This window comes from Microbacterium sp. XT11, from assembly GCF_001513675.1.
In the GTDB taxonomy this organism is placed as follows: domain Bacteria; phylum Actinomycetota; class Actinomycetes; order Actinomycetales; family Microbacteriaceae; genus Microbacterium.
Genome location: NZ_CP013859.1, coordinates 736,348 through 850,584, shown reverse-complemented (window position 1 = coordinate 850,584; position 114,237 = coordinate 736,348). Strand labels below are relative to the sequence as shown.

100 protein-coding genes and 1 pseudogene (2 of these 101 cut by a window edge) are annotated in these 114,237 nt (G+C 70.9%); 63 read left to right on the top strand and 38 right to left on the bottom strand.

The features are described from left to right. Positions 1-473, bottom strand: the 5' portion of a protein-coding gene (locus tag AB663_RS04055) for a DUF6049 family protein (RefSeq protein WP_067196069.1). The gene continues 1,648 nt to the left of window position 1, outside the view; the window shows 473 of its 2,121 coding nt (coding positions 1-473); the start codon lies at positions 471-473; its stop codon lies beyond the left edge, outside the window. 118 nt (positions 474-591) lie between these two features. Between AB663_RS04055 and AB663_RS04050 the strand changes: the two are divergent. Continuing rightward, positions 592-2,112: pseudogene (locus AB663_RS04050) on the top strand (DUF7059 domain-containing protein); the annotation flags it as partial. A gap of 63 nt (positions 2,113-2,175) precedes the next feature. Here AB663_RS04050 and AB663_RS04045 read toward each other — a convergent pair. Further along, positions 2,176-5,514 carry a putative Ig domain-containing protein gene (locus AB663_RS04045; RefSeq protein WP_067196067.1) on the bottom strand — a complete coding sequence of 1,113 codons (3,339 nt, stop codon included), beginning with the start codon at positions 5,512-5,514 and terminating at the stop codon, positions 2,176-2,178. Between the two features lie 157 nt (positions 5,515-5,671). Here AB663_RS04045 and AB663_RS04040 point away from each other — a divergent pair, with 157 nt between their 5' ends. The 7 genes from AB663_RS04040 (at position 5,672) to AB663_RS04010 (ending at position 14,708) form a co-directional block, all read left to right on the top strand. Next, positions 5,672-6,136, top strand: a complete 465-nt coding sequence (locus tag AB663_RS04040) for a hypothetical protein (protein WP_067196065.1) — start codon at positions 5,672-5,674, stop codon at positions 6,134-6,136. Next, positions 6,133-6,642 (top strand): phage tail protein, encoded by a 510-nt coding sequence (locus tag AB663_RS04035; protein WP_067196064.1) that lies wholly within the window; start codon positions 6,133-6,135, stop codon positions 6,640-6,642. The genes AB663_RS04040 and AB663_RS04035 overlap by 4 nt, the downstream gene beginning before the upstream one ends. Positions 6,643-6,649: 7 nt before the next feature. Next, entirely contained in the window at positions 6,650-7,147 is a 498-nt protein-coding gene (locus tag AB663_RS04030; protein WP_067196062.1) for a phage tail protein, read from the top strand. An 18-nt stretch (positions 7,148-7,165) separates the two neighbouring features. Then, entirely contained in the window at positions 7,166-7,693 is a 528-nt protein-coding gene (locus AB663_RS04025) for a phage tail protein (protein WP_067196060.1), read from the top strand. Beyond that, the gene (locus AB663_RS04020) at positions 7,686-8,210 is read left to right on the top strand and encodes a GNAT family N-acetyltransferase (protein ID WP_157540865.1); all 525 of its coding nucleotides are present in this window, start codon (positions 7,686-7,688) and stop codon (positions 8,208-8,210) included. Before AB663_RS04025 ends, AB663_RS04020 begins: the two co-directional genes overlap by 8 nt. A 3-nt stretch (positions 8,211-8,213) precedes the next feature. After that, on the top strand, positions 8,214-9,269 hold the full coding sequence (locus AB663_RS04015; RefSeq protein WP_067196056.1) for an LLM class flavin-dependent oxidoreductase: 1,056 nt from the start codon (positions 8,214-8,216) through the stop codon (positions 9,267-9,269). A 216-nt stretch (positions 9,270-9,485) separates the two neighbouring features. Beyond that, positions 9,486-14,708 (top strand): lamin tail domain-containing protein, encoded by a 5,223-nt coding sequence (locus tag AB663_RS04010; protein WP_067196055.1) that lies wholly within the window; start codon positions 9,486-9,488, stop codon positions 14,706-14,708. An 82-nt stretch (positions 14,709-14,790) separates the two neighbouring features. Here the strand turns inward: AB663_RS04010 and AB663_RS04005 are convergent, their stop codons facing one another. Next, positions 14,791-16,026, bottom strand: coding sequence for an FAD-dependent oxidoreductase (locus tag AB663_RS04005; RefSeq protein ID WP_067196053.1), 1,236 nt, complete (start codon positions 16,024-16,026; stop codon positions 14,791-14,793). A 74-nt stretch (positions 16,027-16,100) separates the two neighbouring features. Between AB663_RS04005 and AB663_RS04000 the strand changes: the two genes are divergently transcribed. Beyond that, positions 16,101-16,775, top strand: a complete 675-nt coding sequence (locus AB663_RS04000; RefSeq protein ID WP_067196051.1) for a TetR/AcrR family transcriptional regulator — start codon at positions 16,101-16,103, stop codon at positions 16,773-16,775. Positions 16,776-17,071: 296 nt separating this feature from the next. Then, complete coding sequence (locus AB663_RS03995) at positions 17,072-18,499, top strand: CCA tRNA nucleotidyltransferase (protein WP_067196049.1); 1,428 nt, start codon at positions 17,072-17,074, stop codon at positions 18,497-18,499. A gap of 183 nt (positions 18,500-18,682) precedes the next feature. Here the strand turns inward: AB663_RS03995 and AB663_RS03990 are convergent, their stop codons facing one another. Both AB663_RS03990 and AB663_RS03985 read right to left on the bottom strand, forming a co-directional pair. Beyond that, on the bottom strand, positions 18,683-19,738 hold the full coding sequence (locus AB663_RS03990) for an HAAS signaling domain-containing protein (protein WP_067196047.1): 1,056 nt from the start codon (positions 19,736-19,738) through the stop codon (positions 18,683-18,685). Further along, on the bottom strand, positions 19,735-20,088 hold the full coding sequence (locus tag AB663_RS03985) for a PadR family transcriptional regulator (RefSeq protein WP_067196045.1): 354 nt from the start codon (positions 20,086-20,088) through the stop codon (positions 19,735-19,737). The genes AB663_RS03990 and AB663_RS03985 overlap by 4 nt, the downstream gene beginning before the upstream one ends. A gap of 241 nt (positions 20,089-20,329) precedes the next feature. On the opposite strand from AB663_RS03985, the gene AB663_RS03980 reads away from it, so the two are divergent. Continuing rightward, positions 20,330-21,664, top strand: a complete 1,335-nt coding sequence (locus AB663_RS03980; protein WP_067196043.1) for a GAF domain-containing protein — start codon at positions 20,330-20,332, stop codon at positions 21,662-21,664. A 43-nt stretch (positions 21,665-21,707) separates the two neighbouring features. On the opposite strand, the gene AB663_RS03975 is transcribed toward AB663_RS03980, so the two are convergent. Both AB663_RS03975 and AB663_RS03970 read right to left on the bottom strand, forming a co-directional pair. Continuing rightward, positions 21,708-22,313, bottom strand: a complete 606-nt coding sequence (locus AB663_RS03975) for a hypothetical protein (RefSeq protein WP_067196041.1) — start codon at positions 22,311-22,313, stop codon at positions 21,708-21,710. Continuing rightward, complete coding sequence (locus tag AB663_RS03970; RefSeq protein ID WP_198147922.1) at positions 22,310-25,027, bottom strand: LuxR C-terminal-related transcriptional regulator; 2,718 nt, start codon at positions 25,025-25,027, stop codon at positions 22,310-22,312. Before AB663_RS03970 ends, AB663_RS03975 begins: the two co-directional genes overlap by 4 nt. Positions 25,028-25,253: 226 nt before the next feature. Here AB663_RS03970 and AB663_RS03965 point away from each other — a divergent pair, with 226 nt between their 5' ends. The 4 genes from AB663_RS03965 (at position 25,254) to AB663_RS03950 (ending at position 32,688) form a co-directional block, all read left to right on the top strand. After that, positions 25,254-29,585: a DUF7927 domain-containing protein gene (locus AB663_RS03965; RefSeq protein ID WP_067196037.1), complete on the top strand. Its 4,332-nt coding sequence runs from the start codon at positions 25,254-25,256 to the stop codon at positions 29,583-29,585. A 96-nt stretch (positions 29,586-29,681) separates the two neighbouring features. Next, positions 29,682-30,518 (top strand): hypothetical protein, encoded by an 837-nt coding sequence (locus AB663_RS03960; RefSeq protein ID WP_067196035.1) that lies wholly within the window; start codon positions 29,682-29,684, stop codon positions 30,516-30,518. Between the two features lie 115 nt (positions 30,519-30,633). Beyond that, on the top strand, positions 30,634-32,184 hold the full coding sequence (gene exaC, locus AB663_RS03955; protein ID WP_067202129.1) for an acetaldehyde dehydrogenase ExaC: 1,551 nt from the start codon (positions 30,634-30,636) through the stop codon (positions 32,182-32,184). 120 nt (positions 32,185-32,304) lie between these two features. Then, complete coding sequence (locus tag AB663_RS03950; protein WP_067196033.1) at positions 32,305-32,688, top strand: DUF779 domain-containing protein; 384 nt, start codon at positions 32,305-32,307, stop codon at positions 32,686-32,688. A 193-nt stretch (positions 32,689-32,881) separates the two neighbouring features. Here AB663_RS03950 and AB663_RS03945 read toward each other — a convergent pair whose 3' ends face one another. Beyond that, positions 32,882-34,006, bottom strand: a complete 1,125-nt coding sequence (locus AB663_RS03945; protein ID WP_067196031.1) for a hypothetical protein — start codon at positions 34,004-34,006, stop codon at positions 32,882-32,884. Beyond that, entirely contained in the window at positions 34,003-34,974 is a 972-nt protein-coding gene (locus AB663_RS03940) for a hypothetical protein (protein WP_067196029.1), read from the bottom strand. The genes AB663_RS03945 and AB663_RS03940 overlap by 4 nt, the downstream gene beginning before the upstream one ends. Positions 34,975-35,009: 35 nt before the next feature. On the opposite strand from AB663_RS03940, the gene AB663_RS03935 reads away from it, so the two are divergent. Beyond that, positions 35,010-35,588 (top strand): GNAT family N-acetyltransferase, encoded by a 579-nt coding sequence (locus AB663_RS03935; protein ID WP_232304625.1) that lies wholly within the window; start codon positions 35,010-35,012, stop codon positions 35,586-35,588. Beyond that, positions 35,585-35,941: a hypothetical protein gene (locus AB663_RS03930; RefSeq protein ID WP_232304624.1), complete on the top strand. Its 357-nt coding sequence runs from the start codon at positions 35,585-35,587 to the stop codon at positions 35,939-35,941. Before AB663_RS03935 ends, AB663_RS03930 begins: the two co-directional genes overlap by 4 nt. Before the next feature lie 9 nt (positions 35,942-35,950). Here the strand turns inward: AB663_RS03930 and AB663_RS03925 are convergent, their stop codons facing one another. Next, positions 35,951-36,490 (bottom strand): Lrp/AsnC family transcriptional regulator, encoded by a 540-nt coding sequence (locus AB663_RS03925; protein WP_083511095.1) that lies wholly within the window; start codon positions 36,488-36,490, stop codon positions 35,951-35,953. 170 nt (positions 36,491-36,660) lie between these two features. Between AB663_RS03925 and AB663_RS03920 the strand changes: the two genes are divergently transcribed. Genes AB663_RS03920 through AB663_RS03900 form a run of 5 tightly spaced genes read left to right on the top strand, consistent with a single transcriptional unit; the run spans position 36,661 to position 41,878 of the window. Continuing rightward, on the top strand, positions 36,661-38,271 hold the full coding sequence (locus tag AB663_RS03920) for an ABC transporter substrate-binding protein (protein ID WP_232304623.1): 1,611 nt from the start codon (positions 36,661-36,663) through the stop codon (positions 38,269-38,271). Between the two features lie 11 nt (positions 38,272-38,282). Then, entirely contained in the window at positions 38,283-39,344 is a 1,062-nt protein-coding gene (locus tag AB663_RS03915; RefSeq protein WP_067196025.1) for an ABC transporter permease, read from the top strand. Further along, a complete protein-coding gene (locus AB663_RS03910) occupies positions 39,341-40,252 on the top strand; it encodes an ABC transporter permease (protein ID WP_067196024.1) in 912 nt (303 codons plus the stop codon). The genes AB663_RS03915 and AB663_RS03910 overlap by 4 nt, the downstream gene beginning before the upstream one ends. After that, positions 40,249-41,046 (top strand): ABC transporter ATP-binding protein, encoded by a 798-nt coding sequence (locus tag AB663_RS03905; RefSeq protein ID WP_067196022.1) that lies wholly within the window; start codon positions 40,249-40,251, stop codon positions 41,044-41,046. Before AB663_RS03910 ends, AB663_RS03905 begins: the two co-directional genes overlap by 4 nt. Further along, entirely contained in the window at positions 41,039-41,878 is an 840-nt protein-coding gene (locus tag AB663_RS03900) for an ABC transporter ATP-binding protein (protein ID WP_067196020.1), read from the top strand. Before AB663_RS03905 ends, AB663_RS03900 begins: the two co-directional genes overlap by 8 nt. Before the next feature lies 1 nt (position 41,879). On the opposite strand, the gene erm is transcribed toward AB663_RS03900, so the two are convergent. Beyond that, positions 41,880-42,638 (bottom strand): 23S ribosomal RNA methyltransferase Erm, encoded by a 759-nt coding sequence (gene erm / locus AB663_RS03895; RefSeq protein WP_067196018.1) that lies wholly within the window; start codon positions 42,636-42,638, stop codon positions 41,880-41,882. 258 nt (positions 42,639-42,896) lie between these two features. Continuing rightward, positions 42,897-43,604, bottom strand: coding sequence for a hypothetical protein (locus AB663_RS03890; RefSeq protein WP_067196016.1), 708 nt, complete (start codon positions 43,602-43,604; stop codon positions 42,897-42,899). A 223-nt stretch (positions 43,605-43,827) separates the two neighbouring features. On the opposite strand from AB663_RS03890, the gene rpsF reads away from it, so the two are divergent. Genes rpsF through rplI form a run of 4 tightly spaced genes read left to right on the top strand, consistent with a single transcriptional unit; the run spans position 43,828 to position 45,474 of the window. Next, positions 43,828-44,193: a 30S ribosomal protein S6 gene (rpsF, locus tag AB663_RS03885; protein WP_067196014.1), complete on the top strand. Its 366-nt coding sequence runs from the start codon at positions 43,828-43,830 to the stop codon at positions 44,191-44,193. 5 nt (positions 44,194-44,198) lie between these two features. Further along, entirely contained in the window at positions 44,199-44,705 is a 507-nt protein-coding gene (locus tag AB663_RS03880; RefSeq protein WP_067196012.1) for a single-stranded DNA-binding protein, read from the top strand. 50 nt (positions 44,706-44,755) lie between these two features. Further along, complete coding sequence (rpsR, locus tag AB663_RS03875; protein WP_040168021.1) at positions 44,756-45,010, top strand: 30S ribosomal protein S18; 255 nt, start codon at positions 44,756-44,758, stop codon at positions 45,008-45,010. Positions 45,011-45,021: 11 nt separating this feature from the next. Continuing rightward, positions 45,022-45,474, top strand: coding sequence for a 50S ribosomal protein L9 (gene rplI, locus AB663_RS03870; RefSeq protein ID WP_067196009.1), 453 nt, complete (start codon positions 45,022-45,024; stop codon positions 45,472-45,474). Between the two features lie 144 nt (positions 45,475-45,618). Here rplI and AB663_RS17105 read toward each other — a convergent pair whose 3' ends face one another. Next, positions 45,619-46,446: a hypothetical protein gene (locus AB663_RS17105; protein WP_067196007.1), complete on the bottom strand. Its 828-nt coding sequence runs from the start codon at positions 46,444-46,446 to the stop codon at positions 45,619-45,621. A 528-nt stretch (positions 46,447-46,974) separates the two neighbouring features. Between AB663_RS17105 and dnaB the strand changes: the two genes are divergently transcribed. Further along, positions 46,975-48,348: a replicative DNA helicase gene (gene dnaB / locus AB663_RS03860; protein ID WP_067196005.1), complete on the top strand. Its 1,374-nt coding sequence runs from the start codon at positions 46,975-46,977 to the stop codon at positions 48,346-48,348. A 21-nt stretch (positions 48,349-48,369) separates the two neighbouring features. On the opposite strand, the gene AB663_RS03855 is transcribed toward dnaB, so the two are convergent. Beyond that, positions 48,370-49,347 carry an arsenic resistance protein gene (locus AB663_RS03855; protein ID WP_067196003.1) on the bottom strand — a complete coding sequence of 326 codons (978 nt, stop codon included), beginning with the start codon at positions 49,345-49,347 and terminating at the stop codon, positions 48,370-48,372. 27 nt (positions 49,348-49,374) lie between these two features. Next, positions 49,375-50,052, bottom strand: a complete 678-nt coding sequence (locus AB663_RS17320; RefSeq protein ID WP_198147921.1) for a GntR family transcriptional regulator — start codon at positions 50,050-50,052, stop codon at positions 49,375-49,377. 593 nt (positions 50,053-50,645) lie between these two features. On the opposite strand from AB663_RS17320, the gene solA reads away from it, so the two are divergent. The 6 genes from solA to AB663_RS17510 all read left to right on the top strand — a co-directional run bounded on the left by solA (position 50,646) and on the right by AB663_RS17510 (position 57,128). Then, positions 50,646-51,773 carry an N-methyl-L-tryptophan oxidase gene (gene solA / locus AB663_RS03845; RefSeq protein ID WP_067195999.1) on the top strand — a complete coding sequence of 376 codons (1,128 nt, stop codon included), beginning with the start codon at positions 50,646-50,648 and terminating at the stop codon, positions 51,771-51,773. Between the two features lie 202 nt (positions 51,774-51,975). Next, entirely contained in the window at positions 51,976-52,926 is a 951-nt protein-coding gene (locus tag AB663_RS03840; RefSeq protein WP_067195997.1) for an ABC transporter permease, read from the top strand. Beyond that, positions 52,923-53,885, top strand: a complete 963-nt coding sequence (locus AB663_RS03835; protein WP_067195996.1) for an ABC transporter permease — start codon at positions 52,923-52,925, stop codon at positions 53,883-53,885. Before AB663_RS03840 ends, AB663_RS03835 begins: the two co-directional genes overlap by 4 nt. Then, on the top strand, positions 53,882-55,456 hold the full coding sequence (locus tag AB663_RS03830; RefSeq protein ID WP_067195994.1) for an ABC transporter substrate-binding protein: 1,575 nt from the start codon (positions 53,882-53,884) through the stop codon (positions 55,454-55,456). The genes AB663_RS03835 and AB663_RS03830 overlap by 4 nt, the downstream gene beginning before the upstream one ends. After that, on the top strand, positions 55,456-56,358 hold the full coding sequence (locus AB663_RS17515; RefSeq protein WP_083511092.1) for an ABC transporter ATP-binding protein: 903 nt from the start codon (positions 55,456-55,458) through the stop codon (positions 56,356-56,358). The genes AB663_RS03830 and AB663_RS17515 overlap by 1 nt, the downstream gene beginning before the upstream one ends. Continuing rightward, on the top strand, positions 56,355-57,128 hold the full coding sequence (locus AB663_RS17510; protein ID WP_083511091.1) for an ATP-binding cassette domain-containing protein: 774 nt from the start codon (positions 56,355-56,357) through the stop codon (positions 57,126-57,128). Before AB663_RS17515 ends, AB663_RS17510 begins: the two co-directional genes overlap by 4 nt. A 93-nt stretch (positions 57,129-57,221) precedes the next feature. On the opposite strand, the gene AB663_RS03820 is transcribed toward AB663_RS17510, so the two are convergent. Together AB663_RS03820 and AB663_RS03815 are read right to left on the bottom strand one after the other, a co-directional pair. After that, positions 57,222-59,132, bottom strand: coding sequence for a helix-turn-helix domain-containing protein (locus AB663_RS03820; RefSeq protein WP_067195992.1), 1,911 nt, complete (start codon positions 59,130-59,132; stop codon positions 57,222-57,224). 90 nt (positions 59,133-59,222) lie between these two features. Beyond that, positions 59,223-60,077 carry an alpha/beta fold hydrolase gene (locus AB663_RS03815; protein ID WP_067195990.1) on the bottom strand — a complete coding sequence of 285 codons (855 nt, stop codon included), beginning with the start codon at positions 60,075-60,077 and terminating at the stop codon, positions 59,223-59,225. Positions 60,078-60,279: 202 nt separating this feature from the next. Between AB663_RS03815 and AB663_RS03810 the strand changes: the two genes are divergently transcribed. From AB663_RS03810 to AB663_RS03770, 9 genes are read left to right on the top strand one after another with little or no spacing between them, the layout of a single operon-like run. Next, positions 60,280-61,557 (top strand): hydroxymethylglutaryl-CoA reductase, degradative, encoded by a 1,278-nt coding sequence (locus AB663_RS03810; RefSeq protein WP_067195988.1) that lies wholly within the window; start codon positions 60,280-60,282, stop codon positions 61,555-61,557. Then, positions 61,554-62,534 (top strand): hydroxymethylglutaryl-CoA lyase, encoded by a 981-nt coding sequence (locus AB663_RS03805; RefSeq protein ID WP_067195986.1) that lies wholly within the window; start codon positions 61,554-61,556, stop codon positions 62,532-62,534. The genes AB663_RS03810 and AB663_RS03805 overlap by 4 nt, the downstream gene beginning before the upstream one ends. Further along, a complete protein-coding gene (locus AB663_RS03800) occupies positions 62,531-63,760 on the top strand; it encodes a CaiB/BaiF CoA transferase family protein (protein ID WP_067195984.1) in 1,230 nt (409 codons plus the stop codon). The genes AB663_RS03805 and AB663_RS03800 overlap by 4 nt, the downstream gene beginning before the upstream one ends. Continuing rightward, complete coding sequence (locus tag AB663_RS03795; RefSeq protein WP_067195982.1) at positions 63,757-64,575, top strand: FAS1-like dehydratase domain-containing protein; 819 nt, start codon at positions 63,757-63,759, stop codon at positions 64,573-64,575. The genes AB663_RS03800 and AB663_RS03795 overlap by 4 nt, the downstream gene beginning before the upstream one ends. A gap of 39 nt (positions 64,576-64,614) precedes the next feature. After that, positions 64,615-65,268, top strand: coding sequence for an FMN-binding negative transcriptional regulator (locus tag AB663_RS03790; RefSeq protein ID WP_067195980.1), 654 nt, complete (start codon positions 64,615-64,617; stop codon positions 65,266-65,268). Continuing rightward, on the top strand, positions 65,265-66,293 hold the full coding sequence (locus tag AB663_RS03785; RefSeq protein WP_067195978.1) for an ornithine cyclodeaminase: 1,029 nt from the start codon (positions 65,265-65,267) through the stop codon (positions 66,291-66,293). The genes AB663_RS03790 and AB663_RS03785 overlap by 4 nt, the downstream gene beginning before the upstream one ends. Before the next feature lie 31 nt (positions 66,294-66,324). After that, positions 66,325-67,794 carry an amidohydrolase gene (locus AB663_RS03780; protein ID WP_067195976.1) on the top strand — a complete coding sequence of 490 codons (1,470 nt, stop codon included), beginning with the start codon at positions 66,325-66,327 and terminating at the stop codon, positions 67,792-67,794. A 1-nt stretch (position 67,795) separates the two neighbouring features. Further along, on the top strand, positions 67,796-69,379 hold the full coding sequence (locus tag AB663_RS03775) for an amidohydrolase (RefSeq protein WP_067195974.1): 1,584 nt from the start codon (positions 67,796-67,798) through the stop codon (positions 69,377-69,379). Positions 69,380-69,398: 19 nt separating this feature from the next. Next, positions 69,399-70,541, top strand: a complete 1,143-nt coding sequence (locus AB663_RS03770) for a CaiB/BaiF CoA transferase family protein (protein WP_067195972.1) — start codon at positions 69,399-69,401, stop codon at positions 70,539-70,541. An 87-nt stretch (positions 70,542-70,628) separates the two neighbouring features. Here the strand turns inward: AB663_RS03770 and AB663_RS03765 are convergent, their stop codons facing one another. Further along, positions 70,629-72,107 carry a PucR family transcriptional regulator gene (locus AB663_RS03765; RefSeq protein ID WP_067202117.1) on the bottom strand — a complete coding sequence of 493 codons (1,479 nt, stop codon included), beginning with the start codon at positions 72,105-72,107 and terminating at the stop codon, positions 70,629-70,631. A 73-nt stretch (positions 72,108-72,180) separates the two neighbouring features. Here AB663_RS03765 and AB663_RS03760 point away from each other — a divergent pair, with 73 nt between their 5' ends. The 7 genes from AB663_RS03760 to AB663_RS03730 are packed head-to-tail and all read left to right on the top strand — an operon-like array spanning position 72,181 to position 81,246. Further along, on the top strand, positions 72,181-73,287 hold the full coding sequence (locus AB663_RS03760; protein ID WP_067195970.1) for a DUF917 domain-containing protein: 1,107 nt from the start codon (positions 72,181-72,183) through the stop codon (positions 73,285-73,287). After that, positions 73,284-74,858, top strand: coding sequence for a hydantoinase/oxoprolinase N-terminal domain-containing protein (locus AB663_RS03755; protein WP_067195968.1), 1,575 nt, complete (start codon positions 73,284-73,286; stop codon positions 74,856-74,858). Before AB663_RS03760 ends, AB663_RS03755 begins: the two co-directional genes overlap by 4 nt. A 35-nt stretch (positions 74,859-74,893) precedes the next feature. After that, positions 74,894-76,483, top strand: coding sequence for an ABC transporter substrate-binding protein (locus AB663_RS03750; RefSeq protein ID WP_083511088.1), 1,590 nt, complete (start codon positions 74,894-74,896; stop codon positions 76,481-76,483). A gap of 1 nt (position 76,484) precedes the next feature. Continuing rightward, a complete protein-coding gene (locus tag AB663_RS03745) occupies positions 76,485-77,528 on the top strand; it encodes an ABC transporter permease (RefSeq protein WP_198147920.1) in 1,044 nt (347 codons plus the stop codon). Positions 77,529-77,531: 3 nt separating this feature from the next. Further along, complete coding sequence (locus AB663_RS03740; RefSeq protein ID WP_067195964.1) at positions 77,532-79,298, top strand: dipeptide/oligopeptide/nickel ABC transporter permease/ATP-binding protein; 1,767 nt, start codon at positions 77,532-77,534, stop codon at positions 79,296-79,298. Beyond that, a complete protein-coding gene (locus AB663_RS03735; protein ID WP_067195962.1) occupies positions 79,295-80,065 on the top strand; it encodes an ABC transporter ATP-binding protein in 771 nt (256 codons plus the stop codon). Before AB663_RS03740 ends, AB663_RS03735 begins: the two co-directional genes overlap by 4 nt. Further along, a complete protein-coding gene (locus tag AB663_RS03730; protein ID WP_067195960.1) occupies positions 80,062-81,246 on the top strand; it encodes a M20 metallopeptidase family protein in 1,185 nt (394 codons plus the stop codon). The genes AB663_RS03735 and AB663_RS03730 overlap by 4 nt, the downstream gene beginning before the upstream one ends. A 67-nt stretch (positions 81,247-81,313) precedes the next feature. Here the strand turns inward: AB663_RS03730 and AB663_RS03725 are convergent, their stop codons facing one another. Beyond that, on the bottom strand, positions 81,314-82,675 hold the full coding sequence (locus AB663_RS03725) for an MFS transporter (protein ID WP_067195958.1): 1,362 nt from the start codon (positions 82,673-82,675) through the stop codon (positions 81,314-81,316). A gap of 295 nt (positions 82,676-82,970) precedes the next feature. Between AB663_RS03725 and AB663_RS03720 the strand changes: the two genes are divergently transcribed. The 4 genes from AB663_RS03720 (at position 82,971) to AB663_RS03705 (ending at position 88,351) form a co-directional block, all read left to right on the top strand. Beyond that, a complete protein-coding gene (locus tag AB663_RS03720) occupies positions 82,971-84,329 on the top strand; it encodes an MFS transporter (protein WP_067195955.1) in 1,359 nt (452 codons plus the stop codon). After that, on the top strand, positions 84,326-85,597 hold the full coding sequence (locus AB663_RS03715) for a CaiB/BaiF CoA transferase family protein (protein ID WP_067195953.1): 1,272 nt from the start codon (positions 84,326-84,328) through the stop codon (positions 85,595-85,597). The genes AB663_RS03720 and AB663_RS03715 overlap by 4 nt, the downstream gene beginning before the upstream one ends. Further along, on the top strand, positions 85,597-86,394 hold the full coding sequence (locus AB663_RS03710) for an enoyl-CoA hydratase/isomerase family protein (RefSeq protein ID WP_067195951.1): 798 nt from the start codon (positions 85,597-85,599) through the stop codon (positions 86,392-86,394). Before AB663_RS03715 ends, AB663_RS03710 begins: the two co-directional genes overlap by 1 nt. Before the next feature lie 61 nt (positions 86,395-86,455). Beyond that, the gene (locus tag AB663_RS03705) at positions 86,456-88,351 is read left to right on the top strand and encodes a helix-turn-helix domain-containing protein (RefSeq protein WP_067195949.1); all 1,896 of its coding nucleotides are present in this window, start codon (positions 86,456-86,458) and stop codon (positions 88,349-88,351) included. Positions 88,352-88,490: 139 nt separating this feature from the next. On the opposite strand, the gene AB663_RS03700 is transcribed toward AB663_RS03705, so the two are convergent. After that, entirely contained in the window at positions 88,491-89,147 is a 657-nt protein-coding gene (locus AB663_RS03700; protein ID WP_232304622.1) for a histidine phosphatase family protein, read from the bottom strand. Positions 89,148-89,341: 194 nt separating this feature from the next. On the opposite strand from AB663_RS03700, the gene AB663_RS03695 reads away from it, so the two are divergent. Further along, the gene (locus AB663_RS03695; RefSeq protein ID WP_067195947.1) at positions 89,342-89,908 is read left to right on the top strand and encodes a dihydrofolate reductase family protein; all 567 of its coding nucleotides are present in this window, start codon (positions 89,342-89,344) and stop codon (positions 89,906-89,908) included. A 30-nt stretch (positions 89,909-89,938) separates the two neighbouring features. Here the strand turns inward: AB663_RS03695 and AB663_RS03690 are convergent, their stop codons facing one another. Next, a complete protein-coding gene (locus AB663_RS03690; RefSeq protein WP_067195946.1) occupies positions 89,939-90,166 on the bottom strand; it encodes an RNA-binding S4 domain-containing protein in 228 nt (75 codons plus the stop codon). A gap of 112 nt (positions 90,167-90,278) precedes the next feature. Here AB663_RS03690 and AB663_RS03685 point away from each other — a divergent pair, with 112 nt between their 5' ends. From AB663_RS03685 to AB663_RS03660, 6 genes are read left to right on the top strand one after another with little or no spacing between them, the layout of a single operon-like run. Continuing rightward, positions 90,279-91,715, top strand: a complete 1,437-nt coding sequence (locus tag AB663_RS03685; protein ID WP_067195944.1) for an adenosylhomocysteinase — start codon at positions 90,279-90,281, stop codon at positions 91,713-91,715. Further along, the gene (locus AB663_RS03680) at positions 91,712-93,040 is read left to right on the top strand and encodes an amidohydrolase family protein (protein ID WP_067195942.1); all 1,329 of its coding nucleotides are present in this window, start codon (positions 91,712-91,714) and stop codon (positions 93,038-93,040) included. The genes AB663_RS03685 and AB663_RS03680 overlap by 4 nt, the downstream gene beginning before the upstream one ends. Then, a complete protein-coding gene (locus AB663_RS03675) occupies positions 93,037-93,492 on the top strand; it encodes a cupin domain-containing protein (protein WP_067195940.1) in 456 nt (151 codons plus the stop codon). Before AB663_RS03680 ends, AB663_RS03675 begins: the two co-directional genes overlap by 4 nt. A 2-nt stretch (positions 93,493-93,494) precedes the next feature. Next, entirely contained in the window at positions 93,495-94,346 is an 852-nt protein-coding gene (locus tag AB663_RS03670) for an ABC transporter substrate-binding protein (protein ID WP_067195938.1), read from the top strand. Continuing rightward, positions 94,343-95,209 (top strand): amino acid ABC transporter permease, encoded by an 867-nt coding sequence (locus AB663_RS03665; RefSeq protein WP_067195936.1) that lies wholly within the window; start codon positions 94,343-94,345, stop codon positions 95,207-95,209. The genes AB663_RS03670 and AB663_RS03665 overlap by 4 nt, the downstream gene beginning before the upstream one ends. Next, on the top strand, positions 95,206-95,964 hold the full coding sequence (locus AB663_RS03660; protein ID WP_067195934.1) for an amino acid ABC transporter ATP-binding protein: 759 nt from the start codon (positions 95,206-95,208) through the stop codon (positions 95,962-95,964). The genes AB663_RS03665 and AB663_RS03660 overlap by 4 nt, the downstream gene beginning before the upstream one ends. Before the next feature lie 2 nt (positions 95,965-95,966). Here AB663_RS03660 and pnuC read toward each other — a convergent pair whose 3' ends face one another. Genes pnuC through AB663_RS03640 form a run of 4 tightly spaced genes read right to left on the bottom strand, consistent with a single transcriptional unit; the run spans position 95,967 to position 98,976 of the window. After that, the gene (pnuC, locus tag AB663_RS03655; RefSeq protein ID WP_067195932.1) at positions 95,967-96,677 is read right to left on the bottom strand and encodes a nicotinamide riboside transporter PnuC; all 711 of its coding nucleotides are present in this window, start codon (positions 96,675-96,677) and stop codon (positions 95,967-95,969) included. Then, positions 96,674-97,264, bottom strand: coding sequence for a GNAT family N-acetyltransferase (locus tag AB663_RS03650; protein WP_269465169.1), 591 nt, complete (start codon positions 97,262-97,264; stop codon positions 96,674-96,676). Before AB663_RS03650 ends, pnuC begins: the two co-directional genes overlap by 4 nt. A gap of 22 nt (positions 97,265-97,286) precedes the next feature. Continuing rightward, the gene (locus AB663_RS03645; protein WP_067195928.1) at positions 97,287-98,042 is read right to left on the bottom strand and encodes an SDR family oxidoreductase; all 756 of its coding nucleotides are present in this window, start codon (positions 98,040-98,042) and stop codon (positions 97,287-97,289) included. A gap of 19 nt (positions 98,043-98,061) precedes the next feature. Next, positions 98,062-98,976 (bottom strand): DUF808 domain-containing protein, encoded by a 915-nt coding sequence (locus AB663_RS03640; RefSeq protein ID WP_067195926.1) that lies wholly within the window; start codon positions 98,974-98,976, stop codon positions 98,062-98,064. Positions 98,977-99,130: 154 nt separating this feature from the next. Here AB663_RS03640 and msrB point away from each other — a divergent pair, with 154 nt between their 5' ends. Both msrB and msrA read left to right on the top strand, forming a co-directional pair. Continuing rightward, positions 99,131-99,643 (top strand): peptide-methionine (R)-S-oxide reductase MsrB, encoded by a 513-nt coding sequence (gene msrB / locus AB663_RS03635; protein ID WP_067202108.1) that lies wholly within the window; start codon positions 99,131-99,133, stop codon positions 99,641-99,643. Further along, positions 99,640-100,179 (top strand): peptide-methionine (S)-S-oxide reductase MsrA, encoded by a 540-nt coding sequence (gene msrA, locus AB663_RS03630; protein WP_067195924.1) that lies wholly within the window; start codon positions 99,640-99,642, stop codon positions 100,177-100,179. The genes msrB and msrA overlap by 4 nt, the downstream gene beginning before the upstream one ends. A 135-nt stretch (positions 100,180-100,314) precedes the next feature. Here msrA and AB663_RS03625 read toward each other — a convergent pair whose 3' ends face one another. The 4 genes from AB663_RS03625 to AB663_RS03610 form a co-directional block, all read right to left on the bottom strand. Beyond that, entirely contained in the window at positions 100,315-101,124 is an 810-nt protein-coding gene (locus AB663_RS03625) for an alpha/beta fold hydrolase (RefSeq protein WP_067195922.1), read from the bottom strand. Between the two features lie 113 nt (positions 101,125-101,237). Next, positions 101,238-102,689 (bottom strand): catalase, encoded by a 1,452-nt coding sequence (locus tag AB663_RS03620; RefSeq protein ID WP_067195920.1) that lies wholly within the window; start codon positions 102,687-102,689, stop codon positions 101,238-101,240. 70 nt (positions 102,690-102,759) lie between these two features. After that, a complete protein-coding gene (locus AB663_RS03615; protein WP_067195918.1) occupies positions 102,760-103,182 on the bottom strand; it encodes a Fur family transcriptional regulator in 423 nt (140 codons plus the stop codon). A gap of 68 nt (positions 103,183-103,250) precedes the next feature. Continuing rightward, positions 103,251-103,619 (bottom strand): VOC family protein, encoded by a 369-nt coding sequence (locus AB663_RS03610; RefSeq protein ID WP_067195916.1) that lies wholly within the window; start codon positions 103,617-103,619, stop codon positions 103,251-103,253. A 63-nt stretch (positions 103,620-103,682) separates the two neighbouring features. Between AB663_RS03610 and AB663_RS03605 the strand changes: the two genes are divergently transcribed. After that, positions 103,683-104,138 (top strand): MarR family winged helix-turn-helix transcriptional regulator, encoded by a 456-nt coding sequence (locus AB663_RS03605; RefSeq protein WP_067195914.1) that lies wholly within the window; start codon positions 103,683-103,685, stop codon positions 104,136-104,138. 77 nt (positions 104,139-104,215) lie between these two features. Here the strand turns inward: AB663_RS03605 and AB663_RS03600 are convergent, their stop codons facing one another. The 9 genes from AB663_RS03600 to cycA form a co-directional block, all read right to left on the bottom strand. Continuing rightward, on the bottom strand, positions 104,216-106,270 hold the full coding sequence (locus tag AB663_RS03600; protein WP_067195912.1) for a hypothetical protein: 2,055 nt from the start codon (positions 106,268-106,270) through the stop codon (positions 104,216-104,218). A 4-nt stretch (positions 106,271-106,274) separates the two neighbouring features. Then, positions 106,275-107,291 carry a glycoside hydrolase family 130 protein gene (locus tag AB663_RS03595; protein WP_067195910.1) on the bottom strand — a complete coding sequence of 339 codons (1,017 nt, stop codon included), beginning with the start codon at positions 107,289-107,291 and terminating at the stop codon, positions 106,275-106,277. A 14-nt stretch (positions 107,292-107,305) separates the two neighbouring features. Beyond that, positions 107,306-108,148 (bottom strand): carbohydrate ABC transporter permease, encoded by an 843-nt coding sequence (locus AB663_RS03590; protein WP_067195909.1) that lies wholly within the window; start codon positions 108,146-108,148, stop codon positions 107,306-107,308. Then, positions 108,145-109,044, bottom strand: coding sequence for a carbohydrate ABC transporter permease (locus AB663_RS03585; protein ID WP_067195907.1), 900 nt, complete (start codon positions 109,042-109,044; stop codon positions 108,145-108,147). Before AB663_RS03585 ends, AB663_RS03590 begins: the two co-directional genes overlap by 4 nt. Before the next feature lie 28 nt (positions 109,045-109,072). Further along, the gene (locus AB663_RS03580) at positions 109,073-110,341 is read right to left on the bottom strand and encodes an ABC transporter substrate-binding protein (RefSeq protein ID WP_067195904.1); all 1,269 of its coding nucleotides are present in this window, start codon (positions 110,339-110,341) and stop codon (positions 109,073-109,075) included. A 38-nt stretch (positions 110,342-110,379) separates the two neighbouring features. Beyond that, complete coding sequence (locus AB663_RS03575; RefSeq protein ID WP_067195902.1) at positions 110,380-111,381, bottom strand: LacI family DNA-binding transcriptional regulator; 1,002 nt, start codon at positions 111,379-111,381, stop codon at positions 110,380-110,382. A 153-nt stretch (positions 111,382-111,534) separates the two neighbouring features. Beyond that, the gene (locus tag AB663_RS03570; RefSeq protein WP_067195900.1) at positions 111,535-112,428 is read right to left on the bottom strand and encodes a J domain-containing protein; all 894 of its coding nucleotides are present in this window, start codon (positions 112,426-112,428) and stop codon (positions 111,535-111,537) included. 47 nt (positions 112,429-112,475) lie between these two features. After that, on the bottom strand, positions 112,476-113,129 hold the full coding sequence (locus tag AB663_RS03565) for a YigZ family protein (protein ID WP_067195898.1): 654 nt from the start codon (positions 113,127-113,129) through the stop codon (positions 112,476-112,478). A gap of 39 nt (positions 113,130-113,168) precedes the next feature. Then, a protein-coding gene (gene cycA, locus AB663_RS03560) for a D-serine/D-alanine/glycine transporter (RefSeq protein ID WP_083511086.1) crosses the window boundary here: on the bottom strand, positions 113,169-114,237 show its 3' portion. Its footprint extends 437 nt past the window's final position; 1,069 of the gene's 1,506 nt are visible here — the last part of the coding sequence; its start codon lies off the right edge, out of view; its stop codon occupies positions 113,169-113,171.

Here is a 114,237-nt window from a genome sequence, read left to right as displayed (position 1 = left end):
AGCTCGGCACGCAGCGGGTACACGCCAGGAGTCAGGTCGGCGAGCGCTTCGGGGGCGATCGGCACGCTCGCGGTCGCCGTCGCGCCGGCATCGACGGCGGCGGTCGCGTCGGACGCGAGCGGGGTGAACCCGCTCTCCACGCCCTTCTCGTCGTCGAGCCAGGACGTGACGGCAGCGGCATCCGGCAGCGGGGTGCGGTTGAGCTCGATCACGACGTGTCCGCCCGAGAGCTCCGACTCGGCATCGTTGTGCACGCTCACCGAGGCGCTCGCGCCTGCGCCCTGCGTGACGGTGCCGTTCGCGCCGATGGTGACCGCGAGCTCGACGGATGCCGGATCGGCGGCGTCAGCGGCGGATGCCGCCGAGGGCACAGCCACCGCGCACGCGCCGAGAGCGATCGCGAAGACCGCGGTTCCGCTCGCCACGCGTCGAAGGCGCGCACGGAAGCCGTTCTCGGGGGTGGTCGCGGTCATGGGGAGTCTTCCTCGAACGCCCGAGAGGTGGGCTGCTCGTGAGTGCTGACCCTGCGATTCTACGAGGGCGCATGAGGGAGATCCCTGAAGGCGCGTAGAGTGACGGCCGTGTCCGTCAACCCCAGCCCTCGCCGCCGACCCTCTCCTCTGCGCCGCGCTCGCCGCCGACCTCGACGCCGCGGACTTCCGCTCCGAGCCCCTGCGTCGCCTGTGGGGCGAGGAGGAGGACGACGCTCTCGCGCGTGGTCTGCGCGAGCCCATCCTGCGGGCGATTTCCGGCGACGACGGGCCGCTGGCGACTCTCGGCCGCCTGCTCGTGCTCGGCATCCGCCAGCCGGCGTCGACCGTCGACGCCGCCCTCCCTCGCCTCGGAGCGCAGGGACTCGCTGACCTGGGCCTCGCCGTCGTCGACGGAGACGATGTCGTCCCGGCCGCCCTGCTTCGCCCGCAGTCGTTCGTCGACGCCGACGGCATCGGCGAGTGGTGGATCGCCAGCGATCTCGACGAGGTCGCGCTCGACGGTCCGCTGCCGGCGGATCACGTGCTCGGAGTCGGAGGCGCTTCGCGCACCCTCGCCGAGATCGTCATGCCCATCGAGGTCGACCGCGCCCTCGACCTCGGCACCGGGTGCGGCATCCAGGCACTGCTCGTGTCGCGCCACGCGGCATCCGTCGTCGCCACGGACATCTCGCAGCGCGCGCTGTCGTACGCCGAGTTCAACGCCCGGCTGAACGGGGTGGCGAACATCGAGTTCCGCCGCGGGAGCATGTTCGAGCCGGTGGCCGGTGAAGCCTTCGACCTCATCGTGTCCAACCCGCCGTTCGTCATCACGCCGCGGGCCGAGGGCGTGCCGGAGTACGAGTACCGTGACGGCGGTCTCGTCGGCGACGCGCTCGTCGAGGACTTCGTGCGCGCGGCGCCCGATCACCTCACTCCGGGCGGCGTCGCGCAGCTGCTGGGAAACTGGGAGTCCCGCGCCGGACAGGCGCGACTCACCGACCGCGTCGGTCTCGACCGCCTGGCGTCGTGGGTGCCGGCCGAGCTCGACCTGTGGGTGATCCAGCGCGAGGAGCTCACGCCGCTCGCGTACGCGGAGCTGTGGATCCGCGACGGAGGCATCACCCCGCGCGACGCCGCGTTCACCCCGCTGCTCACCGCCTGGCTCGACGACTTCGAGGCACGAGGGGTCACGGCCGTCGGCTTCGGCTACATCCTGCTCCGCCGGCCGGCGGTTCCGGGGCGGGTGCCCCTGCGGCGCATCGAGCGGATGCCGCAGCCCCTCGCGAACGTCGGTGGCGCATTGCGTCACGGACTCGCGGCGCACGACCTGCTCGCCGACGGCCTGCCGTCGACCCTGGTCACCGCCCCCGACGTCACGGAGGCGCGCCACCTCATGCCGGGCAACGACGACCCCAGCGTGATCGAGCTGCGGCAGGGCGGCGGCTTCGGTCGCACGATCACGGCCGACACCGCGCTCGCCGCCTTCGTCGGCGCGTGCGACGGCGAGCTCACCGTGGTGCAGATCGCGTCGGCGCTGGCCGACCTCTTCGAGGTGCCTCTCGCGGATCTGTGGGCCGACCTCGAGCCGCGCGTCCATCAGCTGTTCCTCGATGGGATGCTGCTGCCGGAAGAGACCTGAGCACGGGCCGGTGTCCTGCGGAGCCGGCTCGGCGGCGGAGGCGTCCAGAGCCTGCCGCGGGTCTCAGCGCCGCCGACGGATGCCGCGCAGCACGAGCACGAGTCCGCCGAGCACCGCGAGCACGGCAACGGCCATGAGCGCGATGGTCGCGGTGGCGTCGAGTCCCGTCGCTCCGAGCTGATCGACCGTGGAGGCCGAGGGGACCTCTGCGGCACCGCCGGTCTGCGCTCCGCCGGTGGAACCGCCGCCGGTGGATCCGCCTCCGGTCGAGCCTCCGCCGGTGGAACCGCCTCCGGTGGAGCCTCCGCCGGTGGAACCAGTGGCCTGCACGGTCGTGCCGGACGCGAGGAGTCGGGCCGCACCGTCGTCGCCGATGCCCGAGGCCGCGATGGTGTGCGCGCCGAGGCTCTGGTCGGCGGGGACCGTTACCGTGGCCGAGAACGAGCCGTCGTCGCCGGCGACCGCGGTCGCGAGCGCGGTCGGGGTGGAGTAGATGCCGAGCGCGACGGTCGCCCCGGGCAGGAAGCCGTCGCCGGTGACCTGCAGCCGCTGCCCGCGGGTCACCGTCGCCGGGACGCCGCCGAGCGATCCGTCGGACGACGACGGCAGAGCATCGGGGAGCGGGACCTCCGCTGAGATGACGATACGGACGGTGGTCTGAGCGGTGCCGAATCCGTTGGTCGCGGTCACGGCGACGCGCACGGTTCCCGCGTCGGCGAGAGCCGGGGTGCCGCTGAGCTCGGCGGTCCCGTCGCCGGCGTCGGTGAACGACAGCCACGCGGGCAGCTCGGCGGCGGTGAGGGCGCTGACCGGGGTTCCGGTGCTCACGAGGTGCACGATCACCGGGGCTCCGGCGAGCACGCGCACCTCGGGCACCGGGTCGAGCACGGGCGGCTCGCCGACGGTGAGCGTCGCGGGCTCGGTGGCCACCGCTCCGGCGGCGTTCGTGAACACCGCCCGGACGAGCGCTCCGTCGTCGTCGATCGCGGCGTGCAGCGTGAGGGTGTCGGCCGTGGCTCCGGAGATGGGCGTCCAGAGGCCGTCGACCCGGCGTTCCCACTGCACGGACGGCGTGGGGTGACCGCTCGCGGACGCCGTGAACACGGCATCCGTCCCGACGAGCACGCTGGCCGCCTGAGGCTGGAGCGTCACCACGGGCGCCTCGTGGACCGTGAGCGTGAACGGCTGCGTGACGGGTCCGTCGACTCCGTCGACCGACAGCGTGAAGGCCATGGTGCCCCCCGAACCGGCCGGAGGCGTGCCGACGAGCTGCTGCGCGCCCTGCGGGCCGGAGAGCGAAAGCCACGGCGGCGCGTCAGCCGAGATCGTGACGGGTCCGGTGGCCGGGTAGCCCGGAGCGACGATCACCGGGAACACTCCGGCGGCACCGGCCGTGAACGTCGCGCTGTCGGCGCTTTCGAAGCGCGGCTGCGACGTGATCGTGAGCGTGAACTCCGCGGAGGTGCTGCCGACGGCGTTCACGGCGACGAGCGTGAAGGCATGAGTGCCGGGGGACACGGACGGGACTCCCGACAGCTGCGCCGTGCCGTCGCCGTTGTCGTGCAGCGAGAGCCCGGCGGGCAGCTCGCCCTGCGCCGACAGCGACGGCGCGGGTGCTCCGGATGCCGAGACCACGACGTCGACCGCCTCACCCTCGGCCACGGTTGCGGTCACAGGACCGGTGAAGGCGGGGACGGCTCCGACCTCGATCGTCACGGTCTGCTGCACGCGAGTGGCGCCGTTGTCGGCCGCGAACACGAGCGGGTAAGAGCCTCCCGAGCCCTCGAGCGGCACGCCCGAGATCGTCGCGGTGCTTCCGGTCGGCGACACGGCGAGCCCCGGCGGCAGGCTGCCGGAGACGAGCGACACCGTCGGTTCCGGAAACCCGGTGGCCGTGACGGTGAAGCTGAAGGCCTGGCCCACGACAGCGCCGGCGGTGCCGGGACTCGTGAAGACGGCATCCTGCGCCACGGTCAAGGGGAGCGTGACGGAGGCGCCGCCCAGCGCGGCCGTGACCCCGCCGACGCCCGGTGTGGATCCGGCCGTGAACGTGGCTGTGGCGACGCCGCCGCTCATGACGCTCGTGCTCGGGGCGACGCTGGAACCCGCAGGCGCGGCGCCGCTCCAGCCAACGAGGCGCCCGTCGAAGGCGCTGAGGGATGCAGGGTCGACGGGGTCGCCGGCGGAGTCGGTGAGGAGCGACGCGGTGACCGTGGTGGTCTCGCCGGTCGTGAGTGTCGGGTCACCTGAGGATGCGGTGAGCGTGAGGAACGGCGTGGCCGAGCCGGTGCTGAGCGCGACGGAGTCGCAGCCAGGAGTCCCCGGTCCCGACACGCAGCCCCACCAGTCGTGGGTGACGGTCGCCGCGGCTCCCGGATCGGAGCGGACGGCCGCCGCGCCGGTGTTGCCGGCGAAGGAGCTGAACCGCGCGGAGAGCGCGCCAGCCGTGGCGTGGATGGCACCGCCTCCTGCCGCGCCGCCTGTGGCCGAGTTGGCGGTGAAGACGCTCCCCGACACCACGGCCGGCCCCTGCACCTGGTGGATCGCGCCGCCGACCGCAGGCCCGCCGGTGCCGTCGGCGATGTTGCGGTCGAAGAGGCTCCGTGTGATTTCGACGGAGCCGACGCCGTTGGTGGAGTAGGCGATCGCCCCTCCGCCCGCCTCGATCCCGGATTCCGACCGAACGCGATTGCCGGTGAAGGTCGACCCGCTGACGACGAGATCGTCGCCCGGCATCCGCGCCTCGTAGTACACGGCCCCGCCTGAGGAGGTGCCCGCGTCGTTGTCCCTGAAGGTCGATCCGGTGATGGTGAGGTCGCCGCCGATGAACTGGATCGCCCCGCCAGGGCCCGCCGTGCCCGACAGCGATGCGTTGTCGCGGAAGACGCTGTCGCGCACGATCAGCGTGTCGGCCGGCGCGCCCGCGGCTCCTCCGATGATCGCGCCGCCGCCGTAGACGGAGTCACGCCCGCCCTCGAAGCCGAAGCCGACGATCTCGACCGAGATGCCGCCGGTGAGGCCCGGGTCGATGGCGAGCAGCTGCGAGCTGCCGTCGCCGACGATGGTCGCGCGTCCGCCCGATGCGGAGAGCGTGACGTCGGTCCCCGCGCCTCCGCGGAGCTCCAGTGCTCCGGACGTGAGCGGATACGTTCCCTGTGGCACCTCGATCGTCGTCGTGCCGCCGAGGTTGCCGGCGACGCACAGCGCGTTGCGGAGCGTGACGGGCGTGGCGGTCACGACGACGGACGGCGTGGAGCACGCGTCGTTGGCGTCGGCGTCTGCGGTGCTCGTCACCGTGATGGTCGTGGCGGCTGCGGCCGGAGCGGCCACCACGAGCCCCGTGGCGGAGAGCGCGAGGGCAGCGAGCGCGGCGAGGCGGCCACGCATGGACAGGGCAGACATCCGGGGAGCAGACATCGACGTCCTTCGGTCAGGCGCTGGGGACGCCGCGACGGTGAATATATCGGAATGCTATCGGCTCGGCGTCCTGAGTGATAGCGTCGGACCGCACCCGCCCTCGCGGCGAATCCCCAGGGTGCGATCCGACTGCAGGAGTGCCATGACTGCTGTGTTCTCACGCCGCGGCGTGCTGGGAGTCGGCGCCCTCGCGCTCGGCACCGGGATCGCCGCTGCCGGTCACCCGGCGTCCGCGGCGATCGCTCCGGAGCACGGGGCGGCCGCGCAGTCCGCGATGGCAGGCGTCTCGGTGGCAGAAGACCGCGGCACCGGCATCCCTGACCCGATGCGTCCCGTGCGCTCGCTCTTCACCGGGCAGGAGGGGAGCGTCTACGTCGGCATGTCCCCCTGGGCCGAGAACCGCCTCGTGCTCGACGCCGTCGGCGACCTCCCCGGCGGCGACGACCCGGAGCACCGCTTCCGCGTCGAGTTCACCGCGCCGGCCGGGGCCCGTGACGGGCTGTACCGGCTGCTGCGCGGCGGGGCGCACATCGCGTCGCTCTACCTCGTCTCGGTGGCGGACGGTGCGCTCGAGGGCATCGTCGACCGACAGGGGCGCAGCGCATGAGCGACTGGTTCGTCGGCGAGATCCGCATCGTCGCCGGCACCTACGCCCCGGTGGGATGGGCGCTGTGCGACGGGCGCACCCTCAGCATCTCCCAGTACCCGACGCTCTACGCGCTCATCGGCACGACCTACGGCGGCGACGGCCAGACCACGTTCGCCCTTCCCGACCTCCGCGGCCGCTCGGCCGTGCACGTCGGGACCGTCGGCGGTGTTCCGCACAGTCTCGGGCAGAGCGGCGGCGCCGAGTCGGTCGTCCTGTCCATCGGGCAGATGCCGACGCACACGCATGCGCCGGCCGTGGCCGGCACGGCATCCGCGACGGATCCGGCGGATGCTCTCTGGGCTCCGCAGGCGTCGTTCGCGTACTCGGATGCCGCGCCGACGGCGCCGCTCCCGGGCGACGCTCTGCTGCCCGCCGGCTCCAACCAGCCGCACGACAACATGCCCCCGTTCGTCGTGGTGTCGTACATCATCGCGCTCGACGGCATCTTCCCGACACAGGACTGAGGAGCCGATGACAGAGCAGTACCTGGGCGAGATCCGGCGGGTCGCCTTCGCTTTCGCTCCGAAGGGCTGGGCCCTCTGCAACGGTCAGCTGCTGCCCATCGCCACCAATCAGGCGCTGTTCTCCCTGCTGGGGACCCTCTACGGCGGGGACGGGAAGACGACCTTCGCCCTGCCGGATCTGCGGGGACGGTCGCCGATACACACGTCGGACCCGGCGCTGCGAGGAGTTCCAGGCGGGGAGGCGACGCACACGCTCACCCAGGCGGAGATGCCCGCGCATACGCACCAGGTGCAGGCGTCCGGCGCACCGGCCAGCACTCCCTCGCCGCAGGGTGCCTACTGGGCCGAGCTGGCGCAGCCGGGGTACGGCAGCGGTGCGACCGGCACGATGGCCGGGGCCTCCGTCGCCCACTCGGGCGGAGGGCAGCCGCACGAGAACCGGTCGCCGTTCCTCGTCGTCACCCACATCATCGCGCTGACGGGCGTCTACCCGTCGCGCAACTGAGGCCACGGAGTCGCACACATGGCTGAACCGTACATCGGAGAGATCCGCACCGTCGGATTCGACTTCGCGCCGCGAGGCTGGGCGAGATGCGACGGGCAGCTCCTTCCCATCTCGCAGAACACGGCGCTGTTCTCGCTGCTCGGCACGAACTACGGGGGCAACGGCACGACGACGTTCGCGCTGCCGAACCTGAACGGCGCCTTCGCGATCGGCCAGGGCGACGGCCCCGGACTCACGCCGCGCCGCGTCGGCGACTTCGGCGGGACCACGGCCGTGACTCTCCTGAGGTCGGAGATGCCGATGCACACGCACGGTGTGACGGGCGTCGCGGCGGCAGGCACCAGCGGCGACCCTCGCGGACGGTCGTGGGCGCAGAGCCGCTACGGCCGCGCCTCGCGCAACGGGTACACGCCAGGGCACGACACGATGATGGCGCCGGGTGCCGTCGCCGCCGCGGGCGAGTCGGCGCCGCACAACAACATGCCGCCGTTCCTCGGCATGTGCTTCGTGATCGCCTTGACGGGAGTGTTCCCGCCCCGTGAGTGACCGACGCGAGCGGGTGGCGTTCGACGACCCCCGGTTCGAAGCGATCGTGGCCGAGGAGCTGCGGCGCACGCTGCAGGGCGTGCCGGATGCCGTCGCCGACCCGCTCGTCGCCGCGCAGATCCGCTCGAAGATGCACGCGATCGTGTCGCGCTTTCCCGACGCGGTCGCCGACCTCGTCGTGCGCGACGGCATGCCGGTGGGCGCCGTGGTGACGGCGCCCACGCGCGACGGCATCCGCCTGTGTGACATCGTCGTCGCCGCGGCCTGGCGGGGAAGGGGCGTGGGGAGCGAGGTCTTGGCGGGGCTGCTCGCAGAGGCCGATGCCGAACGTCTGCCGGTGTCGTTGTCGGCGTGGTACGACGCGCCGGCGCGTGCGTGGTACGAGCGGCACGGGTTCGTCGCCGTGGGTGGCACGGTCGGCACTGTCGATGCTGTGGGAGCGGATGCTGCGGGAGGGTACGTCGAGCTGCGTCGGGAACCCTCGCGGGAATACGTCGAGATTCATTCGGTTGCATAGAACATGAAGGCTTTCGGATTCCTCTCGTTCGGGCACTACGGCGACGTCCCCGGATCGGCGACCCGCACCGCGGGTGACATGCTCCGGCAGACCATCGAGCTCGCCGAAGGCGCCGATGAGCTCGGGGTGAACGGCGCGTACGTGCGCGTGCACCACTGGGCACGTCAGGCGGCCTCGCCCATGCCGCTCCTGTCGGCGATGGCGGCCCGCACGCAGCGCATCGAGGTCGGCACCGGCGTGATCGACATGCGCTACGAGAACCCGTTCCAGTTCGCCGAGGAAGCGGCCGCGCTCGACCTCATCGCCGACGGCCGCGTCGCGCTCGGCGTGAGCCGCGGGTCACCCGAGACGGCGCTGCGCGGCTACGAGACCTTCGGCTACGTCGACCGCGAAGACACGGAGCGGGGCAGCGTGCTCGCCCGCGAGAAGTTCGACCTCTTCCTCGCGGCGATCGAGGGTGAGCGCATCGCGCCGGGTGACCCGCGGATGGTCGGCGCCGGTCGGTACCTCGCCATCGAGCCGCAGTCACCCACGCTGCGCGACCACATCTGGTGGGGATCCGGCTCGCGCGCCACAGCCGAGGAGACCGGCCGCAAGGGGCTCAACATGATGAGCTCGACGCTCGTCACCGAAGCGACCGGCCAGCCGTTCCACGAGTTGCAGCGCGAGCAGATCGACCTGTTCCGCGCCGCCTACCGCGAGGCAGGTCACACCGGACGGCCGCGCGTGTCGGTGAGCCGCAGCGTGTTCCCGCTCGTGTCCGACATGGATCGCGCGTACTTCGGTCTGCGCAGCGAGGAGAACGCCGACCAGATCGGCGTGATCGACGGGTTCCGCTCGACCTTCGGCAAGACCTACGCGGCCGAGCCCGACGTGCTCGTGTCGCAGCTGAAGCAGGACGAGGCCGTGATGGCGGCGGACACGCTCATGCTGACCATCCCGAACCAGCTCGGCCCCGAGTACAACCTGCACGTTCTGGAGTCGTTCGCGAAGTACGTGGCGCCCGAGCTCGGGTGGAAGCCGAACACCGAGGGCCCGGTCGAGGGCGACCCCGCCTGACGGCATCCGTACGGTTGCCGCCTGACGGCATTCGTACCCGGTTCGAGTCGCATGTTTTGCCCTGATTTCGGCGATTTCGGGGCAAAACATGCGACTCGAAACGTGGGGGCGGGGTTTCCCGCGCGTTCACCGGACGGCGGCGGCGCGTTACCTCCGGGCCACCTGGGAACCATATAAAGGGCGGCGCCCCCCACCCCCCGAAGAGGTTCCTCCGTCATGCCCCGACCATCCCTCCGCCGCGCCTGCGCCGGCGTGCTCGCCGCCACCGTGCTCGCCACGACCATGTCGACCGGCGCGCTGCCGCTCTCGGCGTCCGCGGCCATCGCTGAAGACTCCGCCGCTCCTGCCGCATCCGAGAGCCCGGCGCCCACGCCCGGCGCGGAGACCGCACCCGTCGCGGAGCAGACGACCCCGCCGGCGTCCGGGACAGAGGGGACGCCGGACTCCGGGGCCAGCACCCCGACCCCGACACCGGATGCCGGATCCTCATCGCCGAGCCCGACGAGCCCGGCCAGCCCCACGCCGGCGCCCGGGTCGGAGACGCCCGCGCCGGATGCCGGCACCTCCGGCAGCTCCGACGCCTCCGGCACCGTGACCCCGCCGGCCGGCACCGAGGACGACACGGCACCCGCCGGCGGCACCGCCCCCGATGCCGCCGCTGACGCCACCGCCACCGACGCCACCGACGCCGCCGCGCTCGCCGTCGCCGAGACGGTGCCGGGCACCGCGGGGAACGCGGGACCGCACTGGCCCCTCGTGATCACCGAGATCAACGGCGACAACCCCGGTGCCGACAACTGGGAGTACGTCGAGGTCACCAACACCACGGATGCCGCGATCGACCTCGACGCCTCCGGCATCCAGTTCCGGTACCACACCAGCCGCTGGAACACGGGCACCGTGCAGCCCCTCATCCACCTCGAGGCCGAGGCGGACGCTCCGGCCGTGATCCCGGCGGGCGGCGTCGCTGTGTTCTGGATGAACTACGGCCAGGGCGACCCGCGCCAGAGCCTCACGAAGGACCAGTTCCGCGCGTTCTACGGCGTGGCGGCCGACGTGCCCGTGTTCCGCTTCGGCCCGCAGGCCGGCTTCGCGAACGGCGGGGACCGGGGCTTCAGCATCACCGACGCCTCCGGAGCCACCCTCAGCCGCGCCTGGGTGCCCGCCGACGACGGCTCCAGCTCGACGCCGTGGAACGCGCAGTTCGCGGTTCCCGACCTCCTCGGCAGCAGTGAGGCCAGGCTGCTCGCCTTCGACCCGACCGGCGCGGCGGCGCAGCCCACACCCGGCACGATCACGGTCGAGCAGGTCACGAGCGCTCTCACCAAGCCCACCGACCCCGACTCCGACGGACCGCTGCTGCAGATCACCGAGGTCGCACCCGACACCGCGAACGTGTCGGGCTCCGACGCCTACGAGTTCATCGAGGTGTACAACGCGTCCGACACACCGGTCGGCTTCGGCGACTACGTGCTGAGCTACCTCACCACCGACAACAACCTGTCGGGACCCAAGACGAACGCCTCGACCCTCTGGCCCGCGGGGCCGGGAGAGCCGGTCATCGCCCCGGGAAAGACCCTGGTGCTGTGGATCCAGAACCCCGCCGTGCAGGCCGCGGGGCTCACCGCCGACGACTTCAACGCCGCGTTCGGCACGCAGCTCACGCTGGGCGAGGACCTGCTCACCATCAGCTCGGGCGGTATGGCCAACGGCGGGTCGCGCGGGCTCCAGCTCTCCACGAAGAGCGGCCACGACGTCTCCCGCGCGTACTACTTCGACGACGCGCAGACCACGGCGAGCACGGCCATCCAGTACGCGTGGAACCCCGCCGACCCGGCATCCGCCCTGTGGGCCCCCGGCGACCCCGCCGGCACGACGCAGACGATGCTCCGTCTCGGTGCGCCGACTCCGGGATCGGTGAGCGACGACCAGGTCGCCGGCGCCTTCGTGCCCTACCCCGCCGCCGGGACGGCCCCGGTGATCGCCGACCTCACGGGAGGATCGGAGGTCCCCGGAACCGACGGTGTCGAGCTCGGCTTCGACATCACGGATGACGTGCTGGTGCGCCGGGTCACGCTCACGCTGACCGACGACCTCGGCGGCAGCGAGACGCGCAACCTGACGTTCTCGTCGGCGAACAGGTACCTGTACTCCCTCCCCGCGGTCGACGTGTACGGCAAGCGGTGGATCGAGTACACCGTGACGGCGGGCGACGGATCGACGCAGAGCACCCTCGGTCCCGTCCGCCTGACGCTCGATGACACGACCCCCGACCCCGTGCGACTCAACCTCGGAGAGGGGGAGTTCGTGAACGCGCAGACGCCCGTGGTCGCCACGACCGACGGCGACGCGACGTCGCTCGACCTGCGCATCGACGGGGCTCCGGTCGCCGACGGCATCCCCTCGCTGGAGAAGGCGCCGAAGTTCGCGATCGACGCGACGTCGACCGACGCCTTCTTCCGCAACGGCATCAAGCTGGGCGACAACGTGCTGCGGATCTTCGACGAGGGCTACTACGACCGCATCGTCACGGTCGACGCCGACGTGCCCGTCGACGAGGTCGTGCGCGGCGAGCAGCTGACGATCGGCGTCTACGCGGGCACCAAGGCCTGGCCGAACCCCGACCCGAACGAGAACAACGACGACTTCACTTTCATGAACCCACGCCTGGCACTGCCGGACGGACGCGTGCTGCGCCCGACCTCGTGCTCGGGCGCGGGGGAGGGGCAGGAGCTCACGCCCCGCTCGTGCCCGAAGGACGCGGCGGAGCGGATCAACCTCAGCGACGCCAACCTCGTGTACTTCCTCGCGACCTTCACCATCCCGGACGACGCGTTCGACTCCGTGTCGACGCTGTGGGACACCACGGCCGTCGCCGACGGCGCCCACACGGTCACCGTCGCGGCGGCCGAGGGGACCGTCACCCGCACGGTGCGCGTCGACAACACGGCGCCGGAGATCACGGGCACGCTCACCGACGGCATGCAGTACCGCGGCCCGTTCACGATCGACGCGATCGCGACGGATACCGGTTCGGGCTTCCGGTCGATCACCGCGTCGCTCGACGGCGCCGACATCGCCCTGCCCACCGAGACCTCCTCGCTGGCCCTGACCCCGGGAGACCACGTCGCCGTGATCACGGCGAGCGACGCCGTGGGCAACATCTCGACCGTGACGACCGCCTTCACGACCGCCGACGAGATGCCTCGCACGACGCTCGTGACCCCCGACGACGGCGCGACCGTCGAGGGCGACTCCGCCGAGCTCTCGGCGATCCCCGGGTCGAACGTCGACGACCGCATGGAGGTCTGCTTCGCGGAGGGGTACACCTACACGCCGGCGGATGCCGAGGTGCGGGTGTCCTCGGGCACGACCACCGACGCGGGCGCGACGGATCGCCGCGGTGCGACCCCGCTCAGCGAGGACGAGCTCTCCCGGCTCACCGGCACCGACGGCATCGCCGTCGAGGAGACGTCGTCGACCGCGATGCCGTATCAGCTCTTCACGGTCGACGTCCCGGCGGATGCCGGCGCCGACGCGGACGCCCGGGTGGCGTGGGCCGGATCGGCGAACGCCGACGCGAAGGTGCTCCTGTACGTGCGCACGACGCGGGGGACGTGGGAGGAGGTCGACCGCTACGTCACGACGGGCGGCGCGCCGACGTCGTTCACGCTCGACGCGCAGGTGCCGATCGCGGGGCACGCGGTCGACGGCACGCTCACCTTCCTCGTGCAGCACTCCGAGGGGTGGGCGGCGACCGACACCTCGACGCGGGAGTCCGACGTGACGCCGTTCCACGCGGATGCGACCCCGCGGGACCAGTACGACTTCACGCTCGCGTGGGAGTCCGACACGCAGTACTACAACAGCAACGAGGGCCAGCAGGCGGGCACGGGCGGCAGCGACGTCTGGTACCAGCACCAGCTGGACATCAACCGGTTCCTTATCGACCAGCGCGACGAGCTCAACCTGCAGTACGTCACGCACACGGGCGACATCGTCGACGATCACACGCTGGCGCACCAGTGGAAGAACGCGGATGCCGCGTACGACCTGCTCGACGACGCAGGGCTGCCCTACGGCGTGCTCGCGGGCAACCACGACGTGGGCCACTTCGAGGGCGACTACGGTCCGTACAGCGAGCACTTCGGAGCCGACCGCTTCGACGACAACCCCTGGTACGGCGGGTCGTACAAGGACAACCGGGGTCACTTCGACCTCGTCAGCGTCGACGGCGTCGACCTGCTCATGCTGTACATGGGCTGGCCCGACCCCAACGACGAGGCGTCGAACTCGGCCGACATCGACTGGATGAACGCGGTGATCCGGCAGTACCCGGAGCGCAAGGTCATGGTGAACCTGCACGAGTACATGCTCACCACCGGTGGCCTCGGGCCGTTCCCGCAGCGCATCCTCGACGAGGTGGTCGCGCCGAACCCGAACGTGATCGCCGTGGGTTCAGGGCACTATCACGACGCCTACACGCGGCTCGACGAGTTCGACGATGACGGAGACGGTGTGGCGGACCGCACGGTGTACTCCATGCTGTTCGACTACCAGGGTCTTCCGGAGGGCGGCCTCGGCTACCTGCGCCTGCTGCACTTCGACAACGAGCAGGGACGCATCATCGTGCGGACCTACTCGCCGTCCCTCGACGACTTCGACTCCGACGACGCATCGCTGAACAGCCCTCCGGGGATGCAGGAGTTCGAGATCCCGTACGCGGCAGGCGGCATCGCGCCGCGCCCCAAGACGCTCGCGACCGACGCCTTCCGCGCCGACATCCTGACGACGCACGAGGTCGGCTGCGTCGACGGCGTGGTGAGCGGGCAGACGGCATCCGTCGCCTGGCGTGACCTCGACGAGGGCGAGCACGGCTGGTACGTGCGGACCACCGGTCCGTTCGGCGGGGTCGAGTACACCGCGGTGCGCACGTTCGTCGCCACCGGCACCGAGGGCGGCGGCGACCCCGACGCCGGGGCGGAGGGATCGAGCGATGCCGGCGGTGGCGCGGATGCCGGTGGCGGTGCGGATGCCGGTGCTGAGGGTGCTGGTGCTGATGCCGGTGCTGAGGGTGCTGGTGCTGACGGTGCTGATGCTGGTGCTGGTGCTGACGGGTCGAGCGATGCGGGCGGTGCTGGTGCTGGCGCCGGTGCTGGTGCCGACGCGGATGCCTCTGCTGACGGAGCGGCTGACGCGGCGGGTGCGGCGTCCGGTGCGGCATCCGACGGCGCGGCATCCGACGGGTCTGGCGCCGGCGCAGGTGGCGATGCCGCGGCAGGCGGCCGTCCCGAAAGCGGTGGGTCGACGGCACCGGGCGGACTCGCCACGACCGGCGCCTCTGCGGTGTGGTCGGCCTCGATCGCGGCCGGTGCGCTCGTCGCACTCGCCGCAGGCGTGCTGCTCTGGCGTCGGGGCCGCCGTCGCGTGAGCAGCTGAGCCGCCGCCGTCCTCACTGTTCGAGTCGCATGATTTGCCCTCAAACGCTGCAAAACAGGGCAAATCATGCGACTCGAAACGATCAGGAGTCCGGCCGACCAGCCGACCCGAACCCCGGGTCAGGGCGCTCGGCGACCAGCCGCACGATCGGACCGAGCGCGGCGCGCACCGTGAGCACCCGCAACGCCACTTCGCGCAACCAGGCGATCACCCGGCCGCGGCGGAACATCAGGCGCGCCAGCGTCCGAGAGTTCTGCTGCGCCGATTCGACGCGGGGACGTTCGATGCGTTCCCACTCGGTGAGCGCGCCGTGCAGCATCCGCCGATCCGTTCCGCGGAGCATACGCGCCAGCATCCATGCCGATTCCATGGCCATGGCGGCCCCGACACCGGCGGTCGGGAGGAATCCGGCTGCGGCATCCCCGAGCAGCACGCCGTCGGGAAGGACCCATCGGCGCACGCGCGCGTCGTCGAGGTGCCACAGGTAGGGGTCGTCATCGGCGGCGATCGCGTCGACGGCGGCGGAGAGCCGGGGAGGGAGCTCGGCGAGGCGGTCGCGCACGGTCTGGGCGAAGCGCCGTGGTCCGCCGGCCAGTTCGGGGGCCGGCCCGCCGAGGAAGACGCCGAGACGCCCGCGAACCGGGTAGACGCCGAGGAAGAACCCCGCTCCCCACAGCTCTTCGCCCAGTCCGGGATCGCCGTCGGCATCCTCCGCCCACGCGACCCATCCGGCCCAGTGGGTGTCGACGACCTCGATCTCGCCGGCTCCCAGCACATCGCGCATGCGCGAACGGATGCCGTCGGCGCCGACGATCAGGTCGAAGCGCGCGTGCACCGCCGTTCCGTCGGCGGTGATCAGTTCCGCGGTGCGCTCGCCGCCTCCGGCACGCGCGACGGAGGTCACCGTCGCGCCGAACGTGACCTCGCATCCCTCATCCGTGAGGACCTCGATCAGCTCGCCTCTCGAGATGCCGCGGTAGTCGCCGTAGGTCTGAAGGAGTGCGCCGAGCGGATCGGTGCGCAGGATGCGCCCTCGGTGCGAGCGGAAGCGGTACCGTTCGAGCGGCACGCTCAGCGCGCGGTATCGGTCCATGGCTCCGAGGTCGGCGATGGCTGCATCGGCGTTGGGCAAGAGGGCAAGCATGTATCCCGGATGCGCGTCGTCGTGCGCCCGGTCGATGAGGACCGGATGCAGTCCGTCTCGGCGCAGCAGCTGAGCCAGGGTGATTCCGGCGATGCCGGCCCCGACGACGAGCACGCGGACCGGGTCGTCGCGCTGAGCCGCCAGCTGCGCGGCGAGCGATGTGTGGGTGAGCATGTCCCTCCCTTGGACCACCTGGTCCACCCACCACGATACGCCGTCTGGACCGCCTGGTCCACTATGCTCGACGCATGGCACAGGTCAGCGGGGCGCATCGCGACGCGCTCATCCAGGCGACGGTGGCCGAGTTCGCCGCCGCGGGATATGAGGGCGCATCGCTGAATCGGATCATCCGTGCTGCCGGGCTCAGCAAGAGCTCGTTCTACCACGCTGTCGGCTCCAAGGCGGAGCTGTTCGACGCGGTCGTCGTCGCCCTCGTCGACGACGTGGCCGCGCAGTGGACGGCTCCCGATCCGGCGGAGTTCTCCGGCGGACGCTTCTGGGATCAGGTCGATCGCACCGTCGCCGAATTCGGCGATCTCGCAGCGCGCAACGCCGCCCTCGACCTGCTCGGACGCATCTTCTACCTGCCGGCGACGGGGGCGAGCGACGCGCGCACGGCCCTGCTCGACGACGTGCGCAGCTGGGTCGAGCGCGTGCTCCGTCAGGGCGTCGCCTCGGGGGAGGTGCGCGACGACCTGCCGGTCGACCTGCTCGCCGCGGCGGCCTTCGCCACGCTGCGCGCCGTCGATGAATGGGCGCTCGGGGCCGACGGGCGGGCGGATGCCGTGGACGGGCGGGCGGATGCCGTGGGTGTGCGGGCGGATGACGCGGGTGTGCGGGCGGATGACGCGGGTGTGCGGGCGGATGCCGCGAAGCGAGCCCCCGGCGTGCTGCTGCGCGGCCTGCTCCTGCCGCGGCCGTGACCGGGTTTCCCGGCGGGGTCGGGGCGCGCCGGCATCCCTTTCCGGTGCGAAAAGTCGGACTCCCGTGACGACACGCCGGTCACGGATGCCGGCCGCCGGCGTGTCGTGACGAAACTCCGACTTTTCGCACGCGTCGCACGGCACCGTGCCCGACGCGGCCGGACGGACCGGCCGGACGACGCGGCCGGACGGCGCGGCCGGGCGGCGCGGCCGGACGGCGCGGGCGTCGCGACCCGGCGGCGCGTGCCCGGCCCGGCGGCCCGGGCGGCCGAACGCGCCCCGGTACGCTGGAACCCATGCTCAACATGGCCGACGGCCTCAGCCGTCTCGGCGCGCTCGCCGAGGATCCCGTCGTCCGCACCCTCGCCGATGCGTTCACCGCGGCGGGCTTCGATCTCGCGGTCGTCGGCGGGCCGGTGCGCGACGCCCTGCTCGGCCGCGACACGCACGACCTCGACTTCACGACGAACGCTCGTCCCGACGACATCCTGCGCATCGTGACGCCGGTCTCGACCGCGCAGTGGGACATCGGCCGCGCCTTCGGCACCATCGGCGCCCGCGTCCGCGGCGAACAGGTGGAGATCACGACGTACCGCGCCGACAGCTACGACGGGAAGACCCGTAAGCCGACCGTCGAGTTCGGGGACACGATCGACGGCGACCTGATCCGCCGCGACTTCACCGTCAACGCGATGGCGCTGCAGGTCCCGGCGGTCAAGCTCATCGACCCGACCGGCGGCGTCGAAGACCTCGTCGCCGGGGTCCTCCGCACGCCGACCGACCCGCGGGTGTCGTTCGGCGACGACCCGCTGCGGATGCTCCGCGCCGCGCGCTTCAGCGCTCAGCTCGGCTTCGCGATCGACCCTGGCACGTTCGACGCGATCACGGAACTCCGTGAGACCCTGTCGATCGTCAGTCCCGAGCGCATCCAGTCCGAGTTCGTGCGGCTCATGGGCACGGCCGATCCGGTGCGCGGCATCCGCGTTCTCGTGGACTCGGGCCTCATCGAGGAGTTCCTCCCCGAGGTGAGCGCCCTGCGACTCGAGGTCGATGAGCATCATCACCACAAGGACGTCTACGAGCACTCGCTCACCGTGGTGCGACAGGCGATCGAGCTCGAGCACTCGCGGCATCCGGGTGAGGCACCGGACGTCCCGCTGCGCATCGCCGCCCTGCTGCACGACATCGGCAAGCCGCGCACGCGCAAGCTCGAACCCGGCGGCGCCGTGACCTTCCACCATCACGACGTCGTCGGCGCCCGCATGGCGCGCAAGCGTCTGCAATCGCTGCGGTTCGACAGCGACACGACGGACGCCGTCGCCACGCTCATCGAATTGCACCTGCGGTTCTTCGGCTACGCCGAGGGCGCGTGGACCGACTCGGCCGTGCGCCGCTACGTGCGCGACGCGGGCGACCTCCTGGAGCGGCTCCACATCCTGACGCGCGCCGACGTCACCACGCGCAACAAGCGCAAGGCCGCGCGACTCGCCGCCGCCTACGACGACATCGAACGCCGCATCGTCGAGCTCCGGGAACAGGAAGAGCTCGACGCGATCCGTCCGGAGCTCGACGGCAACGAGATCCAGCGGATCCTCGGCATCCGCCCCGGCCGCGAAGTCGGCGAGGCTTACCGGTTCCTGCTCGACCTGCGACTCGACGAGGGCGTCATCGGCCCGGATGCCGCCGAGCAGCGCCTCCGCGCCTGGTGGGCCGCCCGCGGCTGACCCCCGGGGCCCCCGGCCCCCCGGCCTTCGGCCTCCCGGGTTTCACGTCGCATGAATTGCCCTCAATCGCCTCGAATCGGGGCAAATCATGCGACTCGAAACCCGGGGTCTGCCGCAGCGCCGCCCGGAGCCGCGGATGCCGGCCGGAGTCACTCGTCCCGGCATCCGGCCTCAGGGCGCCGGTCAGGGCGCCGGGGTGGGCTCGGAGGAGGGGTCGGTGACCCCGTCGGTCGGCACCGGGGTCGGTGTGGGCTTCGGCCCGGTCGAGCTCACGCTCGGAGCACGCAGGAACGGCGGCGCAGGCTGCCTGATCGACGACTTCTTCGGCTCGCCGGTGTTCGGGTCTATCCTGCCCTCGTCGAGCGGATAGATGTTCCACACGGGCTGCTTGCGGTAGTCGCGGAACGGAACGGTCGCGGTCTCACCGTCCTCGAACAGCTGTCCGACCTCCATGTCGGAGCTGTAGCCGCCGTAGAGGTTGAGCGGCGTGCCCTTGTCCGTGAAGAGCTGCACGTGCTCGATCGGCTCGCCGTTCTCATCGAAGGCGAAGATGTTGCCGACCTGCACGCCGTCGAGCTGAAGCCCCTGCGGAAGGTAGCCGCCGGCGTCGACGTACTCGACACGCGGCACGAGCAGCGCGCCGAGCACGGCGGGGATGAGCAGCACGGCGAGCAAGCTCGTGGCGGTACGCAGATGACGAAGCCAGCGCATCGGCACCCACCGGCCTCGACCCCATTGGACGCTGACGACGACGAGGGCGAGCAGCAGCATCCAGTGCAGCGGATGCGTCGGCATCCCCCAGCCCGCTCCGTACGGCGGCATGAGCGTGGCCAGCAGGGTGACGAGCGCGTACATGCCGCATCCGCGAAGCACCCACCACACCGGCCGGAGCGCGACGAGGAAGTCGAGCAGCCACGCGCCGGCGGGGGTGTTGCGCAGGCGCCGGATGCCGTCGCCGAGGTCCTGGCGCCAGGCCGCGAGGCCGCGGCGGAACGGCTGGCGCGATCGCGACGCACCGCTCGGGGGGAGTCCGGCGGCCGACCGCAGCTCCGCGGCGTACTCCGCCGGGTCGCCCAGATCGAGCACGCCGTCGTTGTCGGCGGCCTGGTCGGCGAGGTCGGCGGTGAGTCCGGAGAGGATCTCGTCGAGTTCATCGGCAGGCAGGTCGTCGAGGTGCCGGCGCACGGATGCCGCGAACGCGCGGATGCGCTCGTCGATGGGTGTGTCGGTGGCGTTCATCGGTTCTCTCCGTTCGTGGATGCTCCGGCGCGATCGTCGACGAGGAGGCGGGACATCGCGCCGGCGAAGTCGAGCCAGGTCGTGGTCTGGGTCTCCAGTGCTGAGCGCCCCTGCGCGTTCAGCGCGTAGTACTTGCGGTGGGGTCCGCCGTCTGACGGGACGACGTAGCTCGACAGGCTTCCCGCGGCGTACAGGCGCCGGAGCGTGCCGTACACCGAGGCGTCGCCGACGTCCCCGAGCCCCGCGTCGCGCAACCGGCGCACGATGTCGTAGCCGTATCCGTCCTCCGCGCGCAGCACCGCGAGCACCGCGACATCGAGCACGCCCTTGAGCAGCTGTGTGGTGTCCATCCGACCTCCTCCGATGCGATGCACACTACCACGCACTGCACAGTACTCCGCAACCCACCCCACCCGCCCACCTCCCGCCAACCCATTCCCCGCTCCGGTATGAGTTGTGGTCGGAAATCCGGCCCAAATCCGACCACAACTCATACCTGAGCGGGGGCTGGATGGAGCGCGGGGGGGGTGGGTGGAGCGAGGGTGGGTGGGTAGAATGGCCGCACTCCACCGTCGATGATCGGAGAACGCAGTGGTCGCGTCATGGAGCGCGTCACGCGACGCCCGTCCGGAGGCGTCACGTCTGCTCATCGAGCGCGCCCATGAGGAACTGCTCGCCGGCAACCTCGAAGACCACCGCCTGCAGCAGGTGCGTCCGCTCGTGCGCGAGTCCTGGGAGCGATCCTGGCGCGGCCGCGTCGGACCCGAAGGCGCGCCGTCGCTCGAACTCGCCGAGGACGAACTGGAACGGTATCGGATCACGCATCCGCTCGCATCGGCGATGGACATGATCCGCTCGCTGCTTCTCCCCGGTGAGGTCCAGGACTCCGGGGTCATCGTCGCGGTCGGCGACCAGGCCGGCCGGCTGCTGTGGGTCGAGGGCGACCACCGCGTCCGTTCCCTCACCGGCAACATGGGCTTCGTCGAGGGAGCGAACTGGTCGGAAGACGTCGTCGGCACCGCGGCCCCGGGAACCGCGCTCCTCCTCGGCGAGTCCGTGCAGATCCGCGGCGCCGAGCACTACAACCGGCTCGTGCATCCGTGGTCGTGCACGGCCGCCCCGGTGCGAGACCCCGAGACGCAGCGCGTGCTCGGCGTCATCGACATCACCGGGGGCGATGAGGTCGTCACCCCGCAGGCGCGGCTGCTCGTCGACGCGACCGTGCGGGCCGTCGAATCCGAGCTCATGGTCGCCCGGCTCCGTCGTCGCACCGAGGTCCCGCAGCGTGCGACGACGCAGGCCGCGCTCACCGGCAAGGGCACCCTCCGCGGCGTGCTGCACGTGCTCGGCCGAGACCGCGCCCGCCTCGAGATCGACACGGAGTTCGGCGAACGCGTCATCGAGCTCAGCGCACGGCATGCCGCCATCATGCTCATGCTCGCGATCCACCGGCAGGGTCTCTCCGCCGAGCGCCTGGCGGAGCTCGTGTACGGCGAAGGCGCGTCGCCCGACACGCTGCGCCCCGAGATGGTGCGTCTGAGGAAGGTGCTGGAGCGCACGGCATCCGGTCTCATCCCCGAGTCCCGCCCCTACCGGCTGCCGATGCCGTTGGAGACGGATGCTCAAGACGTGCTGTCGCTTCTCGACCGGGGTGCGCACCGCGTCGCGCTGACCGCGTACCGCGGCCCTGTGCTGCCGGAGTCGACGTCGCCAGGCGTGGAGGAGTTCCGCGACTCGGTGCGGGCCGCGCTGCGCGAGGCGATGCTGTCGGAGGCCAGCCTCGACGTGCTCCTGGCGTACGCCGAGATCCCCGAGGGGCAGAACGACGCCGAAGTGCTGCGGCTGGCCTTGGAGATGCTGCCGGCTCGGTCGCCGAAGCGTGCCGGCCTGGTCAGCCGCATCGAGAGGCTCGACCGCGAGGCATGACCGTTCCCGTGGGTACGATGCGTCGCCCCACGGACGCGACGACTCACGCGCCTCGAACAGCCTGCGGCTCAGCGCCGCGGGGCGCGGGCGGGCGCACGCCGGCGCGGTGCAGGGCGCGCGCGACGATCCCCGACAGCGCACAGGCGATCGCGTACGACGCGAGTCGGCCCACCAGGGTGAGGAGCACCACGGTCGTGGTGAGCTGGTCGGGAGAGATGATCGGCAGCGACAGCGCGAAGATGACCAGCGCCGCGGCGCCCGCTCCGAGCCAGAGCGCGCCGCGCCGGCCGATGCGGCGCCGGAGGCCGAAGAGCAGGTCCATCGCCACCGCCGGCGCCACCACGGCCGCCAGCAGCAGCACGCCGAGCGGGCTGAAGGGCCACGCGATCAGAGCGCAGCACAGCGCCGTGATGGTCGCCGCACCGCGGCGGCCGGTGAGGCGCAGCGCGAGCAGCGGCGCGATCGCGGTGTAGCCGCCGACGAGCGAGTACAGCGGGGGCGACGCCGCCGCGAGCGTCCCGAGCACCGACGAGAGGGCGATCACCGCCATCGCGGTGAGGGCGCCGAGTGCGGCGCAGATCAGAAGATCGCGCGTCGTCGTGCGTGCAGAAGAAGGGTGCCGCGCATCGCGGCCCGGAGCATGGCTCATCGCGGACTCTCCTCGTCGGTCGTTTCGGAGCGCAGCAGCACGAGCCCGAGCCTGCGCGCGATCTGGACGGCGTCGTGACGGCCGGCGGCTCCGAGCTTGCGGTATATCGAGCGTAGCTGCGACTTGAGCGTATTCGTCGAGATCGAGAGCGTGCGCGCGATCTCGGGCAGCGTCGCCTCCTCGGCGAGCTCGATCAGCACGCGCTGTTCGCGGCGGGACAGCGCGATGATACTGCTCGGCTCGGGGTAGCGGGCCGAGCGCGACGAGAGCCCGGCGAGCAGGCGCGGGTGCGACGCGCCGAGGACCTGCAGGTCTGCGGCCGGCATCGAGACGAAGGGCGTCCGCAGCCCGGTGCGCTCGGCGATGGATGCTGCGCGGTCGAAGCGTTCCTGCGCCGTGTCCCGGTCCCCGTCGCGAAGGCTCGCGGATGCCGAGACGAGCAGCAGCTCGACCCTGATGTGCCACGGCAGCGACTCGCGCAGCGCGTGACGGTCGGCGAGGCTCGCCGCCTGGGCGTGATCTCCGGCGAGCAGCAGCGAGCGGCTTCTGGGCACCGCGAGGCGAGGGGCCCGGCGGAGCCGGTTCGGCGTCAGGAGCGCCGCGGCCTCGCTGCCGAGCCCGGAAGCCAGCAGCAGCTCGGCCTCGAGGGCGACCAGGACCGCGGTGAGGGCCGCGCCGATCCCGACCTTGGTGCGCTTCTCGGCGCGTCCCTCCTGCAGTGTCAGCAGCGCCGATTGCGGGCCGCGGCGCTGCCACTCGACGTGGGTCATGGCCTCGAGCGCGAAGGGCCAGTACTCCATGGTCGGCCAGTGCCGGTCGGTGCGCGCGAGGTGCTCGGCCGCCTCGCACGGGTCGAACCGCTCGAGTGCCACCCAGGCCGCGGCGAGGTGGTGGGTCACCGCGAAGAAGCTCTCGTCGAACTGGCGGGGCTTGCCGAGCTCATCCACGGTGCGCAGCGACGCGGCGGCGCGCACGACGTCGCCCCGTCGCGCATGCGCGAACGCGGTCAGGCCGTGCAGGTTCGCCTGCTGCAGGCGCGACATCCGGTGCCTCTCCTGCGTCGTGCTCACCGCGAGCCGTTCTGCGCCGGCCACGTCGTCGATGAAGCCGTAGGTGATGATCGACTGGGTGCGGATCAGCAGCATCGACGGTTCGAGGTGGTCGTCGGGGTCGTCGACCGACTCGAGCATCCGCACGAAGCGTCGCAGCGCGGCCGGGACCAGTTCGTAGCGCCCGACGAGCCGCAGTGCGACGGTGAGGATGCCCTGCACCCAGACCTGATCCGGCGTGGGGGCGCCGCGGGTGGTCAGCCGCTGTTTCTCGCACGCGGCTACCGCGGTGAGGAGCATCCGCACCGCCTTGGCCTGGCTGCCCGCCGCGTAGCGGGCGATGCCGTCGACGAGCATGAACAGCGGCTCGTCGCGCAGCACGCTGCGCGGCACGGCACGCAGGATCTCGGGATGCAGCCGCAGGCGCACGAGCACCTCGAAGAGATCCGAGCGCACGCATCGCCGCGCCAGCTCCCACTGACCCGCGTGGATCGCGGCCTCGAAGCCGCGCGCGAACTCCCCGCGACCCACGTGCCAGCTCGCGAGCCGGGTGAACGCGCCGGCGGTCGCCCCTTCGCGGCGGTCGAGCTCGTCGCGAAGGGCGCGCCTGAGCACGGGGTGGAGGCGGTACTGCTGCGGCTCGGTGTCGCCGTGCCAGGTGCCCAGGCCCCGTGACTCCAGCTCGCCGAGCACGGGGTGCCCATCGACGTCGGCGCCGAGCACCTCGGCCTGCTCGACGGTGAAGGCGTCGAGCACGGAGGTGACGGCGAGCAGGTCGAGTCCCTCGAGGCCGTCGAGCGAGGCGAGCAGGTGCCGATGCACGAGCGCGAGGTCGAGCGGCTCCGGTTCGCCGACCGGCATCCCGAAGACGGCGCGGCGGGCGTCGGAGAGCGAGCCCGACTCGGTGCGGCGTCGCCGCTCCAGCACCGCGCGGATGCCGAAGGGCCATCCCTCCAGCTCCTCGCGCAGCCGCGCCAGCTCGCGGGGCGAGGAGTCGACGCCCATGCCGGCGGCGAGGCCGCGCACCTCGATGTCGTCGAAGCGCAGTGCGGCCGCATCGAGGGTGAGCGTGTCGAGCCGCGAGGCGGTGGTCACGCTGCCGATCTCGGAGGCGATGTGCGTCGCCACGACGAGGCGCAGCTTCTCGGTGCGGGTGAGCAGCTCGATCAGATCGGTCTCGACGCGCGTGCCGGCGAGTCGTTCGAAGCCGTCCACGACGAGCACGACGGGTGCGGGAAGGGAGTCGAAGCCCCGGCGCAGCGCCGCGGGGAGCACGTCGGCGATGTCGCCGCGGACCTCCACCTGGGCGAGGTCGGTGCGCTCGACCAGCCCCGCCCGGTCGAGAACGTGCAGCACCTCCCGCCAGAAGGCGACGGCATCGCCGACGCTCTCGTCCGCGGTGACCCAGATCAGCGGCTCGGCGTCCGCCGGTCGCCGGCCCGCCCAGTCGGCGAGGAGCGACGTCTTGCCGAACCCCGACCCGGCCTGGACGATCGTCAGCGCCGGTGCCGGTGCGCGATCGAGCCGTTCGAGCAGACGGGTCCGAGGAAGGAGGGCCGGCGCCGTGCGCGGCACGCCGGTCGAGACGGGGGCGTCGGGGCGATCACGGGAGCGGGCTGCCGCTGCGGGAAGGGGGCCTGTCGAGGGGGGCGTGTCGTGTGTCATCTCTGATGTACGTGTGCTGCTGAGCCTGAGCGTCGCGGCGTCCCCGCACCCAGTCAAGCACAACGGCCGTTCCGTCCGGCGCGTACGGGCGTGCGGATGGGGTGAATTTCGGGGTCAGTTCCCGAGCATCCGTGGTCGACCGTCCCGGCCTGTCGATAGGCATGGTGAGAACGCGCGGGACGGGAGAGATCCCGCGCGCAACCATGCAGTCCTGGAGGGAGAGCAGATGGCCACGTCAACGCGTGCCCTGATCGGCCGGCGGAGGCCGGCAGCACGACCGGGAAGGTCGGGAGAACGTCGGAGGGCGGGTGTCGCGGCGGCGATCGTCGCCGCGCTCGCCGTGTCGCTGCTCGGCGTCGCGCTGCCGTCGCCCGCGCTCGCCGCGGGCAACACGCCGCCGTCGAACGCCTACTCGAATCAGTGGCTGTACGCCTACGTCGAGGCCGGTGAGACCGTGGTCGGCACCGGCAACATCGAGCAGGTGGTCGCTCCCGACGGAACCACCGCGCTCGGACCCGGTACGTACGGACCCGCAGCCGCCGACGGCGTCTGGCGCATCCATCTCCCGAGCCAGGGCACGAGCATCGGCTACAGCTGGACGGTGGACGTGCATGCGGCCGGATCCGGCCAGGTGATACCGGGCCGCGTCTGGTCCGATCGGTACTACATGCAGCAGGCGTCCGGAACCGCGAACACCGTCGACCTGAACTTCTGGATCGTGAACAACACCGGGTACGTGTACGCCGTCGAGCTCGACGACTACAACGGCGTCAACTCGATCTTCGAGGCGAACAGCGTGGGCTGGGCCGACGAGGCCGACTGCATCCCGCCCTACGCCTCGTACGAGCCGCCGGGCGGAGTGGGCACCACGCTCCCCCTCCCGGACTGCGGAGAGACCTACCGGGTGTTCTTCGAGGAGCCGGCCGACGACCTGCCGCAGGTCTCGAGCACGAACCTCGGAAGCGTGAACGTCCGGCCCGACCTGCTCGGCCCGGCCGATCTGGCCGTCGACGACCTCGCCTTCGCCCCCGCCGGGGGCGGGTCGGCCACCGGCACCTTCACCTACTCGATCAACGATCGCTTCACCGGCGGATACGTGCTGCAGATCGACGTCGACGGCGACGGATCGTACGACGGCCAGCGCGACCGCAGCATCCGGCTGGGCGCCGACGGCAGCGGATCGTACAGCTACGCGTTCGACGGTCTCGACGGGCTTGGCGATCCGATCGAGGACTGCACGCGCATGGGCGCACGGGTGTTCTTCGACAAGCTCGGCGAGGTGCACATCCTGCAGACCGACGTCGAGGGCAGGGCCGGCATCTCGATCCGGCGGCTGAACGGCGCCGGTGCGCCGGACTCGACGATCTACTGGGACGACACGCAGATGACCGGCGCACGCGTGAACACCACCCCGGTCCTGTCCGCGACCGACGGCGCCGACTCGGCGGGCGGTGCGCATGGCTGGGCCTATGACAACAACTCGTGGGGCAACGAGCGCGTCATCGACGACTGGACCTACCTGCCGGCCGACTTCGGGACCGGCGAGATCCAGTTCGGCGGACGCTGCCTCTCGATCGACAAGACGTCCGACTTCACCGAGGACTCCCGTCCCGGCGACGTCGTCGCCTACACGGTCACGGCGACCAATGTCGGAGACACCGACTACACCGTGGCCGATCCCGCCGTGCTCTTCGACGACCTCTCCGGGGTGCTCGACGACGCGACGTACAACGACGACGCGGCGGTCGTCGCGTCGGACGGCGACGACGTGCCGGCACCGGCGTTCATCGAGCCCTCGCACCTGTCGTGGGCGGGGCCGCTCGCGGCGGGGGAGAGCGTCGAGCTCACCTACACCGTGACCCTGGGCAGCGCCGGAGACGGCGAGGTCGCCAACGTGGCCTGGCAGCCCGTCACCACGCCCCCGCCCGGCCAGGTGCCGCCCACGCCGCTCTGCGAGGACGCCGTCGACGGCCGTGACCCGGTCACGGGAGAGGCATGTGACGGCACCGTGGGCGAGCTGCCCCGTCTGACCATCGCGAAGACCGCGGACGCCACCACGCTGCCCACCGACGGCGACGAGGTCACGTACACCGTGACGGTGACCAACGAGGGCCCCGGCTTCTACACGGACGACGCTCCGGCCACCATGACCGACAGCCTGGAAGAGGTGCTCGACGACGCAGAGTTCGGCGAGATCCTCGCACCGGCCGCCGGCGCGGAGTTCGACGCCGACGCCGAGGAGCTCACCTGGTCGGGACCGCTCGCGGCGGGAGCGTCGATCGAGATCCGCTACACCGTCGTGTACGACGCGACCGCCGGAGACTCGGTGCTCACCAACACCGCGTGCGTGCCGGAGGCCGACACGCTGCCCGGAGCCGAGAGCTGCGCCACCGTGCGCATCCCCGGCGGGCGGCTCGCGGTGAGCAAGTCGGTCGACCCGGCCGATGGCAGCACGGTGCAGAGCGGTCAGGACGTCACCTACACGCTGACCTTCGAGAGCACGGGCGAGTCCGAGGTGACCGTCGACAAGGTCGACGACCTATCAGGCGTGCTCGACGACGCAGAGTTCGTCGAGGGTTCGATCGACGTGTCGGATGCCGCCGCGCTGACCGCGGTCGTCGACGGCGACGAGCTCGCGATCGACGGCACGATCCCCGCGGGCCAGACGGTCACCGTGTCCTACACGGTCACGGTGGCGCCCTACGCCGAGCAGGGCGACCATGTCCTCGCGAACGTGGTGCAGAACCCCGACGGCACGTGCGGTCCCGAGGGCTGCCCCGGCACCGAGAACCCGATCCGGCACTTCTCGATCACCAAGACGGCGGAGCCAGTCGACGACGTGACGTCCGGCGACGTCGTGACCTACACCGTCACCGTCACGAACGATGGCGCGGCCGACTACACGACGGATGCTCCGGCATCCGTGACCGACGACCTCACCGACGTGCTGGACGACGCCGTCTACGACGGAGGCGCCACGGCGGTGTCGTCCGACGGGTCGGCCGTTCCGGCCCCGCAGTACGGCGAGCCCGTGCTGACCTGGTCGGGACCGGTCGCGGCGGGCGAGTCGGTCGAGATCACGTACACGGTGACGGTCACGAACCTCGGCGACCACGACCTCGTGAACGTGGCGGCTCCGGTGTGCGCGCCCGGCGAGGACTGCGATCCGCCCGTGAGCGTCGAGATCCTGCTGCCGAGCATCGTTCCCGCGAAGAGCTCCGATCCGGCATCCGGTGAGAGCCTGCTGGCGGGCGACGTGGTCGACTACACGCTGAGCTGGACGAACGACGGCCAGGCCGCCGGCGCGCTGGACTCGACGGACGACCTCACGGGAGTGCTCGACGACGCCGACATCACGACCGCTCCGCAGACCTCCGCTGACGGGATCGAGCTCGTGTTCGACCCCGACGCGGGCACGCTGCGGGTGACGGGTGAGCTGGCTCCGGGCGAGACGGTGACCGTGACCTACAGCGTCACGGTCCGTCCCGACGGCGAGCGCGGCGACAACATCGTGGGCAACGTCCTCGTCCCGGACGTGCCGCCGTTCGAGTGCGCCGATGCAGACCCGGAGTGCGATCCGTTCGTGCCGCCCGCGACGAGCCACCCCGTCGGAGAGCTCGACGACTGGAAGACGGTCGACCCGGCATCCGGGGCCACCGTGCGCGCAGGGCAGGAGGTGACCTACACGCTGCACTTCGCCAACATCGGCGAGGCCGACGTGGACGTGGCCCGCGAGGACGTGCTCACCCAGGTGCTCGACGACGCGACCGTCGTCTCCCCGCCGGAGTCGTCGGATGCTGCGCTGAGCGTCTTCGACGTCGCGGACGGGCGGTTCCTCGTGGCAGGCACCCTGGCCCCCGGCCAGGAGGCCACGGTGGTCTACACGGTCGTCGTGAACGACGACGGCGAGCGCGGCGACGACCGGCTCGGCAACTTCCTCGTCGACGAGGGCGAGGAGCCTCCGGCGACCTGTGAGCCGACGGATGCCGAGCGCGCCGACTGCACGGTCAACCCCGTCTCGAACGTGCAGGTGACCAAGTCGGCCGACCCGGCATCCGGCACGACGATCGCGTACGACCAGCGGGTCACCTACACGCTGACGTTCCGCAACGTGGGCACCAACCCGGCGGCAGCGCCGGTGGCGGTGGACTACACCGATCACCTGTCCGGTGTACTCGACGACGCCGTGCTCTCGGGTGCCCCTGCGGCATCCGACCCGTCGCTCACGGCGGCGGTGCAGGGTCAGGCCATCCGGATCACCGGCACGGTCGCGACCGGTGACGTGGTCACGGTGACGTACACGGTGGCGCCCAAGGCGTACGACGAGCAGGGCGACCACGTGCTCGCCAACGTCGTCGCGCAGACCGGCGAGGAGCCGATCTGCGTGCCCGACAGCCAGCTGTGCACCACGCACGAGCTCACCCCGCCGCCGCCCCTCGCCGCGACGGGTGGAGAGGTCGCGGCCTCCCTGCTGGCCGCGATGATGGCGCTGCTGATCGGCGGAGGGATCTTCCTCGCCGTGAGCAGGCGCCGGCGCTCAGTCGACCAGATCGGCTGACCCCAGCGGTTCGAGGAGCGCGAAGTGTTGCTGATCTCCCGGCATTCGAACACTTTGCGCTCCTCGAACCGTCGCTGCGGGCCGTAGGGTCGTGGCATGGCCGAGGAATGGGCGTGGCTCGAGGACGGGCCGGTGTTCTCCCCGCGGGGGGAGCGTCGGTCGCGGACGGTCCGCGTGCCGCACGGGGTGACGCTCGCCCCGATCGGCGCCGGCTACATGGGGCTGGTCGCGGCGTTCGCGGTGAGCGTCGGCCTCGCGGTGGCGGGGTCCGGCCTTCTCTTCGACACCGCCGTCACCGACGGCGAGGCAGTCGGCTGGTGGTGGCTCGTGCTCGCGGTGCCCGCGGTGCTCGCCGCGGTCTTCACTGCCAGCGGAGTCTTCGTCGAGGGCACCGAGCGCATCATGAAGTCGTCCACGCTGGCGCTGATCGTGTTCTCGGCTCTCGCCGGCGGATCTGCGATCGGTCTCGGCCTCATCGCAGCGAATGCCGGACTGATCCGACCGTGGTCCGGGCGGGAGGCCGGCGAGGCCGTGGTCCCCGGCACCCTGGCATCCCTGTGCGCGCTCGCCACGGCCGTGCTGGCGGCCCTCGCCGTCTCTTCGGCGCGCCGCGCAAGGGCCGAGGTCGCCAGGGTGCTGCGCCTGCGGGCGACCGCGCCTCGGTACGCGGGGATGATCACCGCCCTTCCGGACCCTGCCCGATGGCACGAGGGCGGAGATGTGCCGATCCGCTACGAGGACGACCGCGGCGAGCACACGGTCGTCGTGCGACTGAACTCCTACGCCCACGAGATCCCGGTGCCCGGTTCGCGGGTGATCGTGTTCCGCGACGAGGACGGTGGTCTGCACGTCGAGCTCGATCCCGAGCATCCGGTGCGGTACACACCGCACAGCCGACGTTACGATTCCGACACGAGCGGCGGCGGGAACTGACCCGCCCGACGCCCTGCAACCCGATGCAACGTTGCGCACCGGGACGCAACCTCCGGCGGCCTACCTTCGTCACACCAGCCGCGAATCTCCGACGCGGCCCGTCGAAGGAGACATGATGACCATCGTCGAAGAAGACGTGTCAACCGCCTACGCCGCTCCCGGTCAGCCGGGAGCACTCGCGAACTACCGCGCCCGCTACGGCCACTACATCGGCGGCCAGTTCGTGGAACCCGTCAAGGGCCAGTACTTCGAGAACGTCAGTCCCGTCAACGGCAAGCCGTTCACCGAGGTCGGCCGCGGTACGGCCGAAGACATCGACCGCGCCGTCGACGTCGCCTGGAAGGCGTTCGCCACGTGGGGCAAGACCAGCCCCACCGAGCGCGCGAACCTGCTCAACCGCATCGCCGACCGCATCGAGCAGCACCTCGAGGAGATCGCGATCGCCGAGACCTGGGAGAACGGCAAGCCCGTGCGCGAGACGCTGGCCGCCGACATCCCGCTCGCGATCGACCACTTCCGCTACTTCGCCGGCGTGCTGCGTGCGCAGGAGGGCGGCATCAGCCAGCTCGACGAGAACACCGTCGCGTACCACTTCCACGAGCCGCTCGGCGTCGTCGGCCAGATCATCCCGTGGAACTTCCCGATCCTCATGGCCACGTGGAAGCTCGCGCCCGCGCTCGCTGCAGGCAACTGCATCGTCATCAAGCCGGCCGAGCAGACGCCCGCGTCGATCCTCTTCCTGTTCGACATCATCGGCGACCTCATTCCCGCCGGTGTGGTGAACATCGTCAACGGCTTCGGCATCGAGGCCGGCGCGCCGCTCGCCCAGCACAAGCGCATCCGCAAGGTCGCCTTCACGGGCGAGACCACGACCGGACGCCTCATCATGCAGTACGCCTCGCAGAACCTCATCCCGGTGACGCTCGAGCTCGGGGGCAAGAGCCCGAACGTCTTCTTCGAGGACGTCGCCCGCTCGACGTCCGACGCCTACTACGACAAGGCGCTCGAGGGGTTCACGATGTTCGCGCTGAACCAGGGCGAGGTCTGCACGTGCCCGTCGCGCGCGCTCATCCAGCGCTCGATCTACGACGGCTTCCTCGCCGACGGACTCGAGCGGGTGAAGAAGGTCGTGCAGGGCAACCCGCTCGACCCCGCCACGATGATCGGCGCACAGGCGTCGAACGACCAGCTGGAGAAGATCCTCAGCTACATCGACATCGGCAAGCAGGGCGGCGCGCGTCTGCTGACCGGCGGTGAGCGGGTCGACCTCGGCGGCGACCTCAGCGACGGGTTCTACGTCGCGCCGACCGTGTTCGAGGGCACGAACGACATGCGCATCTTCCAGGAGGAGATCTTCGGGCCGGTGCTGTCGGTGACGAGCTTCGACGACTTCGCCGACGCGATCTCGATCGCCAACGACACGCTCTACGGCCTCGGCGCCGGGGTGTGGAGCCGCGACGGCGACACCGCGTACCGCGCGGGCCGGGCGATCGAGGCCGGACGCGTGTGGACGAACACGTACCACCAGTACCCGGCGCACGCGGCGTTCGGCGGGTACAAGCAGTCGGGCGTCGGCCGCGAGAACCACAAGATGATGCTCGACCACTACCAGCAGACCAAGAACCTCCTGGTCTCGTACGCCGAAGGACCGATGGGCTTCTTCTGATCGGTCCTTCCCCATGCCCCTGCTCGCTCAGGATCCGAGCGGAGTGGGGACGGGGGCAGGGGGATCCGGGCGGGCACCGGGGGCGCCCGCCCGGATCGGCGCGGCAGGAAGGAGAAGACGATGCCGCAGCGAGTGGACGTGACGGATGCCGCCGCATCCCTCATCCGCGATCTCACGGCGCAGCACGGACCGCTGATGTTCCATCAGTCGGGCGGATGCTGCGACGGGTCGGCGCCGATGTGCTACCCGGTCGGCATGTTCCTCACCGGACCGGGCGATGTGCTGCTGGGGACGCTGGAGGTCGGCCTCCCCGACCCGGTCGAGGTCTACATGTCGGCGTCGCAGTTCGAGTACTGGAAGTACACGCACCTCACGATCGACGTCGTGCCCGGCAGGGGAGCCGGGTTCAGCGTGGAGGGCCCGACGGGCATGCGATTCCTCATCCGGTCTCGGATGCTCGACGAGGCCGAGCTCGCCCACTTCGGACTGCTCCCGCAGCGGTGAGCGGTCGCGCAACCCGATGCAACGTGCGCCGGTATACCATCTTTCTGTACGCAGTGCAGATCCAGTCCCCAGCTGAGCGCACTGCGGGGCGGCTCGGCCGCCATGCGGAGAGGATCCCCAGTCCTCTCTGATCCCGAGGGGGGATGGGGTGGGCAGCTGATCCCCAAAGCAGCACCCACCCCCACACTCGGCCTCAGTGGCCGAACGTGTCGGCGACCCTGGCCCAGAGCCAGAAGACGCCGGCCGCGAGCGCGATGACGATCGGAAGCCACTGCACGCTGCGCCGGAGGCGACGGCCCTGCGGAGCGACTCCCGGCGGCGGCGCGAGAAGACCCGTCGGTGCAGCGAAGGGGAGGCTCGCCGCATCCCCGTGCGGCGCGCCGGGAGCGGATGCCGTCGCCGCCAGACGCTCGTCGCGCCAGCGCGCCCACTGGTCGAACTTCACGAGCAGCGCGCCGACCGCGCCGAACAGCCAGGCCCACGTCGCCGGATCGAGCGTCGACACGCGGCGCTGGGTGTAGAGGAACAGCCAGTCGTCGACGATCTCGACGTCGAGCTCGGCGGCGTTGTCGATGAACCGGGCCATGATGTCGGGCGTGAAGAGGTACAGCGCGTCGGCCTCGTAGCCCGAGGGGCAGTAGAGGGTGAAGTGCTGGTCGAAGTCGCCCTCGAGCGACAGCCGCTGGGCACGGTCGAAGTGCGCGGGCAGGTTCGACCCGAAGGCGTTGTTGCCCTTCGCGTCGAGCACGATGTTCGGCAGCGGCACGTCGAGCTTCACCGCGACGTAGCCCCACCGGTAGGTCGTCGAGTTCTTCCCCGACTGCACCGTGTACTGGTAGTTGCCGAACTCGACGAAACGCGGATGCGTGCCGCGCACGAGGTCGGTGGCGACGCGCGACCGGCCGAGGCTGAAGATCATGCCCGGAAGAGGGGGATCGGCGACGCGCTCGACATAGCTCATCCCGTTCGCTCGCGCGAAACGGGGGAGCCGGTACCGGGTGATCCGCGCACGGCGCCAGCCGGCGACGGCGAGTGCCACGATCGCTGCACCGGCCGCGGCGATGAGCAGCAGCGGCACCGCGGCGAGCGGGGACGACCCCCCGCCGTGCACCGCGAGAGCGACGAGCGCCGTCACGACGACGGGCACCAGGACGACACCCGCCAGCACCGCAACGACGATGCCGATCACCGTGGAGGCGGCGACGCCCTCGGTGCGGCGCGCCCGCAGCTCGGCCGCGAACGCCCGGACGGCGGCCGGGTCGACGGGCTCCCACAGGGGTCGCGCATCGAACGACGCCTGCGGCTGCGGGGCCGTCACCGGTTCACCTCGTCGGCGTCCCACGCCAGGCTCGCATCCGCGGGGATCGGCAGCGCCTCGATCCGGTCGTCGGCGCAGAGCGCGGCGATGAGCTCGGCGCTGCCGGCGACGACGGTGGAGTCGAAGTCGATCTCCGACACCAGCACCCAGGCGTGATCGGCGGGCCACAGGATGCCGGGGCTGTGCGCCTGCGGCGGGAATCCCCTCTCCTCGGCGGGCAGGTCGCGCCACGGCGCAGTCAGTACCCATCCCGGAGCGGCGAACTCGCGGGCGGATGCCGAGAACAGGACGTACCTGCGATCGGGGAGCTCGAGGCGCGGAGCCTCGGAGATCTCGCGCGAGAGGATCCCCTCCTGCCACGTCGGAGTGCGGAAGCCGTTGTTGAGGGGGTCATGGATGCTCCGTTCGAGCAGCTGCTGGTGGGCCGCGTCGTCGCCGACCTCGAAGAACAGGCGTGACGGGCCGTGGCCGAGATGGCCGAGCAGGTCGCCCCATCCCTCCCAAAGCGCGGCGACGCCGGCATCCGGTGTCGCCGTGTGCACGACGAGGTGCTCGGCCACCGCGGCGAGGAGCTCAGGTTCGAGGTGGCCTTCCTCCGGCGCCGTGAACTCGCGGCCGTCGGGGGAGATCCGGGTGTTCCAGTCGTCGCCGGGCGGCGTGCGCACGATGCTCTGCCACTGCGCGAGCGGATGCATGGTCGTGCCGAACGCCGCTGCGACATCGCGCCAGGTCGTCGGTTCGTCGACGAACCGGTCCATCAGCCGCTGCGACTCCGAAGGCGGCATCCGTTCCCATTCGGCACGCGCGGGCACGGCGCGATCGGGGAGCGACCGCACGGTGGCCGGATGGAACACGCGGGCGTATGCCGGAAAGCCCCGCGGCACCACGCAGTGCATGCTCGCACCGATCGCGCCATCGAGTCGCGCACGCAGCCATTCCCCGGCCGTCGGATCGGCGATCCACTCCATGCCACCACGGTACCCGCAGGGGCAGACGCGGTACGGTGAGCACCGTGCTTCAGCCCGACTACCCGATCCGCACAGAGCGGCTGCTGCTGCGGCCGATCACCCCCGACGACGCACCGGCGATGCTGGCGTACAAGTCGGATGCCGAGAGCGTGCGGTACGTGCCATACGGACCGCTCACGCTCGCGGACGTGGAGGAGCGCATCGCGACGCGATGGTCGACGACCCGCTTCGAGAAGGAGGGCGACGCCGTGTGCCTCGCCCTGGAGGAGCGCCGCACCGGCCGCCTCGTCGGCGACGTCGTGCTGTTCTGGCGGAGCGAGTCCGATCGGGCCGGCGAGGTCGGGTACATCCTCGATCCGCGCGCGGCAGGCCACGGCTACGCCTCGGAGGCCGTGCGCGCCCTGCTCCACGTCGGCTTCGACGGCCTGGGGCTACATCGCATCGCGGCGCGGATCGACGAGCGCAACGCCGCGTCGATCCGGGTCGTCGAGCGACTGGGCTTCCGGCGGGAGGCCCGGCTGGTCGAGAGCGAGTGGTTCAAGGGGGAGTGGAGCACCCTGCTCATCTACGCCCTGCTCGAGGACGAGTGGCGATCGTCCATAATCGAACAGTGACCGCGACAGCATCCCTCCCCTCCCTCGATGGCCGCCGCTTCCGGATGGTCTCGTCCACGACATCGGCGGTCGACCCCGACGCGCCGAGCGTGTTCACCTACTGGGAACGCGACGGGGCGATCTGGGGGGACTACGAGGGCGACACCGTCACCTTCGGGCGCTTCGTCGGCACCCGCACCGGCGACACGATCTGGGTGTCCTTCGTGCACGTGCTGGCCGCCGACGGCACGGTGGTCACGGGCGACGGCGAGAGCGAGCTGCAGCTCACCGACGACGGCCGCGTGCGCCTCGTCGAGCACTACGAGATGCACGGGGCGCCTCAGCTCAGCGTGTGCGAGGAGATCCCCGCCTGATCCGTCGCCTCAGCGGGGCGGTAGCGTGTCCCGCCCCGGCGACGCGGGCGTCCAGCGCGTCATGCCGAGCGGCGTCCGGGTGTCGCGCTCGGGCAGGTCCGGCGGCAGCAGGTACGGGCGCCGCACGACCTCGTCGAGAACCACGACGCTGACGACCGTGCGCACCTCGGGCAGCTGCGCGATGACGCCGGTGGAGAACTCGTGCACCCCGCTCACGTCGACGGCGCGGATGAGGAGCATGGCGTCGTGCTCTCCGGTCGTGATGGCGCACCACTCGACGTCGGGCATCTCCATGATCCGCTCGCGGAACGAGCTCCACGCCTGCGGCAGCACCGTGACGAACACGAGGGCGCCGATCGACAGCCCGGCCTTCGCGGGGTCGACGCGCGCGCTGAACCCGGTGATCACGCCGTCGTGCACGAGCGACTCGACCCGCGTATAGGCGTTCGCGCGGGAGATCCCGACCTTCTCGGCCAGCGCGGCGATCGACACGCGGCCGTTGTCGCGGAGCACGTCGAGAATTCTGTACGCGATGTCGTCGAGCGGCATGGCACTTCGTCCAGACTTCTTCAGGACTTCTGCGTCACTGCTGGACATTTTGCACCTCTCAGGTAGGTCTTGCATCAGACTTCGCGACTGTTACGCATTCTTGATAGACAGATCGTCGCACATCATGGGAATCTGATCACGGTCGTCCACATCCGACGATCTACCCCGAAATGTACTCCTCGCCCTTGGAGGTCGTCATGGTGTCGCGTCGCAGCACCTCATTCCTCGCCCTGGGAGCCGTGGCTCTCCTGGCACTCGCCGGATGTTCCGGCGGCAACTCCGCCAACGGCGGCAACTCGGGCGGCGGTGACTCGCTCGTCATCGACACCGCGTTCTCGATCGAGACGGCCGACCCCGGCCACACCTACGACCCGACCGGCAACATGATCGCCAAGGCGCTCTACGAGACGCTCGTCGACTTCGAGGGCTCCGACGTCTCCACGCCGGTCCCCGGTCTCGCCTCGTGGGAGCAGAACGACCAGGCCACGGAGTTCACCTTCACGCTCGAGGACGGCCGCGTGTTCTCCGACGGCTCGCCCATCGAGGCCAAGGACGTCGTGTTCACGCTGCAGCGCGTGCAGGGCATGGAGGACGCGAAGCCGAACTTCCTCCTCGGCGGCCTCACCGTGACCGAGGTCGACGACAAGACCGTGTCGATCACGTCGGAGACCCCGCTGCTGCAGCTGCCCGCCATCCTCGCCAACCCCGCGCTGGGCATCGTCAACTCCGACGTGGTGATCGAGAACGGCGGCAGCACCGACGGCACCGACTCGGCGCAGAAGTACCTCGACGGTGCGTCGGCCGGCTCCGGACCGTACGTGCTCGACACCCTCGACCTCAGCTCGCAGGTCGTGCTGAAGAAGAACGACGAGTACAACGGCGACGAGAAGGCGGGCTACTCGCGCGTCGTCGTGCGCAACGTCTCCGAGAGCGCCACGCAGCTCGCCAACCTCAAGGGCGGCGACTCGATGGTGGCGATGGACCTCAACGGCGACCAGGTCGCGGGTCTGGGCGACGACCTGACCGTCGACTCGGTGCCATCCGGCCAGACCATCTTCCTGCTGCTGAACCAGTCGCCCGCGATCGCGGGCGAGCTCGCGAACGTCAAGATCGCCGAGGCGATCCGCTACTCGCTCGACTACGACGCCCTGCTCGAGCTCGCCGGCGCGGGCGCGGTGCAGGCCACCGGCGTGATCCCGCCCGGGTTCGAGGGTGCGCTCGACAGCGGAGTGAAGCCGGATGCCGAGAAGGCGAAGGCCGCGCTCGCCGAGGCCGGATACACGGGCCAGACGCTGAAGCTGCAGTTCCCGAACGACTACCCGGTCGGCGGTGTCGAGTTCACGCCGCTCGCCGAGCGCATCCAGGCGCAGCTGAAGGACGCGGGCATCAACGTCGAGCTGGCCCCGCAGCCGTTCGCGACCGAGCTCGACGCGTACGTCAACGGCACCGAGGGCTTCGGTCTGTGGTTCTGGGGCCCGGATTACGCCGACTCGGCCAACTTCCTGCCCTTCGGTCCCGGCCTCAAGGTGGGCCTCCGCGCCGGCTGGGCCGCAGAGGCGAACCCGGAGATCGCCGCGATCGCCGCCGAGGCCGCCAGCGCCACGGATGCCGAGCAGCGCACCGAGGCGTTCACCTCGTTCGCCGAGGCCATGCAGGCCGAGGGTCCGTTCGTGCCGCTCATCGTCCCCGGCCGCAACATCGCCACGGCGAAGAGCGTCACCGGCGCCGTCTACAACTCCGTGTGGGAGATGGACATCGCCGAGATCACGCCTGCGGGCTGAGGAGCGCTGGGATGACGACGGTGGCTGTGCAGAGGCAGGCCCGGCGCCGCAGATCGCCCCTCGCGGGCTACCTGCTGCGCCGGGTCGGCACCTCGCTGCTCCTGCTGGTGGGCGTGACGATCGTGACGTTCGCCCTCACCAACCTCGTGCCGGGCGACCCGGTGTCTGCGGCGCTCGGCGAGGGCGCATCGCAGAACCCGGCGACCCGTGAGGCGTTCATCAGGGAGCACGGACTCGACCAGCCGCTGTTCGTGCAGTACTTCATCTACATGGGGAATCTGCTCCGCGGAGACCTCGGCACGTCGCTGGTGACCGGGCGACCGGTCACCAGCGACCTCGCCACGGCGGTGCCCGCGACGATCGAGGTGGCGATCGGCGCCATCATCCTCAGCCTCGTCGTCAGCATCGTCCTCGGCACCCTCGCCGCCTACCGGCGCGGCCTCGTGACCGACCAGGTCATCCGCGTCGTGACGCTCGTGGGCCTCAGCGTCCCCACCTTCTGGCTGGCACTGGTGAGCTTCTACGTCTTCTTCCTGCAGCTGCGCATCGCACCGGGATCAGGACGCATCTCCCCCTCGATCACACCGCCGCCTCGAGTGACGGGCATGTACACGATCGACTACCTGCTCAACGGAGACGGCGTCGGCTTCTTCGATGCCCTCGCCCACCTCGCCCTTCCCGTGATGGTGCTGTCGCTCGTGACCATCGGGCTGCTGACCCGCTTCATCCGCACCTCCGTGCTCGAAGTGCTCGGCAGCGACTATGTGCGCGCGGCGCGCGCGAAGGGCCTCCCGGCCATGCGGGTCATCCTCGACTATGTGCTCCGCGGCGCGTCGCTCCCGATCCTCACGGTCGTCGGCGTGGCCTTCGGATCGCTGCTCTCCGGCACGGTGCTGGTGGAGTCGGTCTTCGCATGGCCGGGGCTCGGCACGTACGCCTACAACTCGGCCGCGAACCTCGACCTCCCCGGCATCATGGGCGTCGGTCTCGTCGTCGGCCTCATCTATCTGCTCATCAACTTCGTCGTCGACCTGCTCTACGGCGTGCTCGACCCGAGAGTGAGGATCGCATGAGCCGCATCGACTCGGCATCCGGGCCGTGGCGGTTCCGTCTGCGGTGGCCTCGCGCCTGGCGCACGCCGCTCGGCGTGATCGGCACCGTCATCGCGCTCGCCTGGATCGTCGTCGCGTTCACCGCGCAGTGGTGGGTGCCGTTCGAGCCGAACGCGCAGGTGCTGCCGCGCCTGCAGCCGCCCGGCATCGACACGCTGCTCGGAACCGACGGCAACGGCCGCGACATCTTCTCGCGCCTGATGGCCGGCGCCACCGTGAGCCTGCCGCTCGCGCTGATGCTCGTGGTGGCGGCCATGGTCATCGGCACCGTGATCGGCGCGGTCGCCGGATACTTCGGCGGCTGGGTCGACGAGACGCTCATGCGCATCACCGACCTCTTCATGGCCTTCCCCACTGTGATCCTCGCGATGGTCGTGGCGGCCTCGCTCGGCCCGTCGCTGTTCAACGCCGTGATCGCGGCGATCGTCGTGTCGTGGCCGCAGTACTCGCGCGTCACACGGAGCATCGTGCTGGGGCTTCGCGGCCAGAACTACGTCATCGCCGGCCGCCTGCTCGGGCACTCGCCGCTGCGCACCCTGTTCGTCGACATCCTGCCGAACATCGCCGGCCCCATGCTCGTGCTCGCGACCCTCGACATCGGCGCCGCGATCCTGCTCCTGTCCGGTCTGTCGTTCCTCGGCCTCGGCGCGCAGCCGCCCACGGCCGAATGGGGGTCGATGATCTCCGCGGCGATCCAGAACTTCGACGCCTGGTGGCTGGGCGTCTTCCCCGGTCTCGCGATCCTCACGGTCGTCCTGGCGTTCAACTTCCTGGGCGACGCCATGCGCGACGTGCTCGACCCGACGGCCGAGATGGCGCACGAGAAGCAGGCGGAGCACGCGAAGGACGCGACGGGGGTGCCGGCATGAGCACGACGGCGCTGAGCATCCGCGACCTCACGATCGACATCGGCCGCCCGCTCGTGCGGGGCGTCTCCCTCGACCTGCAGAAGGGCCGCATTCACGGCCTCGCCGGCGAATCCGGCTCGGGCAAGACGCTGACCTCTCTCGCGGTGCTCGGGCTCCTGCCGCGCCAGGCCCGCACCGGAGGATCCATCACGCTGGGCGGCGAGGAGCTCGTCGGCCTCGGTCGCCGAGCGCTCAACCGCATCCGCGGCAAGAAGATCGCCATGGTCTTCCAGGATCCTTCGGCGTCGCTGCATCCGCAGCTGCCGGTCGGACGGCAGCTCACCGACCACATGCGCGTGCACCTCGGCCTGCGGGGCGAGGCGGCGCGGGCCAGGGCGATCGAGCTGCTGGAGACCGTGCAGGTGCCCGGCCCCGCCGAGGCGCTGAAGCGCTATCCGCACCAGTTCTCCGGAGGACAGCGGCAGCGCATCGCGATCGCGTGCGCGCTCGCGTGCGATCCCGAGGTGCTGCTCGCCGACGAGCCGACGACGGCGCTCGACGTGACGGTGCAGGCCGGCATCCTCCGCCTGCTGCGCGACCTCGCCACCGAGCGCGAGCTCGCCGTGCTGCTCGTGACGCACGACCTCGGCGTCATGAGCGCGATCGCCGACGAGGTCGCCGTGATGAAGAACGGCGAGATCGTCGAGCACGCCGACCGGGAGACCCTCTTCCTGTCGCCGCAGCACGAGTACACCCGCGCTCTGCTGGCCGCCCTGCCCGGCTCGCGCATCGACCAGGAGGACGCCCATGAGTGAGACCCCTGTCCTCGACGCGAGGGACGTGGTGGTGCGCTACCCCGGAAACCCGCCGGTGGTCGCGGTCGACGGCGTCTCGCTGCAGGTCGCTCCGGGAGAGACGGTGGCCCTGGTCGGCGAGTCCGGCAGCGGCAAGTCGAGCCTCGCCCGCGCTGCCGTCGGTATCGAGAAGCTCGCGGCCGGCACCGTGCTCTTCCGCGACGCCCCGGTGACCCGGCTCGGCATCCGTCGCCGGCCGACCGCGCTGACCGGCATCCAGATGGTGTTCCAGGATCCGTCGACGTCACTGAACCCGCGACGGCGGGTGGGAGACCAGATCGCCGACGGCATCGCGACGGCGAAGGCCCGTGGCGAGGCCGGTTCGCAGGTGGGGGAGTGGCTCGAGAAGGTCGGCCTCCCGCCATCCGTCGCCTCTCGGTTCCCGCACCAGTTCTCGGGCGGGCAGAAGCAGCGCATCGCGATCGCCCGCGCGCTCGCCGCCCGTCCGTCGCTGCTGGTCGCCGACGAGCCGATCTCGGCCCTCGACGCGTCGACGCAGACGAGCGTCGCCGGTCTCATGCGCGACCTCGTCGCGGAGGCCGGAGCCGGGATGCTCTTCATCTCGCACGACCTCGCCGTGGTGCGCCGTATCGCCGACCGCACGTTCGTCATGTACTCGGGCCGCGTGCTCGAATCGGGACCGACCGAACGCGTGTGGGAGGCGCCGCAGCATCCGTACACGCAGGCGTTGCTCGCCGCGATCCCCGAGCCCGACGGAGCCGGCCGGATTCCGGCGGCCCCGTCGGGGGACGAGCGGATGCTGTGGGCGGAGGTGCCGCCGGTCGTCGGCTGAGTCACCGCCGCAGGGCGTGCCACAGGGTGGCCCACTGGCGTGCGTCGAGGTCGCGGGGCAGGGCCTTCGCGGCACCGATCCGCGCGACGGCCGCGGCCGCGGTCGCCCTGTCGACGTGTGCGGCCGCCTGCACGATGCGGTCGAGCCGGCCGCCGCGCCCCGAGAACACCGCGCGGACGAACCCCTCGTACGCCCGCCGCTCGGCGTGCGGCACGAGCGGGGAGCCGCGGCGCGTGATGGTGAGGATGCCGCCGTCGACGCTCGGGCGCGGGGTGAACCCCCAGCTCGGTACCCTGCCGTGCAGCCCGAACGTGAACCAGGGCGCGTGCTGCGCGGTCATCAGAGTGTGCCCGCCGACGCCCGCGCGCTTGCGGGCGACCTCCCACTGCGTGACGAGGATCGCCTCCTCCCACCGTCGCTCATTCAGGAGCCTGCGCAGAATCGGGGTCGTGAGGTGGAACGGCACGTTGCCGACGACCGTCGGCGTGCGCACCGGATGCCGCAGAGCATCCGCGTGCACGACCTCGACGTGCGGCAGTGCCGTGCGCAGCCGGCGCACCCGATGCTCGTCGATGTCGATGGCGGTCACAGGGCGGCCGGTCGCGGCCAGGTGCCTCGTCAGCGCGCCGTCGCCGGCGCCGAGCTCGAGGATCGGGCCGCGCGTCGCATGGACGAGCCGGATGATGGTGCGGATGGTGGGGGCGTGGGTGAGGAAGTTCTGGCCGAGTTCGTGCCGGCCGCCGTGCAGAGAACGAGACATGAGCGTGCTCCCGAAGTCGATGGAGCACCCCGTGAGGCGGCGTGAGAGTACGCGAGAGCGCCCGTCCGAGGTGCAGAGGATCTCGGAGGACGGCGCGCTTCTGCGAGCGTGAGCGAGCGCGCCGTCAGGCGCGGCGGTCGCGGAAGGTGAAGAAGAAGCGCCCCGTCACGGGCGCGTTGTCTATCATTCCCACGCGTCGAGACTAGCAAACGCGCGGAGGCCCGGGGCATCGGCCCCGGCCCTCCGCTGTCGGCCCGCTCAGAGCGGCGCGACGATGTCCTGCTTCACGTCCCACTCGGTGACCTCCATGGAGATCTGCACCGACTGGCCGTTGAGCGACGCGGAGCTGGTCGATGCCAGCGTCACGTAGTCCGCGGTGACCTCCGACACGATCTCGACCGTGGCGCCCTGCTGCTGCACCTGGCCGCTCAGCAGGAACACCTCCTGGCCGAGTCGCGTGCCGGTTCCCGTCACCGTGAAGTCTCCGGTGAGCGCGGTCGCCATCGCGGCCGGGTCGAGCGATGCCACCTGGGCTGCGCTGCTGCTCAGCGCGGCCACGATCGGGTCGCTCGACGCGGGGTCCGCGGTCTGCCACTCGCTCGCAGCCGACTTCACCCACACGTCGTCGCCGATGACGATGATCGACCCGACGGGCGAGTCCGACTCGATGGCGTGCTCGCCCGGGTTGAAGCGCGTGGTCGACTCGACGCCCATGACGCTGGTCTTCGCGGCGTAGCCCGCGGTGTCGGCCATGGCGTCGGCGATGCACGGCCCGAGCGTGGCGCCGTCGATGGTCGCGCCCACGGTGAGTTCGGGGCAGTCGCTCTGCGGAGCGTCCGCCTCCTGCGATGCGGGTGCGTCCGAAGCCGACGACGGTTCGGGCTTCTCCGACGTGCCGGAGCATCCGGTCAGCAGCACGGCAGCGGCGACGATGACGCCGACGCCCCACTTGTTGGTGACGCGCATGGCGTCCCCCCTCCAGTCTCGTGCCGGTGACCCTCACCGGACACCCCTCCAGCATGCCAAGCACGCCCGCGCAGGCTGGCAGGCGCTCCCGAGGAAACTCCGCTAGACTGTCTAGGTTGTCTGTCTGCGGGCGTCCATCGGATGCCGGGACGACGACGTGCTACACACCCTCCTGCTTCCGGGAAAGTCCCGGGAGCCGTTCTAGTCCGAAGGAGGTGGGTAAGTGACGCACCAGTACGAACTCATGGTCATTCTGACCCCCGAGATCGACGAGCGCACGGTCGCCCCCACGCTCGACAAGTTCCTGAAGGTCATCACTAACGATGGTGGCTCGATCGACAAGGTCGACATCTGGGGCAAGCGCCGTCTCGCGTACGAGATCCAGAAGAAGACCGAGGGCATCTACGCCGTCGTGAACTTCACCGCGACCAGCGAGGCCACGCAGGAGCTCGACCGTCAGCTCAAGCTGAACGAGTCGATCATGCGCACCAAGGTCCTGCGTGCCGAGGAGGCACAGGCCATGGTCGCCGCCGAAGCCAAGCGCGCCGAGGAGAAGGCCGCCCGCAAGCCCAAGGCTGCGAAGGCGTAAGTCTCATGGCCGGCGAAACAGTCATCACCGTGGTGGGCAACCTCACGGCCGACCCCGAGCTGCGGTACACGCAGAACGGACTGCCGGTGGCGAACTTCACCATCGCGTCGACGCCTCGCAACTTCGACCGCGCCACCAATGAGTGGAAGGACGGCGAGGCGCTGTTCCTCCGCGCATCGGTGTGGCGCGAGTTCGCCGAGCACGTGGCGGGTTCTCTGACCAAGGGCATGCGGGTCATCGCGACCGGCCGCCTGCGTCAGCGCTCCTACCAGGACCGCGAGGGCAACCAGCGCACCGCGATCGAGCTGGAGGTCGACGAGATCGGCCCCTCGCTCCGCTACGCGACCGCGCAGGTCACCCGTGCGGCGTCGAACGGTGGCGGCTTCCAGGGCGGCGGTCAGTCCCGCCCGCAGCAGCAGGTGTCGGAGGAGCCGTGGTCCACGCCCGGCTCGTCCACGAGCGCGGATGCCTGGAGCACTCCGGGCAGCTTCGGCGACGACACCCCCTTCTGATCAAGGATCTCCGGATGCTGCGGCATCCGACTCACAACTAAGGAAACACAATGGCTGGAAAGTCGAGCGGCGACCGCCGCAAGCCGCGGAAGGGCGCGAAGAACGCCGCTCCCGCGAAGTCCATCCGCGTTGGTGTCATCGACTACAAGGACGTCGCGACCCTCCGCAAGTTCATCTCGGAGCGCGGCAAGATCCGCGCCCGTCGTATCACCGGTGTGTCCGTGCAGGAGCAGCGTCTGATCGCCAAGGCGATCAAGAACGCTCGCGAGATGGCTCTCCTGCCCTACGCCGGCGCCGGCCGCTGAGGGGTACCGACATGGCAAAGCTGATTCTCACGAACGAGGTCGCCGGGCTCGGAAGCGCCGGTGACGTGGTCGAGGTCAAGAACGGGTACGCCCGCAACTACCTCATCCCGCAGGGCTTCGCTACGGCGTGGACCCGCGGTGGCGAAAAGCAGGTCGCCTCGATCCAGGCTGCTCGCCAGGCTCGCGCGATCCACGACCGCGACGAGGCCGTGGCGCTGAAGAACACGCTCGAGGGCACCAAGGTGCGTCTCGCCGTCAAGGCGGGCGCCGAGGGTCGCCTCTTCGGCTCGGTCAAGACGGCCGACGTGGCCGCCGCCGTCGAGGCTGCCGGCCTCGGCTCGATCGACAAGCGCAAGGTGCACATCACCTCGACCATCAAGCAGGTCGGTGAGCACGAGGCCACGGTTCGTCTGCACGACGACGTGACCGCTGTCATCACGCTGCAGGTCGTCGCCGCCAAGTAAGCGCGACGGCCGCGAACGCGGAACGCCTCCTCTCCTTCGGGTCAGGGGGCGTTCTGCGTTCGCGGTGCCCCCGGCCGGGTGGCCGGGGCCTCTTGCCGGTTCGAGTCGCATGATTTGCCCTCGAATTCGGCTTTTCGGGGCAGATCATGCGACTCGAAACCCGCGATGTGCCCGGCGGCGCGGTATCTCCTTGCGGGGGGCAGCAGATGTCGGATCCGCGAGGTGCGCCGCTGAAGAGCCGGGATCCGCAGTGCTCACGTCGGCGGAGCTCGATCCTGCGGACGGTGCCGAGGCGTGCGGCGAAGTGTGCGGCGAGGCGGGCTGCGGTGACGCCGGCGTCTCTTCGCCGACCGATGAGTCGGGAGGTCTGGGGGCCTCGGGAGTGAGCGCACCGACCACAGGCGGCACCGTGGAATCGATGACCGAGCCGATGGTGCCGGCACTGTCGTCGACCGCACCGGTCACGTCGTCGAGCGCCTCCGTCACGCCGAGGTCGTCGAGCACGCCCCCGATGACGGGAACCTGCGAGACGGCATCCGTGAGCGGACGCCTGATCTGCGAGACCACCGCGGCCGCCGGAACAGGCGCGATGGTCGCCACGGCCGACGTCGCGGCCTGGACGACAGGGGCAGCCTCCTGCACGGGCGCGACGACGGCTTCGACGGCCGGCGCCACGACGGCTTCGACCGTCGGCGCCACGACGGCTTCGACCGTCGGTACCACGACCGCTTCGACGGCAGGTGCCACGACGGCTTCGATGGCGGGCGCCACGACCGAGGAGACCGTGGTCGTCGTCGCGTCGACCGCGTCGCTCACGAGGCCGGTGAGCCCGCCCACCGGATCGGGCGCGCTCTCGTCGGCGTGGGCTGTGCCGCCGCCGGTGACGAGGGTGAGGAGCGCCCACGCGAGAACGCCCAGACCGCCCCAGAGCACGGTGGTGCGCACACGATGCGCGGCGGCATGAGCGTGCACGGTCCACCTCCCCCTCTGAAGGCAAACGCAGGTCGGCGCGGTCGCGTCGATGCGCCGAGAATACTCCGGGTGCGTGGTGCTGTCCATGGGTATTTCGGATGCGGTCCGCCGACGCCGTCGCACGACGCGCCCGAGCCGGACTCCGGCTTGACTTTCCCCAGGTTCTACACATCCCCGGTGGATGGGGACAACCTTCAATCTCCGCTTTAAACCGATTTCCATCCACAGGGTGAGGAAACAAGAAAGCGCAGATCAGCCCGAAGAAAAAAGTCACCGACGGGAGTAGTGCACCACGTTATCCACATGAGTTCTGCACAGACACTCCGAGATTCTCCGCACGCTTTCCACATGGTTATCCACAGGCGCTGTTGCGGGGTGAACACGGCGTGAATAGCGTGGTCCAGCGACCGAATGTCCGGGGCCCGTGATTCGCTGTGCACGTGGCCGACGAAGGGCAAGGAGCCGCGGCGAACGGCCCCATTCGGCCGCTGCCAGAACCATCCACTCCGTCGCATCGAAGGGAGCAGTGTGTCGATCGCGGACATCACCGACGAACGTCTGGGCGGGCAGCGTCAGCCGGAGCGCACGCCGCCCCACGACCTCCTCGCAGAGCAGAGCGCCCTTGGCGGCATGCTCCTCTCGAAAGACGCCGTCGCCGATGTGATCGAGACGCTCAAGGGCGCCGACTTCTACATCCCCAAGCACGAGCTGATCTTCGAAGCGATCCTCTCGCTGTACTCCCATGGAGAGCCCACCGACGTCGTCGCCGTCACCGACGAGCTGATCAAGACAGGCGAGCTCAGCCGCGCCGGCGGTGCCGACTACCTGCACACCCTGACCTCGATCGTGCCGACGGCGGCGAACGCCGGCTACTACGCCGGCATCGTGTCCGAGCGTGCGATCCTGCGGCGGCTCGTCGATGCGGGAACCCGCATCGTGCAGCTGGGCTATGAGGGTCAGGGCGATGCGACCGACATCGTCAACAACGCACAGGCCGAGATCTACTCGGTCACCGGTTCCGAGACGGCCGAAGACTACGTGCCGCTCACCGTCGCGGTCGACGCCGCCGTCGAGGAGATCGAAGCGGCGACCGGCCGCGACGGCACCATGACCGGCATCCCGACCGGGTTCCGCGAGCTCGACGAGCTGACCAACGGCCTCCACGGCGGTCAGATGATCGTCGTGGCCGCGCGACCCGCGATGGGTAAGTCGACGCTTGCGCTGGACTTCGCGCGTGCGGCATCCATCGGCCACAACCACCCGTCGATCTTCTTCTCGCTCGAGATGGGCAAGAGCGAGATCGCGATGCGCCTGCTCAGCGCCGAGGGGGCCATCCCGCTGCAGAGCATGCGCAAGGGAACGCTCGACCCGCGCGACTGGACGACCGTCGCCGCGACGCGCGGCCGCATCAACGACGCGCCGCTGTACATCGACGACAGCCCCAACATGACGCTCGTCGAGATCCGCGCGAAGTGCCGTCGCCTCAAGCAGCGGGCCGGGCTGAAGATGGTCATCATCGACTACCTCCAGCTCATGACGTCGGGCAAGCGCGTCGAATCGCGTCAGCAGGAGGTCTCGGAGTTCTCGCGTGCCCTCAAGCTGCTCGCGAAGGAGCTGCAGGTTCCGGTGATCGCGCTGTCGCAGCTGAACCGTGGTCCCGAGCAGCGGCAGGACAAGAAGCCCGCGATCAGCGACCTGCGTGAGTCCGGGTCGATCGAGCAGGATGCCGACATGGTCATCCTGCTGCATCGCGACTCGGTGTACGACAAGGACGTGCGCCCCGGCGAGGCCGACCTCATCGTCGCCAAGCACCGTAACGGCCCGACCGCCACGATCACCGTCGCGTTCCAGGGCCACTATTCGCGGTTCGCCGACATGGCGCCGGGCGGCGACTTCAACTAGCAGGTTGGGCGGTTCTGTCTGCTATGCCGCGACGGCCGCCTCCTCACGGACCAGGTGCGGGATGAGGCGGACGAAGATGACCATGGCCGTGAGTTCGACGAGGGTCTGGGTGACGACGACGAGCGGGGCGAGGTCGAAAGCGGCGGGAAGGGCGAGGACGAGCGGGAGAACGACGAGTGAGTTCCGGGTCGCGCCGCTGAATACGATCGCTCGTCTGCTGGGGCCGTCGAGCCGTGCAGCCCGGCCGGCGATCATGCCGACCGGGACCATGAGAGCGGCGAACAGCACATACACCGGGATCGCGAGGAGGAGCGACCCGATGCTGGCCCCGACGTCGGCGATCTGGGAGGCGACGACGACAGCCAGAGTGAGCATCATCAGTGGCACCATCGCCCCCAGCGCGACACTCCGGATGCCGGCGCCCCAGCGGGCGTGAGCGGCCGTGAGCTGGGTGACCCCGGCAGCAGCCAGCGGTAGGACGATGAGCAGCAGGAACGCTTCGATCAACGGTCCGAGGCTGACGCCGGTGGCGAACTCGGCCCCGACGAACGCCCAGAGATAGAGCGGGAGGAAGAGCACCTGCGCGAGCATCAGCAAGGGCGCTGCGGCGAGGAGGCGGTCCTTTGCGCCGCCGGCGATGCCGGTGAACGCGATGACGTAGTCCACGCACGGCGTGAGCAGCACGAACAGCACTCCGATCAGCAGCGCCTGGTCATGCGCGACGATCCGCGACAGCAGCAAGACCACGATCGGTACGGCGACGAAATTGACGGCCACGACGGTTATCAGGAACCGCCAGTCCCGGAACGCCTGCCCGATCTTCGCAAACGGGACGCCGAGGAACGTCGCGTAGAGCAGCAGCCCGAGCATCGGGTTGATCGCCAGCTCCGCAGGATGCGCGACCGCCGGGAACAGCAGGCCGATCCCGGCTCCCAGCGCGAGAGCACCGAGGTAGAGCGGAACCTGGTATCGCTCCATCCACCCCACGACTGCGTACATGCCCCGATTCTCTCCGCGCGGCGCCTCCTAGTCGACGCCGAACACTCTGCGTGCCGCACGTTCGGCGGCTTCTCGGTCCTCGGCGATGATCGCGCGCGCAAGCGCGCGGAACGATGCGGTCGCGCCGTCCGGGATGCCCACGTGGATGAGGTTGCGAAGCACCAGATACCAGGAGTCGCCGAGCAGGGTGCGATACAGCTCGTTGCCGCTGCGCTCGGCGAGAAACGAGAAGAGGGCGATGTGCGCCGACAGCCACTCCGTCGGCGAATCGACCGTCGTGGCCGCCGCCTCGATGAGCGTCAGCGCGTGCGCGCGCGCCTCCTGGCTCAGGTGCGGGAAGGCCAGCCGCACGATGTTGCCCGCATACAGACCCGAGAACTCCCAGGTCGACCGGGCCATCTCCTCGGTGATCTCGGTGACCATCGTGAATCGGCTGGGATGCACGGCGACCAGGCCGATGCGCTCGAGACGCAGCATGGCCTCCCGCACGGGCGTGCGTGAGACCCCGAGCTCGATGGCCAGCGCCCGGTCGTTGATGCGCGACCCGGGCGGATAGTCACCATGGACGATCCGGCTCGCGATGTCATGGAACACCTCGTCCGCCAGGCGACCGGCATCCCTGCGTCCGTGCCCCGGGGGCACCTGCGGCCGCGGCGGCGCCGCAGGGATCTCGAGCCGTGGGGGCGTGGAACCAGAAGTGGCCATGAACCGTCCTTGAAAAGGGGAGGGGCGCGGGCCCGGAGGCATCGACGCGCGGATCGGGGCGTGAGCACAGGCGTGGCGTAAGGCCGAGTGGTCGCTCCCGAAGTGACGAGCCTCATGCTAGATCCGCTCGCCGTCGCGAAACGCGGCTGACGGGCCGCGTCGAACGCACCATTCTGGAATGCCATGCGCCATTCTGGAATGCCAATACCGCAGAGCACCGGCTGGGTAGGCTGAATGGGTGCTCCGGTGTGGGGGCCGGCAGCCGTGGGGGTCAGGCTCGGATGGGGAGGCGTGCCTCGGCTGTTCAAGCCGGGCCTTGGCACTCGGGATCCGGGCCCGGCTTGACCTGCCGCCGCGCCGTGTGATTCCGCGATCCGCTCCGCTCCGGCTCACAGCGCCGCCCACTCTCCGCGCCACCGGTCCTCCGACTCCGCGCCGCCGCCCCGCGTGATCGCGCGCCGCACGGGGTGCTTTCGGCACAGTCATCCGCCCGCACTGTGGACTCTCGCCACATTCCGCCGCTCTCCCGTCGACGCCCACACTGACTGACGACGGCCGGTGATGCGCACCGGCCCCGCGGGAGACGGAGCATCATGGAGTCGTTCGAGGTCGCAGTCGTCGGCATGGGGGCGCTGGGCAGCGCCTCCGCGTACCACCTGGCCCGGCGAGGCGCGAAGGTCGTCGCGTTCGAGCAGTACGAGCTCGGCCACGTGCGCGGCGCCTCGCACGACACCTCGCGCATCGTCCGCACGTCGTACGGATCCAGTGCGTACGTGCGGCTCGCCCAGTCGGCCTACAGCGATTGGGCCGACCTCGAGCGCGAATCGGGCGAGCGCCTGCTCACCATCACCGGCGGCGTGATCTTCCTGCCGATCGACGGCCCCTACGCGGCATCCGACTTCACCGCCGCGCTCACGGAATGCGGTGTGCCCCACGAACTCCTCTCACCCGCCGAGGTGCAGGCCCGCTGGCCGCAGTTCCGCGTGCCCGACGGCGTCGAGACCGTCTACACGGCCGACACCGGCATCGCCCATGCCGCCCGCACCGTCGCGACGCTGCAGATGCGTGCGAGGGCGTTCGGCGCCGACATCCGCGATCGCACGCCTGTGGAGAGCCTCGTGCCCGACGGTGACGGCGTCATCGTGCACACCGCGAACGGCGACGTCCGCGCGCGCAAGGTGGTGCTCACTGCGGATGCCTGGACGAACGAGCTGCTCGATCCGCTCGGCGCCACGATCCCGCTCGACATCATGCAGGAGCAGGTCAGTTACTTCCGTCCCGTCGAGCCGGAGCGCTACGACCGCGCGGAGTTCCCGGTCTGGATCTGGGAGGACGACCGCTGCTTCTACGGCTTCCCCACGTACGGCGAGCCGACCATCAAGGCCGCGCGCGACGTGTCGGAGAACCGGATGACTCCGGCGGAGCGGACGTTCGAGCCTTCCGCGGAGCTCACCGCGGAGCTCGCCGGATTCATGCACGAGCTGATCCCGGGCTCGGGATCGGAGCTTCGCACCGTCACGTGCCAGTACGCGCTCACGAAGGATCGTCGCTTCGTGCTCAGCGCGCTGCCTCAGCACCCCGACATCATCGTGGGCCTCGCGGCCGGGCACGGCTTCAAGTTCACGCCCGCTCTCGGGCGCGTGCTCGCCGAGCTCGCCCTCGACGGCGAGTCGACCGACGATCTGCGCGAGTTCTCGGCCGCCGCGTCGATGGCGGTCTGAACCGGATGCCGGGCAGCGGACGCCCTGCCATGGACGATTCACCCACCGTGCGACCGTTCTCATGGGATGCCGCACCGTACAGGCGCCGTGAGCGGCTGGGTAGCGTGACCGCCATGTCATCGACGACACCCTTCGCTGGGCGACCCCGCGGTCGCTCGGCGGCCAGCGAGAGCGACCGCCGAGCGGTCAGGAGGGCGATGCGATGATCCGGTACATCCTTCATCGGCTGCTGTCGTCGCTGTTCGTGCTCTTCGTGCTGTCGGTCATCGTGTTCTCGATGGTGCGGATCATCCCGGGAGACCCGCTCGCCGCCTTCGCGGACCCCGCCAACCCCGACCCCGAGAAGCTCGCCGCCCTTCGGACCGAGCTCGGCCTCGACCAGCCGTGGATCACCCAGTACTTCGTGTGGCTGCTCGGCGTGGTGCAGGGCGACTTCGGCCGCGCGATCACCGTGCCGGGCGAGGTCTCCACGCTGATCGCGACGCGGCTGCCGCTCAGTCTCACGCTCGCCGTCATGGCGACGGTGTTCGGCACACTCATCGGCATCCCGGCCGGCGTCCTCGCGGCGACCCGGTGGCGGCGTCTGCCCGACCAGGTCGTGCGAGGTCTGTCGTTCGTGCTGCTGGCGACACCGCCGTTCGTGCTCGGCACGGTGCTGATCCTCGTCAACTCGCTCACGCTGCGGCTGCCGCTGGTCGGCTATTCGGGCGCCGCATCCGATCCGCTGCGCGCATTCGGCGTGCTGATCCTGCCCGCCCTGCTCATCGGCATCGTGCTCGCCGCGATCGTCGCCCGGTACACCCGCGGCACCCTGCTCGACACGCTCGGGCAGGACTTCGTCCGCACCGCCAGGGCGAAGGGGGCGACCCCTGGGCGGCTCGTCGTCCGGCACGCGCTGCGCAACGCCCTCATCCCCGTCACGACGGTGATCGGCATCGAGCTGGCCGCGCTCGTCGGGGGAACCGTCGTCATCGAGGCGGTCTTCTCGCTGCCGGGCATGGGGTCGCTGCTGCTCACCGGCATCCGCTCGTCCGACTATCCCATCATCCAGGCGACCGTCCTGCTGATCGGCGCGGTCTACGTCGTGATCAACGTGGTCGTCGACCTGCTGTATCCGCTGATCGACCCCCGAGTGAGAGTGCACACGCGATGACCGTCACACGCGAACTCGCCCTGGCCGAGGTCGTCGGCACCCGCGCACGACGGCGCCGGCTCGGCCCGTCGTTCTGGAGCGGCGCCGGCATCCTCGCCGTGATCCTGATCGCCGCGGGATGGATGTCGCTGTGGCCGCCGCACGACCCCTTCGGCGCATCCGGGCCCGCCCTTCTCGGTCCCGGTATCGACCACCTGCTCGGCACCGACAACCTGGGTCGCGACACGTTCACGCGCCTCGCGCTGGCGGCCCGCACCAGCCTGCTGATCTCGGGCGCCGCCGCGCTGCTCGGTGCCATGGTGGGCACGTTCTTCGGGCTCGTCGCGGGGTACGTCGGCGGATGGGTCGACGCCGTCATCATGCGCGTCGTCGACGCGGTGCTGGCCCTCCCCGCGATCCTCGTCGCGCTCGTCGTCGGCGTGGTGATCGGTAACGGTCCGTGGCCGCTGATCCTCGCCCTCGGCCTCGTCTACGCTCCCGGCTTCGCACGCGTCATGCGCGCGCCGGTCATCGCCCTGCGCGAGCGCGACTTCGTGCTCGCCGCGACGCTGAGCGGAGTGCGCCCCGCCCGGATCGTCGTGGAGCACCTGCTGCCGAACGTGCTGACGCCCCTCTTCGTGCAGTTCGCCTCCGTCGCGTCGCAGGTGGTGCTCATCGAGGCGGCGCTGAGCTACCTCGGGCAGGGCGTGCAGGCCCCGGAGCCGTCGGCGGGCCGCATGATCAGCGAGTTCACCCGGTTCATGCAGCTGCAGCCGCTGCTCATCATCCTCCCGTCGCTCGTGATCATCCTGCTGTCCGCCGCATGGAACCTGCTCGCCGACGGGCTGCAGGACTACCTCGCGCCGAGGCGCGAACCAGCCTTCTCGCTGGGGCGGCGCTCGCCCCGCCGCGCCCCGGCGCATCCGGACCGCACCACCACATCCACGCAGCACACCCGAACGGAGAAGAGGCCCTCATGAACAGACGACACTGGGCGGGGGCGGCGGCGCTCGCCGTCGCCACCCTGACGATCGCCGGATGCTCGTCCGGCAGCGGAGGCGGGACAGGTTCCGGCGACGCCGGTGAGCCGGTCTCCGGCGGAACCCTCACGTGGGGCGTCCCGGCGGAGCCGTCGGCCGGCGGCATCGACCCGATGGTCGCCTCGGCCATCGCCGCCGAGGTCATCGACTCGATCGCCTACGACACCCTCCTCACGCGCGACGACGACGGCACCGTGCAGCCCGCTCTGGCCACCGAGTGGGAACAGCCCGACGAGCTGACCTGGGTGTTCCAGCTGCGCGACGACGTGACGTTCTCGGACGGCTCGCCGTTCGATGCCGGAGACGTCGTGTACTCGTTCGAGACCCGCAAGGACGGCGGCTCGAACGCGACCTATCTCAGCAGCATGGAGAGCGTCGAGGCCACGGGCGACCACGAGGTCACGTTCCACTTCAGCCAGCCGGACGGCACGTTCCTCGACGCGGTGTCGGCGCGGCAGACCTTCTTCATCGTGAGCGAGGAGGGGTACGGCACCGCCAGCGAGGAGGAGCGCCAGACCACGAGTGCCGGCACCGGGGCCTACCAGGTGACGGAGTGGAAGCAGGGTGTCTCGATCACGATGGAGAAGAACGAGAACTACTGGGGCGAGGAGCCGTACCTCGACAAGATCGTGTTCGAGCTGTACCCCGACGAGAACACGCTTCTGGCCGCCGTGCAGCAGGGCAGCGTGCAGGCGGCGTCGTTCATCGACGGCAGCCTCGCCCAGCAGGCGGCGAGCTCCGGCTTCACCCTGGGCGACGCGGCCTTCCGTCAGAACCTGGCGATCTACATCAACCCCGAGTCCGGCCCCCTCGCCGACGTGAACGTGCGGCGGGCGTTCTCGCTCGCCCTCGACCGCCAGGCGCTGGTCGACACGGCGATGCTCGGCAACGCCGGAGTGTCGTTCGTGCCACCCGCCGGCGACCCTGGCGCGCCGGATGCCGAGAACCTGCCGTACTACACGCGCGACGTCGACGAGGCCAAGCGTCTGCTGAAGGAGGCGGGCCAGCCGAACCCGGAGATCACCCTCAGCTACATGGGCGACGTCGCCGCTGCGCACCACCCGGTGTACGAGATGATGCAGCAGCAGCTCGCTGAGGCGGGCATCACGCTGAACCTCAAGGCGACCCCTCTCGCCGAGATCTCGCCGATCTTCACCACGGGTGAATCGTGGACCGACCTCGTCGCCATCCCCGGCAGCCCTCGCGCCTCTGCGGTGTTCTATCTCGAGCCGGTGCTGCTCGAAGGCGGCGTGTACAACCACTGGGACGGGAACCCCGACGCCGACAAGGCGCGCGAGCTGCTGACGCAGGCCAAGGCCGCCACCTCGCCAGAGGAGTACGCCGACCTCGTCGACCAGCTCGCCACCGAGACGGCGGAGCAGGTGCTCGAGTTCGTGCCCGCCGCGGTGCCCGTGTACTTCGAGGTCTGGGACGCCGACAAGCTGCACGGCTACGAGAGCGACGCGTTCTACTCCCGGTCCGCCCTCGACCACGCCTGGCTCTCGCAGTGATGTCCGGTCACCCCGACCTCCGGCCGGAGCATCCGGCGATCAGCGCGGACGCGCTGCGCGTCGACGAGCTCAGCATCTCGTACGGTGCGGCGGCGCCGTCGGTATCCGGCGTCTCGCTGCGCGTGCGCCGGGGCGAGATCGTCGGGGTGATCGGCGAGTCCGGCAGCGGCAAGTCCAGCATCGCTCTGGCGATGATGGGGCTGCTGCCGGACTCGGCCACCGTGAGGGCGGAGAGCCTGGAAGTGGCGGGCGTCGACATGCTGGGCGCGCGCGAGCGCGATTGGTGCCGGGTGCGCGGCGCGAAGGCGTCGATGGTGTTCCAGGAGCCGATGTCGGCGCTGAACCCGTGCATGCGCATCGGGGCGCAGATCGCCGAGGTGCTGCGGATCCACGGAAAGGCCGACAAGAGGAGGGCGAGGGCGCGCGCGCTCGAGATCCTCGAACTCGTGAGGATGCCGGATGCCGAGAAGCGGCTCGACTACTACCCGCATCAGCTCTCCGGCGGACAGCGGCAGCGCGTGGTGATCGCGATCGCCGTGGCCGCCGGGCCCGACCTGCTCGTCGCCGACGAGCCGACCACCGCGCTCGACGTGACGGTGCAGGCGCAGATCCTCGAGCTCATCCGGAGCCTGCGTGACGAGACGGGGATGGGCGTGCTCTTCATCAGCCACGACCTCGGCGTCATTGGCCAGCTCTGCGAACGGGTGGCGGTCATGTACCGCGGACGGATCGTCGAGACCGGGGCGGCCCGCCGCGTGCTGGAGAACCCGCGGCATCCCTACACGCGCGCGCTGCTCGAGAGCATCCCGCGTCCGTCCGTTCCGGTGCGCTCGCCGCTCGCCGTGATCCCCGCCGTCAACGACTTCGCAGACGTGCCGCCGGTGCTGGAGGAGGTGTCATGACCGACGAGGTGCTGCGCGTGCGCGGCGTGACCCAGAGGTTCGGGCACGGCGCGGGAGCCATGACCGCGCTCGACGACGTGAGTCTCGGCGTGCGGCGCGGCGAGACGCTCGGCCTGGTGGGGGAGTCCGGATCGGGCAAGAGCACCCTCGCCCGCGCCATCCTGCTCATGCGCCGACCGACCCTCGGCACCATCGAGTTCGACGGCGCCGACGTGACCGGGTTGCGGGGCAGCGCCCTGCGCCGCCATCGCCGTCGCGTGCAGATGGTCTTCCAGGATCCGAACGACTCGCTCGACCCGCGGTTCACCGTGGCGCGATCGATCGCGGAGCCCCTGGTCGCTGCGGGGGTGGCGCCCAAGGAGCGCCGCCGACGGATCGCCGACTGGTTGGATCGGGTCGGCCTCACCGGCGACGTGGCCGGCCGCTACCCGCACGAGTTCTCGGGGGGACAGCGCCAGCGCATCGCCATCGCCAGGGCCATGGCCGCGGAGCCCGAGTTCGTCGTGCTCGACGAGCCCACCTCGGCCCTCGACGTCTCGGTGCAGGCGCAGGTGCTGAACCTCCTCGTGGAGCTGCAGCGCGAAACCGGCACGACGTACCTCTTCATCACGCACAACCTCTCGGTGGTGCACCACATCGCCCACCGCGTCGCGGTGATGCACCGGGGCAGGGTGGTGGAGGAGGGCACGGGCGAGCAGGTGATGAACGCCCCAGAGCATCCGTACACCCGTACCCTGATCGAGTCGATGCCGGTGCTGTACCGCACCTGAGGGCTGTCGTCGACCCGTCCCGATCCGGGTCGACCGTCCCGGTCCCGGGAGGACGGGCCCGCGCCCGATGGGCCCCGGCCCGCGACCGTCGGCTCAGTCGCCAGGGCCGAGCAGCTTCTCGCGCAGCTCGTCGAGGCGCACGGCGATGCCGATGCGGAACATCCGCTCCTCCTCACGCCACTCCTCGCCGAGGATCTGATCGAGCCGGTCGAGGCGCTGCAGGATGGTGTTGGTGTGGAAGTTCAGGGCGCGCGCGGTGCGCGTGGGACTGCCGCCGTGGTGCACGAACGCCCGGAGCGTGCCGAGCAGATCGGTGTTGCGTTCCGCGTCGTACCGGCGCACGGGACCGACGGTGGCGCGGAGGAACGACGACAACCCCTGCGCGTCGGTGTCGAGCACCGCGGAGTAGGGGAGGAAGTCCTCGACGCGCGCCGTGAGGCCGGTCGTCTCCAGCGCTGCCAGCAGGCGGGCGGTGCGGCGTGCGGCCTGGAACGCCACCGGCAGCGGATCCTTGGCCGGTGGCGCGATCACCGCCGTGACCGGCTCGGCGAGCGCGGCGGCGACCTGGCCGCGCAGCTGCTCGGCGTCGACCTCGCCTCGCCGGGCGGAGTACGCGGCGACCACGAAGCCCCGGTATTCGCCGATGAGGGCGCGGTCGTCGAGCAGCCGCACCAGGGCGCGTGTGGCAGCCGCCTGCTGGTCGCCCGGAACCGAGAGCAGGAGCAGCGAGTCGAGCCCGTCGAGATCGACGCCGAGGCGGCGCGCGCGTCGTTCGACATCGGCCCTGCGCTCGGGCACGTCGTCGAGCAGATCGGCGATCAGCTCGCTGCGCACGCGGCGGTCGGCCCCGGATGCCGCCTCCTGCTGCAGCTCGAGCAGAGCACCCACCTGAGCCGCCCTCTCGATCGTGCGCAGGTCGACGGCTCCGAGCTCGAAGTCACCGTCACCCAGCAGCAGCGCGCCGAAGTGCCGGCTTCCCGCCGTGAGCGCCGCGACGGCCCGTACCTCGTGGCCGGTCACCGGCACGCAGTGGCCGTGGCGGCGGCTCTCGGCGAGAGCCTCGCGCACGGGCGCGTCGAGGGCGAGCATCCCTGGCGAGAGCGGGAGCCCGGCGGCGGCGATCACGTTCTCGTCGGCGTCGATGATAGCCACGGCCCTGCCGAGAGCCGAGGCGAGAGTCTCGGCGACGGGACCGAAGCCGCCTCCCGCGAGCACCGCCTGCACGAGCTCCTGATGCACGGTGTTGGCCCTGTCGCGTTCGACGAGGTGCGCCGTGAGGCTCTCCAGGGTGCGACGACTCGCGTCCTCCGAGATCCGCAGGTCACGCAGCGTCTGCGTCGTCTGCAGGATCACCGAGGCGTGGTCGGCCAGCGCCGACAGCAGCGCCACCTCATCGGGTGAGAAGCTCTTCTCCTCGCGGTTGCCGACGAACAACACGCCGAGCACGTCGTCGCTGCTGAGCATCGGCACACCGAGCAGCGAGACCAGGCCCTCGGCCGAGACGGCGTCGTCGATGCCGGCGTCGTGCCGCTCGGCCGCGTAGGCGGTGTAGTCGGCGACCCACTGCGCGGTGCGCGACTCCACGACGACGCTAGCGAGCCCGCGGCCGGGCGGCACGCGCAGCCGCTGGAACGACGCGCTCACCGAACCGCTCGTCTCGCGCACGCGCAGCTCTGAGGTGTCGGGATCGAACTCGGAGAGGTAGGCGAGGTCGACCCCCATCATCTCGCGTGCTCGCTGCACGAGCCGGGCGAGCACCGCGTCGCTGTCGCGCAGCTCGGCGAGTTCGCGGGCGCTGGAGAAGAGTGCCGTCAGCTCGTGCTCCCGCCTGCGCAGACGAGACAGCTCGCGCTGCGATCGCGCCACCAGGTCGGCGATCGCGGCGCCCTCCTGCCCGGTCGCACCGAGCAGGGCGAGCGCGTCGCTGACCCCGGTCGGACCAACGAGCTCCGGATCGTAGGCCGCGTCCAGCAGCGACAGGACGGCGTCGTGGTGCAGGGTCATCCGGGATCCTTCGGGCGGCGGCGGTGGCGGCGCTGGCTGGCGCACGACTTCAGTGTCGAGCATCCGCGTGCCCCTCTCAACTCGTCCGGTTCAGGCGCCGAGGCGTGACTCCTCGCCGCGCGCCGCCGTGCGCAGCAGGGCGGAGGCGAGATCGGGCCACAGCTCGTGCGGGATGAGGTGCCCCATGTCGGCGTGCACCTGCAGCTCGGCGCCGGGGATCGCCTCGGCGATGTCGACGGCCGACGCCCAGTGCAGCACGTCGTCCTCGCGGCCGTGGAACACCAGGGTGGGCACGGTCACCGATCGCAGCGCTTCGAGGCGCTCGGGCGCTCGCCGCAGCGCCGCCCACTGCCTGGCGTAGCCGTCGGGCGAGTAGCCGCGGTCGTAGGCCTCCCTGGCGGCGCGGCGATGCCACTCGACCTGCGGGTCGTAGCGGCCCCCGGTCGATGCGACCGCGGCTGCTGCCGCCTCGACGGCCTGCTCGCGCGTGACACGCACCGGCTTCTCGGAGAGCTCTGGCCGCTCGCCGTGCAGCACGTACCGAGGCGACTGGCCGGGGATCGTCGACAGCAATCCGAGGCTGGACACGCGCTCCGGATGCTCGATGGCGAGCATCTGCGCCATCATGCCGCCCATCGAATGACCTGCGACGTGCGCGCGTTCGACGCCCAGGTCGTCGAGCACGCGCAGCACGTCCTCCGCCATGTCGCCGAGTCCGTACCCGCCGTCCAGGTAGTCTTCGCCGCCGAAGCGCTGCGAGTACCCGGTGTCGCGGTTGTCGAATCGCACGACCCGCAGCCCGCCGTCGGTCAGCATCCGGATGAACTCCTCGTCCCAGCTCAGCAGCTGTGCGCCGCCTCCCGAGACCAGCACGAGCACCGGGGCGTCGTCGTCGCCGAACACCTCGTAGTACAGGCGCACATCGGCGGAATCGGTGTAGGGCATGAGGTCTCCTCGCGCGTGAGCGTGGCGTTCTCGGGTGGTGCCGAGTCTAGGCTTCCTGCGGATGCCCGGTGATGTGTCGAGCGCATATAGCGACGCCGCGGCGATGGATGCTCCACCCATCGCCGCGCCCGGATGTCGCTCCTAGTGTCGTCCTTGACCGCAGCGCCGAGGATCCGGCTGCTGACTCCCAGAAAGGTGGCCGATGTCGATCAACAGCCGAATCCCCGGACTCCGCGACCACACGCCGGGCGACAGGCTCGCGCTCGTGGCGGAGGGCGCCGGACTCGAGCCGGGCGACCTGAGCGCCCTGCAGCCGGAAGCCGGGCTCTCCCTCGCCGCGGCGGACCACATGATCGAGAACGTCGTCGGCATGATCGGCGTGCCCGTCGGCGTCGCGACCAACTTCACGATCGACGGCCGCGACCGCCTCATCCCGATGGCGACCGAGGAGCCCAGCGTGGTGGCCGCCGCATCCAACGCCGCCCGCATGGCACGCGTCCACGGCGGCTTCACCACTTCGTACACGGGTGACGTGATGATCGCGCAGATCCAGGTGCTCGACGCGGTCGACCCGCACGGCACCCGCTTCGCGCTGCTCGAGGCCGCCCCCGAGCTCCTCGCGCTCGCCAACGAGCAGGACCCGATGCTCGTATCGCTCGGCGGGGGAGCGTTCGACATCTCGGTGCGCGTGCTGCCGACGCGCGCGGGTGTGCAGGTGATCCTGCACCTGCACGTCGACGTGCGCGACGCCATGGGTGCGAACGCCGTCAACACGATGGCCGAGGCGATCGCGCCGCGCGTCGCCGAGCTCGCCGGCACCCGCACGCTGCTGCGCATCCTCACCAACAAGGCGGAGCTGCGCCTCACGCGCGCCCGCGCCGTGTTCGACGCCGAACTGCTGGGCGGGGCGCAGGTGGTCGATGACATCGTCGCCGCGAGCGCCTTCGCCGAGGCCGACCCGTACCGTGCCGCGACGCACAACAAGGGGATCATGAACGGCATCACGGCTGTCGTGCTCGCCACGGGCAACGACACCCGCGCCGTCGGGGCCGCCTGCCACTCGCACGCCGCGCGCTCGGGGCGGTACGCGGCGCTGTCGCAGTTCGAGAAGGACGCGGAGGGCAACCTCGTCGGCACGCTCGAGGTGCCGCTCGCGGTCGGCCTCGTCGGCGGCGCCACCCGCGCGCACCCCACGGCGCAGGCCGCCGTGCGGATGCTGGGGGTGCAGACCGCGCGTGAGCTCGCCGGCGTCATCGCCGCCGTCGGCCTCGCGCAGAACCTCGCGGCGTGCCGCGCGCTGGCCGCCGAGGGCATCCAGCGCGGGCACATGACGCTGCACGCCCGCACGATCGCCGCGAGTGCCGGCGCCGAGGTGCACGAGGTCGCGGCGGTCGCCGCGCGCATCGTCGCCGACCGCCGCATCCGCATCGAGCACGCTCGCGAGGTGCTGGCCGAGCTGCGCGGCGAGGGGGGCGCATGACCGAGCTCCCCGCGCCGAGGGTCGTCCCCGAAGAGGGGCTGCCGTCGCGCGTCACGGTGTTCGAGGTCGGCCCCCGCGACGGCCTGCAGGCCGAGACCGACATCATCCCCGCTCCGGTGAAGGTGCAGCTGTGCCGCCGGCTCTACGCTGCCGGCAGTCGCGCGCTCGAGGTCACCAGCTTCGTGCCGCCCACCTGGATACCGCAGCTCGCCGACGCCGAACAGGTCGTCGCCGACCTCGACGTGCCGGACGGCGCCAGGGCCGTCGGCCTCGTGCCGAATCTGCGCGGCCTGCACAGGGCCCTGGATGCCGGCATCCGCGACGTCTCCGTCGTGGTCAGCGCGACCGAGGCGTTCGCGCAGGCCAACCTCAACACGACGAGGGCGGGCGCGATCGAGCGCGCGGTCGACGTGATCGCCGCCGCCACCGCACAGGGCGTCCCCGTGCGGGGCTACGTGTCGATGGCGTTCGGCGATCCCTGGGAGGGCGCGGTCGACACGGCAGCCGTGGTGGCCGCAGCGGTGTCGCTGTGCGAGGCGGGCGCACGCACCGTGGCGATCAGCGACACGATCGGCGTGGCCACACCAGGGCATACCGCCGCCGTCATCGACGCCGTCGTGGCGGCGGGCATACCCGTTGGCGCGATCGCGCTGCACCTGCACGACACCTACGGGCAGTCGCTCGCGAACGTGCACGCGGCGCTTCGTCTCGGGGTCGCCGAGTTCGACTCCTCGGTGGGCGGCCTGGGGCGGTGCCCGTACGCGAAGGGCGCGACCGGTAATCTCGCGACGGAGGACCTCGTGTGGATGCTGCACGGCCTCGGCATCGAGACCGGACTCGATCTCGAAGCCCTGGCCGCGACCACGCTGTGGCTCTCGCGACTCCGTGGCGTCCGCCCCGCCTCGAACGTGGCCCGCGCGCTCGCCGCAGCCGGGCTCGACACCTCAGCCACCGACCAGGAGGTCACGCCCGCATGATCGACACCTCTCTCCCCGCCCCCGGCGCGCTCGCCGGAGTCACCGTGATCGACCTCTCTCGCGTGCTCGCGGGTCCCTACGCGGCGCAGATGCTCGCCGACCTCGGCGCGACCGTCATCAAGGTCGAGAACCCTCGCGACCCCGACGTCTCCCGCGGCTTCCCGCCCTACCTCACCGACGGGGAGGAGGAGTTCAGCGCCTACTACGCGCAGTACAACCGCGGAAAGCTCGGGGTGGGGATCGACCTCGCGACGCCCGAGGGCAAAGAGGTGCTCAAGGACCTCGTGCGGGGTGCCGACGTGCTCGTCGAGAACTTCCGCCCCGGCACGATGGAGAAGCTCGGTGTCGGCTACGAGGTGCTGCGCGAGATCAACCCGCGGCTCGTGTACACCGCCATCTCCGGCTACGGCCGCACCGGATCGCGCAGCCGTCGCCCCGCGTTCGACAACACCGCTCAGGCAGCGGGCGGCATCTGGTCGATGAACGGCTACGCCGAGCATCCGCCCGTGCGCGTCGGCGTGACGATCGGCGACCTCTCGGCCACGCTGTTCGCCGTGATCGGCACGCTCGCCGCGCTGCGCCATGCCGAGGCGACCGGCCAGGGGCAGGTCGTCGACGTCGCGCAGGTCGACAGCATCATCGCCCTCACCGAGACGGCGGTGGTCGACTACACCGTGACCGGCGCCGTCGCCTCACCGCAGGGCAACGCCCACGCCTGGGTGCGTCCGTACGAGCTGTTCGACTGCGCGGACGGCCAGGTCTTCTTCGGCGCGTACACCGACCGGCTGTGGAACGCGAGCTGCGATCTGTTCGGCACGCCCGAGCACAAGGACGATCCCGAGATCGACACCATGCGCAAGCGGTTCGACCCCGACGTCTACGAGCGCAAGGTCAAGCCGATCGTGGCCGGATGGCTCGCGGGCCGCACGAAGCAGGAGCTCGAGGACCTCGCCGGTGACGTCGTGCCGCTCACGGCCGTCAAGACGATCGGCGAAGTGGTCGACGACCCCGGCACCGCAGAGCGCGACATGATCGTCGAGGCCGACTACGGCGACCTGGGCGTGCTGCGCATGTTCGGGCAGCCGATCAAGCTCTCCGCCACCCCGGCGACGCCCGCACGCACGGCCAACCGCTTCGCCGAGCACGCCGACCGGGTGCTCGCGGAGTTCGCGGGCTATGACGCTGCGCGCATCGCGGAGCTCCGCGCGGCGGGAGCACTGCCGTGAGCGTCGTGCGGAGCGAACGAATCGATGCCTCGACCGTCGAGGCGTACCGCGGCACGTTCGCCGGGCACGAGCACGCCCTCGGCGCCGGCGACGCCCTGCCGCCCGGCTGGGAAGGCGTCTTCTTCCCGTTCGACGCCGCCCTGGCCGACCTGCGCCCCGACGGCACGCCGGCGCGAGACGGCGTCGTGCCCGAGATCGATCTGCCGCGGCGCATGTACGCGGGCGAGACCACCGAGTTCCTCCGCCCGATCCGCATCGGCGACGAGGTCACGCAGACCACCTCGCTCGGCTCGGTCGTCGAGAAGTCGGGGTCGCGAGGACGGCTCGTGTTCGTCGACATCGAGCGCGAGTACGCGGTCGACGGCGATATCGCGGTGCGCAGCGTGTGGCACGACGTGTTCCTCGAGGCGGCCGATCCGGATGCTCCCGCACGGCCGCCCCGTGCGGATGCCTCGATCGTCGCGGAGGCCGACTGGGTCGACGAGCGGACGCTCGACGCGCGGCAGCTGTTCCGCTTCTCGGCGCTGACGTTCAACACGCACCTGATCCACTACGACCGCGAATGGGCGCGCCAGGTCGAAGGGCTGCCCGACCTCCTCGTGCACGGGCCGCTCACCCGCATCCTGCTCATGGACGCGGCTCGCACGCACGAGCCCGGCCGCATTCCGGCGCAGCTCGACGTGCGCGCCGTCGCCCCTGTGCTCGTGGACCGCCCGCTGCGCATCGCGGGTCGCACCTCGGCCGGCTCGACGGTCGTCACCGCGGTCGACGCCGACGACGTGGTGCTCGCCACCGCCGACATCCGATGGGCATGACAGCCCCGTGCGGCCGCGCCGCCACCACCAGGAGAGCTCATGAGGCATAACCCCGACTACGCGCTCGACGACGTCGAGACGATCCGTGCGCTCGTGCGCGAGAACCCGTGGGCGACGATCGTCAGCCATGTGCCCGGTGCGGGACTCGTCGCGTCGCACTATCCGGTGCTGCTCGACGAGGACGCCGACGGCATCGTGCTGCTCAGCCACGTCGGGCGCCCGGATGAGCGGCTGCACGAGCTCGGGCGACACGAGACGATGGTGATCGTCTACGGGCCGCAGGGCTACGTCTCCCCGGGATGGTACGGAGTGTCGCCTGCCGTGCCGACGTGGGACTTCGCGGTCGCGCACCTGTTCGGCACCCCCGAGATCCTCTCCGACGAGGAGAACCTGCGGGTGCTGGATCGGCTCGTCGAGTGGTTCGAGAGGCCGCTGCCGGAGCCGTTCCTCATGACGAGGACGCTCGAGAACACCGCGTACGCCGAGCGCATCGTGCACGGCACGGTGGGGTTCCGGCTGCGGGTGGAGAGGTTCGAGGCCAAGGAGAAGATGAGCCAGGACAAGCCGGCCGAGGTGATCGCGCGCGTCGTCGACGCGCTGCGGCGACCGGGTCCGTATGAGAATCCGCGGTTGGCCGCGCGCATCGCCGCGGTGAATCGCGCCGTGCTGGATGGAGAGGGGGCCGGGGCATGACGGCGTTCGTCGGAGTGTCGGACATGGTCGAGTGGGTCGCACAGCGCGGCCCGGAGGCGATCATGACCGCGATGGCTGACACGATCGAGGCCGATTTCCGGCGGTGGGAGTCGTTCGACAAGAGCCATCGCATCGCCAACCACACGCCGTTCGGGGTGATCGAGCTCATGCCCGTGAGCGACCCCGACGTGTACGCGTTCAAGTACGTGAACGGGCACCCGTTCAACCCCGCCCGCGGCTTCCAGACCGTCACGGCGTTCGGGATGCTCGCGGATGTGCACAACGGGTATCCGGTATTCCTGGCCGAGATGACCGTTCTCACGGCGCTGCGCACGGCGGCGACCTCGGCGATGGTGGCCCGGCGGCTGGCTCGTCCCGACTCCGCGGTGATGGCGATGGTGGGCGCCGGCAGCCAGGCCGAGTTCCAGGCCCTCGCGTTCCGCGGTGTGCTCGGGGTGTCGCGGCTGCGGGTGTTCGACGTCGACCCCGCGGCGTCCGCCAAGCTGGTCCGCAACCTCGTGCCGCGGGGGTTCGACGTCACGGTCTGCTCCTCGGCGGCGGAGGCTGCGGAGGGCGCGGACATCGTGACGACGTGCACGGCTGACAAGGCCATCGCGCAGGTGCTGACGGATGCCGACGTGGCCCCCGGCATGCACATCAACACGATCGGCGGCGACTGCCCCGGAAAGACCGAGCTCGACCCGCGCATCCTCGAGCGGGGACCGGTGTTCGTGGAGTACACACCGCAGACCCGCATCGAGGGCGAGATCCAGAACGTGGCACCGGACTTCCCGGTGACGGAGTTCTGGCGGGTGCTCACGGGCGACGCGGAGGGGCGCACGTCGCCCGACCAGGTGACGATCTTCGACTCGGTCGGGTTCGCGATCGAGGACTTCTCCGCTCTCCGGCACCTGCGCGCCGACATCGCCGGCACCGGACTCGGCCGCGAGATCGACCTCGTCGCCGCCCCCGACGACCCGAAAGATCTGTTCGGGTTCGCGACATCGCCCGTCCCCGTCGCCTGACCGCCGCGCCGCCTGCGCTGAGAGGAGCATCATGACCGAGACCCTCACCCTCCGCGGTGCGCGCCGCTATGACGGGGGGGAGCCGATCGACCTGCTCGTGCGCGACGGCGTCATCGCGGAACTCGGCCCCGCGGGATCCGTCGTGCCGGCGGGGGAGGTCGTCGACGCCGACGGACGCTGGGTCGGTCCCGGGCTCTGGGACGCGCACGTGCACTTCACGCAGCACGTCATCCGTCGCCGCCGACTCGATCTGACCGAGACGCACAGCGCCGACGACGTGCTCGCGGTCGTCCGCCGCGCCCGCGCCGGCGGGGCGCCCCTCACCGACGGCGTCCTCATGGGCTACGGGTTCCGCGACGGGTTGTGGCCCGCACCCGCGACGCTGGAGGCGCTGGAGGAGACCGTCTCCGACCTCCCCGTCGTGCTCGTCAGCGGCGATCTGCACTGCGGATGGATGAACCGCGCGGCCGCCCGGCGCTTCGGCGTCGAGCTCGACGAGACCGGCCTGCTGCGCGAGGGGCCCTGGATCGCACTGCTGCACTCCTTCGACGAGGCCTCGCACCTTCCCGCGGAGGCGTACGCTGAGGCGGCCGCCGCCGCGGCGGCCCGCGGTGTCGTGGGCGTCGTGGAGTACGAGAACACCGACAACGTCACCGAGTGGTCGGCCAGGACGGCGGCCGGGATCACGTCGCTGCGCACCGAGATCGCGGTGTGGCCCGACCTGCTGGAGCAGGCCGTCGCCGACGGACGACGCACCGGCGACGTCGTCGACGAGGCGGGGCTGGTGACGTTCGGCCGGCTCAAGGTGGTCGTCGACGGCTCGCTGAACACCCGCACCGCGTGGTGCTGGGACCCGTATCCCGGCATGGACCCGTCGCACCCGCACGCGTGCGGCCTGGAGAGCGTGCCGGTCGCGGAACTGCGGCGTCTGCTCGAAAGGGCCAGGGACGTCGGCATCGGCGCGGCCGTGCACGCGATCGGCGATCGCGCGAACACCGAGGTGCTCGACACGTTCGAATCGCTCGGCATGACGGGCGTGATCGAGCACGCGCAACTCGTCCGCGACGAGGACTTCGCCCGCTTCGCCCGGCTCAGACTCATCGCGAGCGTGCAGCCCGAGCACGCGATGGACGACCGCGACATCGCAGACCACCACTGGGCCGGCCGCACCGGACGGGCGTTCGCGTTCGGATCGCTGCACCGGTCGGGGGTAGAGCTGCGCCTCGGCTCCGATGCGCCGGTCGCGCCCCTGGACCCGTGGATCTCGCTCAGCGCCGCCACCTCGCGCAGCCGCGGCGACCGGGACGCCTGGCATCCCGAGCAGCGGCTTCCGCTCGACGTCGCGCTCGCGGCATCCGTGCGCACGTCGGTCGCGGTCGGGCAGCCGGCCGACCTCGTGCTCGTCGACCGCGACCCTTATGCCAGTGACCGTGATGAGCTGCGCACCATGCCCGTCGCCGCGACCCTGCTCGGCGGTCGCTTCACCCACAGGGAGGTCTGACATGGCGAGCATCACCGTCACGAACGCGCGCGTGTTCACCGGGGAGTCGGAGACCGCCTTCGCCTCGGCGTTCCGCATCGTCGACGGCGTCGTCGACTGGGTCGGCGACGCCGCCGAGGTGACCGATCCGGATGCCGTCGACCTCGGCGGCCGCACGGTTGTGCCGGGGCTGATCGACAGCCACACGCATCCAGCGCTTCTCGCGGGCACGGCGGCCGCCGTGGAGTGCTTCCCGCCCGCCGTGCTCTCTCGCGGCGACCTCGTCGACGTGCTGCGCGCGCACGCCGAGACGCTCACCTCTCCGCGCGCCTGGGTGCTCGGCCGGGGCTACGACGACACGAAGTTCCCCGGGCGAGACGGCCCCACCGCCGCCGACCTCGATCGGGTGTCGACCGAACGGCCGGTGCTCGTGTGGCGCTGCGACGCGCATTCCGCGGTATGCAACACCAGGGCGCTCGAGATCGCGGGCATCACGGCCGACACTCCCGACCCCGACGGTGCACGGTTCGAGCGCGATGCCGAGGGGCGCCCGAACGGCGTGCTCACCGAGATCGCCGCCGTGAACGCCGTCGCCGCGCACATCCCGCCGCCGACGCGCGACGAGCAGATCGCCGCGATCCTCGCGCTCGGCGAGGAGTGGGCGTCGCGGGGGATCGTGGCGGTGTGCGACCTGCTGTCGAACCGCATCCAGGAGCCGTTGGCCACCTTCAGGGCAGCGGCAGAACGCGGGCTGCGCACCCGGGTCGCGCTCTACCCTGGGTGGGACCCGGCTGCCCCGCTCGCCGACCTCGAGCCCGGCGATCGCGAGGGCCGGATCCGCGTCGCCGGCGTGAAGGTCGTGCTCGACGGTGCGTACTCGAACCGCACGGCCTGGGTCGCCGAGCCCTATCCGGACTCCTGCGATCACGGCCTGCGCCTCGTCGACGACGCCGATGTGCTCGCCGCTGCCGGCTGGGCGCGCCGCAACGGCGTGCAGCTCGCCGTGCACGCGATGGGCGACAGCGCGCTGTACCGCGTCGTCGAGCTGTTCGAGAACGAAGAGCCGTGGCTCGACGGCATCCCGTCGGTGCGCATCGAGCACGCGACGATCGTCTCGGACGCGTACCTCGAACGGCTGCGCACGGCGCGGATGACTTTCGGCATCGCGACGCATACGGTGTTCTTCTTCGCCGAGTACGACGGCTACGAGAAGGCGCTGCGCGTCGAGCAGGTGCCAGACGCCTATCCGATCGCCCGCCTGTACGCGGGGCTGCAGCCGCTCGCCCTCTCGTCCGACCGGCCGGCCACGGCGTGGAGCGGGGCCGACGACGTGATGCTGTCGGTCGAGGCTGCCGTTCGCCGCCGCGCATACAACGGCGTCGAGTTCGGCCCCGAGGCCGCGATCACCGTCGCGCAGGCGCTGCTGCTCTACACCTCGCGAGCGGCATCGCTGTCGCCGCTGGCCGGAGTGGGTGCTCTCACACCCGGCGCCGACGGCAGCTTCGCGGTGCTCGATCGCGACGTCTTCACGGTCGCCGACGACGAGATCTCGTCGGTGCGCGTGGCCGAGACCTGGATCCGCGGCGAACGGGTCTTCGTGCGCTGAACGAGAGGGGCATCGGCACATGGACGACGACGGAGACTTCCGGCCGTTGAGCGGGGTGCGCGTGATCGATTTCACGCGGCTGCTCGCCGGACCCTACGCGACGATGACTCTGGCCGAGCTCGGCGCCGACGTCATCAAGGTCGAGCAGCCGGGCATCGGCGACGAGACCAGGCACTGGGGACCCCCGTTCGTGCACGGGGCCAGCGCCTACTTCCACGCCATCAACCGCGGCAAGCGCAGCATCGCGCTCGACCTCACCGACGAGGGCGACCTCGACATCGCGCACCGGCTGATCGCGACGGCCGACGTGGTCGTCGAGAGCTTCCGGCCCGGCGTCGCCGACAGGCTGGGGATCGGCGCGGATGCTCTGCGCTCTCGGTTCCCGCGGCTGGTGTACGCGTCGATCAGCGGCTTCTCGCCGACAGGACCGCTCGCGGCGGAGCCCGGCACGGCGGTCACGGTCGAGGCGGAGTCGGGGCTCATGCACGTCACCGGGTACGAGGGGGCCGACCCGGTGCGCTCGGGCGTCGCGATGGTCGACATCGCCACGGGCATGTCGATGATCAACGGGGTGCTCGCCGCCCTGCTCGAGCGCGAGCGCACCGGCGTCGGCCGGCGGCTGGAGTTCTCGCTCTTCGCGACCGCGCTGAGCTCGCTGGGGACGGTCATCGCGGCCACGTCGGCGGGCGGTCCGCCGTCGAGGCCATGGGGCAGTTCGCACCCGTCGATCGTGCCGTACCGGGCGTTCGCGGCATCCGACGGGCACGTCGTGCTGGGCGCGACGAACGATGCGATGTTCGCGCGGCTCGTGGCGGCTCTCGACCTGGACGATGAGCTGGGCGGCGAACGCTGGTCGAGAAACCGCGCCAGGGTCGAGGGGCGCGACGAGCTCGAGCGGGTTCTCGCGGTACGGGTCGGCGCACTGCCGCTCGATACGGTCGTCGAGCGGCTCAGCGCGGCACGCGTGCTCGTGGCTCGCGTGCGCAGCCCCGAGGATGCCGCGCACGGCGAGCAGGCCCGCGCGATGGGGATGATCGAGCACGACGACGGCGTGGCGATCGCGCGCTCGGCCCTCGGGACCAACGGCACGGCTCGTCTGGCGCGCGCTCCTGATCTCGATGCGCACGGCGAGGAGCTGCGCACCGAGCTCGTCGTGCGCTGAACCCCCGCTGAACCGCGCTGGACCTCGCCCCGGTCCCCTGAATCCCCGAGCACCCGCACCGGGAGGTGCGACGCTGTTCGCGACCTCTCAGCGGGCGCCGAGCAGACGCACGCGGCACGCGAGCTCGACCGCGAAGCGTGCGTCGCGGTCGTCGAGGTCGATGCCGAGGAGCTCCCTGATGCGCCGCATCCGATATCCGACTCCGTTGGGGTGCAGCATGAGCTCCTTCCCCGCGTGCACGAGCGACCCTTCGTGCGCGAGGTAGGCGAGCAGCGTGCGCACCGACTGCAGGGCGCGCTCCGGCCCGAGCCGATCGAGGGGGCGCAGGATGTCGTCGAGCAGCTCGCGGCTGATCGGCGACGCGTACAGGTCGAGGAGCACGCGACGCAGTCCCGTCACATCGGTCAGCTCCACGCCGCCGAGGCGCCCGGCGGCGATGGCGGACTCCGCGGCCACGCGCGCCTCGGCCGCGGATTGACGCAACCCCAGCGCCCCCACCTGCGGGGTGCCGAGACCGAGCGTGTACGCCCAGTCCGACCCCGCGATCTCCTGGGCACGGTGCTGCACCTGCGTCGCGACCTCGCGGACCCGTCGCTGGTGGTCGCCTGCGCCGTGCTCCTCGGTGCAGACGAGCATCAGGTCGTCCTGCAGGAACGCCACGTGCCACATCTCGTCGCGACCCTCGACGAGCTGCAGCGCGAACAGCTCCAGGGCCGGCTGCACGCTGCGGGGAGCCAGGGCATCCGGATCGCTCCTGCCCGTGGGCGTCAGCCACGCCACGACGTGCGATTGGGGGAGCGGCAGGCCGAGGCGGGCGGCCTGCGCGACGAAGCCCTCGGCGCGCGAGGCGTCGGCCAGCACGAGCTCGACGAGCAGGTCGGATCGCGACTGCACCGGCGCGTACCGATCGCGGCTCCGCCGCTGCGCGACGCGCGAGACCAGGGCGGCGATGACCGGGAGCGCCACGTCGGTGGCCCCGTCGGTCCGCTCCGCGGTGACGCGGCCGATCGCGACCTCGCCGATGAAGACGGCGTGCGGGTCGTTCCACGCGGCGGTGGGGTCCTGCACGATCTCCAGCGCGATCCCGAGGGCGGCCCCCGCGGTGGCGAGGATGCTGTCCGGCGTGCTGTCCGGTGCGGCTGCGGCCTCCGTCGCCAGGGTGACGGCGCGCGCCCCGCGCATCATCGCCTCGGACGCTCCGCCCGAGATCGCGCGGTCGATCGTCGTGGCCAGTTCGGCGGCTCCGGCACCGGGGGCCGAGAACACCGGCACACGGCCGCGGTCGGCGAGCACCCTGGCCGTCTCGGCGAGCGTGAGGGGAGCCGTGAACACGAGACCAGCCAGGCCGCGTGCGCTGGCCTGCCGCAGCGCCACGTCGATGCGGAACGGCGGCGGCTGCTCGTCGCCGGGGATGAGCGCGAGGGTGCCCTCGCCGAGCGCGTCGAGCCGGTCGACGGCGGAGATGTCGACGCGCGCGACCTCGCGGTCGTCTACCGGTCCGGCGGTCAACCGCAGACCCAGCCGATCCGCATCGTCGACGAGATCGCGCAACGCATACTGTGTCATGAGCACAGTCTGCACGGAAACACTGGATGCTTGCGACATTGTCCGGGCGGACCGGCCTCCGTAGCGTGAGGGCATGGTCCAGACTTCATCCGCGGTGCGCACAGCGGCACCCCTCACCGAGATCACGGCGGACGACATCGCCGCGCTCGGCGTGGGCACCGCGATCTTCGGCACCGGCGGCGGCGGCGCCGTGTACACCGCTCAGATCACGGTCGAGAACGCGCTGCGCGCACACGGCCCCGTGCCGCTCGTGAGCGTCGACGACCTCGGCCCCGACGACGTCGTGATCCTCATGTCGGGCATCGGCGCGCCGACCGTCGGCATCGAGATGCTCTCGGCCACGGGGCAGATCCACGCGCTGCTGGCCGAGGCCGAGCGGCTGCTCGGTCGTCCGGTGACCACGCTGATGGCGGCCGAGATCGGCGGGAGCAACGGCGTGCAGCCGATCGGATGGGCCGCACGCCTCGGGCTGAAGGTGCTCGACGCCGACGGCATGGGCCGCGCCTTCCCCGACGCCGCCATGGTCGCCATGAACGTCGCCGGCGTGCCGTGCGAGTGGGCCGTGCAGAGCGACGTCGTCGGCAACATCTCGGTCATGAAGACCATCGACCTGCACTGGCTCGAGCGACACGCCCGCGCCCTCACCGTCGCGAGCGGCTCGATCTGCATCGGAGCGCACTACCCCATGACCGCCGACACCGTGAAGGGCGCCGTCATCGAGGGCACCGTGAGCGCCGCCATCCGCGTCGGGCATGCCCTGATGTCGTCGCCCGACCCGGTGTCGGCCGTCGCCGCCGAGCTCGACGCCCGTGTGCTCATGACCGGCAAGATCACCGACCTCGACCGCAGGACCGCCGGCGGCTTCGTTCGCGGCTCCGTCACGATCACCGGGACCGGTGCCGACCGCGGCCGACTCCAGCGCCTCGAGCTGCAGAACGAGAACCTCCTCGTGCTCGAAGACGGCGAGGTGCTGGTGAGCGTTCCCGACCTCATCACGATCATCGACGCCGAGACGGGCCATGCCATCACCACCGAGATGCTCCGCTTCGGCCAGCGCGTCTCGGTGCTGGCCTGGGCGTGCGACCCGATCTGGCGCACGCCGCGCGGGCTGGAGCTCGCGGGTCCCGCGGCGTTCGGCTACGACCTGCCCTACGTCCCCTTCGAAGGAGCCGCACGATGACCGCGCGCGACCTGTCCATCGGCGTCGACGTCGGCGGGACCAACACGGATGCCGTCGTCCTCGACGGCGACGGCCGCGTGCTGGCCTGGACCAAGCGCGCCACGACCGACGACATCACCGGGGGCATCCGCGCCGGCATCCGAGACGTGCTGGCCGCCATCGGAGACGACCGGTCGCGAGTGTCGCGCGTCATGCTCGGCACCACCCACGCCACCAACGCGATCGTGCAGCGCCGTCAGCTCGACCGGGTCGCGATGATCCGCCTCGGGGCGCCCGCGGCGACCGAGTATCCGCCGCTCACCGGCTGGCCCGAAGACCTGAAGAGCATGGTGCTGGCGGGTTCGGCGATGCTCGGCGGCGGTCACATGGTCGACGGCACGCCGATCGCGCCGCTCGACCGCGACGGCATCCTGCGCTTCATCGACGGTCTCGACGGCTTCGACGCGATCGCCGTGGCCGGCATCTTCAGCCCGACATCTCCGGAGCAGGAGCTGGAGGTCGCCGAGCTGCTGCGCGGGCACCTCGGCCCCGATGTGCGGGTGTTCCTGAGCCAGGACATCGGGCCGACCGGTCTGCTGGAGCGCGAGAACGCCACATTGCTCAACGCCGCGCTGTACAGCGTCGCCCGGTCGGTCACCGCGGCCCTCGTCACCGTGGTCGCCGAGGAGGGACTCGACGCCACGACCTTCTTCGCCCAGAACGACGGCACGCTGATGTCGCTCGACTACGCGGCCCAGTACCCCGTGCTGACGATCGGCTCCGGCCCGGCGAACTCCATCCGCGGCGCCGCCTACCTGTCGGGGCACGACGACGCGATCGTGATCGACGTCGGCGGCACGACCTCCGACCTCGGAGTCGTCGTGGGCGGATTCCCCCGCGAGTCCACGCTGCCGCGCGAGATCGGCGGCGTGCGCACCAACTTCCGCATGCCTGACGTGCTCAGCGTCGGCATCGGCGGCGGCACGGTCGTCGACGTCGAGTCGGGCCGCGTGGGTCCCCAGTCGGTCGGCTACCGCATCGATCGAGAGGGCCTGCTGTTCGGCGGCTCGACGCCCACCTTGACGGATGCCGCGGCGATGGCCGGCTCGCGGGTGGCGGGGCGCACGCTCCCCGCGCTCGACGCACGCACAGCCTCCGCGCTGGAGCAGGCGCTCGCCGTGGTCGCCGACCGCCTCGAGGAGGCGGTCGAACGGCTCTCCCTCGGCCGCATGGACTTCCCCCTCGTCGTCGTCGGCGGCGGCGGGTTCCTCGTCCCCGACCGGCTGGCGAGCGCCGGCAGCATCCTGCGCCCCGAACACGGCGGCGTCGCCAACGCCGTCGGCGCGGCGATCTCGCTCGCCGGCGGCCGCGCCGACCAGATGGCGCCGATGGGCGAGCGCGAGCGGGCCATCGAGCAGGCGTCGGATGCCGCGATCGCCAAGGCCATCCAGGCCGGAGCCGATCCGCTGCAGGTGTCGGTGGTCGAGGTCATCGAGACGCACGTCCCCTACACCACCCAGCCCACCATCACCGTGACCGTCAAGGCCGCCGGCCCTCTGGCCCGGCTCACCGCCGACGCGCCCGTGCACTGACCCGCATCCCGCTCCACCCGACACAGGAGAACGCCATGAAACGCAGTACCGCAGTACCCGTGGTCGCCGTCGCCTGCGCTCTCGCGCTGACACTGACGTCGTGCGCGGGATCGTCAGGACAGCCCGCACCCGGCGAGGGCGACTTCGTCTCCGGCGGCACGTTCGTGACCGCCGTGAAAGACGATCCGGGCGACCTCAACCCGTTCACCGCCATCTCGCCCGACACCTGGGGCGTCATCAGCCTCGCGTACGAGTCGCTGATCTCCGTCACCCCCGAGGGCGACTTCGAACCGTGGCTCGCCGAGAGCTGGGAGGAGACCGGCACCGAGGTGGTGTTCACCCTGAAGAAGGGGATCACCTGCGCCGACGGCTCGGAGTTCACCGCCCAGACGGTCGCCGACAACATCAACTACAACGCAGACCCGGCGAACGCGACCTTCTCCTACGGCTCGGTCATCGACGAGAAGGTCTCGGCCGTGGCCGACGGCGACACCGTCACCGTCACGAGCACCGAGAACTCGCCGTTCCTGGCCGTCAACATCGGCACCATCCTCATGGTGTGCGACGCGGGCCTGGCCGACCCGTCGACGCTGTCGGATGCGACCGACGGCACCGGCCTGTTCTCCCTGACCGACCTCAAGCCCGGCGACACCTACACGTTCACCAAGCGCGACGACTACACGTGGGGACCCGACGGGGTCGCGAGCGACACCGAGGGTCTCCCCGACACGATCGAGGCGCGCGTCGTGACCGACGAGAGCACCGCGGCGAACCTGCTGATCTCGGGCGAGATCAACGCCGCGTCCATCTCCGGGGCCGACCGCACGCGTCTCGACGGTGCCGGGCTGAGCCACGTCGGCGTGCGCAACCCCGTCGGCATGATGCTCTTCAACGAGAAGGAGGGGCGCCCGTTCGCCGATCCGCTCGTGCGCGAAGCGCTGTCGATCGCGATCGATCGCGACGAGGTCGGCACCGTCATCGCCGACGGCGAGGGCATCGAGCCCGTCTCGCTCGTCACGAAGACGCCGCTGCTGTGCGTCGCAGACGGCCCGAAGTGGAAGCTGCCCGACACCGATCTCGACCGGGCTGCCGAGCTGCTCGACGAGGCGGGCTGGGTCGAGGGTGCCGACGGTCTGCGTTACAAGGACGGTCAACCGCTGACGATCAAGTTCATCTACAACGCGCCCACCTCGACGCATGCCCCCGCCGCGGAGCTCGTCAAGAAGGCCTGGGACGGGCTGGGCGTCACGACCGTGCTCGCGGCGAACGACGCGGCGGCCTGGTCGGAGCAGCTCTGGTCGACGTTCGACTGGGACACCGGCTGGATCCAGGTCGTCCCCGGCGGCCCGCTGGTGCTGTCGACCTTCTTCGACGGCGCGATGCCGACCGAGGGCGGCCTGAACTTCATGTGGGTCGACAACCCCGAGTACTCGGCCCTCGTCGCGGAGGCGTCGAGCGCGTCCCCCGAGGACACGTGCGACATCTGGCAGGACGCGGAGGCCGAGCTCATCAACCGCTTCGACGTGTTCCCGGTGATCGACAACATCCTGCCGACCTACCAGTCCGGTGCGGTCTTCGACCAGCCGAACTACATCCAGCCCACCTCGATCCGGATGCTCGGCTGACATGACGACAACCCCTCCGCCCGCCGTCGCAGAGATGGCAGACGCCCGCACGGCCACGCTGGCGGCGCGGGCGGAGGAGCGCCGTCTGCGCAGGGGGCTCTCCCCGCGCACCGCGTTCCTGCTGCGTCGCCTCGGCCGACTGGTGATCTCGCTCGCCGTCGTGGTGATCGCCTCGTTCCTGCTCATGTACCTCGTGCCGGGTGACCCGGTGCGTGCGGCGCTCGGGCAGAGCGCAACGCCGCAGCTGGTCGAGGCCACGCGCACGCAGCTGGGGCTCGACCGCCCGATGTGGGAGCAGTTCTTCCGCTTCGTCGGCGGGCTGTTCACGGGCGACCTCGGCACCTCGGTGCGGTTGCAGAGGCCGGTGGCCGACGTCATCGCCCAGCGGTTCCCGACGACGCTCCTGCTCGCCGTGCTGGCCTTCGTCATCGCCGTCGTCGGCGCCCTGCCCGCAGGCATCGGTGCGGCGGTCCTCGCCCGCTCCGGTCGGCGGCGCGGTCTGTCGGCCACGCTCTCCGCCGTGCTCGGCATCCTCATCGCCGTTCCCAGCTTCCTCGTCGCCGTCGGCCTCATCTGGGTGTTCGCGGTGCAGCTCGGCTGGCTTCCCGTCGCCGGATGGGGAAAGCCCCAGGACGCCGTGCTGCCGGTCATCGCCCTCGCCATCGGGCCGATGGCGTACCTCGTGCGCATCGTGCAGGTCGAGATGCTGGCCGTTCTCGGCACCACCTACATGACGACGGCGCGGGCCAAGCGGCTGCCGCGGCGCCTGCTGTACCTGCGGCACGCGCTGCCGAACATCGTGACGGCCTCGCTCACCGTCGGCGGCCTGATCCTCGCGAGCCTCACGGCGGCGACCGTGCTCATCGAGACCGTGTTCGCCATCCCCGGCCTCGGTACGATCATGGTCTCGTCGGTCGGAGCGAAGGACTATCCGATGGTGCAGGGCGTCGTCATCGTCTACGCGCTCATCGTCCTCGGCATCAACCTCGTCGTCGACGTCATCCTCGCCACCATCGACCCGCGCTCGTCGATCACGGAGGGCTGACTCATGTCCGCGCGCTCGAAGCTCCTCACCCCCACCGCGATCTCGGCCGTCGTCGGCAGCGCGGTGCTCGTGTTCCTCGCCGTCGCGGGCCCCGCCCTGTGGGGTCAGGCGGCCGACACGACCGACGTCTCGTCGCGGCTGCTCGGCGCCGGCCTGGCGCATCCGTTCGGCACCGATGAGCTGGGACGCGACATCCTCGCCAGGGTGCTGACGTCGACGAGGCTCACGCTCCTGCTCACGCTCGGCGCGACGGCGATCGCCGTCACCGGCGGCATCGCCTTCGGGCTCGTGGCGAGCATCCTGCCCACGTACCCCCGGCGCTGGTTCACCGGTCTGCTCGACATCCTGCTCGCGTTCCCGTGGCTGCTCATGGTCCTCTTCTTCACGGTGATCTGGGGCGCCACCGCCACCGGCGCGATGCTGGCCATCGGCTTCGCCGGCATCCCGTCGTTCGCCCGGTTGATCTACAACCTCGCGTCGTCCGTGTCGGGCCGGGACTACGTCCGCGCCGCCAGGGTCGTCGGAGTGGGACCCGTCGGCATCCTGCTGCGTCACGTGCTGCCGAACATCGCCAATCCGTTCTTCGTCAACACGGCGGCCACGGCGAGCGTGACGCTGCTGTCGTTCGCCGGGCTCTCGTTCCTCGGCCTGGGCGTGCAGGCGCCGGAGTACGACTGGGGGCGGATGCTGCAGGAGGGCATCCTGCGCATCTACATCAACCCCTTCGCGGCGATCGGCCCCGGCATCGCCATCGTGCTCGCCGGCCTCGTGTTCACCCTGCTCAGCGAAGCGGTCGCGGGCGGCCAGGGCCAGGGATGGCGGGCCGTGGCGCGCAGGGCCACCGGCGGCGTGACGCTGACGTCGAAGCGTCGTTCGCCGGACGTGTCGCCCGCCTCGACGCCGGGCGAGACCGTCGCCGAGATCGCCGACCTGCGCATCGCCTTCGCGACGCCGGACGGCGGGACGATCGAGCGCGTGCACGGGGTGGATCTGCGCATCGCCCGCGGCGAGATCGTAGGCATCGTGGGGGAGTCGGGATCGGGCAAGTCGCTCACGGCGATGGCGCTGGCCGGCCTGCTCGGCGACGACGCCCGCATCGCCTGCTCGACGCACCGCTTCGACGACATCGACATGAGCCGGCCGCTGACCGCCGCCGACAAGTCGCGGCTGGGCGTCGAGCTGGGCATGATCTTCCAAGACCCGCTCACCTCGCTCAACCCCGCGCTGACGATCGGACGGCAGCTCACCGAGGTGCCAGAGGTGCACATGGGCATGCGCAGGCGGGAGGCGCGGGCGAGGGCCGCGGATGCGCTCACCGCCGTCGGCATCCCGAACGCGGCGTCGCGCCTGTCGCAGTACCCGCACGAGTTCTCCGGCGGCATGCGGCAGCGGGCGATGATCGGCATGGCGCTGACAGGGCGACCGCGCCTCATCATCGCCGACGAGCCGACCACCGCGCTCGACGTGACCGTGCAGCGGCAGGTCATGGGGGTGCTGAGGCGCGCGCAGGAGGAGACGGGGGCGGCGATCGTCTTCATCTCCCATGACATCGCGCTGGTGTCGGCGTTCTGCGACCGGGTGATCGTGATGAAGGACGGACAGGTGGTCGAGAGCCTCGCCGCAGACCGCATCCGCGAGGACGCCTCGCACCCGTACACGAAAGCGCTGATCGCGTGCCTGCCCGACATGACCAGCGACCGTTCGCGGCCTCTGCCGGTGATCCCGGCCGACCTCGTGCCGGAAGCGCTCGACGAGGAGGTGCCGGCGTGAACGCACTGGAGATCGACGACCTGAACGTCGCCTACGGCCGCACGCGCGTGGTGGAGTCGGTGAGCCTGCGGGTGCCGAAGGGACGCACGGTGGGCCTGGTCGGCGAGTCGGGCTCGGGCAAGAGCACCATCGCGGCGGCTGCGGTGGGGCTCGTGCGGCCCGAGTCCGGATCGATCCGCATCGACGGTGTCGAGGCGGCGGGGCGCGGACGTGCCGCGCACCGCGCGAGGCGCCGGATGCAGCTGGTGTTCCAGGATCCGTTCTCGGCCCTCGACCCGCTCATGCCGATCGGCGACTCCATCGCCGAGGCGCTGCGGGCGACCGGGCGCCGCTGGACCCGTGCCGAGCGCGTCGCCCGCGTGCGGGAGCTCCTCGCCCTCGTGCATCTCGATCCCGATCGGGCGGACGAGCGGCCCGCGGCGTTCTCGGGCGGGCAGCGCCAGCGCATCACCATCGCCAGGGCGCTCGCCGGTGAGCCGTCGGTGCTCATCGCCGACGAGGTGACGAGCGCGCTCGATGTGTCGGTGCAGGGGGCGATCCTCAACCTGCTGCGCGAGGTGCAGCAGGAGCTGGGGCTGTCGATGCTCTTCATCTCGCACAACCTCGCCGTGGTGCGCTACATCAGCGACGAGGTGTGCGTGATGCGCCACGGCCGGCTGGTCGAGGCCGGCCCCACCGAGCAGCTGCTCGCGCCCCCCGCCGATCCCTACACGAGGGACCTGCTCGACGCGGTCCCGGTTCTCGGCGAGAGGATGCGGTTCGCATGACGGCGATGTTCGGCGAGGCGGCGGAGGCGCTGCGCGACGATCTCGTCGCGGTGCGCAGGGAGCTGCACCGGGCGGTGGAGACCGGGCTCGACCTGCCGGAGACCCAGAGGATCGTGCTCCGCGAGCTGGAGGGGCTTCCGCTGGAGATCTCGACGGGCGACTCGCTCTCGTCGGTCACCGCCGTGCTCCGCGGCGCTCGGCCCGGCCCCGTGGTGCTCGTGCGCGGCGACATGGACGGCCTGCCCATCGCCGAGGCGACGGGGCTGCCGTTCGCGTCGACGTCGCGGGCGATGCATGCGTGCGGTCACGACCTGCACATGGCCGGTGTGCTCGGGGCGGTGCGGTTGCTCGCCGCGCGCCGTGACGAGCTGCCCGGCACCGTGGTCTTCATGTTCCAGCCCGGCGAGGAGGGGCAGGCAGGCGGCCGCATCATGATCGAGGAGGGCGTGCTCGAGGCCGCGGGTGAGCGACCCGTCGCGGCCTACGCCATCCACGTCGACAGCGCCACGCCGCGCGGGCAGCTGGTGACCCGCGAGGGGGCCATGATGGCGAGTGCGAGCGCGCTGCGCCTCACTGTGCACGGCACGGGAGGCCACGCGGCGTTCCCGCAGCATGCGATCGACCCCGTGCCCGTGGCCGCGCAGCTGATCCTCGCCGTGCAGGCGTTCGCCGCGCGCCGACTGCCCGCCACCGACCAGGCCGTGATCTCGATCACACGCATCCGCGGCGACTCCGAGGCCGGCAACGTGCTGTCGGCGACCGTGCGCATGGAGGCCAACATCCGCACGCTGTCGATGGCGACGCTCGACACGGTGCGCGAGCAGCTGCCGCCGCTGCTCGCCGGCATCGCCGAGGCCAACGGATGCCGCCTCGACGCCGAGTTCATCCCGTCATACCCGGTCACCTACAACGATCCGGCCGAGACGCGCGAGGTGCTGGCCGTGCTCGACGAGCTCGTCGGGCCCGAGCGGGTCACGAGGCTCGAGGCGCCGTCGATGGCGTCGGAGGACTTCTCGTACGTGCTGCAGGAGGTGCCGGGCACGCTGGTGTTCGTCGGAGCCGCGCCCGAGAGCGGGCCGATGCCGCTGCACTCCGAGCACGCCGTGTTCGACGACTCGGTGCTGCCGCTGCAGGCCTCGGTTCTCGCGGAGCTCGCCTGGCGGCGCCTCGCGCGCGGCTGACCGAGACGGGCTCCTGAGGGCGGCGGAGATCGTCGGACGTCAGGGACCTCCGCCGCCCGGGTGAGGATCAGTCCGCCGAGGCGGGTGCGACGGACGCTGCCGTGAGCGGGGACTCGCCCGTCGCCGGCCGCAGGGTCTCGGGCAGCGCGGCGATGCCGATGAGTCCGATCACGCTGAGACCCACGAGATAGGTCGCGACGAGCCAGGGCGCCCCGCCTGCGAGTCCGACGAGGGCGGTCGCGACGAGCGGCGCCGTGCCGCCGACGAGCGCCGCGGGGATCTCGCGGGAGATCGCGATGCCGCTCCACCGCATCCGCGTGGGGAAGAGTTCGGCCAGCATGGCCGCGCTGACGCCGATCGTGGCACCCTGCACGACGGCCAGCCCGAGGATCAGCCCGACGGCGACGAGGAACGAGTTCTCGGTCTGGAAGAGCAGGAACAGCGGGAAGGCGAAGACGATCGCGAAGATCGCGGCGCCCAGCAGCACGGGCTTGCGGCCGACGCGGTCGGCGAGCCTGCCGAAGCCGAGCGTGGCGGGGATGGTCAGCAGCTCGGCGACGATGAGGCCGACGAGGGCGTGCGTCGGGTTCACGCTCAGCGTGCCCGTGGTGTACGAGATCGAGAACGTCTGCACGATGTACACCCAGGGCAGGGCGAAGACGAAGAGCGCCATGCCGGCGAGCAGCGTGCGCCAGTGCGACCGCACGGCGAGCGCGAGCGGAGCCCGCGCGACCTCGCCCTCGCGCTCCGCCGCCTCGAACGCGGCGGTCTCCTTGACCCGCAGGCGGAAGTACAGGGCGAACGCCACGATGACGATGCTCGCGATGAACGGGATGCGCCAGCCCCAGGCCTGGAAATGCTCGACCGGCAAGAGGCTGATGAGGGCGAACGTGGCTGTCGCGAGCGCCATGCCGAGGTACACCGACGCCCCGGGGAAGCCTGCGACGAAGGCGCGGTTGCGTGTCTCGGACGACTCGCTCGCCATGGTCATGGCGCCGGCGAACTCCGCGCCGGCTCCCGCGCCCTGCACGAGACGCATCAGGATGAGCAGGATCGGCGCCCACACGCCGATCGCGTCGGCCGTGGGCAGAACGCCGATGAGCGTCGTGGCGGTGCCCATCATCAGCAGCGTCGCGAGCAGCGTGCCCTTGCGGCCGATGCGGTCGCCGAAGTGCGCGAACACGAGCCCGCCGATCGGGCGTGCGCCGAAGCCGACGGCGAAGGTGGCGAAGGCGCCGAGGAGGCCCGCGAACTCGCCGCCGCCGGGGAAGAAGAGCGGCGCGAAGACGAGGGCCGATGCCAGGCCGTAGAGGGTGAAGTCGTACCACTCGATGACCGTCCCGACCGAGCTTCCGATCACCGCCCGACGGCGCTGCGCGCGCGGGTCCAGTCCGGGTCGATCGATGTCGTCGGCGATGTCGATGTCCATGGCACTCCTTCGTGTCGGCGGGGCATGCCGGCGCTCATGGCCGGCACCATCCAGGCTAGGAACGGCCGCCGCGCGGCCTCATGTGCGAGGGGCACACCGTTGCGCGGCGGGGATGGGCGCAGCCCACAGGGCCGTGCGGAGCCGTGCGGTGTCGTCACGTGCAACCCGACATGTCGGTGGCAGCCATGCGGCACCGCCGGATATGGCCGTCACAGACATGGAACAGGGCGTGGGCGCGCTGTCAGCCTGGACAGGCCGGCATCAACGGTGAGGCCGGTGGAAGGGATACGCACTCATGACCTCGGCATCCACCGCGACGCACGGCTCCGCCGCACCGTCCGCCCCGGGGAGCACCCCGCGATCGCAGATCCGCACCATCGTCGCGTCCAGCGTCGTCGGCACCACGGTCGAGTGGTTCGACTTCTTCGCCTACTCGACCGCCGCGGCCCTGATCCTCAACGGACTGTTCTTCCCCGATTACGACCCTCTGGTCGGCACGATCCTCGCGTTCGGGGGTATCGCCGTCGGCTACTTCGGCCGTCCGCTCGGATCGATCGTGTTCGGGCACTTCGGCGACCGGATCGGACGCAAGCGGATGCTCGTCGTCTCGCTCGTGCTCATGGGACTCGCCACCTTCCTCATCGGTCTCCTGCCGACGTACGCCGTCATCGGTGTAGCGGCTCCCATCCTGCTGATGGCGCTGCGCCTCGTGCAGGGCTTCGCCCTCGGCGGCGAGTGGGGCGGTGCGGTCCTGCTCGTCGTCGAGCACGCCGAGCCGCGGCGCCGCGCGTTCCTCGGCAGCTTCCCTCAGGTGGGCCTGGCGCTCGGGCTGACGCTCTCGACGCTCGTGTTCCTTCCCCTGGTGGCCCTGCCCGGAGACGCGTTCGCCGTGTGGGGCTGGCGCGTGCCGTTCCTCGTCAGCGCCGTGCTCGTGCTCGTCGGCCTGTTCATCCGGTTGCGCATCACCGAGACCCCCGAGTTCGAGAGCATGCGCCGTGCGGGGGCGACGGCTCGCGTGCCGCTGTGGGAGACGCTGCGCAGCCACCCCGCCCAGGTGATCCTCGCCGCCCTCAGCTTCGCCGTGATCGGAGCCGTCTTCTACATGCTGTTCACGTTCAGCCTCACCTACGGCACGGAGTTCGTCGGCCATGCGCAGTCCGAGATGCTGACGATCGCCACGGTGTGCTCCGTGCTCGCGCTGGGCGGACTGCCCCTGGCCGGGTGGCTCGCCGACCGCTACGGCGTCGGCCGGGTGTTCGCCGCCGGCACGATCGTGTCGATCCTGCTCGCGTTCCCCGCGTTCTGGCTCATCGACACGGGTGGCCTCGCTGCGGCGTACGCCGCGTACATCGCCATGACCGTGGCCTTCTGCGCCACCTACGGCACGCTGGGCGTGCTCTACGCGCAGGCCTTCGACGTGCGCATCCGCTACACCGGAATGTCTCTGGCGCTCGGCATCGGAACCATTATCGGCTCGGCCTTCGTGCCGATGATCTATCTCGAGCTGCTGTCCCTCACCGGCGGGTCATGGGCGATCTCGCTCTACATCGTCGCGGCCGGCCTCGTCACGCTCGCCTCGGCGGCGCTGCTCACCCGCATCGGCCGCCGCGGATCGGCCGCCGACGGCTCGACGGCGGAGGGCGGGCGGCGATGATCGACGACCTCACGCGCGCCCTGCTCGGGCGGCTCGGGGGATCCGACGCCGCGCCGGGGTCGCTCGCCGGTGTCGTCGTGCTCGACATCACCCGGGTGGTGGCCGGCCCCTACTGCTCGATGATCCTGGCCGACCTCGGTGCGACCGTGATCAAGGTCGAGAACCCCGACGATCCCGACTACACCCGCACATTCCCTCCGCTTCTGCGCGGCGGAGACGAGGATGCCGAGCCGCTGAGCGGGTTCTTCGCGCAGTTCAACCGCAACAAGCTCGGCATCACCCTGAACCTCAAGAGCCCGGAGGCAGCCGAGGTGCTCGACCGACTGGTGCAGCGCGCGGACGTGCTGGTCGAGAACTTCCGGCCGGGCACGATGGAGCGCCTCGGCCACGGTTACGAGCGGCTGCGCCGGATCAACCCCCGCCTGGTGTACGCCGCGCTCAGCGGGTTCGGGCAGACGGGTCCGTACCGCCTGCGCCCCGCCTACGACAACAGCGCGCAGGCCACGGGCGGGCTGTGGTCGATGAACGGAGAACCGGACCGCCCGCCGACGCGCGTCGGCACGATCATCGGCGACCTCGCGGCCAGCCTGTACGGCGTGATCGGAGTCCTGGCGGCGCTGCGGCATGCCGAGCAGACGGGCGAGGGGCAGCTCGTCGACATCTCCCAGCAGGACTCCGTGCTCACCCTCACCGAGAACGCCGTGGTGTCATACACCGTCGACGGCGAGATCGCGCGACCGCTCGGCAACGAGCATCCGTTCGTGCGCCCCTATTCGCTCTTCCCGTGCGCCGACGGGTTCGTGTTCTTCGGCGGTTACACCGACAAGTTCTGGCGGCTGTCGTGCGACACCTTCGGCACGAGCGCCGACTGGGACGACCACCCCGAGCTGCACACGATGGCCGGACGCTTCGACGCCGAGGTCTACCGCGAGAAGGTGCATCCGATGATCGTCCGATGGTTCGCACACCGCACGAAGGCCGAACTGGAGCAGCTGGCCGGCGACCTCGTGCCGCTCAGCGCCGTGAAGGACATCGGCGAGGTCGTCGACGACCCGCAGATCGCCGCGCGCGGCATGATCGTCGAGCGCGAATACCCGGGGCACGGGACGCTGCGCACGTTCGGGTCGCCGGTGAAGCTCGAGCGCACGCCCCCGCACACGGCGGGCTTGGCGCCCGGTGCGGGTCAGCACACCGCGGCGGTGCTGGAGGACCTTCTGGGATACTCGGCCGCCGAGGTCGAGGCGCTGCGGGCAGGCGGTGCGGTCTGATGGGCGTGCGCCTGGATCGCTCCGGCGGCATCGGCCTCATCACGATCGATCGGCCCGACAAGCTCAACGCGCTCACTCTGGCCATGTACGACGACCTCGGCGCGGCGTTCGCCGAGGTGCGTGACGATCCGCGCATCGGGGTGGCGGTGCTCACGGGCGCGGGCGACCGGGCGTTCTGCGTCGGCGCCGACCTCGGCGAGTCGATCCCCGCCCTCACCGAGGAGCGCTTCGACATCAGTGAATGGGATGCCGCGCACCAGAAGCACTCCGTGCTCGACAAGCCGGTCATCGCGGCCGTCAACGGGCTGTGCCTGGGCGGCGGCTTCGAGATCATGCTCTCCACGGATGTGCGGCTCGCGTCGACCGAGGCGCAGTTCGCGCTGCCCGAGACCGGGGTGGGTGTGGTGCCCGCCGGCGGCACGCTCGTGCGGCTGATCCGGCAGATCCCCTATGCCTTCGCCATGGAGCTCATGCTGTGCGGAACGCGCATCGATGCCGAGACCGCGCTGCGCTACGGGCTCGTCAACCGCGTCGTGCCGGCCGAGCGGCTCGTGCCGGAGTCGATCGCGGTCGCCGAGGGGCTGCTGGCCAAGAGCGCGACGGCCCTCGCCACCGTGAAGAGCGCCGTGCGGGCGCTGGCCGACCTGCCGTACGAGGAGGCGTTCCGTCGCGAGGCGGTGCTCGGTCAGCGCGCGTTCGCGAGCGACGACGCGCGGGAAGGCCTCGCCGCGTTCGCGCAGCGTCGCACGCCGGTGTTCCCGTCGCGGACGTCATCGGCCGGGGGCGTGCGCGGGTAGTCGCCGCCCACCTGCTCATAGACTGCAGGGAGTGCGGTGACGGAGGCGACGAGGAGGCGCGGTGGGTGACGATCGTGCGACGCCGTTACGCCTCGTCCGTGAGGTCGTCGCGGCCACTCAGGCGGAGCCGGGGGAGCGGGTGGACGCGCTCACCCGACTGCTGGGACAGGCCGGCGTCGACCCCGAGGAGGTCGACGAGCTCGTCGCGTCGGTGCGGGACTCTCAGCAGCTGACGGCGAGGCTGCGACGGCGGACGGCGGAACTCGAAGCGCTCTTCTCCACGGCACGAGAGCTCGTACGGCTGCAGGACGTCACCGATGTGCTGCGACGCCTGGTGGAGCGCGCGCACGAGCTCATGGGCACCGACGTCACCTATCTGTCCGAGGTCGACAACGAGCGCGGTGATCTCCGCGTGCGGTACTCGGCCGGCACCGTCACGCCCGAGTTCCGCGACCTCTTGGTGCCTGCGGGATTCGGCCTGGCGAGTCTGGTCGCCACCACTCGCGAACCGGCCTGGGTGCGCCAGTACGCGAGCATGGCGGATGCTCCGCACGATCCCGCCATCGATCTCGCGGTCGAGCGCGAGGGTCTCGTGTCGTTCCTCGGCGTACCGCTGGCCGTCGGCGACGAGGTGCTCGGCGCCTTGTTCGCGTGCAACCGGTTCGCGCACGACTTCACTCCCGACCAGGTGCTGCTCCTGTCGGCGTTCGCCGATCACGCCGCGGCCGTGCTGCACAGCGCCAGGGTCCTGGCGGAGAGCGCCGCCGCCAGGGCGCACGCCGAGACCGCCTACCGCGAGCTCGAACGGCACCTGACGGCCACCCACCTCGTCAGCGCGATCCATGAGGAGCTCACCACTGCGGTCGTGTCGGGGGCGAGCCTCATCGACCTCGTCGCCACCGTGTCGGATCGGCTGGGGCGGCGCGTGCACGCGGTCGACGAGTCGGGGCGGCCGCTCGATGCCAGGGCCGCGCCGGCCGGACTTCCGCGCCGTCGTGCGCTCGCCGACGCGATCAGGGAGAGCCGCGCCAGCGGGCACGCCGCCATCGTGCGCCACGACGGCCGGAGCTGGATCATCGTCGCGATCCTCGGCGTCGACCGCGTTCTCGGGGCCATGGTCGCCGAGGAGGACCCGCAGCGTGCACCGACCGACGACATCGCGCGACCGACGCTGGAGCGCGCGGCGCACGTGGCGGCGCTCGTCGAGTTCAAGCGCGACGCGGTGTCGGCCATCCGCGCCGAGCGACGATCGCGGCTGCTGGGCTCGGTGCTCGATGGCACCGCGGAAGCGGCGTCGTTGTCGGCGGAGATCGACCGTCCGCTGCGCGCAGCGGCCGTGGTCGATGCGGGCGGGCGCAAGGGCGCACTGGTTCTCGCCGCGGAGGCCGTCGGCGACGACGGGCTCGTCGCGCTGCGTGATGGCCGGCTCGTCATCGGATGGGTGCACGCCGATGCGGCGGACGCCACCGAGCGCGTGCGGCGGCTGCTCGCGGAGTCGCCCGGCACCGAGGCGACGGCGGTGGTCGGGCCTGCCGTCGCGGATCTTCCCGGGTTGCGGGCGTCCGTCGACCGCATCTCCCGCGATCTGCACTTCCTTCGGCCGCTCGGCATCACGGGTGCCTCGGTGCGCTCCGACGACTTCGCGCCGTACCACGTGCTGACCTCGGCGGAGCCGGACGCCGTCGTGCGCTTCGTCGACGCACTGCTCGGGCCCGTGCGCGACTGGGACGCGCGCCGCGGGACGGCGCTCGTCGACACCCTGTGCGCGTACTTCGACGCCGGAGAGAGCAAGCAGGCGACGTCTGCGGCGTTGCGCGTGCACGTCAACACGGTGCAACAGCGTCTGGATCGCATCTGGACGCTCCTCGACGCAGATCCGGATGACGCCGAGTACCGGTTCCGGCTGCAGGCGGCTGTGCGCCTGGAGGGACTGCGGCGTTCGTTGCAGCCGCGATGACCTGCCTGTCGCCCTGGTCGCGCTCACTGCCGGCCGCGCAGCATCAGGCCGAAGGAAGCGAGAGCCGCCGTGCTGAGCGCCGTTCACCGCAGCGGGTCACGAAGACCTGGTGCCCCAGTCGGATGCCGCACCGGCCCGGTCATGACTCCGACGGTTGCAGGGGCAGCTGCGGCCCGTGGTTCCAGGCGAGGATGGCGGGCTGCTCCCGGTAATAGCCGAGCACCGAGACGGAGCCGGCGTCGAGGGTGATGCGCGCGGCGAACCGTGGCGCCTCCCGCAGGAACACCGCCGTGAGGATGCGGAGGTAGTGCCCGTGGGCGATCAGCGCGACGTCGCCCTTGGCCATCGCCGGGAGCACGCGGGTGAGCACGCGCGAGGCACGGGCCGCGACCTCCTCCACCGTCTCTCCCGGGGTCTTCCCCCGGATGACGCCGTGCGCGAAGGCCGTCCAGTTGTACCCGAGCTCGGCGCGGATGTCGGCGGTCGTGCGCCCCTCGTACCCGCCGTAGTCCCATTCGACGAGCAGCGGGTCGATCTCGGCATCCAGGCCGGCGAGCTCGGCCGTGCGCCGCGCACGCTGCAGAGGTGACGAGAGGATGAGCCCGAAGTCGTAGTCGCGCACGAGCTCACCTGCGGCACGGGCGAGCTCCTCGCCGCGCGGCGTGAGGGGGATGTCGGTGAGCCCGGTGTGGCGTCCGCTCTTCGACCACTCCGTCTCGCCATGCCGGAGCAGCACGAGTTTGCCCTGCGGGTTGTCGGGTGCCGGGTGGTCGGGCAGCGGGTCTGGTGCATCCACACCGCCACCGTACCCCTCTGGCCTGACAGACCAGACCTGCGGGTGGTGTGGCGAAGGCGGAGTTATCGTCGACGGCGGGTGCCTCCCGGCGCAGTGATCGCGACCCCCTGTCGGTCGCGCCCCGCTGGTTCTAGACTCTGCGCGATGCATCCGGTTCCGTGGACCGCCCGCGGCACCGCGGATGAGGAGGCGACATGCAGACGCTCACGATCGACTTCATCTGCTCGCTCGACGGATACGGCGCTGCCGAGGGGTGGCCGGGGCTGTGGGGCATGGGCGGGCCCGAGTACGCCGAATGGCTGGAGACGGCGATCGACCGCGATGCACCGCTGCTCATGGGTGCGACGACCTATCGGGTCATGTCCGGCCTGGTCGCCGAGGGCGAGCCGGGCACCGAGGTGCTCAACGACATCCAGAAGTACGTGTTCTCGTCGTCGCTCGCCGAGCCGCTCGCGTGGCAGAACTCGACCCTGGTGCGCTCGGATGCGGTCGGGTTCGTGCGCCGTCTCAAGCAGGAGTCCGATCGGCCGTTGCGCACGCTGGGCAGCGTGTCGCTGTGCCGCTCTCTGCTCGAAGCGGGGCTCGCGGATCGGTTCCGCGTGGTGCTGTTCCCCGTGATCACGGGGGCGACGGGGCGCGACCGCATCTTCGACGGCTACCCCGACGTGCGTCTCGGTCTCATCGAGTCGCGCACCTTCGACGGACGCCTCCAGCTGCTGGAGTACGTGCCGACCGTGCTCGACGGACCGCCGGAGAGCTGACCGCCCGACCGTCGTTGCAGCGAGGAGCCGTCAGGGGCGGACGCGCACCGTGCGCCCCTGGAACGTCACCAGGTCGCCGTCGTGCAGCTGCCGTCCGCGGCGCCGCTCCTCCTCGCCGTTCACCTGCACGAAGCCGTCGATGATGACCTCCTTCGCGTCTCCGCCGGAGTCGAGGAGCCCCGCGAACTTCAGGAACTGCCCAAGGCGGATGACGTCGCCGCCGATGGAGATCTCGTCGATGGGGTCGGGCTTCGGCATGAGGCACATCGTAGCCCGGAGCGCGAGGGCCCGGCCCGCCGGCATCCGTCGCCGCGTCATACGGCGCCTCGCCGCGACGGCGGACGCGCTGCCGCGCACTACGCTTTTACGGGTGACCGACCCGCGCACTCTCGCCGAGCGTCTCGTGCGCCGCTCCCCCCGCCGCACCAACCTTCTCGTCGCCGGTCGCACCGTCGCCGTCGAGGGGTCGGATGCCGTCTCGGCGGAGCTGCGCAGCCTGCTGCGCGCACTCGGCGCCCACCTCTCCGACGCCGACGCCCGCGCCGACGGTGCCGTGACCTTCGTGCCGGCCGACGACAGCATCCTGCTCGGCCGGACCCCGCTCGCAGACACCGTCACGGCGGACGAGCGCGTCGACCGCGCCGGCGCGCACATGCCGGTCTCAGCAGGCATCGCCCGCCGTCTGTCGCGCGACGGGGTCGTGCGCGGCATCCGCATCGGCATCGCCATGGTGCTCGAGCCGAAGACCGCACAGCTCGCCCTGCTGCTGCGGGATGCCGGTGCCGTGGTGTCGGTGTACGCCCACCCCGACGAGATCGACCTCGACGTGGCCGAGGCCCTGCGGGCGCGCGGCATGCCCGTGACCGGCGACCCGTCGCTCTCCGGCGCTGCCGAACGCGACGCCGCGGCGGCCTTCCTGCGGCAGGGGCTCGATCTGCTGCTCGACGACGGCTCGCACCTCATCCGCCTCGCCCACGAGGAGGGGATCACCCCGGGCCTGCGCGGCGCGGCCGAGGAGACCACGAGCGGACTCACGCCGCTGCGGCTCATGGCGGCACGCGGAGAGCTCGCCGTGCCGGTGATCGCCGTCAACGACGCGCCCATGAAGACCTCCTTCGACAACCGGTACGGCACCGGTCAGTCGTGCGTCTTCGCGATCGCCGACGTGCTCGACGGCATCGAGCGCACCGTGCGCGACCAGCCGGCCGTGGTGATCGGCTACGGCCCGGTGGGCGAGGGCGTGGCTGCGCACCTGCGTGCCATGGGCGCCGAGGTCGCGGTCGCCGAGACCGACCCGGTCCGTGCGCTCCGCGCGGCGCATGACGGCTTCCGCATCGGACCGCTCCGCGACCTCGCTCCCGGCGCGCTGGTCGTCTCGGCCACCGGCGCTCCACACACGGTCGGCGCCGACGTGTTGGCGTCCGCGGCCGTGGTCGCCGTCGCGGGCGGGGTGCCGCGAGAGGTCGACGTCGACCCCGCGGTGCTGCGCCCGGTCGCGCCACATCTCGACCGTGTCGGCGACGGTGCGCTCCTCGTCGCACGGGGCGGATGCGTGAACCTCGCGGCTGCCGAGGGCAACCCGATCGAGATCATGGACCTCTCCTTCGCGGTGCAGCTCGGCGCCGTCGAACAGCTCCTCACCGCCGAGCTCCCGCCGGGCTTGCATCCCTTCCCCGCCGAGGCCGACCGCGCCATCGCCCACGCCGCGCTCGCCGCGCGACGGGAGCGCATCGACCAGCCCAGCACGGCCCAGCGCGAGGCTCTCGACGACTGGCGCTCGCCGCGGTACCGCGGAGCATCCGCATGATCACCGTCTACTCCGCAGGGCTCGTGCTCCCGATCACGGCACCCCCGATCGCCGACGGAGCCGTGGCCGTGCGCGACGGCCGGATCATGCACGTGGGTGAACGGGCCTGGGTGCTGCGCTCGCTGTCGGAGCGCGGCATGCGACACCGTGAGGTGCACTGGCCGGGCGTGCTCACCCCTGGACTCGTCAACGCGCATACCCATCTGCAGTACACCGGCATGGCCCCGGTGGGTCAGGGCCGGTACGACGGCTTCGACGACTGGGTACGCGCCTTCGACCCGGTGTACGAGGCAGGCCGCGACTGGGGAGCGGATGCCGCGGCCGGAGCCGAGCTCGTGCTGCAGAGCGGCACGACGGCCGTCGCGGACGTCGTGACCGATGCCGTCGCAGCATCCGCCCTGCACGACGCGCGCCTGCACGGCATCACCTACTGGGAGGTCATGAGCTGGACCAACGCCGAGTGGGCGCGCACCGGCCGCAGTCAGGTCGAACGCGCGCTCGACGCCCTGCCGACACCCCCTGGCACGGGGCTGTCGCCGCACGCGCCGTACTCGCTCGAGGTCGAACCGCTCCTGGAGATCCCCGACATCGTCCGTGAGCGCGGCGGACGCATCCACATCCATCTCGGCGAGGCCGCCTTCGAGCGCGAGCTCGCGCACGAGCATCCGCAGGCCTGGCACACCGCAGGACTGGGCAGCTTCCAGGAGCTGCGCGCGGCGGGCTTCGGCACCAGCGCGACGGAGTTCGTCGACCAGCTCGGGGTGCTCGGTCCCGACTGCCACATCGCCCACGGCGTGTACATGAGCGCGCGGGACCGCGCCATCCTGCGTGAGCGCCGAACGACCGTCGCGCTGTGCCCGCGGTCGAACGCCGTGATCGGGCTCGAGGAGCCGCCCATCGCCGCGTACCTGCGCGAGGGCAGCCCCATCGCCGTCGGCACGGACTCGCTGTCGTCGAGCCCATCGCTCGACGTGCTCGCCGACGTCGGAGAGCTCGCCCGCATCGCACGTGCGCAGGGGTACACCGACCGCGACCTGCACGCGCGGCTGCTGGGCGCGGCGACCATCGGCGGCGCGCACGCGATGGGCATCGACGTCGGGCCGGACCGCACCGGCTATCTCGCCGTGGGGGCCCTGGCCGACCTCGCGCTGTTCGACGTATCGGCCGGCCCGGACGCCGTCGCCGAGCTCGTCGAAGCGGGCGCGGGGCGGGCGGCAGCCACCATCGTCTCCGGCGAGGTGCGCTACGTCGGCCCGGGGGTCGAGCTCGACACCGACGCGGCAGCGCACCACGCCGGCCGCAGTCAGGAAGGACACCTCGCATGACCGCACGCCCCGCCACCGCCGACCGGCTGGACCTGGCGCCGCACCCCGAGGGAGGCTGGTTCCGCCGCACCTGGACGAGCCCGGTCGCCGTCGACACCCCGAACGGCCAGCGCCCGGCGGGCACCTGCATCCACTACCTGCTCCAGCCGCACGAGCGGAGCGAGTGGCACGTCGTCACGAGCGACGAGCTGTGGCTGTGGCACGGTCCTGGGCGCCTGGAGCTGAGCCTCGGCGGCGACGGAGAGCAGCCCGGCGCGTCCACGACCATCGTGCTCGGACCGGCGGATGCCGCGCAGGCGCTCGTGCCGGCGGGCGTGTGGCAGGCGGCACGTCCGCTCGACGACGCGGAGGTTCTCGTGTCGTGCTTCGTTTCCCCAGGTTTCGACTTCGCCGATTGGCGTCTGGCCGAGTCCCCTACTGTTAAGCCGAACCCGAACACTCTGCAGGAGTAACCGTGCCCGTCTTCCGCACCCTTCGCCACGCGGCCGCCGCCGCCATCGCCGTCGCCGCCGCCGTCTCGCTCGCGGCCTGCGCCTCGACCCCCGCGCCCTCGTCGTCCGGCGGTGCAGACGACGGTCTGCAGACCGTCACGCCCGGCACGCTCACGATCGCCACGGGAGAGCCGAACTACGAGCCCTGGTTCGTCGACGACGACCCCGCGAACGGCAAGGGGTTCGAAGGTGCGGTCGCCAACGCCGTCGCCGAGAAGCTCGGCTTCGACGCCGACCACATCGCCTGGGTGCGCACCGGCTTCGATGCCGCCATCGCGCCCGGTCCCAAGGACTGGGACCTCAACATCCAGCAGTTCTCCGTCACCGACGAGCGCAAGAAGGCCGTCGACTTCTCGTCGCCGTACTACACGACGACGCAGGCCGTCGTGGCACTGAAGGACTCGCCGGCGGCATCCGCCACCAGCATCGACGCGCTGAAGTCCGCCACCGTCGGCGTGGCCGCGGGAACGACCAGCTACACGGTCGCGAAGGAGCAGCTCGGCGAGGCCGCGCTGAGCGTGTTCAACACCGTCGACGACGTGGTGCTCGCGCTCAAGGGCGGTCAGATCGACGCGATGGTCACCGACCTCCCCGGTGCCTTCTACATCACCGGGGCCGTCGTCGACGACTCCGTCGTCACGGGTCAGTTCCCGAGCAGCGACGGCGGCGACCAGTTCGCCTTCGTGCTGCCGAAGGGCTCCGCGCTCACCGGCGCCGTATCGGATGCCGTCGACGCCCTGCGCGAAGACGGCACTCTCGACGAGCTGCAGCAGAAGTGGCTCAGCGACGCGGTCGACGTCCCCGTCCTGCAGTGACCGTTCCCACCGCCGAGACGGCGTGGCAGCCGAGCGAGCTCGAGCTGTCGCGCCGTGCTCTGCGGCGCCGCGCGACGACGCGCTCCGTGCTCGTCGCGTTCGTGAGCAGCGTCGTGCTGCTCACGGTGATCGCGATCGTCGTGGTGAACACCCCGGGGTGGGCGGTCGTGCGGCAGACGTTCTTCGACCCCGAGGTCGCTCTCGCGAGCATCGGCCCCGTCTTCCAGGGGCTGCTCACGAACCTCCTCGTCCTCGCGGTCGCGGTCGTCGGCGTCGCGGTGTTCGGCACGCTGCTCGCCACCGTCCGCTCTCTGCGGGGACCGGTGTTCTTCCCGCTGCGCGCGCTCGCCGCGGCGTACACCGACTTCTTCCGCGGCATCCCCCTGCTGATCGTGCTCTACCTGATCGGCTTCGGCATCCCCGCGCTCATGATCTTCCCGCGCATGCCCCCGGCGTTCTGGGGAACCATCGCGATCATCGTCACCTATTCGGCGTACGTGGCCGAGGTGCTGCGCGCCGGCATGGAGGCTGTGCACCCGTCGCAGCGCGTCGCCGCGCGCTCGCTCGGACTGAGCCATGCGCAGACCCTGCGCATCGTCGTGATCCCGCAGGGCGTGCGCAAGGTCGTGCCCGCGCTGATGAACGACTTCGTGTCCATGCAGAAGGACGTCGGCCTCATCTCGGTGCTCGGCGCCGTCGACGCCGTGCGCGCAGCGCAGCTGCAGGTCGCCCACACCTACAACTACACGCCGTACGTCGTGGCCGGACTGTTCTTCATCGTGCTCAGCTGGCCCATGATCCGCCTCACGGATGCCGTGACGGCGCGGCTCAACCGGCGCGAGCAGGCGGGAGGCGTCGTATGACCGCCGCAGACGGCTCAGCCCTCGTGCCGGTCATCGAGGCGCGCGGCGTGCGCAAGCGCTTCGGCGACCACGATGTGCTGCGCGGTCTCGACCTCGCCGTCGCCCCGCACGAGGTGGTGGTGCTGATCGGCGCCTCGGGCTCCGGCAAATCGACGCTGCTGAAGACCATGAACCTCATCGAGCGCGTCGACGACGGGCAGATCTTCCTCAGCGGAGACGACATCACCGATCCGCGCGTCGACGCCGACAGGGTGCGGTCGCGCATCGGCGTCGTGTTCCAGCACTTCAATCTGTTCCCGCATCTCACCGTGCTCGACAACGTCACGCTCGCCGCCCGCAAGGTGCATCGCCGGCCGGTGGCGGAGGCGCGCGCCCGCGGGCTCGAGCTGTTGGAGTCGCTGGGTCTCGGCGCGAAGGCGGGGGAGTACCCCGACCGGCTCTCCGGAGGACAGCAGCAGCGCGTGGCCATCGTGCGGGCGATCCTCACCGAGCCCGAGGTGCTGCTGCTCGACGAGATCACGAGCGCACTCGACCCGCAGCTCGTCGGCGAGGTGCTCGACCTCGTGCGCGAGCTGAAGCGGCGCGGCACGACCATCGTCATGGCCACGCACGAGATGTCGTTCGCCCGCGAGGTCGCCGATCGGGTGGTGTTCCTCAAGGAGGGCGTGCTCGTCGAGCAGGGTCCGCCGGAGCAGATCTTCGACGCTCCGCAGCATCCGGCGACCGCCGAGTTCCTCGCCCGGGTGCGCGCCTGACCTCAGGCGTCCTCTGGGCGCTGCACCTGCGGCGGCGGGAGGTGCGTGTCGACGGCGGGCTTCCGCGTCCGGTTGGCCCTGACCCAGACCACGAACCCGGTCGCGGTGAAGGCGCCGTAGAACACGTACATGAGGCCCGTGGCGTAGTACCCGGAACCGAACAGCAGCGGCACGCCGACGACGTCGACCGCGATCCAGATCAACCAGAACTCGGTCCAGCCTCGGGCCATGCCGTAGGTCGCCAGGAGCGAGCCGACGAACGTCCACGCGTCGGCCCAGACCGGCTCCCACGATCCGAGCATCCGGAACACCGGCGTCAGTGCGACCGTGCCGATGACCATGACCAGCACGATGCCGATGCGGGCGCTCCACGGCGCCCACCGCGGAGTCACGTGGCCGCCCTGAGCCGCCGCGTGCCGCCAGCGCACCCACCCGTAGACCGCAACCGAGATGAACATCACCTGCCGCGCGGCCTGCCCGAGCAGGCTGGGCAGCTCGTGATCCGGGTTCAGGATCGACCCGAGGAACACGGTGAGGAGCAGCCCGTTGCCGACGATGCCGACGGGCCACGCCCACACCCTGCGCCGCATGCCGCCGAGGGCGCTCGCGAGTCCGAACGCGTTGCCGACGACCTCGCGGACGAGCAGCGTCTGTCCGCCGGGAAGCACCCAGTGGGCGGTGAAGACCTCGGCGAGCCAGGCGAGGAGGTTCATCCGCGCGCGGGAGCGGGGGAGGGTCCGTCGTAGGCGGCGGCGTCAGGGGCGCGTGGCGTCGGGCGGTCGTCGAGGACGAGCTGCAGGAGGACCAGGTCCAGCCAGCGCCCGAACTTGGCGCCGACCTGCGGCATCCGTCCCGTCTCCACGAAGCCCAGGCGCTGGTGCAGCGCGATCGACCCGGTGTTGCCGCTCTCGACCGCCGCGATCATGACGTGCAGCCCGAGGTCGCGGGCGCGCGAGATCAGCTCGCTCATGAGGGCCGTGCCGAGGCCGCGGCCGCGCTGATCGCCGCGCACGTACACGGAGTGCTCCACCGTGTGCCGGTATCCGTCGTGGGGACGCCACGAGCCGAACGTCGCGTAGCCCAGCACTCCGGTGTCGTCGACCGCGACGATCACGGGGAATCCCTGCCTCACGCGGTCGGCGAGCCACGCGGCCCTGTCGTCCACGTCGACGACGGTCTCGTTCCAGATGGCCGTGGTGTTCTCCACGGCGTCGTTGTAGATCGCTGTGATCGCCTCCAGGTCGACGATCCCGGCATCCCTGATCTGCACTGCGGGCTCCTCTGCGCGTCGGGTGCGCACCGCCGATCGTACCGTCGCCGTGTCACGCGTGCTGGGAGTGATCCTCGCTCGCCAGCCAATCGTCGAAGGTGATCGTGCCCTTCACGGCATCCGGTCCTCCGCGAAGCGCCCCAGAAGCCAGACCCCTTCCATAGGTGCCGGGCAGGCGCACTTCCAGCACGCGTCGGCGGATGCCGTCGGCGGCGAGCTGCCGCCTGGCGAGGTCGGCAAGGATCTCGTCGCGAGGGCCGACGAGGTCGGCCGCTCTCTGCCGGGGGCCCGCCTCGGCGACGCGGATGAGGTGTGCGCCGACCTCGCGGGCCGCGACGGGGCGCACCGGAGCCTTCGGGATCAGCGCGAACGGACCGGGAGTGCTCGCCAGCAGCTGGCCGGCGAACTCGTGGAACTGCGCCGCGCGGGCGATGGTGAAGGGCACGGGGCCGTCGGCGACCGCTCGTTCCTGCGCGAGCTTGCCCGCGTAGTACGAGGCGTCGATCCCGTCGATGCCGACGATCGACAGGGCGACGTGGTGACCGACGCCCGCCCTGTGCTCCGCGTCCAGAAGGTGACGCGTTCCGGTCGTGAAGAAGTCGCGCGCCTTGGCGGCGGAGAGCGACGTGAGGTTCGTCACGTCGATCACGGCGTCGACGCCGCGCAGCGCCGGGTCGAGGCCCGCGCCGGTGAGCACGTCGACTCCCGACGAGCGTGAGAGCACGAGCACCTCATGCCCGGCATCCTGCCCGGCCCGCACGATGTGCGCGCCCACCGTTCCGGTTCCGCCGGCGATCGCGATCTTCATCGGCATCCTCTCTCGCAGCTCAGTGCGCCGAGGCCGGCGTCTCCTCGCCCTCGTGGAACGACGGCTTCTTGCCCAGCATCCGCCCGATGCCGAGCACGATCCCGACGATGACGAGACCGACGGCGAGTCCGGCGATCGCCGAGAACAGGGTGTCGCCGATCCACACGATCACGGGGCCGAGGCCGTGCAGTGCGTGCTCGATGGCGTGCAGGATGTCGGCGCCGAACGGCACGCCCACCTCGGCGAGGTTGACGAGCACGAGGTGGCCGCCGACCCAGAGCATGGCGACGGTGCCGAGGATGCTGATGAATCGGAACACCGCGGGCATCGACCGCACGATGCGCGTGCCGGTGTGGCGCACCCGCTGCTCCGAGCTCTTGGCCATCTTCAGCCCGATGTCGTCGATCTTCACCAGCAGGGCGACCGCGCCGTAGACGACGCCGGTCATGACGACGGCGATCACGGCGAGGATCGCGAGGGTCGTCCAGATGTCCAGGCCCTTGTCGAGGCTGGCGAGCGAGATGAGCATGATCTCGGTGGAGAGGATGAGGTCGGTGCGCACGGCGCCGAGCACGAGCCGTTTCTCGTCGCGCGCGCTCTCGTCTTCGTGTCCGTGCTGCACGCCGAACCACTCCAGCACCTTCTCGGCGCCTTCGAAGCAGAGGTACGTGCCGCCGACGATGAGCAGGAACGGCAGCACCCACGGCGCGAACGCCGTGAGCAGCAGCGCCACGGGGATGATGATGACGAACTTGTTGGCCAGGGAGCCGAGCGCGATCTTGCCGACCACCGGCAGCTCGCGTGCGGGGGTGATCCCCTGCACGTACTGCGGCGTGACGGCGGCGTCGTCGATCACCACTCCCGCCGCCTTGGCGGAGGCCTTCATCGCGGCGCTCAGGATGTCGTCGACGACGGCAAGCAGTCCCACCGACATGTGCGTCCCCCTCGGTTCGTGGTCTCGGACAGCAAGACTATCGAGTGCGCGGAAACTCACAGCGCGCTCCCAGCCCCGCGGGACCAAAACCGCGCCGGCATCCGTTGACCCTGATGACGCCGCAGCCAGTCGCGTCAGACAAGGAGACATGGACATGTCGCACCACCGCCGCACGACCCCCGAGGGTCTCAGCGCCCTCACCCCGCTGCAGTACGAGGTGACCCAGAACGACGCGACGGAGCCGCCGTTCCGCAACGCCTACTGGGACAACCACGACGACGGCATCTACGTCGACGTCGTCTCGGGCCAGCCGCTGTTCTCGTCGCTCGACAAGTACGACAGCGGCACCGGATGGCCCAGCTTCACCAAGCCGATCGACGCGGGTGCCGTGACCACCCGCACCGACCGCACGCTCTGGATGGAGCGCACCGAGGCACGCTCCACGGGCGCAGACAGCCACCTCGGTCACGTCTTCGACGACGGACCCGCGGATGCCGGCGGCCTGCGCTACTGCATGAATTCCGCGGCCCTCCGCTTCATCCCGGCCGACAGGCTCGAGGAGGAGGGTTACGGTCGATACAGCGGCCTCTTCACGAGCGCATCAGGCGCCACCGCATCCGACTCCACGCCCGACACCGCATCCGACACCCCCGAGGAGCAGTCATGACCGACGACACCGGAACCATCACCCGAACCCCCGGCACCGAGACCGCCGTGCTCGCCGGCGGCTGTTTCTGGGGCATGGAAGACCTCATCCGCCGCCAGCCCGGCGTGCTCGACACCCGCGTCGGCTACACCGGCGGCGAGAACGACCACGCGACCTACCGCAACCACCCCGGCCACGCGGAGGCCGTCGAGATCGTCTTCGACCCCACGAAGACGACGTACCGCGACATCCTCGCGTTCTTCTTCCAGATCCACGACCCCACGACCCTCAACCGCCAGGGCAACGACATCGGCACGAGCTACCGCTCGGCGATCTTCCCGCTCACGCCGGAGCAGGAGCGCGTCGCGCGCGAGACGATCGCGGATGTCGACGCCTCAGGGCTCTGGCCGGGCAAGGCCGTCACGACGATCGAGCCCGCAGGCCCGTTCTGGGAGGCCGAGCCCGAGCACCAGGACTACCTGATCCGCTACCCCAACGGCTACACGTGCCACTTCCCGCGTGCGGGATGGGTGCTGCCGAAGCGGGCGGAGGTCTGATCCGCGGGGCGCGCGTGCTGCGCGCCCCGTACTGAAGGAGTTCACTCGATCCGCAGGAGCGATGACGTCATCGTCTCCTGCGGACCGTGCGAACTCCTGTTCTGCGTGCGGGCTACGCGTCCACGAGGTGCAGGACTACGCCTCGGCGAGGAACGCGAGTGCGGCCTCCTTGAAAGCGCGCGAGCCGGGGGCGTTGAAGTGATTGCGGTCGGGGATCTCGAAGAAGCGGCCGTTCGGTGCGGCGGAGGCGAGTGCGCGTGAGCCCTCGATGATTGCATCCTTCGACCCGGTCGCGAAGAGGATCGGCCGGGTCGGGGCGTCCGCGGGGTCGGGGTCGATCGTGCGGGAGGCGCGCATTCCCTCGGCGAGAGCGATCAGGGCGCGCAGATCGTTGCCGGGCACCCGTTCGGTCAGGGCGATGTAGTTCTGCGTCGTGGGATCGGAGACCGGCGTGCCGTCGTCGAGGTACGCGCGCACCTGGTCGAGATTCAGGCGGGCGAGGGGGATGCCGTCGGGTACCCCGCCCAGCACGGCGCGGCCGATGCGCTGCGGCAGGTCGCGCACGACCTCCCAGCCGACGCGGGCGCCGAGCGAATAGCCGAGATAGAACGCATCGTCGACGAGGTACGTGTCCATGACGGTCTCGACGTCAGCGGCGAGGGTGCGGATGCCGTAGGCGCCCGGTTCGTGCGGCTTCTCGCTGAGGCCGTGGCCTCGCTGGTCGAGTGCGAGCACGCGGTATCCCGCGCGCGTGAGCTCGCGCACCCACCCTGTGAGGACCCAGGTATCCCGGGCGCTGGAGGCGAAGCCGTGCACGACGACCACGACCGGCGCGTCGAGTTCACCCCAGGAGTATGTCGCGAGCCTCGTGCCGTCGGCCGCGTACACGTGCTGGGGCGACGGCATGCTGATCAGATCTGCGAGAGGTACGGCCACGGCATCCATCTTCCTCTTCCCTGAGTCGCCCGGCATCCATCGCCCTCCCCCCGAGCCACGCGGACGCAGGACGGGGGCGGATGCCGCAGCATCCGCCCCCGTGCGATGAGACGGCGCGACCGTCAGACCCGGGCGCGCAGCGCCTCGCCGAGCGCCGCATCCACGTTGGTCCAGTACTGGAAGAACCGCTCGCGGATCGCGTCGACCGTGATGGCCTTGCCCTGACCCGTGAGGGTGTCGAGGAAGCGCGCGCGTGCCGCGTCGTCGAACACCTCGCGGTACAGTGTGCCGGCCTGGCCGAAGTCGTCGTCCTCGGCGTGCAGCGTGGCAGCCGAGCGGATGAGCTCGCCATCGGCCTCCCAGCTCGCCTCCACGCCGGCAGCGGGATCGGCGGTCGGGCCACCAGCGGGACCGAACGAGTTCGGCGTGTACACGCGGTGCTCGGCCGGGTTGAAGCGGTACTGCATCTGTCCCTCGTGCATATAGTTGCGCACCTCGGCCGCGTGCGGCTGGTTGACCGGCAGCTGGTTGTAGTTCGCCCCGATGCGGTAGCGCTGCGCGTCGGCGTATGCGAACACGCGGGCCATGAGCATCTTGTCGGGCGAGATGCCGGTGCCCGGCACCTGGTTGCCGGGCGAGAACGCCGCCTGCTCGATCTCTGCGAAGAAGTTCTGCGGGTTGCGGTTCAAGGTGAACGTGCCGACCTTGATGCGCGGGTAGTCCTTCTTCGACCAGGTCTTGGTGAGGTCGAACGGGTTGAACCGGTAGGTCTTCGCCTCCTCGTACGGCATGATCTGCACGTACACGTCCCACGACGGGAACTCGCCCCGGGCGATCGCCTCGAAGAGGTCGCGGCGGTAGTAGTCGGCATCCGAACCGGCGAGCTGCTCGGCCTCGGCGGCGTCCATGCGCTCCACACCCTGCTTCGACAGGAAGTGGTACTGCACCCAGAAGCGCTCGCCGGATGCGTTCACCCACTGGTAGGTGTGCGAGCCGTAGCCGTTCATGTGCCGCCAGCTGCGAGGCAGGCCCCGGTCGCCCATCACGTAGGTCACCTGGTGCGCGGACTCGGGCGAGAGGGTCCAGAAGTCCCACTGCATGTCGGCATCCCGGAGGCCGGAGTCGCCGAGGCGCTTCTGCGAGTGGATGAAGTCGGGGAACTTCATGGCGTCGCGCAGGAAGAACGTCGGGGTGTTGTTGCCGACGATGTCGAGGTTGCCCTCGGTCGTGTAGAAGCGCAGGGCGAAACCGCGCACATCGCGCCAGGTGTCGGGGGAGCCCTGCTCGCCGGCGACCGACGAGAAGCGCAGCAGCGTCTCGCTCACAGTGCCGGGCTGGAACACCGCGGCGCGGGTGTAGGCCGACACGTCCTCGGTGACCTCGAAGGTCCCGAACGCGCCACCGCCCTTGGCGTGCGGGTTGCGCTCGGGAACGCGCTCGCGGTTGAACGAGGCGAGCTTCTCGACGAGGTAGCGGTCGTGGAGAACGGTGGGGCCGTCGGGCCCGACGGTGAGCGAGTGCGCGTCGCTCGCCACGGGCGTGCCGGTCTGCGTGGTCGTGGACGGGTTGGTCATGGTTCTCCTTCTGCGCGCGGGCACGACGAACACCGCCCCTCCCTCGCGGGCGGGCGCGATCGGCGGATGCTCAGCGCGCGGCGTTCTGGCAGCTGGGGCACAGGCCCCAGAAGGTGACTTCTGCTGTCTGGACGGTGAATCCCCCCGTGATCGAGGGGTCGAGGCACGGCGCCTCGCCGACGACGCAGTCCACGTCGCCGACCGCACCGCAGGAGGTGCAGACGACGTGGTGGTGGTTGTCGCCGATGCGCCGTTCGTAGAGCGCCGCGGAGCCTGCCGGTTCGATCCGGCGGATCAGGCCCGCCGTCGTCAGGTCCGCGAGGATGTTGTGCACCGACTGGATCGACGTGGTCGGGAGCACGGTGGACACCGCGCGGAAGATCCGCTCGGCATCCGTGTGGGCCATGGACTCCAGAGCCTCGAGAACGGCGACGCGGCCCGCAGTCGCACGAAGCCCCGCGTCGCGAAGCGCGGAGTCGAGGTCGGTGTCCATGCCTCGACCCTACACGTTCTTTTTAGTGATTCAAAAGAAGTACCGGAATGCCCGACCGCGGACGCCGGTCAGGCGCGGTCGTGCAACGTCACGTGGTAGCCGTCGGGGTCGGCGAATGTGAAGGTGCGTCCGAACGGACCGTCGAAGGGCGCCGTCACGATGGGATGCCCGTCGGCGACCAGGGCGTCGTGGATCTCCTGGACGCCTGTCGCGTGGAGCCACACGGCGACGCCGATGCCGGGCTGCGGCGCCGAGGCCGGATCAGTGCCGGGAACGATGTCACGGACGGCGAAGGCGATCGGCGCCGTGTCGAAGACGACCGCGTGAGGGGGTCCGGCGGGGGAGCGCACGAGTCCGAGGTAGCGCTCGTAGAACGCCTGTGAGCGTGCGAGGTCGCTGACCTGGAGGGAGATGAAGTCGGGTCCGGTGGCGGGCATGGGGTGGCTCCTTTCATGAATGTCAGGTTTTTGACATGCATGAGCGTATGTCAGAATACTGACATGAGTCAAGAACGGCCTGGCATCGATCTCGACACGTCACTCGGCTACCTGCTGAAGGAGGCGTCGAGCGCGCTGCGCTCCGCCATGGAGGCCGTGCTCCGGCCGCTCGGGCTGAGCATGGCGCAGTACTCCTGCCTCGAGCTGCTCGCGCAGCGCCCGGGGCTCTCCGGCTCCGCTCTCGCCCGCGGCGCGTTCGTGACGAGGCAATCGATGAACGTGCTGCTGCAGGGCTTGGAGCGCGACGGCTCGATCGAGAGGATCGCAGAGGACCGCGTGGGCAGGGCCGTGCCCGTGCAGCTCACCCCGCTCGGGCGGCGGCGGCTCGCGGCGGCGACGGTCGCGGTGCGCGACGTCGAGGCGAGGATGCTGGCGGAGCTCTCACCCGCCGAACAGACCGAGGCGTTCCGGCTGCTGCGGAGCATGGTCCGCTCCCTGACCGCCGTTCCGCAGGCCTGAGGCGGCCGCGCATCCGCGGCCACGGCATCCGCCGTCTCGCCGGCATCTGCCCGGGCGGTGCCGGGGATGGCCCGCCGTCAGCCGCGCGTGATCGTGAAGCCCCCGCCGCGCACGCGCACCTGCCCGCTCGCGGCGGCGTGTCCGCGCTGCGACCCGTCAGCCTCGTAAGCGCGGCCGGACCCGGGGGCGAGGGGCGCGACGCGCACATCGGATGCCGTGCCGTTCGCGTACAGCACCGCCGAGCCGGTCGTGGTGGCGTACACGGCCGTCGCGACGCGCGGCTGCACCACGAGTGCATCGAGCCGCAGGTCGCCCGTGCTCGTGCACCGCACCGTCAGTGTGCCGTCTGGCAGGTCGCCGCCGAGCAGCTGCGGCACGAGCATGCCGTCGGCCTCGGTGAGGCCGCGGTCGCCCGTGCCCCCGGCCTCCGTGCGGGCGCTCCACAGCAGCCGTGAGCCCGCGAAGATCTCCCACACCGCCTCGCCGGCCTCCGCCGCCTGACGCCAGACGAGGCCGTGCAGGATGCCGCCGGGCTCGGTCACATCGAACTCGACCGACTCGCCGGCCGGCACGTGCACGTAGGCGCCGCCCGACAGGTTGCCCTCTCCGGTCCACGCCCCGCCGTCGGGCCGCACGACCGTGCACCCAGGGGAGAGGCGGGCGCCCTCCGCATCGATCGACCGCAGGCCGGAGAACGAACGGAGCCCCGTGATCGACGTCGCGATCGCCGCGATGTCGGGGTTCGCATCGAGCAGCTGCATGGTCAGCAGGCCGTGGATCGTCGACTCCGCACCCGAGTTGCGGTTCACGCGACCGTCGGTCTCGACGCCGTCGAAGGTCACACCGGTCGCCGGGTCGTACACCGGCACGCCCGCCGTGTTCGCACCGAAGAACCAGCCGGCGGCGAGCCCCGCGAGCACACGCAGCCCTTCACCGGCGACCGCCGCGGCCTGCACGGCACCGGCGACCCGGCCGTGGGTGCCGTAGGCGATCTGCGCCTCGCCGGGCAGTGGAGTCCACGCGTTGTGCGGTCCGCCCGAGGCGAGCACCTGCGGCGTGAAACGCCCGGCGTCGGCGACGGATGCCGCGATCCAGTCGCGTCGCCCCAGCGCCGCTCCGGCCCGAGCGAGCGCCTCCGGCGCGGCGCCACCCCACGCGTGCCAGAAGCCGAGCGAACCGGTCCACGGCAGCACCGCGCCGAACGGCCATCCCGCCGACGGGTCGGTCGCCATCGCGGCGACGCCCTCGCCGTAGGTCTCCAGGGCGCGACGGCTGCGCGAGTCGCCGGCAGCAGCCGCGGCGGTGAGGCCGAGGATGGCCTCGGCTGTGGCATCCGCACCTCCTGTGATGAGCCATGCCGGCAGCTCGCGTCCGTCGCTGCGCACCCACTGACCCGCGCGGCCCAGCGACTCACGCTCGAGCGCGTCGAGGCACAGGTGCAGCCGGGCGAGCAGGAACGCGGCGAAGTCGGCATCCGTCGTGCGGAATGCGGCGTATCCCTCTCCGAACGCCCACACCGTGCGGGCGAGCCAGTACGACTCCCCGGAGTCCGACGGATCGGGCAGCTCGACAGGGATCGCGCTGGGGTTGAGCGCGCCGTCCTCCTGCTGCCACAGCACCACGCGACCCGCGTTCCGGCCGCTCGTCGTCTGCAGGAACGCGAGCGATCGCAGCACGTCTCTGGCGTCGTCGCGGCTCTGCTCGTCGCCCGTCGCCTGCCAGTCGCGCAGGAACACCACTGCGGCCCTGGCGATGTCGTCGGCGTTGTACGCGCCCTGGCTCCAGTACCCGGTGGCCGCGTCGCGCGAACCGCCGCCGATCCGGCGGAAGCCACCGGCGCCGTCGGCATCCGCATACGTCCACGGCGCCCGCACGACAGGACGGGTCTCGATGGCGTAGGTCGTGTGCGTCGCGCTCGCGACCACCGGCACGTCGGCCAGCAGGAAGCGCAGGTGCGCGAGATTGGTCAGTCGCCTGCCCGGCGCCGCGGCGAGCGGCCGGAAGGCGCCGGATACCGTGGCGGCACCCGCGCCGGATGCCGTGGACTGCGCGACCGCGGTGTCGACCGGGATCAGCGTGAGCGCGGCCGCGGTGGCGGCGAGCCCGAGGAACGTTCGGCGTGTGGTCTGCATGACGTCACCGCTCCTCGTCCTCGGAGCCACGCTCCGCGGCGCCCTCGCCCTCGGCGCGCAGCGCGCGTCCCCACGGCTGTGCGGGGTCGTGGATCGCGACCGCCAGGGTGGTGTCGGACTGTCCGTAGTAGGCGAACCACTTGCCGTGGAACTTCACGAGCCCCTCGACGAACGTCACGTTCGAGACGAGGCCGTTGAGGTCTTCGAAGGTCTGCGGGCGCAGCCACGGCTCCTGCATCCGCGCGATGACCTTCGTCGGCTCGTCGGGGTCGATCGCGATCTGGCCGCACCGGTAGTCCACGTCGACGGTGCCGTCGTCGTGCACCTCCCGCGTGGCGCCGTTCGTCAGCATCACGAGCAGGCCGTTGTCGGTGACCACGGGAGACGTGCCGATCTCGACGAGCGCCTCGTCCCACGTGCCCGGCGTCGGCGAGTACATGGGCTCGGTGTCCGGCGTGCCCGGGGTCCAGTGGATGAGGTCGTCGCTCGTGGCCCAGTAGATCGCGCCCTCGCCGAAGTACATCCACCACTTGCCGTGCATCTTCTGCGGCACGATCACGCCGGCCTTCGACCAGTTGAAGCCACGAGGGTCCATGGTCTTGAAGGTGTCGAAGTCGTCGAACAGCGGGCCGTGCTTGGTCCACGTGCGCAGATCGGTCGAGGTGGCCAGGCACAGCTGCGCGCTGCGACGGTCCCAGCCGGTGTACGTGAGGTAGTACGTGCCGTCGATCAGGGCGATGCGCGGGTCCTCGCATCCGTAGCGCTCGTAGTCCTCCGACGGGGAGAGGATCGGCGCGTCCTCCCTGGTGAAGGTCACGCCGTCGCGCGAGCGGGCGATGCCGATGTGCGACACGATGTCGTCGGCGTGCGCACGGTACAGCAGCACGACCTCGTCGCCGTCGACGAGCGCCGCGGGGTTGTAGAGGTTCGACGACTCCCAGCTGTCGCCGCGTGGACGAAGGATGGGGTTGCCCTCGTAGGGGATGAAGGGGCCGAGGGGGAACGTGGCTCCGGTGAACATGTTGGCCTTTCTGGTCAGCCCTTGACGGCTGCGCCGAGGTCGGTGGCGGTGAAGAAGCGCTGGAAGACGATGAACAGCACGACCACGGGGAAGGCGAGGGCCGTGGCCCCCGCGAGGATCGCGCCGTTGGGGTTCGCCGTCGACTGCGCGACGTTGGAGATGTAGTTCGCGAGCGAGACGGCCAGCGGCTGCAGGCTCGCGTCTTTCGTGATGAGGAACGGCCACAGGAACTCGTTCCACGGGCCGATGAAGGTGACGAGCACCACGGTGACGAGCACGGGCCGGATGAGCGGCAGCGCGACCGACGTCAGCAACCGGATCTCCCCGGCGCCGTCGATCCGCGCCGCTTCGAAGATCTCCGCAGGCAGAGCCTTGAAGAACTGCGTGAAGATGAACACCGCCGTGGTGTTGATGAGGAACGGCAGGATCATGCCGAGATACGAGTCGCCGAGACCGTAGTTGCGGGTGATCTGCACGTACAGCGGGATCATGAGCAGCTGGAACGGCACCATCTGCACCAGCAGCATGAGCACCCAGATCACCCCGCGGCCGCGGAAGTCGAGTCGTGCCATCGCGTAGCCGGCGAGCAGTCCGAACATGACGGTCCCGAGCAGCACGCCCGCGGTGAAGATGAGCGAGTTGACGAGCGAGCCGACGAGGTCGATGCGCGAGTCGATGGCGGCGAAGTTGTCGAGGGTCCACCCCGTCGTCGGGACCAGAGAGCTCGGCGAGTTCGTCGGGTTCTTCTGGAACGCCCCGACCACCATGAAGTAGAAGGGGAACGCGAACGCGATGGCCGCGATCGTGAGCAGGATCGTGCTGAGGGTGCGCGGCAGCGGGCGGCGTCTGCGGGTCATCGTCGCTCCCTCGTGGCTCGGTTGGCGATCAGCGACAGCAGTCCGACGAGCACCACGAGGATCATGCCGATCGCCGCGGCCGTGTCGGGGTTCTGCTGCTGGATGCCCAGCTGGTAGATGAGCAGCACGGGCGTGGTGGAGGCGCCGTCGGGGCCGCCGCCGTTGGTGAGCAGGTACGGCTCGGTGAAGAGGTTGGCTCCCGTGATGATCGACAGGATCAGCACGAGGGTCGTGGCGCTGCGCACCCCGGGGACCGTGACGTTCCAGAACCGCGACAGCGCACCGGCGCCGTCGGTCTCGGCCGACTCGTACAGCTCCTTCGGCACGTTCTGCAGTGCCGCGAGGTACAGCAGGATGTAGAAGCCGAGCTGCTTCCACGTGACGTACAGGGCGATCATCGGCATCGCCAGGCCGCTGTTCACGAGCCACGAGGGGTCGGGGGCGAGCGGGCCGAGGATCGTGTTGATGAGGCCGTTGCCCGAGAACAGCAGCATCCAGACCCCCACCAGCGACACGCTCGCCGTGAGGTACGGCACGTAGAACGCGACGCGGTACGCGGACACCCAGCGGATGCCGGTGTTCAATGCGGCCGCGAGCACGAGGGCCAGCACCGCCGTGAGCGGCACGTTGATCACCAGGAACACGAGGGTGTTGCGGAACGAGCCCAGCACCCGCGGGTCGGTCAGTACCGTGACGAAGTTGTCGAACCCGACGAAGGGGCGATCGACCTCGGCGCCCGGCGCGGTGAAGAAGTAGTCGTGGAAGGCGATGTAGACGGCGAACCCGAGCGGGTACGCGAAGATCGCCAGCACGAAGACGAAGTACGGCAGCGCGAAGAGGCCGCCGATCGGCTGCGCACCCAGCCAGCGGGTGCGCAGCCGTCGATTCTCGGTCATGGCGTCACCGTCCGTCGCACGGCATCCGTCACTCGGCGACGAGCTCGTCGACCTTCTTCGCCGTCGAGCTGAGGAAGTCGTCGATCGACGTCTTGCCGAAGATCACGGCCGACGAGTAGCCGTCGCGGAACGCCTGCCACGCCTCGACCGAGTTGGGGATGCTGGGCACGTCGGCCGTCGCCTCGGCCTGCTTCGCGAACGCCACGTAGTTCGGGTTCGCCGAGAAGTAGTCGGCATAGGTGCCCTCGAGGTCGGTGCGCATGGGCATCTGACCGGTCTTCTCCAGCAGCTGGCCGTCGCTGTCCTCGCTCGTCGAGAACTTCAGGAACTCCCACGCCGTGCCCTGGTTCTTGCACGCGGTGAACATCGACACGCTCTTGGAGTCGGCGAAGGTCGTCGGGTTCTCGCGGCCGTCGCTCGTCGGCACGGGCATGAAGCCGACGTCGACGGTGTCGGCGTACGACGGGATCGCCCACGGTCCGGCGAGCTGCATGGCCGTGGTTCCCGCCGACATCGCGTCATCGGTGGACGCCTCGTTGGGGGCCAGCTTCTCGTCGTAGATCGTCTTCCAGAACTCGGCGACCTCGCGCCCTTCGTCCGAGTCGAAGGTGGCCTTGCCGTCTTCGACGAGCATGGTGCCGTCGGTCTCGGCGAGGTACAGCGGGTAGAAGTCGAACCACGGCTGATAGAACTCGCTGGTCGGTGCCGGCCAGATCGCGCTCTGCACGCCGGAGGCCACGATCGCGCGCGCACCCTGGAGGAACGCGTCGTACGTGTTCATCTGCGGGTTCTCGGGATCGAGCCCCGCCGCCTGGAAGAGCGTCTTGTTGTACATGACCATGACGGGGTTCGACTTCCAGGGGAGCTGGTAGAAGTCTCCGTCGGTGGCGTATGCGTCGACGTCTCCGCCGCGCGCGGTGATGTAATCGGCTCCGCCGTCGATGTCGCTGAGGTTCACCAGGCCGCCCTGCTTCACCCATCCCGACACGGCGGCAGGGGCGACGTTGTACACGAGACAGGGCGCGGTGCCGGCGGTGATCGCGGCCGTGATGGCCTCTTCCGACGACGAACCGGCGGGGATCTCCTGCGCGGTGACCTTCTCGTCGGGATGCTCCTCGTTCCAGGCGTCGACCACCGCCTTGCCCCACGCGAGCTCCTGCTCGTTGTTCGACAGCCAGATCTTGATCGGGCCCTTCCCGTCGGCGGATCCGGAGGCGTCGCCTCCGCCTCCGCTCGAGCATCCGGTCGCGGCGATCGCGACCAGGCCGATGACTGCTGTTGCTGCGATCTTCTTCATGGTGTCCTCCTCGACACAGTGGGTGCGGTGACTTCTTCTCAGGCCGGTCCGGCCGACGTGCTCTCGCGGAAGTGCACGACGTTGCAGTCGACGACCTCGGTGCGCGGTTCCGCGCCGGCGAGGTCGGCTTGCAGGAGCCGGGCGGCGGCACGGCCCCGCGCAGCGGGGTCGGATGAGACGCTCGTGAGCGCCGGGGTGAGGTGAGCGGACAGGTGGTCGTCGTCGAACCCCGCGATGGCGAGATCGGCCGGGATCGACAGTCCCTGCGCGCGCGCGAACGACAGGCCGGCGATGGCCATCGTGTCGTTGGCGTAGACGATGGCCGTGGGGCGATCGGGGAGGGCGAGCAGCTCGGCCGTGCGGGCGCGCCCGCTCGCCGCCGTGAAGTCGCCCTCGCGCAGCAGGGCGTCGTCGCCGATCTCGTCGACGTACGCTTCGGCCCTGGCGCGGGAGTGCACGTAGCTCAGCGGGCCGGAGACGTGCGCGATGCGTTCGTGCCCTGCGTCTCGCAGGTGCGCGATGATCGCGCGGACCGGAGAGGCGTCGTCCGTCCGGACGCACGAGAACGGGTGCGGTGCGTCGTACGCCCCGACCAGGACGGTGGGAAGGCCGAGCTCGTCGAGGAACGGCACGCGCCAGTCGTCGTCGCGGAGGTCGAGCAGCAGCGCGCCGTCGGCCCGGCCGTGGGCGAGGGAGCGGTATGCGCGCTCCTCGGCATCCCGATCGGGGACGACCTGCAGGATGAGCGCGGTCTCGGTCTCGGACAGCACCGACTCGACCCCGGCGATGAACGCGGGGAAGAACGAGTCGTTCGCGATGACCTCGGGATCGCGGGCCAGTACGACGGCGATCGCGTTGGCGCGGCGGTTGGCGAGGGCCCTGGCGTTCTGGCTCGGCACCCACCCGAGCTTCTCGGCCGCGGCGAGCACCTTCGCCCTGGTCTCTTCGGAAATCGGGCGGTTGCCGGAGAGGGCGTGCGACACGGTCGCCTTGGCCACTCCGGCCTCGCGCGCCACGTCGGCGATCGTCGTGCGGGTCATGCCACATCCTCGGGGAGAGCCCGGTGCGTGCCGGTCGGGTCCTGCGTGATCGGTCCGCTCGGGTGTGAACCGGTTTGACGAGTGTAAACCGGTTTGATTCGTCGTGTCAATGGGCCGGTCTCGGCCGGGCCTGCGGGTCGGCCGGCGCGCGACTCAGGCGAAGCGGATGCCGGCGCGCAGCCGCGTGCGGACGTCGAACAGCTCGTTGCCGCCGATCACCCGGGCACCCGTCACTCCCGCGCGCAGCAGCGACGGCAGGGCGCTGCGCCGCACGACGACGGCGGGCAGGTCGCGGATGCGCCCGAGCGGCGTGACCGCCATGGCGAGGTCGTCGTCAGGCAGCACCACGACGGCCCCGCTGAACCGCACCTTCGCGGCACGCGCGACGCCGCGGATCTGTGCGAGCAGCGTGGTCACCGGCGCCAGCGTCCCCAGGCTCGGCCCCGTGATCTCTCCTCCGCGGAAGCCCACCACACCGCCGAAGTCGGCGGACATCAGGCCGTACAGACCGCTCGGCCCCAGCACGACGTGGTCGAGCTGGCCTTCCGGCTCCACCGCGACCCCGTGCCACAGTGTGAAGCCCATGCCGAGCCCGGCCACGGCATCCGCCGTCCCCTCCTCGGCGAGGGCGGCGGCGAGCAGGCGCCGCAGGTCGCGCGGGGCCCGGCCGACGACCGCCGGGGCGTACGGATCGATCTCGTCGCCCGCCCACTCTCGCATCAGGGCCTCGTACCGCGCGCGGCGGCGGACGCCCGGCTCACCGTAGGTCTTCGGGCGCGGGCGCGTGTCGGTGCGGGCTGCCGGCGAACGCCATCCGTTCCACTCGGTGTCGGATCCGCGGGTGCGGTCGTAGGCCGCCCGCAGCTCGGGCGTGCCGATCAGCTCCCAAGCGCGCTGCACCTGGATGAACACGGCCGCCTCGCCCCCGGTGTCGGGGTGCGTCTCGCGGAGCCGCAGCCGGTACGCGCGGCGCAGCTCGTCGTCGGGCGCCGACGGTGAGACGCCGAGCACCTCGTAGGGCGATGCCGAGAGCGGGCTGTCGAACATCCTGCTCCTTCCACCGCTGATCCAGGCTAGCCGGTACGTGGAGCCCGTCAGGCCGGCACGTCGACGATGCGCTCCTCACCGAGCACGGCCGCGACGGATCCGGCGGATGCCGCCGCGAGGTCGGCGGCGAGGCGATCGAGCTCTCCGGCGGGCACCCACAGTTCGAGCGTCGCCATGGCGCCGTAGCGCGGTTCGCCCAGCGTGGCTCCGTGATGGGCCGCCCAGTCGCGCAGCATGTTGTCGTAGCGACCGGCATCCGCATGCGCCACGTCGATCGAGACACGGGTGAGCGCCGTTCGGTGCACGAGGGCGGCGAGGTCGAGCGCCTCCGACACCGCGGTCGAGTACGCCCGCACGAGACCGCCTGCACCCAGCTTGACGCCCCCGAAGTATCGGGTGACGACTGCCACGACGTCGGTGAGCTCGCGGCGCCGCAGCACCTCCAGCATCGGGATGCCGGCCGTGCCCGACGGCTCCCCGTCGTCGTTCGAGCGGGCCTGGTCGCCGCCGAGGCCGGTGACCATCGCGCTGCAGTGGTGTCGTGCGTCCCAGAACCGCTTGCGCACCGCCGCGATGACGGCATCCGCCTCCTCGACCGAGCCGACCGGCTCGACGTGCGCGATGAACCGCGACTTCTTGATGACGATCTCGTGCTCGACGGCCGCGGCGATCGTCGCCGGGTAGCTGCGGTCCGTGCTCACTCGCCCACGATACCGAGCAGCCCGCCGTACGCCCGCGGACTACTCCTCGGACTCGTTGCGGAGGTAGGCGATGTGGGCCTCGTGCCGCGCGATGTGGTGCGGCGACCTGCGCACGAACAGCCACGACACGACGAGGATCGTGAACCAGATCGGCGTGACCAGGAGAGCCGTGAGCGTGTCGGGCTGGGTCGTGAGTGCCCACAGGATGAACACGAAGAACGCGAGCACCACGAACACCATGAACACGCCGCCCGGCATGCGGAACGCCGAGGTCGCCGCCTTCTCGGGCCGCGTCCGCCGGTACACGAGGTAGCTGGCGAGGAAGATCGTCCAGACGAACATGAAGCACACGGCCGACACGGTCGTGACCATGTCGAAGGCGGTGCCGATGTCCTTGCCCGCGTAGAGCAGCACGACGCCCGAGAGCAGCAGCACGCACGACAGGAACAGCGCGTTCTGCGGCACCTTGCGCTTCGAGAGGCGGCCGAACACCCGGGGAGCGTCGCCGTCCTGCGCGAGGCCGAACACCATGCGCGACGTCGAGTAGATCCCGGAGTTCGCGCTCGACATGGCGGAGGTCAGCACCACGAGGTTGACCACGGTCGCGGCGATGCCGAGCCCGGCGAGGGCGAACATCGCGATGAACGGGCTCTCGCCTGCGACGTACTCGGTCCACGGCGTCACCGACATGAGCACGATCAGCGCGCCGACGTAGAAGAGCAGGATGCGGATCGGGATCGCGTTGATGGCCTTCGGCAGGTTGCGCTTCGGGTCGCGCGTCTCGGCCGCGGCGGTGCCGACGAGCTCGACGCCGACGAACGCGAAGACGGCGATCTGGAACCCGGCGACGAAGCCCATGAAGCCGTGCGGGAACATGCCGCCGTGCTCCCACAGGTTCGCGAACGAGGCCGTGCCCGCGTCGTGCTGGAAGCCCGTGAACACCATCACGAGACCCGTGACGATGAGGGCGACGATGGCGACGATCTTGATGAGGGCGAACCAGAACTCCATCTCGCCGAAGGCCGCGACGGTCGGCAGGTTCAGCGCCAGCAGGATGATGACCACCAGCAGACCAGGGATCCACAGCGGGATGCCGGGGATGAGCGCA

What these genes read in the sequence shown, in the direction of transcription:
- AB663_RS04045 (WP_067196067.1), bottom strand. Translation starts at nt 5,514, where the DNA reads ATGTCTGCCCTGTCCATGCGTGGCCGCCTCGCCGCGCTCGCTGCCCTC.
- AB663_RS04040 (WP_067196065.1), top strand. Translation starts at nt 5,672, where the DNA reads ATGACTGCTGTGTTCTCACGCCGCGGCGTGCTGGGAGTCGGCGCCCTC.
- AB663_RS04035 (WP_067196064.1), top strand. Translation starts at nt 6,133, where the DNA reads ATGAGCGACTGGTTCGTCGGCGAGATCCGCATCGTCGCCGGCACCTAC.
- AB663_RS04030 (WP_067196062.1), top strand. Translation starts at nt 6,650, where the DNA reads ATGACAGAGCAGTACCTGGGCGAGATCCGGCGGGTCGCCTTCGCTTTC.
- AB663_RS04025 (WP_067196060.1), top strand. Translation starts at nt 7,166, where the DNA reads ATGGCTGAACCGTACATCGGAGAGATCCGCACCGTCGGATTCGACTTC.
- AB663_RS04015 (WP_067196056.1), top strand. Translation starts at nt 8,214, where the DNA reads ATGAAGGCTTTCGGATTCCTCTCGTTCGGGCACTACGGCGACGTCCCC.
- AB663_RS04010 (WP_067196055.1), top strand. Translation starts at nt 9,486, where the DNA reads ATGCCCCGACCATCCCTCCGCCGCGCCTGCGCCGGCGTGCTCGCCGCC.
- AB663_RS04005 (WP_067196053.1), bottom strand. Translation starts at nt 16,026, where the DNA reads ATGCTCACCCACACATCGCTCGCCGCGCAGCTGGCGGCTCAGCGCGAC.
- AB663_RS04000 (WP_067196051.1), top strand. Translation starts at nt 16,101, where the DNA reads ATGGCACAGGTCAGCGGGGCGCATCGCGACGCGCTCATCCAGGCGACG.
- AB663_RS03995 (WP_067196049.1), top strand. Translation starts at nt 17,072, where the DNA reads ATGCTCAACATGGCCGACGGCCTCAGCCGTCTCGGCGCGCTCGCCGAG.
- AB663_RS03990 (WP_067196047.1), bottom strand. Translation starts at nt 19,738, where the DNA reads ATGAACGCCACCGACACACCCATCGACGAGCGCATCCGCGCGTTCGCG.
- AB663_RS03985 (WP_067196045.1), bottom strand. Translation starts at nt 20,088, where the DNA reads ATGGACACCACACAGCTGCTCAAGGGCGTGCTCGATGTCGCGGTGCTC.
- AB663_RS03975 (WP_067196041.1), bottom strand. Translation starts at nt 22,313, where the DNA reads ATGAGCCATGCTCCGGGCCGCGATGCGCGGCACCCTTCTTCTGCACGC.
- AB663_RS03970 (WP_198147922.1), bottom strand. Translation starts at nt 25,027, where the DNA reads ATGACACACGACACGCCCCCCTCGACAGGCCCCCTTCCCGCAGCGGCA.
- AB663_RS03965 (WP_067196037.1), top strand. Translation starts at nt 25,254, where the DNA reads ATGGCCACGTCAACGCGTGCCCTGATCGGCCGGCGGAGGCCGGCAGCA.
- AB663_RS03960 (WP_067196035.1), top strand. Translation starts at nt 29,682, where the DNA reads ATGGCCGAGGAATGGGCGTGGCTCGAGGACGGGCCGGTGTTCTCCCCG.
- exaC (WP_067202129.1), top strand. Translation starts at nt 30,634, where the DNA reads ATGACCATCGTCGAAGAAGACGTGTCAACCGCCTACGCCGCTCCCGGT.
- AB663_RS03950 (WP_067196033.1), top strand. Translation starts at nt 32,305, where the DNA reads ATGCCGCAGCGAGTGGACGTGACGGATGCCGCCGCATCCCTCATCCGC.
- AB663_RS03940 (WP_067196029.1), bottom strand. Translation starts at nt 34,974, where the DNA reads ATGGAGTGGATCGCCGATCCGACGGCCGGGGAATGGCTGCGTGCGCGA.
- AB663_RS03925 (WP_083511095.1), bottom strand. Translation starts at nt 36,490, where the DNA reads ATGCCGCTCGACGACATCGCGTACAGAATTCTCGACGTGCTCCGCGAC.
- AB663_RS03920 (WP_232304623.1), top strand. Translation starts at nt 36,661, where the DNA reads ATGTACTCCTCGCCCTTGGAGGTCGTCATGGTGTCGCGTCGCAGCACC.
- AB663_RS03915 (WP_067196025.1), top strand. Translation starts at nt 38,283, where the DNA reads ATGACGACGGTGGCTGTGCAGAGGCAGGCCCGGCGCCGCAGATCGCCC.
- AB663_RS03910 (WP_067196024.1), top strand. Translation starts at nt 39,341, where the DNA reads ATGAGCCGCATCGACTCGGCATCCGGGCCGTGGCGGTTCCGTCTGCGG.
- AB663_RS03905 (WP_067196022.1), top strand. Translation starts at nt 40,249, where the DNA reads ATGAGCACGACGGCGCTGAGCATCCGCGACCTCACGATCGACATCGGC.
- AB663_RS03900 (WP_067196020.1), top strand. Translation starts at nt 41,039, where the DNA reads ATGAGTGAGACCCCTGTCCTCGACGCGAGGGACGTGGTGGTGCGCTAC.
- erm (WP_067196018.1), bottom strand. Translation starts at nt 42,638, where the DNA reads ATGTCTCGTTCTCTGCACGGCGGCCGGCACGAACTCGGCCAGAACTTC.
- AB663_RS03890 (WP_067196016.1), bottom strand. Translation starts at nt 43,604, where the DNA reads ATGCGCGTCACCAACAAGTGGGGCGTCGGCGTCATCGTCGCCGCTGCC.
- AB663_RS03880 (WP_067196012.1), top strand. Translation starts at nt 44,199, where the DNA reads ATGGCCGGCGAAACAGTCATCACCGTGGTGGGCAACCTCACGGCCGAC.
- rpsR (WP_040168021.1), top strand. Translation starts at nt 44,756, where the DNA reads ATGGCTGGAAAGTCGAGCGGCGACCGCCGCAAGCCGCGGAAGGGCGCG.
- rplI (WP_067196009.1), top strand. Translation starts at nt 45,022, where the DNA reads ATGGCAAAGCTGATTCTCACGAACGAGGTCGCCGGGCTCGGAAGCGCC.
- AB663_RS03855 (WP_067196003.1), bottom strand. Translation starts at nt 49,347, where the DNA reads ATGTACGCAGTCGTGGGGTGGATGGAGCGATACCAGGTTCCGCTCTAC.
- AB663_RS17320 (WP_198147921.1), bottom strand. Translation starts at nt 50,052, where the DNA reads ATGGCCACTTCTGGTTCCACGCCCCCACGGCTCGAGATCCCTGCGGCG.
- solA (WP_067195999.1), top strand. Translation starts at nt 50,646, where the DNA reads ATGGAGTCGTTCGAGGTCGCAGTCGTCGGCATGGGGGCGCTGGGCAGC.
- AB663_RS03840 (WP_067195997.1), top strand. Translation starts at nt 51,976, where the DNA reads ATGATCCGGTACATCCTTCATCGGCTGCTGTCGTCGCTGTTCGTGCTC.
- AB663_RS03835 (WP_067195996.1), top strand. Translation starts at nt 52,923, where the DNA reads ATGACCGTCACACGCGAACTCGCCCTGGCCGAGGTCGTCGGCACCCGC.
- AB663_RS03830 (WP_067195994.1), top strand. Translation starts at nt 53,882, where the DNA reads ATGAACAGACGACACTGGGCGGGGGCGGCGGCGCTCGCCGTCGCCACC.
- AB663_RS17515 (WP_083511092.1), top strand. Translation starts at nt 55,456, where the DNA reads ATGTCCGGTCACCCCGACCTCCGGCCGGAGCATCCGGCGATCAGCGCG.
- AB663_RS17510 (WP_083511091.1), top strand. Translation starts at nt 56,355, where the DNA reads ATGACCGACGAGGTGCTGCGCGTGCGCGGCGTGACCCAGAGGTTCGGG.
- AB663_RS03820 (WP_067195992.1), bottom strand. Translation starts at nt 59,132, where the DNA reads ATGACCCTGCACCACGACGCCGTCCTGTCGCTGCTGGACGCGGCCTAC.
- AB663_RS03815 (WP_067195990.1), bottom strand. Translation starts at nt 60,077, where the DNA reads ATGCCCTACACCGATTCCGCCGATGTGCGCCTGTACTACGAGGTGTTC.
- AB663_RS03810 (WP_067195988.1), top strand. Translation starts at nt 60,280, where the DNA reads ATGTCGATCAACAGCCGAATCCCCGGACTCCGCGACCACACGCCGGGC.
- AB663_RS03805 (WP_067195986.1), top strand. Translation starts at nt 61,554, where the DNA reads ATGACCGAGCTCCCCGCGCCGAGGGTCGTCCCCGAAGAGGGGCTGCCG.
- AB663_RS03800 (WP_067195984.1), top strand. Translation starts at nt 62,531, where the DNA reads ATGATCGACACCTCTCTCCCCGCCCCCGGCGCGCTCGCCGGAGTCACC.
- AB663_RS03790 (WP_067195980.1), top strand. Translation starts at nt 64,615, where the DNA reads ATGAGGCATAACCCCGACTACGCGCTCGACGACGTCGAGACGATCCGT.
- AB663_RS03785 (WP_067195978.1), top strand. Translation starts at nt 65,265, where the DNA reads ATGACGGCGTTCGTCGGAGTGTCGGACATGGTCGAGTGGGTCGCACAG.
- AB663_RS03780 (WP_067195976.1), top strand. Translation starts at nt 66,325, where the DNA reads ATGACCGAGACCCTCACCCTCCGCGGTGCGCGCCGCTATGACGGGGGG.
- AB663_RS03775 (WP_067195974.1), top strand. Translation starts at nt 67,796, where the DNA reads ATGGCGAGCATCACCGTCACGAACGCGCGCGTGTTCACCGGGGAGTCG.
- AB663_RS03770 (WP_067195972.1), top strand. Translation starts at nt 69,399, where the DNA reads ATGGACGACGACGGAGACTTCCGGCCGTTGAGCGGGGTGCGCGTGATC.
- AB663_RS03765 (WP_067202117.1), bottom strand. Translation starts at nt 72,107, where the DNA reads ATGACACAGTATGCGTTGCGCGATCTCGTCGACGATGCGGATCGGCTG.
- AB663_RS03760 (WP_067195970.1), top strand. Translation starts at nt 72,181, where the DNA reads ATGGTCCAGACTTCATCCGCGGTGCGCACAGCGGCACCCCTCACCGAG.
- AB663_RS03755 (WP_067195968.1), top strand. Translation starts at nt 73,284, where the DNA reads ATGACCGCGCGCGACCTGTCCATCGGCGTCGACGTCGGCGGGACCAAC.
- AB663_RS03750 (WP_083511088.1), top strand. Translation starts at nt 74,894, where the DNA reads ATGAAACGCAGTACCGCAGTACCCGTGGTCGCCGTCGCCTGCGCTCTC.
- AB663_RS03745 (WP_198147920.1), top strand. Translation starts at nt 76,485, where the DNA reads ATGACGACAACCCCTCCGCCCGCCGTCGCAGAGATGGCAGACGCCCGC.
- AB663_RS03740 (WP_067195964.1), top strand. Translation starts at nt 77,532, where the DNA reads ATGTCCGCGCGCTCGAAGCTCCTCACCCCCACCGCGATCTCGGCCGTC.
- AB663_RS03730 (WP_067195960.1), top strand. Translation starts at nt 80,062, where the DNA reads ATGACGGCGATGTTCGGCGAGGCGGCGGAGGCGCTGCGCGACGATCTC.
- AB663_RS03725 (WP_067195958.1), bottom strand. Translation starts at nt 82,675, where the DNA reads ATGGACATCGACATCGCCGACGACATCGATCGACCCGGACTGGACCCG.
- AB663_RS03720 (WP_067195955.1), top strand. Translation starts at nt 82,971, where the DNA reads ATGACCTCGGCATCCACCGCGACGCACGGCTCCGCCGCACCGTCCGCC.
- AB663_RS03715 (WP_067195953.1), top strand. Translation starts at nt 84,326, where the DNA reads ATGATCGACGACCTCACGCGCGCCCTGCTCGGGCGGCTCGGGGGATCC.
- AB663_RS03710 (WP_067195951.1), top strand. Translation starts at nt 85,597, where the DNA reads ATGGGCGTGCGCCTGGATCGCTCCGGCGGCATCGGCCTCATCACGATC.
- AB663_RS03695 (WP_067195947.1), top strand. Translation starts at nt 89,342, where the DNA reads ATGCAGACGCTCACGATCGACTTCATCTGCTCGCTCGACGGATACGGC.
- AB663_RS03690 (WP_067195946.1), bottom strand. Translation starts at nt 90,166, where the DNA reads ATGCCGAAGCCCGACCCCATCGACGAGATCTCCATCGGCGGCGACGTC.
- AB663_RS03680 (WP_067195942.1), top strand. Translation starts at nt 91,712, where the DNA reads ATGATCACCGTCTACTCCGCAGGGCTCGTGCTCCCGATCACGGCACCC.
- AB663_RS03675 (WP_067195940.1), top strand. Translation starts at nt 93,037, where the DNA reads ATGACCGCACGCCCCGCCACCGCCGACCGGCTGGACCTGGCGCCGCAC.
- AB663_RS03660 (WP_067195934.1), top strand. Translation starts at nt 95,206, where the DNA reads ATGACCGCCGCAGACGGCTCAGCCCTCGTGCCGGTCATCGAGGCGCGC.
- pnuC (WP_067195932.1), bottom strand. Translation starts at nt 96,677, where the DNA reads ATGAACCTCCTCGCCTGGCTCGCCGAGGTCTTCACCGCCCACTGGGTG.
- AB663_RS03645 (WP_067195928.1), bottom strand. Translation starts at nt 98,042, where the DNA reads ATGAAGATCGCGATCGCCGGCGGAACCGGAACGGTGGGCGCGCACATC.
- AB663_RS03640 (WP_067195926.1), bottom strand. Translation starts at nt 98,976, where the DNA reads ATGTCGGTGGGACTGCTTGCCGTCGTCGACGACATCCTGAGCGCCGCG.
- msrB (WP_067202108.1), top strand. Translation starts at nt 99,131, where the DNA reads ATGTCGCACCACCGCCGCACGACCCCCGAGGGTCTCAGCGCCCTCACC.
- msrA (WP_067195924.1), top strand. Translation starts at nt 99,640, where the DNA reads ATGACCGACGACACCGGAACCATCACCCGAACCCCCGGCACCGAGACC.
- AB663_RS03625 (WP_067195922.1), bottom strand. Translation starts at nt 101,124, where the DNA reads ATGGATGCCGTGGCCGTACCTCTCGCAGATCTGATCAGCATGCCGTCG.
- AB663_RS03620 (WP_067195920.1), bottom strand. Translation starts at nt 102,689, where the DNA reads ATGACCAACCCGTCCACGACCACGCAGACCGGCACGCCCGTGGCGAGC.
- AB663_RS03615 (WP_067195918.1), bottom strand. Translation starts at nt 103,182, where the DNA reads ATGGACACCGACCTCGACTCCGCGCTTCGCGACGCGGGGCTTCGTGCG.
- AB663_RS03610 (WP_067195916.1), bottom strand. Translation starts at nt 103,619, where the DNA reads ATGCCCGCCACCGGACCCGACTTCATCTCCCTCCAGGTCAGCGACCTC.
- AB663_RS03605 (WP_067195914.1), top strand. Translation starts at nt 103,683, where the DNA reads ATGAGTCAAGAACGGCCTGGCATCGATCTCGACACGTCACTCGGCTAC.
- AB663_RS03600 (WP_067195912.1), bottom strand. Translation starts at nt 106,270, where the DNA reads ATGCAGACCACACGCCGAACGTTCCTCGGGCTCGCCGCCACCGCGGCC.
- AB663_RS03595 (WP_067195910.1), bottom strand. Translation starts at nt 107,291, where the DNA reads ATGTTCACCGGAGCCACGTTCCCCCTCGGCCCCTTCATCCCCTACGAG.
- AB663_RS03590 (WP_067195909.1), bottom strand. Translation starts at nt 108,148, where the DNA reads ATGACCCGCAGACGCCGCCCGCTGCCGCGCACCCTCAGCACGATCCTG.
- AB663_RS03585 (WP_067195907.1), bottom strand. Translation starts at nt 109,044, where the DNA reads ATGACCGAGAATCGACGGCTGCGCACCCGCTGGCTGGGTGCGCAGCCG.
- AB663_RS03580 (WP_067195904.1), bottom strand. Translation starts at nt 110,341, where the DNA reads ATGAAGAAGATCGCAGCAACAGCAGTCATCGGCCTGGTCGCGATCGCC.
- AB663_RS03575 (WP_067195902.1), bottom strand. Translation starts at nt 111,381, where the DNA reads ATGACCCGCACGACGATCGCCGACGTGGCGCGCGAGGCCGGAGTGGCC.
- AB663_RS03570 (WP_067195900.1), bottom strand. Translation starts at nt 112,428, where the DNA reads ATGTTCGACAGCCCGCTCTCGGCATCGCCCTACGAGGTGCTCGGCGTC.